At 68.3% G+C, this 109988-nt stretch carries 108 protein-coding genes (2 of these 108 cut by a window edge); 56 read left to right on the top strand and 52 right to left on the bottom strand.

The window, feature by feature from the left end:
• Nucleotides 1-442 carry the start of a hypothetical protein gene (locus AC30PD_RS06400; protein WP_489534818.1) on the bottom strand. It extends 569 nt beyond the left edge of the window, so only the first 442 of its 1011 coding nucleotides appear in the window; its start codon is at nt 440-442; its stop codon lies beyond the left edge, outside the window.
• A gap of 35 nt (nt 443-477) precedes the next feature.
• Nucleotides 478-2469: a transketolase gene (gene tkt, locus AC30PD_RS06395; RefSeq protein ID WP_489534817.1), complete on the bottom strand. Its 1992-nt coding sequence runs from the start codon at nt 2467-2469 to the stop codon at nt 478-480.
• Nucleotides 2470-2607: 138 nt separating this feature from the next.
• On the opposite strand from tkt, the gene speD reads away from it, so the two are divergent.
• The 9 genes from speD (at nt 2608) to AC30PD_RS06350 (ending at nt 9955) form a co-directional block, all read left to right on the top strand.
• A complete protein-coding gene (speD, locus tag AC30PD_RS06390; protein WP_489534816.1) occupies nt 2608-3006 on the top strand; it encodes an adenosylmethionine decarboxylase in 399 nt (132 codons plus the stop codon).
• Nucleotides 3007-3075: 69 nt separating this feature from the next.
• On the top strand, nt 3076-3663 hold the full coding sequence (locus AC30PD_RS06385; RefSeq protein WP_489534815.1) for a hemerythrin domain-containing protein: 588 nt from the start codon (nt 3076-3078) through the stop codon (nt 3661-3663).
• 305 nt (nt 3664-3968) lie between these two features.
• The gene (gene murU / locus AC30PD_RS06380; RefSeq protein ID WP_489534814.1) at nt 3969-4676 is read left to right on the top strand and encodes an N-acetylmuramate alpha-1-phosphate uridylyltransferase MurU; all 708 of its coding nucleotides are present in this window, start codon (nt 3969-3971) and stop codon (nt 4674-4676) included.
• A 49-nt stretch (nt 4677-4725) separates the two neighbouring features.
• Nucleotides 4726-5040 carry an ElaB/YgaM/YqjD family protein gene (locus AC30PD_RS06375; protein WP_489534813.1) on the top strand — a complete coding sequence of 105 codons (315 nt, stop codon included), beginning with the start codon at nt 4726-4728 and terminating at the stop codon, nt 5038-5040.
• A gap of 10 nt (nt 5041-5050) precedes the next feature.
• Nucleotides 5051-5458 carry a phage holin family protein gene (locus AC30PD_RS06370; RefSeq protein ID WP_489534812.1) on the top strand — a complete coding sequence of 136 codons (408 nt, stop codon included), beginning with the start codon at nt 5051-5053 and terminating at the stop codon, nt 5456-5458.
• Between the two features lie 5 nt (nt 5459-5463).
• On the top strand, nt 5464-5814 hold the full coding sequence (locus AC30PD_RS06365) for a hypothetical protein (RefSeq protein WP_489534811.1): 351 nt from the start codon (nt 5464-5466) through the stop codon (nt 5812-5814).
• 123 nt (nt 5815-5937) lie between these two features.
• On the top strand, nt 5938-7320 hold the full coding sequence (locus AC30PD_RS06360; RefSeq protein WP_489534810.1) for an aminopeptidase P N-terminal domain-containing protein: 1383 nt from the start codon (nt 5938-5940) through the stop codon (nt 7318-7320).
• Nucleotides 7320-8783 carry a sensor domain-containing diguanylate cyclase gene (locus AC30PD_RS06355; RefSeq protein ID WP_489534809.1) on the top strand — a complete coding sequence of 488 codons (1464 nt, stop codon included), beginning with the start codon at nt 7320-7322 and terminating at the stop codon, nt 8781-8783. Before AC30PD_RS06360 ends, AC30PD_RS06355 begins: the two co-directional genes overlap by 1 nt.
• Nucleotides 8784-8857: 74 nt before the next feature.
• Entirely contained in the window at nt 8858-9955 is a 1098-nt protein-coding gene (locus tag AC30PD_RS06350) for a tartrate dehydrogenase (RefSeq protein WP_489534808.1), read from the top strand.
• Nucleotides 9956-9963: 8 nt separating this feature from the next.
• Here AC30PD_RS06350 and AC30PD_RS06345 read toward each other — a convergent pair whose 3' ends face one another.
• The 9 genes from AC30PD_RS06345 to AC30PD_RS06305 all read right to left on the bottom strand — a co-directional run bounded on the left by AC30PD_RS06345 (nt 9964) and on the right by AC30PD_RS06305 (nt 19363).
• On the bottom strand, nt 9964-11601 hold the full coding sequence (locus AC30PD_RS06345; RefSeq protein WP_489534807.1) for an FAD-dependent oxidoreductase: 1638 nt from the start codon (nt 11599-11601) through the stop codon (nt 9964-9966).
• On the bottom strand, nt 11598-13169 hold the full coding sequence (locus AC30PD_RS06340; RefSeq protein ID WP_489534968.1) for a polyamine aminopropyltransferase: 1572 nt from the start codon (nt 13167-13169) through the stop codon (nt 11598-11600). Before AC30PD_RS06340 ends, AC30PD_RS06345 begins: the two co-directional genes overlap by 4 nt.
• Nucleotides 13170-13200: 31 nt before the next feature.
• On the bottom strand, nt 13201-13422 hold the full coding sequence (locus AC30PD_RS06335; RefSeq protein ID WP_489534806.1) for a DUF350 domain-containing protein: 222 nt from the start codon (nt 13420-13422) through the stop codon (nt 13201-13203).
• Nucleotides 13423-13461: 39 nt separating this feature from the next.
• Nucleotides 13462-15075, bottom strand: coding sequence for a DUF4178 domain-containing protein (locus AC30PD_RS06330; protein WP_489534805.1), 1614 nt, complete (start codon nt 15073-15075; stop codon nt 13462-13464).
• A 12-nt stretch (nt 15076-15087) separates the two neighbouring features.
• Nucleotides 15088-16122, bottom strand: a complete 1035-nt coding sequence (locus tag AC30PD_RS06325; RefSeq protein WP_489534804.1) for an SPFH domain-containing protein — start codon at nt 16120-16122, stop codon at nt 15088-15090.
• Nucleotides 16123-16207: 85 nt separating this feature from the next.
• On the bottom strand, nt 16208-16897 hold the full coding sequence (gene epsI, locus AC30PD_RS06320) for an exosortase-associated protein EpsI, B-type (protein ID WP_489534803.1): 690 nt from the start codon (nt 16895-16897) through the stop codon (nt 16208-16210).
• Nucleotides 16894-17772 carry an exosortase B gene (xrtB, locus tag AC30PD_RS06315; RefSeq protein WP_489534802.1) on the bottom strand — a complete coding sequence of 293 codons (879 nt, stop codon included), beginning with the start codon at nt 17770-17772 and terminating at the stop codon, nt 16894-16896. Before xrtB ends, epsI begins: the two co-directional genes overlap by 4 nt.
• A 22-nt stretch (nt 17773-17794) precedes the next feature.
• Nucleotides 17795-18673, bottom strand: coding sequence for an EpsD family peptidyl-prolyl cis-trans isomerase (locus tag AC30PD_RS06310; RefSeq protein WP_489534801.1), 879 nt, complete (start codon nt 18671-18673; stop codon nt 17795-17797).
• A 228-nt stretch (nt 18674-18901) separates the two neighbouring features.
• Nucleotides 18902-19363 (bottom strand): FxDxF family PEP-CTERM protein, encoded by a 462-nt coding sequence (locus AC30PD_RS06305; RefSeq protein WP_489534967.1) that lies wholly within the window; start codon nt 19361-19363, stop codon nt 18902-18904.
• Between the two features lie 227 nt (nt 19364-19590).
• Here AC30PD_RS06305 and AC30PD_RS06300 point away from each other — a divergent pair, with 227 nt between their 5' ends.
• Together AC30PD_RS06300 and AC30PD_RS06295 are read left to right on the top strand one after the other, a co-directional pair.
• Nucleotides 19591-20760 carry an FAD-dependent monooxygenase gene (locus AC30PD_RS06300; RefSeq protein WP_489534966.1) on the top strand — a complete coding sequence of 390 codons (1170 nt, stop codon included), beginning with the start codon at nt 19591-19593 and terminating at the stop codon, nt 20758-20760.
• Nucleotides 20757-22595 carry an O-linked N-acetylglucosamine transferase family protein gene (locus tag AC30PD_RS06295; protein WP_489534800.1) on the top strand — a complete coding sequence of 613 codons (1839 nt, stop codon included), beginning with the start codon at nt 20757-20759 and terminating at the stop codon, nt 22593-22595. The genes AC30PD_RS06300 and AC30PD_RS06295 overlap by 4 nt, the downstream gene beginning before the upstream one ends.
• Before the next feature lie 20 nt (nt 22596-22615).
• On the opposite strand, the gene AC30PD_RS06290 is transcribed toward AC30PD_RS06295, so the two are convergent.
• The 5 genes from AC30PD_RS06290 to AC30PD_RS06270 all read right to left on the bottom strand — a co-directional run bounded on the left by AC30PD_RS06290 (nt 22616) and on the right by AC30PD_RS06270 (nt 27155).
• Nucleotides 22616-23779: an ROK family transcriptional regulator gene (locus AC30PD_RS06290; RefSeq protein WP_489534965.1), complete on the bottom strand. Its 1164-nt coding sequence runs from the start codon at nt 23777-23779 to the stop codon at nt 22616-22618.
• Between the two features lie 80 nt (nt 23780-23859).
• Nucleotides 23860-24318 carry an RbsD/FucU family protein gene (locus AC30PD_RS06285; protein ID WP_489534799.1) on the bottom strand — a complete coding sequence of 153 codons (459 nt, stop codon included), beginning with the start codon at nt 24316-24318 and terminating at the stop codon, nt 23860-23862.
• Between the two features lie 9 nt (nt 24319-24327).
• Nucleotides 24328-25125, bottom strand: coding sequence for an ATP-binding cassette domain-containing protein (locus tag AC30PD_RS06280; protein ID WP_489534798.1), 798 nt, complete (start codon nt 25123-25125; stop codon nt 24328-24330).
• Complete coding sequence (locus AC30PD_RS06275; RefSeq protein WP_489534797.1) at nt 25125-26084, bottom strand: ABC transporter permease; 960 nt, start codon at nt 26082-26084, stop codon at nt 25125-25127. Before AC30PD_RS06275 ends, AC30PD_RS06280 begins: the two co-directional genes overlap by 1 nt.
• Nucleotides 26085-26147: 63 nt before the next feature.
• A complete protein-coding gene (locus AC30PD_RS06270) occupies nt 26148-27155 on the bottom strand; it encodes a sugar ABC transporter substrate-binding protein (protein WP_489534796.1) in 1008 nt (335 codons plus the stop codon).
• 215 nt (nt 27156-27370) lie between these two features.
• Here AC30PD_RS06270 and AC30PD_RS06265 point away from each other — a divergent pair, with 215 nt between their 5' ends.
• Nucleotides 27371-28306 carry a carbohydrate kinase family protein gene (locus AC30PD_RS06265; RefSeq protein WP_489534795.1) on the top strand — a complete coding sequence of 312 codons (936 nt, stop codon included), beginning with the start codon at nt 27371-27373 and terminating at the stop codon, nt 28304-28306.
• Between the two features lie 10 nt (nt 28307-28316).
• On the opposite strand, the gene AC30PD_RS06260 is transcribed toward AC30PD_RS06265, so the two are convergent.
• The 4 genes from AC30PD_RS06260 to AC30PD_RS06245 form a co-directional block, all read right to left on the bottom strand.
• Nucleotides 28317-29597: an RNA polymerase sigma factor gene (locus AC30PD_RS06260; RefSeq protein WP_489534794.1), complete on the bottom strand. Its 1281-nt coding sequence runs from the start codon at nt 29595-29597 to the stop codon at nt 28317-28319.
• Nucleotides 29598-29624: 27 nt separating this feature from the next.
• Nucleotides 29625-30029 (bottom strand): YciI family protein, encoded by a 405-nt coding sequence (locus AC30PD_RS06255; RefSeq protein ID WP_489534793.1) that lies wholly within the window; start codon nt 30027-30029, stop codon nt 29625-29627.
• 102 nt (nt 30030-30131) lie between these two features.
• A complete protein-coding gene (locus AC30PD_RS06250) occupies nt 30132-30485 on the bottom strand; it encodes a YciI family protein (protein WP_489534792.1) in 354 nt (117 codons plus the stop codon).
• 43 nt (nt 30486-30528) lie between these two features.
• Nucleotides 30529-30816: a DUF1330 domain-containing protein gene (locus AC30PD_RS06245; RefSeq protein WP_489534791.1), complete on the bottom strand. Its 288-nt coding sequence runs from the start codon at nt 30814-30816 to the stop codon at nt 30529-30531.
• A 186-nt stretch (nt 30817-31002) separates the two neighbouring features.
• Between AC30PD_RS06245 and AC30PD_RS06240 the strand changes: the two genes are divergently transcribed.
• The 13 genes from AC30PD_RS06240 to AC30PD_RS06180 all read left to right on the top strand — a co-directional run bounded on the left by AC30PD_RS06240 (nt 31003) and on the right by AC30PD_RS06180 (nt 43103).
• Nucleotides 31003-31194 carry a hypothetical protein gene (locus AC30PD_RS06240; protein ID WP_489534790.1) on the top strand — a complete coding sequence of 64 codons (192 nt, stop codon included), beginning with the start codon at nt 31003-31005 and terminating at the stop codon, nt 31192-31194.
• Nucleotides 31195-31254: 60 nt separating this feature from the next.
• A complete protein-coding gene (locus tag AC30PD_RS06235) occupies nt 31255-32226 on the top strand; it encodes an AEC family transporter (protein ID WP_489534789.1) in 972 nt (323 codons plus the stop codon).
• A 132-nt stretch (nt 32227-32358) separates the two neighbouring features.
• On the top strand, nt 32359-33969 hold the full coding sequence (locus tag AC30PD_RS06230; RefSeq protein ID WP_489534788.1) for an ABC transporter substrate-binding protein: 1611 nt from the start codon (nt 32359-32361) through the stop codon (nt 33967-33969).
• A 75-nt stretch (nt 33970-34044) separates the two neighbouring features.
• On the top strand, nt 34045-35052 hold the full coding sequence (locus AC30PD_RS06225) for an ABC transporter permease subunit (protein WP_489534787.1): 1008 nt from the start codon (nt 34045-34047) through the stop codon (nt 35050-35052).
• Entirely contained in the window at nt 35049-35948 is a 900-nt protein-coding gene (locus AC30PD_RS06220) for an ABC transporter permease subunit (RefSeq protein WP_489534786.1), read from the top strand. Before AC30PD_RS06225 ends, AC30PD_RS06220 begins: the two co-directional genes overlap by 4 nt.
• Before the next feature lie 5 nt (nt 35949-35953).
• Complete coding sequence (locus AC30PD_RS06215) at nt 35954-36934, top strand: ABC transporter ATP-binding protein (RefSeq protein ID WP_489534785.1); 981 nt, start codon at nt 35954-35956, stop codon at nt 36932-36934.
• A complete protein-coding gene (locus AC30PD_RS06210) occupies nt 36931-37914 on the top strand; it encodes a dipeptide ABC transporter ATP-binding protein (RefSeq protein ID WP_489534784.1) in 984 nt (327 codons plus the stop codon). Before AC30PD_RS06215 ends, AC30PD_RS06210 begins: the two co-directional genes overlap by 4 nt.
• Before the next feature lie 95 nt (nt 37915-38009).
• Nucleotides 38010-39014 (top strand): hypothetical protein, encoded by a 1005-nt coding sequence (locus AC30PD_RS06205; protein WP_489534783.1) that lies wholly within the window; start codon nt 38010-38012, stop codon nt 39012-39014.
• 34 nt (nt 39015-39048) lie between these two features.
• Nucleotides 39049-40329: a glutamate-5-semialdehyde dehydrogenase gene (locus AC30PD_RS06200; protein ID WP_489534782.1), complete on the top strand. Its 1281-nt coding sequence runs from the start codon at nt 39049-39051 to the stop codon at nt 40327-40329.
• A gap of 32 nt (nt 40330-40361) precedes the next feature.
• On the top strand, nt 40362-41180 hold the full coding sequence (gene queC / locus AC30PD_RS06195) for a 7-cyano-7-deazaguanine synthase QueC (RefSeq protein WP_489534781.1): 819 nt from the start codon (nt 40362-40364) through the stop codon (nt 41178-41180).
• A 7-nt stretch (nt 41181-41187) separates the two neighbouring features.
• The gene (locus AC30PD_RS06190; protein ID WP_489534780.1) at nt 41188-41715 is read left to right on the top strand and encodes a LemA family protein; all 528 of its coding nucleotides are present in this window, start codon (nt 41188-41190) and stop codon (nt 41713-41715) included.
• A 13-nt stretch (nt 41716-41728) separates the two neighbouring features.
• Nucleotides 41729-42577, top strand: coding sequence for a hypothetical protein (locus tag AC30PD_RS06185; RefSeq protein ID WP_489534779.1), 849 nt, complete (start codon nt 41729-41731; stop codon nt 42575-42577).
• Nucleotides 42578-42695: 118 nt separating this feature from the next.
• Entirely contained in the window at nt 42696-43103 is a 408-nt protein-coding gene (locus AC30PD_RS06180; protein WP_489534778.1) for an SRPBCC family protein, read from the top strand.
• Between the two features lie 15 nt (nt 43104-43118).
• Here the strand turns inward: AC30PD_RS06180 and AC30PD_RS06175 are convergent, their stop codons facing one another.
• The 7 genes from AC30PD_RS06175 to AC30PD_RS06145 form a co-directional block, all read right to left on the bottom strand.
• On the bottom strand, nt 43119-44276 hold the full coding sequence (locus AC30PD_RS06175) for a Gfo/Idh/MocA family protein (protein WP_489534777.1): 1158 nt from the start codon (nt 44274-44276) through the stop codon (nt 43119-43121).
• Nucleotides 44273-45292: a sugar phosphate isomerase/epimerase family protein gene (locus AC30PD_RS06170; protein WP_489534776.1), complete on the bottom strand. Its 1020-nt coding sequence runs from the start codon at nt 45290-45292 to the stop codon at nt 44273-44275. Before AC30PD_RS06170 ends, AC30PD_RS06175 begins: the two co-directional genes overlap by 4 nt.
• A 21-nt stretch (nt 45293-45313) precedes the next feature.
• Nucleotides 45314-46270 (bottom strand): substrate-binding domain-containing protein, encoded by a 957-nt coding sequence (locus AC30PD_RS06165; RefSeq protein ID WP_489534775.1) that lies wholly within the window; start codon nt 46268-46270, stop codon nt 45314-45316.
• Between the two features lie 56 nt (nt 46271-46326).
• Nucleotides 46327-47331 carry an ABC transporter permease gene (locus AC30PD_RS06160; protein ID WP_489534774.1) on the bottom strand — a complete coding sequence of 335 codons (1005 nt, stop codon included), beginning with the start codon at nt 47329-47331 and terminating at the stop codon, nt 46327-46329.
• Nucleotides 47312-48796: a sugar ABC transporter ATP-binding protein gene (locus tag AC30PD_RS06155; protein WP_489534773.1), complete on the bottom strand. Its 1485-nt coding sequence runs from the start codon at nt 48794-48796 to the stop codon at nt 47312-47314. Before AC30PD_RS06155 ends, AC30PD_RS06160 begins: the two co-directional genes overlap by 20 nt.
• The gene (locus tag AC30PD_RS06150; protein WP_489534772.1) at nt 48793-49998 is read right to left on the bottom strand and encodes an ROK family protein; all 1206 of its coding nucleotides are present in this window, start codon (nt 49996-49998) and stop codon (nt 48793-48795) included. Before AC30PD_RS06150 ends, AC30PD_RS06155 begins: the two co-directional genes overlap by 4 nt.
• Before the next feature lie 139 nt (nt 49999-50137).
• Nucleotides 50138-50959: a hypothetical protein gene (locus tag AC30PD_RS06145; protein ID WP_489534771.1), complete on the bottom strand. Its 822-nt coding sequence runs from the start codon at nt 50957-50959 to the stop codon at nt 50138-50140.
• A gap of 182 nt (nt 50960-51141) precedes the next feature.
• On the opposite strand from AC30PD_RS06145, the gene AC30PD_RS06140 reads away from it, so the two are divergent.
• From AC30PD_RS06140 to AC30PD_RS06130, 3 genes are read left to right on the top strand one after another with little or no spacing between them, the layout of a single operon-like run.
• Nucleotides 51142-52974 carry an FAD-dependent oxidoreductase gene (locus tag AC30PD_RS06140; protein ID WP_489534964.1) on the top strand — a complete coding sequence of 611 codons (1833 nt, stop codon included), beginning with the start codon at nt 51142-51144 and terminating at the stop codon, nt 52972-52974.
• On the top strand, nt 52971-54824 hold the full coding sequence (locus AC30PD_RS06135; RefSeq protein ID WP_489534770.1) for a 2-oxoacid:acceptor oxidoreductase subunit alpha: 1854 nt from the start codon (nt 52971-52973) through the stop codon (nt 54822-54824). The genes AC30PD_RS06140 and AC30PD_RS06135 overlap by 4 nt, the downstream gene beginning before the upstream one ends.
• Complete coding sequence (locus AC30PD_RS06130; protein WP_489534769.1) at nt 54821-55876, top strand: 2-oxoacid:ferredoxin oxidoreductase subunit beta; 1056 nt, start codon at nt 54821-54823, stop codon at nt 55874-55876. The genes AC30PD_RS06135 and AC30PD_RS06130 overlap by 4 nt, the downstream gene beginning before the upstream one ends.
• 13 nt (nt 55877-55889) lie before the next feature.
• Here the strand turns inward: AC30PD_RS06130 and AC30PD_RS06125 are convergent, their stop codons facing one another.
• Both AC30PD_RS06125 and AC30PD_RS06120 read right to left on the bottom strand, forming a co-directional pair.
• Nucleotides 55890-56699: a carbon-nitrogen hydrolase family protein gene (locus AC30PD_RS06125; protein ID WP_489534768.1), complete on the bottom strand. Its 810-nt coding sequence runs from the start codon at nt 56697-56699 to the stop codon at nt 55890-55892.
• A 7-nt stretch (nt 56700-56706) separates the two neighbouring features.
• On the bottom strand, nt 56707-60828 hold the full coding sequence (locus AC30PD_RS06120) for a YhdP family protein (RefSeq protein ID WP_489534767.1): 4122 nt from the start codon (nt 60826-60828) through the stop codon (nt 56707-56709).
• A gap of 165 nt (nt 60829-60993) precedes the next feature.
• On the opposite strand from AC30PD_RS06120, the gene glnE reads away from it, so the two are divergent.
• From glnE to AC30PD_RS06105, 3 genes are read left to right on the top strand one after another with little or no spacing between them, the layout of a single operon-like run.
• A complete protein-coding gene (gene glnE / locus AC30PD_RS06115; protein ID WP_489534766.1) occupies nt 60994-63786 on the top strand; it encodes a bifunctional [glutamate--ammonia ligase]-adenylyl-L-tyrosine phosphorylase/[glutamate--ammonia-ligase] adenylyltransferase in 2793 nt (930 codons plus the stop codon).
• Nucleotides 63783-64394, top strand: a complete 612-nt coding sequence (gene rrtA, locus AC30PD_RS06110) for a rhombosortase (RefSeq protein WP_489534765.1) — start codon at nt 63783-63785, stop codon at nt 64392-64394. The genes glnE and rrtA overlap by 4 nt, the downstream gene beginning before the upstream one ends.
• Nucleotides 64391-65287, top strand: a complete 897-nt coding sequence (locus tag AC30PD_RS06105) for a DMT family transporter (RefSeq protein ID WP_489534764.1) — start codon at nt 64391-64393, stop codon at nt 65285-65287. The genes rrtA and AC30PD_RS06105 overlap by 4 nt, the downstream gene beginning before the upstream one ends.
• 3 nt (nt 65288-65290) lie before the next feature.
• On the opposite strand, the gene AC30PD_RS06100 is transcribed toward AC30PD_RS06105, so the two are convergent.
• Complete coding sequence (locus tag AC30PD_RS06100) at nt 65291-65767, bottom strand: adenylyltransferase/cytidyltransferase family protein (protein ID WP_489534763.1); 477 nt, start codon at nt 65765-65767, stop codon at nt 65291-65293.
• 79 nt (nt 65768-65846) lie between these two features.
• Here AC30PD_RS06100 and AC30PD_RS06095 point away from each other — a divergent pair, with 79 nt between their 5' ends.
• Nucleotides 65847-66506, top strand: coding sequence for a glutathione S-transferase family protein (locus AC30PD_RS06095; RefSeq protein ID WP_489534762.1), 660 nt, complete (start codon nt 65847-65849; stop codon nt 66504-66506).
• A 6-nt stretch (nt 66507-66512) separates the two neighbouring features.
• Here the strand turns inward: AC30PD_RS06095 and AC30PD_RS06090 are convergent, their stop codons facing one another.
• The 3 genes from AC30PD_RS06090 to AC30PD_RS06080 form a co-directional block, all read right to left on the bottom strand.
• Complete coding sequence (locus AC30PD_RS06090; protein WP_489534761.1) at nt 66513-66980, bottom strand: nuclear transport factor 2 family protein; 468 nt, start codon at nt 66978-66980, stop codon at nt 66513-66515.
• Nucleotides 66977-67591, bottom strand: coding sequence for a TetR/AcrR family transcriptional regulator (locus tag AC30PD_RS06085; RefSeq protein WP_489534760.1), 615 nt, complete (start codon nt 67589-67591; stop codon nt 66977-66979). The genes AC30PD_RS06090 and AC30PD_RS06085 overlap by 4 nt, the downstream gene beginning before the upstream one ends.
• 124 nt (nt 67592-67715) lie before the next feature.
• The gene (locus AC30PD_RS06080; RefSeq protein ID WP_489534759.1) at nt 67716-68588 is read right to left on the bottom strand and encodes a ferritin family protein; all 873 of its coding nucleotides are present in this window, start codon (nt 68586-68588) and stop codon (nt 67716-67718) included.
• 416 nt (nt 68589-69004) lie between these two features.
• Here AC30PD_RS06080 and AC30PD_RS06075 point away from each other — a divergent pair, with 416 nt between their 5' ends.
• Genes AC30PD_RS06075 through AC30PD_RS06045 form a run of 7 tightly spaced genes read left to right on the top strand, consistent with a single transcriptional unit; the run spans nt 69005 to nt 75603 of the window.
• Nucleotides 69005-70327, top strand: a complete 1323-nt coding sequence (locus AC30PD_RS06075) for an NAD(P)/FAD-dependent oxidoreductase (protein WP_489534758.1) — start codon at nt 69005-69007, stop codon at nt 70325-70327.
• On the top strand, nt 70324-71127 hold the full coding sequence (locus AC30PD_RS06070; protein WP_489534757.1) for a DUF1365 domain-containing protein: 804 nt from the start codon (nt 70324-70326) through the stop codon (nt 71125-71127). Before AC30PD_RS06075 ends, AC30PD_RS06070 begins: the two co-directional genes overlap by 4 nt.
• Before the next feature lie 41 nt (nt 71128-71168).
• Nucleotides 71169-72413, top strand: coding sequence for a class I SAM-dependent methyltransferase (locus AC30PD_RS06065; RefSeq protein ID WP_489534756.1), 1245 nt, complete (start codon nt 71169-71171; stop codon nt 72411-72413).
• Nucleotides 72414-72415: 2 nt separating this feature from the next.
• The gene (locus AC30PD_RS06060; protein ID WP_489534755.1) at nt 72416-72979 is read left to right on the top strand and encodes a chalcone isomerase family protein; all 564 of its coding nucleotides are present in this window, start codon (nt 72416-72418) and stop codon (nt 72977-72979) included.
• Entirely contained in the window at nt 72976-74271 is a 1296-nt protein-coding gene (locus AC30PD_RS06055) for an MFS transporter (RefSeq protein ID WP_489534754.1), read from the top strand. Before AC30PD_RS06060 ends, AC30PD_RS06055 begins: the two co-directional genes overlap by 4 nt.
• Entirely contained in the window at nt 74271-74819 is a 549-nt protein-coding gene (locus AC30PD_RS06050) for a DUF3833 domain-containing protein (RefSeq protein WP_489534753.1), read from the top strand. Before AC30PD_RS06055 ends, AC30PD_RS06050 begins: the two co-directional genes overlap by 1 nt.
• Nucleotides 74820-74829: 10 nt before the next feature.
• A complete protein-coding gene (locus AC30PD_RS06045) occupies nt 74830-75603 on the top strand; it encodes an SDR family NAD(P)-dependent oxidoreductase (protein ID WP_489534752.1) in 774 nt (257 codons plus the stop codon).
• Between the two features lie 12 nt (nt 75604-75615).
• On the opposite strand, the gene corA is transcribed toward AC30PD_RS06045, so the two are convergent.
• Nucleotides 75616-76587 (bottom strand): magnesium/cobalt transporter CorA, encoded by a 972-nt coding sequence (gene corA / locus AC30PD_RS06040; RefSeq protein WP_489534751.1) that lies wholly within the window; start codon nt 76585-76587, stop codon nt 75616-75618.
• A 360-nt stretch (nt 76588-76947) separates the two neighbouring features.
• Here corA and hpf point away from each other — a divergent pair, with 360 nt between their 5' ends.
• The 3 genes from hpf (at nt 76948) to hprK (ending at nt 79069) form a co-directional block, all read left to right on the top strand.
• Complete coding sequence (gene hpf / locus AC30PD_RS06035) at nt 76948-77289, top strand: ribosome hibernation-promoting factor, HPF/YfiA family (protein WP_489534750.1); 342 nt, start codon at nt 76948-76950, stop codon at nt 77287-77289.
• Between the two features lie 261 nt (nt 77290-77550).
• Nucleotides 77551-78021, top strand: a complete 471-nt coding sequence (locus AC30PD_RS06030) for a PTS sugar transporter subunit IIA (protein ID WP_489534749.1) — start codon at nt 77551-77553, stop codon at nt 78019-78021.
• 100 nt (nt 78022-78121) lie between these two features.
• Nucleotides 78122-79069 (top strand): HPr(Ser) kinase/phosphatase, encoded by a 948-nt coding sequence (gene hprK / locus AC30PD_RS06025; protein ID WP_489534748.1) that lies wholly within the window; start codon nt 78122-78124, stop codon nt 79067-79069.
• 1 nt (nt 79070) lies between these two features.
• On the opposite strand, the gene fur is transcribed toward hprK, so the two are convergent.
• Nucleotides 79071-79499, bottom strand: coding sequence for a ferric iron uptake transcriptional regulator (gene fur / locus AC30PD_RS06020; RefSeq protein ID WP_489534747.1), 429 nt, complete (start codon nt 79497-79499; stop codon nt 79071-79073).
• 107 nt (nt 79500-79606) lie between these two features.
• On the opposite strand from fur, the gene AC30PD_RS06015 reads away from it, so the two are divergent.
• Genes AC30PD_RS06015 through AC30PD_RS05995 form a run of 5 tightly spaced genes read left to right on the top strand, consistent with a single transcriptional unit; the run spans nt 79607 to nt 83150 of the window.
• A complete protein-coding gene (locus AC30PD_RS06015) occupies nt 79607-80161 on the top strand; it encodes an outer membrane protein assembly factor BamE (protein ID WP_489534746.1) in 555 nt (184 codons plus the stop codon).
• Nucleotides 80158-80961 (top strand): 4-hydroxy-tetrahydrodipicolinate reductase, encoded by an 804-nt coding sequence (gene dapB / locus AC30PD_RS06010; protein WP_489534745.1) that lies wholly within the window; start codon nt 80158-80160, stop codon nt 80959-80961. The genes AC30PD_RS06015 and dapB overlap by 4 nt, the downstream gene beginning before the upstream one ends.
• Nucleotides 80962-80972: 11 nt before the next feature.
• Nucleotides 80973-81629: a MotA/TolQ/ExbB proton channel family protein gene (locus AC30PD_RS06005; RefSeq protein ID WP_489534744.1), complete on the top strand. Its 657-nt coding sequence runs from the start codon at nt 80973-80975 to the stop codon at nt 81627-81629.
• Nucleotides 81630-81636: 7 nt separating this feature from the next.
• Nucleotides 81637-82068, top strand: a complete 432-nt coding sequence (locus AC30PD_RS06000) for an ExbD/TolR family protein (protein ID WP_489534743.1) — start codon at nt 81637-81639, stop codon at nt 82066-82068.
• A 35-nt stretch (nt 82069-82103) separates the two neighbouring features.
• Nucleotides 82104-83150, top strand: a complete 1047-nt coding sequence (locus AC30PD_RS05995; protein WP_489534742.1) for a histone deacetylase family protein — start codon at nt 82104-82106, stop codon at nt 83148-83150.
• A gap of 9 nt (nt 83151-83159) precedes the next feature.
• On the opposite strand, the gene AC30PD_RS05990 is transcribed toward AC30PD_RS05995, so the two are convergent.
• From AC30PD_RS05990 to AC30PD_RS05980, 3 genes are all read right to left on the bottom strand, one after another.
• Complete coding sequence (locus AC30PD_RS05990; RefSeq protein WP_489534741.1) at nt 83160-84128, bottom strand: threo-3-hydroxy-L-aspartate ammonia-lyase; 969 nt, start codon at nt 84126-84128, stop codon at nt 83160-83162.
• Between the two features lie 69 nt (nt 84129-84197).
• Entirely contained in the window at nt 84198-84770 is a 573-nt protein-coding gene (locus AC30PD_RS05985; RefSeq protein WP_489534740.1) for a DUF1415 domain-containing protein, read from the bottom strand.
• A complete protein-coding gene (locus AC30PD_RS05980) occupies nt 84767-85390 on the bottom strand; it encodes a TetR/AcrR family transcriptional regulator (RefSeq protein ID WP_489534739.1) in 624 nt (207 codons plus the stop codon). Before AC30PD_RS05980 ends, AC30PD_RS05985 begins: the two co-directional genes overlap by 4 nt.
• A 102-nt stretch (nt 85391-85492) precedes the next feature.
• On the opposite strand from AC30PD_RS05980, the gene AC30PD_RS05975 reads away from it, so the two are divergent.
• Nucleotides 85493-85861: a darcynin family protein gene (locus tag AC30PD_RS05975; protein ID WP_489534738.1), complete on the top strand. Its 369-nt coding sequence runs from the start codon at nt 85493-85495 to the stop codon at nt 85859-85861.
• 21 nt (nt 85862-85882) lie between these two features.
• Here the strand turns inward: AC30PD_RS05975 and AC30PD_RS05970 are convergent, their stop codons facing one another.
• Entirely contained in the window at nt 85883-86737 is an 855-nt protein-coding gene (locus tag AC30PD_RS05970) for a DNA ligase (RefSeq protein ID WP_489534737.1), read from the bottom strand.
• A gap of 160 nt (nt 86738-86897) precedes the next feature.
• Between AC30PD_RS05970 and leuS the strand changes: the two genes are divergently transcribed.
• From leuS to holA, 3 genes are all read left to right on the top strand, one after another.
• Entirely contained in the window at nt 86898-89531 is a 2634-nt protein-coding gene (gene leuS, locus AC30PD_RS05965) for a leucine--tRNA ligase (protein ID WP_489534736.1), read from the top strand.
• Nucleotides 89532-90023 carry an LPS-assembly lipoprotein LptE gene (locus AC30PD_RS05960; RefSeq protein WP_489534735.1) on the top strand — a complete coding sequence of 164 codons (492 nt, stop codon included), beginning with the start codon at nt 89532-89534 and terminating at the stop codon, nt 90021-90023. It abuts the gene before it with no gap.
• A gap of 88 nt (nt 90024-90111) precedes the next feature.
• Nucleotides 90112-91197 (top strand): DNA polymerase III subunit delta, encoded by a 1086-nt coding sequence (gene holA, locus AC30PD_RS05955; protein ID WP_489534734.1) that lies wholly within the window; start codon nt 90112-90114, stop codon nt 91195-91197.
• Nucleotides 91198-91219: 22 nt separating this feature from the next.
• Here holA and AC30PD_RS05950 read toward each other — a convergent pair whose 3' ends face one another.
• The 9 genes from AC30PD_RS05950 to AC30PD_RS05910 all read right to left on the bottom strand — a co-directional run bounded on the left by AC30PD_RS05950 (nt 91220) and on the right by AC30PD_RS05910 (nt 99737).
• Nucleotides 91220-92323 (bottom strand): GGDEF domain-containing protein, encoded by a 1104-nt coding sequence (locus AC30PD_RS05950; RefSeq protein WP_489534733.1) that lies wholly within the window; start codon nt 92321-92323, stop codon nt 91220-91222.
• Nucleotides 92320-92805, bottom strand: a complete 486-nt coding sequence (locus tag AC30PD_RS05945; protein ID WP_489534732.1) for a hypothetical protein — start codon at nt 92803-92805, stop codon at nt 92320-92322. The genes AC30PD_RS05950 and AC30PD_RS05945 overlap by 4 nt, the downstream gene beginning before the upstream one ends.
• A 97-nt stretch (nt 92806-92902) precedes the next feature.
• A complete protein-coding gene (locus AC30PD_RS05940) occupies nt 92903-93952 on the bottom strand; it encodes a carboxypeptidase-like regulatory domain-containing protein (RefSeq protein ID WP_489534731.1) in 1050 nt (349 codons plus the stop codon).
• Between the two features lie 59 nt (nt 93953-94011).
• Complete coding sequence (locus AC30PD_RS05935; protein ID WP_489534730.1) at nt 94012-94947, bottom strand: 2-hydroxyacid dehydrogenase; 936 nt, start codon at nt 94945-94947, stop codon at nt 94012-94014.
• A 10-nt stretch (nt 94948-94957) separates the two neighbouring features.
• Nucleotides 94958-95446, bottom strand: a complete 489-nt coding sequence (locus AC30PD_RS05930) for a CinA family protein (RefSeq protein WP_489534729.1) — start codon at nt 95444-95446, stop codon at nt 94958-94960.
• Nucleotides 95443-95994 (bottom strand): phosphatidylglycerophosphatase A family protein, encoded by a 552-nt coding sequence (locus tag AC30PD_RS05925; RefSeq protein ID WP_489534728.1) that lies wholly within the window; start codon nt 95992-95994, stop codon nt 95443-95445. Before AC30PD_RS05925 ends, AC30PD_RS05930 begins: the two co-directional genes overlap by 4 nt.
• Entirely contained in the window at nt 95991-96950 is a 960-nt protein-coding gene (thiL, locus tag AC30PD_RS05920; RefSeq protein ID WP_489534727.1) for a thiamine-phosphate kinase, read from the bottom strand. Before thiL ends, AC30PD_RS05925 begins: the two co-directional genes overlap by 4 nt.
• A 31-nt stretch (nt 96951-96981) precedes the next feature.
• On the bottom strand, nt 96982-97647 hold the full coding sequence (locus AC30PD_RS05915; protein WP_489534726.1) for a response regulator transcription factor: 666 nt from the start codon (nt 97645-97647) through the stop codon (nt 96982-96984).
• Entirely contained in the window at nt 97644-99737 is a 2094-nt protein-coding gene (locus tag AC30PD_RS05910; RefSeq protein WP_489534725.1) for a sensor histidine kinase, read from the bottom strand. The genes AC30PD_RS05915 and AC30PD_RS05910 overlap by 4 nt, the downstream gene beginning before the upstream one ends.
• 159 nt (nt 99738-99896) lie before the next feature.
• Here AC30PD_RS05910 and AC30PD_RS05905 point away from each other — a divergent pair, with 159 nt between their 5' ends.
• From AC30PD_RS05905 to AC30PD_RS05890, 4 genes are all read left to right on the top strand, one after another.
• Nucleotides 99897-102251, top strand: coding sequence for an NADP-dependent malic enzyme (locus AC30PD_RS05905; RefSeq protein ID WP_489534724.1), 2355 nt, complete (start codon nt 99897-99899; stop codon nt 102249-102251).
• Nucleotides 102252-102656: 405 nt separating this feature from the next.
• Complete coding sequence (locus AC30PD_RS05900; protein WP_489534723.1) at nt 102657-102968, top strand: guanyl-specific ribonuclease; 312 nt, start codon at nt 102657-102659, stop codon at nt 102966-102968.
• 58 nt (nt 102969-103026) lie between these two features.
• Complete coding sequence (locus tag AC30PD_RS05895) at nt 103027-103422, top strand: barstar family protein (protein ID WP_489534722.1); 396 nt, start codon at nt 103027-103029, stop codon at nt 103420-103422.
• A gap of 41 nt (nt 103423-103463) precedes the next feature.
• Complete coding sequence (locus tag AC30PD_RS05890) at nt 103464-103592, top strand: hypothetical protein (protein ID WP_489534721.1); 129 nt, start codon at nt 103464-103466, stop codon at nt 103590-103592.
• A 41-nt stretch (nt 103593-103633) separates the two neighbouring features.
• On the opposite strand, the gene rsmA is transcribed toward AC30PD_RS05890, so the two are convergent.
• From rsmA to AC30PD_RS05875, 3 genes are read right to left on the bottom strand one after another with little or no spacing between them, the layout of a single operon-like run.
• Nucleotides 103634-104401 carry a 16S rRNA (adenine(1518)-N(6)/adenine(1519)-N(6))-dimethyltransferase RsmA gene (gene rsmA, locus AC30PD_RS05885; protein WP_489534720.1) on the bottom strand — a complete coding sequence of 256 codons (768 nt, stop codon included), beginning with the start codon at nt 104399-104401 and terminating at the stop codon, nt 103634-103636.
• Nucleotides 104402-104406: 5 nt separating this feature from the next.
• Entirely contained in the window at nt 104407-105771 is a 1365-nt protein-coding gene (locus tag AC30PD_RS05880; RefSeq protein WP_489534719.1) for a peptidylprolyl isomerase, read from the bottom strand.
• A complete protein-coding gene (locus AC30PD_RS05875; protein ID WP_489534718.1) occupies nt 105764-108205 on the bottom strand; it encodes an LPS-assembly protein LptD in 2442 nt (813 codons plus the stop codon). Before AC30PD_RS05875 ends, AC30PD_RS05880 begins: the two co-directional genes overlap by 8 nt.
• Before the next feature lie 194 nt (nt 108206-108399).
• Here AC30PD_RS05875 and AC30PD_RS05870 point away from each other — a divergent pair, with 194 nt between their 5' ends.
• Nucleotides 108400-109479 (top strand): aminoglycoside phosphotransferase family protein, encoded by a 1080-nt coding sequence (locus tag AC30PD_RS05870; RefSeq protein WP_489534717.1) that lies wholly within the window; start codon nt 108400-108402, stop codon nt 109477-109479.
• Nucleotides 109480-109510: 31 nt separating this feature from the next.
• Here the strand turns inward: AC30PD_RS05870 and AC30PD_RS05865 are convergent, their stop codons facing one another.
• A protein-coding gene (locus AC30PD_RS05865; protein WP_489534716.1) for a LysR family transcriptional regulator crosses the window boundary here: on the bottom strand, nt 109511-109988 show its 3' end. It continues 533 nt past the right edge of the window; the window shows 478 of its 1011 coding nt (coding positions 534-1011); its start codon lies beyond the right edge, outside the window; the stop codon is at nt 109511-109513.

Raw genomic sequence — 109988 nt, 5'->3', positions numbered from 1 at the left:
CAGCATCGAGATCGCCGATCGTGCGGCCTTTTGAGCGCGGTGGCGCTAGCACCACGAGCGGCTCCGGGCCGCGCGAGACGAACTGGAACTCCTGAGTCGCCTCGACTGCGCCACCCGCAGGGTTCATGCATGGCAACCGATAAGTGGCCACGAATTCGCGCACCGCAAGAGCGAAAGTTTCGTCGCCGCTGTTGTAGGTCACATCCACCACCGGCGCCTGATCGGCCGAGACGAAACGAAGCCGGACGCGTGTCACGGCGATCTGTGCCGCTTTCAGCGCTACCTCGGGAAACTCGGGGCGTTTGTACTCAGGCTTGGTGGAAGTGAGGCAACCGAGCTGCGAGGCCGGCGGGTCGAACTGCAGTCCTTGGGCGTGCACTCCCAAACAGGCGAACAGCAGCGCCGCGCCGGTCAGACGTCGACTTGCTGAGGCTGCGTTCAATGCGGCATCCCGTCGGGTCTGCGTTCAATGGTTGCTCAGCGGCCCAGCACAGCGCGCACCGTCGCCACCACGTTCTCAGACGTGAAGCCGAAGTGCTTGAACAATGCGGGCGCGGGCGCCGACTCGCCGTAGGTGTCGATGCCAACGACGGCGGCGCAGCCGTACTTCCACCAGCCGTCGGTCACACCCATCTCGACCGCGATGCGCGGTACGCCCTTGGGCAGCACGCTGTTCTTGTACGCGGCCGGCTGGCGGTCGAACACGCTCGTCGACGGCATCGAAACCACGCGCACCGCGACGCCGCTCTTGGCGAGTTGCTGCTGCGCGTGCAGCGCGAGCTGCACTTCGGAGCCCGTCGCGATGATCACGGCCTGGGCCTTTTTCTTCAGGCCGACTTCGCTCGGCTCGGCCAGCACGTAGGCGCCCTTGGAGATTTCATCGAGCGAGGCTTTCGGAGCGTAGGGCAGGTTCTGGCGCGACAGCAGCAGCGCGCTCGGGCGGCTCTTGCTTTCGATCGCGCAGGCCCAGGCCACCACGGTCTCTGCCGTGTCGCAGGGGCGCCAGACATCGAGCCCGGGGATCAGCCGCAGCGACGCGGCGTGTTCGATGCTCTGGTGCGTGGGGCCGTCTTCGCCCAGGCCGATGCTGTCGTGCGTGAAAACGTGGATCACGCGCTGTTTCATCAGCGCGGCCATGCGGATCGCGTTGCGGCTGTAGTCGCTGAAGGTGAGGAAGGTGCCGCCGTAGGGGATGAGCCCGCCGTGCAGCGCCACGCCGTTCATGATGGCGGCCATGCCGAATTCGCGCACGCCGTAGTTGATGTGGCGGCCACCGTTGCTGCTGCCGTCGGCTTCGAGGCGGAAGGCCGGCGTGCTGCTGGTGTTGGTGAGGTTCGAGCCGGTCAGATCGGCGCTTCCGCCCAGCAACTCGGGCAGGGCTTTCGTGAAGGCTTCGAGCGCGATCTGGCTGGCCTTGCGGCTGGCCACGGTCTCGGCCTTGGTGTGTGCGGCCACGGCGGCGTCGACGGCCGCCTGCGCCCAGCCCTTGGGCAGCTCGCCGTCCATGCGGCGCGCGAATTCGAGCGCGAGTTCGGGATAGGCCTTGCTATAGGCTTCGAAGTCGGCGACCCAGCGCGTTTCAGCGGCCAGGCCGGCTTCGCGCGCGTCCCAGAGTGTGTAGGCCGGCTCGGGCACCACGAAGGGTTCGCTGGACCAGCCGATCGCTTCACGGGTGAGCTTGATCTCTTCTGCGCCGAGCGCTTCGCCGTGCGCTTTGGCCGTGCCGGCGCGGTTCGGCGAGCCCTTGCCGATGGTGGTCTTGCAGCAGATCAGCGTGGGCTTGTCCAGCCCCTTGGCGGCGGTGATGGCGGCGGAAACCGCTGCAGCGTCATGCCCGTCGATGCCGCGGATCACGTTCCACCCGTAGGCTTCGAAGCGCTTGGGCGTGTCGTCGATGAACCAGGGCTCGACCTTGCCGTCGATCGAGATGCCGTTGTCGTCGTACAGCGCGATCAGCTTGTTGAGCTTCCATGCGCCGGCCAGCGCGCAGGCTTCGTGGCTGATGGCTTCCATCAGGCAGCCGTCGCCGAGGAAGACGTAGGTGTGGTGGTCGACGATCGCATGACCGTCGCGGTTGAATTCTTTCGCCAGCAGCTTTTCCGACAAGGCCATGCCGACCGCGTTGGCGATGCCCTGGCCGAGCGGGCCGGTGGTGGTTTCAACACCCGGCGTGAGGCCGTGCTCGGGGTGGCCCGGCGTCTTGCTGTGCAGCTGGCGGAAGTTGCGCAGCTCGCTCATCGGCAGGTCGTAGCCGCTGAGGTGCAGCAGCGCGTAAAGAATCATCGACGCGTGGCCGTTCGAGAGCACGAAGCGGTCGCGGTTGGCCCACTGCGGGTTGCCCGGGTTGTGGCGCAGGTGCTGGCCCCACAAACCCACGGCCATCTCGGCCATGCCCATCGGCGCGCCGGGGTGGCCGGAATTGGCCTGCTGAACGGCGTCCATCGCCAGCGCGCGGATCGCATTGGCCATGAGGGTCGATTGACCCTGCGAAAGGGTGGAGGTCGTGGCCATGCGCGTGCGGGGTTCGGGTTGGGCGGGAGCGCCATTTTAGGGGCCGACCCTGCCGCGCCGGATTCGGCCGGCGTGGTGGACCGGATAATTCTGCGCATGCAAGGACTGCACCTCACCGCCGACCTGCGCGGCTGCCCCGCCGGGCGCAGCGTGATGCTCGACCCGGCCGCGCTGCGCGAGGTGTGCCTGGCCGCCGTGCGCGGCGCCGGCCTGGCACCGGTGGGCGAACTGTTCCACCGCTTCGCGCCTGCGGCCGGTGTCGATCCGCAGGTGCCCGTGGGCATCACCGGCGTGGTGCTGCTGGCCGAGTCGCACCTGGCCGTGCACACCTGGCCCGAGATCGCCGCGGTCACGCTCGACGTGTACGTGTGCAACCTCGGCAGCGACAACTCGGCCAAGGCGCAGGCGCTGCTCGACGCGCTGCTCGCGGCGTTCGAGCCGCAAGCGGTCGAGCGGCACGCACTGCAGCGTGGGCGGGGCGTGACGCCGGCTTGATCTGGCGCAAGCGCCGGCACCGCGGGCGGTGCCACGCTAGGGGCATGGCGCTGACGCCGGAGAACCCGCATGCCACACCCTGCCCTGACCATCATCCGCGAAGAACACCAGGCCCTTGCCGCGATGCTGCGCTCGCTGTCGATGCTGCTCGCCGAGTACCGCCGCAAGGGCCAGCAGCCCGACTTCGGCGTGCTGCGCGCCATGCTGTTCTATGTCGACGAATTCCCCGAGCGTTTGCACCACGCCAAGGAGACGGAGTTGCTGTTCCCGAAAGTACGCGAGCGCTGCCCCGAAGCCGCCGCCACGCTCGACAAGCTGGAACTCGACCACGTGCGTGGCGAAAAGGCGATTCGCGCACTCGAACACGACCTGCTGGCCTTCGAGGTGCTCGGTGAGCCGCGCCGCGCCGCGTTCGAAGAATCGGTCGGCCGCTACATCGACTTCTACCTCTCGCACATGGCGCTCGAAGAGTCAGAGATCCTGCCGCTCGCCGAACACGCGCTGAACGCCGAAGACTGGGCCCGCGTCGACGCCGCGTTCGAGGCCAACCGCGACCCACTGACCGGGCACACGCCGGCCGACGAGTACCGTCCGCTGTTCAGCAAGATCGTGATGACCGCGCCCGCACCGATCGGGCTCGGCCCGGCGGTGCGATAGGGCCTGTTAACGCTATGGGAGGGCTCGCGCCGGCGGCAGGCAAGCCGCAGGGCAAGGCGCGCGCGAGGCCGTGTGCCTTGCGCACACAACGAGCGTGCAACGCGGCCCTGCGGTTTGCCTGCCACCGGCCCGCAGGGTGATCTCAGCAAACGGGCGCCCGCCGCGTTGCAAATGCTCGCCATGGCAGCCACCATGACTGCGCTTTGCGCCTTGCGGGCGCCCGTTTGCTGAGTCACGCGAGCCCTCCCATAGCGTTAACAGGCCCTGGTGGCCGCCGGCCCGCAGCGCGCATAGACTGCAGGCCGATGAAAGCCATGATCCTTGCCGCCGGCCGCGGCGAACGCATGCGGCCGCTGACCGACCACACCCCGAAGCCGCTGCTCGCGGTGCGTGGCAAGCCGCTGATCGAATGGCACCTCGAAGCGCTGGCCCGGGGCGGCGTGAAAGAGGTCGTGGTCAACACCGCGTGGCTGGAAGAGCGCATCGAAGCAGCGCTCGGCAGCGGCGCGCGCTGGGGCCTGCGCATCCGCTATTCGATGGAAGGGCGCGACCACGGTGGCGCGCTCGAGACGGCCGGCGGCATCGCCAAGGCCTTGCCGCTGCTGGTGGAGCACGCCGACGACTGCTTCTGGCTGATCTCGGGCGACATCTTCGCGCCCGACTTCCGTGTCGACGCCGCGGCCGCAGACAACTTCGAGAACGGCAGCCACCTGGCGCACCTGTGGCTGGTGCCGAATCCGGGTTTTCATCCGCAGGGCGACTTCGGCCTCGACGCCGACGGCCTGGCCCTGGCCGACACGCCCGGCCCCGACGGCCGGCGCTGGACCTACGCCAACCTGGCGGTGTGCCGGGCCACGCTGTGCTCGCACATCGTGCCGGGCACGAAGCTGCCGCTCGGGCCGCTGCTCTACGAAGGCATGCGCGTGCACCGCATCAGCGCCGAGGTGTACCGCGGCGCGTGGGAGAACGTGGGCACGCCCGAACAATTGCAGGCGCTGAACCGGGAACTATGATGGGCCGGGAGCCGTCCACCCCAACCGCCACGCACAGAGGAGTTGCAAGATGAATGCGAAGACCACCGCGGCTGTCGCCGACGACGCCGCGTCCGATGTCCAGAAAGCCATCAGCGGTGCCGAAGACATGCTCGCGCAAGCGGCCGCCAGCACCGGCGAAAAAGCGGCGGAGTTGCGCGGCCGCGCCCTGGAACAGCTCAAGGCCCTGCGCGAAAAGATCGCCGATGCGCAGCACGCTGCGCTCGAGAAGGGCAAGGCTGCCGCCCATGCCACCGACGACTACGTGCACGACCACCCGTGGCGTTCGATCCTCGCGGCCGCGAGCATCGGTGTCGTGGTCGGCCTGCTGATCTCGCGCCGCTGAACTGCACACCATGAGCAGGGACGGGCCCGGCCTGCCGGACGCACTCGCCCGCTTCGGCGGCAGCGTGTTCGGCATGCTGCAGAACCGGCTCGAACTCGCGAGCCTCGAGCTCGGCGAGGCCGGTGGCCGGCTCGTGCTCACGGTCATCGCGAGCTTCGCGGCGCTGCTGTTGCTGGGTGGCGCCGTGGCCGCCTTGTCGGCCTGGCTGGTTGTGGCGCTCTGGGGCACCCTTGGCCATGCGGTGCTGGGCTGGCTCGCCCTCGCCTATTTCGCCGCCGGCGCAGGCGTGTTGTGGTGGTTGCGCACGCACCTGCGCAGCAGCCCGCCGCTGCTGGCCGACACGCTCGCCGAGTTGCGTGTCGACGCCGCCGTGCTGCGCGGCGAATCCACCGCGCGCGCGCCGGCAGAGCCGGGCTGACCACGATGGACCGACACGCCCAGAAACAGGTGCTGCTGGCCCGCATCGCCTACCAGCGGGTCGAGCTTCGGCGCGACCTGGCGCGGGTGCGCGAAGCCGCCAGCGTGCCGCAACTGCTGCGCGCCGTGCTCGGCGGTGGTGGCTGGAGCCAGGCCTTGCTGGGTGCGCGCGGCGAGCGTGGCGCCGGCTGGCTCGGCCAGGCCTGGACGCTGCTGCGCCGCTACCGCGTGGTGGCCACTTTGCTCGGGGCGGCGGCGCCGGTATTGAACGGGCGCAGCCGCCGCCTCGTCAGGCTGGCCGTGCTCGGCGCGGCGGCCTGGTTCGGCTGGCGCGCCGCCCGCAACCGCCAGCGCTGAAACCGGGCACATTCGCACACCTGCTGCGTCGTTGCCGACCCATGTCGGCACAAAGGGACAGGGCGGCACAAAGCGTCACGATCCGCCGGCCATCGGGGCGGGGGCCCGCGCTACAGTGACGCCATGAACGCCTTTTCAGACCGTCGCGCGCGCCTGGCGCAGGCCCTGCGTGCGGCCGGCGGCGGTGTGGCGGTGATCCCGACCGCCCCCGAACGCCAGCGCAACAGCGACAACGACCACCCCTACCGCCACGACAGCTCGTTCCATTACCTGACCGGCTTCGACGAGCCGCAGGCCTGGCTGCTGCTGGCCGACAGCGGCGAGTCGACCCTGTTGTGCCGCGAAAAAGACCCGGCGCACGAGATCTGGGACGGCGTGCGCCTCGGTCCGGCGGCGGCGCCGGGCGCGCTCGGCGTCAGCCGTGCCCTCGATGTGGCGAGCCTCGATACGCTGATGCCGGAACTTCTCAGCGGCCACGGTGCCGTGTGGTTCCCGTTCGGCGTGCACGCCCAGCTCTCGAAACAGATCGACGGCTGGCTTGCGGCGCTGCGCACGCGGCGCGGCCTGCAGGCGCCCGCCAGCCTTCAAGACCTGGCCCCGCTGCTGGCCGAGATGCGCTTGCGCAAGGGCCCCGAAGAACTGGCGCTGATGCGCGAGGCGGCGCGCATCAGCGCCGGTGCGCATGCGCGGGCCATGCGCTTCTGCGGGCAGCGGTTCCGCGCTGCACCGCAAGGCAGCGTGCGCGAATACGAAATCGAAGCCGAGTTGCTGCACGAGTTCCGCCGCCACGGTGCGCAGAGCCCGGCTTACCCGTCGATCGTGGCGGCGGGCGCGAACGCCTGCATCCTGCACTACGCCGCCGGCAGCACCGAACTGCACGCCGGCGAGCTGTGCCTGATCGACGCCGGCTGCGAACTCGACGGTTACGCCAGCGACATCACCCGCACCTTTCCGGCCGATGGCCGCTTCTCGGCGGCGCAGCGCGAGCTGTATGACATCGTGCTGGCCGCGCAAGAAGCTGCGGCCACCGCCACCCGGCCCGGCGCACGCCAGCGCGACGCCCACCACGCCGCGGTGCGCGTGCTCGCGCAAGGCATGCTCGACACCGGCCTGCTCGACCGCCAGAAGGTCGGCGACCTGGACGCGGTGGTCGAATCGGCCGCCTACCGCCAGTTCTACATGCACGGCACCGGCCACTGGCTCGGGCGCGACGTGCACGACGTGGGCCACTACGTGTCGATCGCCGAAGAACCGGTCGAGCAGGCCGACGGCCTGGGCGGCCGGGCGATGTTGCGGCCTTCGCGCCTGCTCGAGCCGGGCATGGTGGTCACGCTCGAACCCGGCCTCTACGTGCGCCCGGCGCCCGGCGTGCCCGAGCGTTACTGGAACATCGGCATCCGCATCGAAGACGACGCTGTCGTCACCGAAACAGGCTGCGAGCTGATCAGCCGCGGCGTGCCCGTGGCTGCCGCCGAGATTGAACGATGGATGCAAGAGAGTTCGTGATGAGCACCGATTTCGAAGAGATGTTCGAGCTGGCGCCGGTGTCGCTCTGGCTCGAGGACTACAGCGCGCTGCACACCCTGTTCGACCGCTGGCGTGCCGCCGGCATCAGCGACCTGCGCCGCTACCTGATCGAAGACAAGGCGCGCGTGGCCGAGTGCAGCCGCCAGCTCAAGGTGGTCTCGGTGAACCGCCGCACACTCGAACTGTTCAAGGCCCGCGATCTGCCGCACCTGGTGGCCAACCTCGACCGTGTGTTCCGCGACGCGATGCTGCAGGCCCACATCGAAGAGCTGGTCTCGCTGTGGGAAGGGCGGCTGGGTTTTTCGAGCCAGACCGTCAACTACACGCTGGACGGCGAGCGCCTCGAAATCCTCGTCAAGGGCACCGTGCTGCCGGGCCACCACGCGCAGTGGGGCCGGGTGCTGGTGGCGATCGAGAACATCACCGAGCGCACCCGCGCCGAACACCGCCTGGCCGACAGCGAGCGTTACGCCCGCGGGCTGTTCCAGGACTCGCCGGTGTCGCTGTGGGTCGAAGACTTCAGCGCCATCAAGCGGCTGATGAACGACGTGCGTGCGCGTGGCATCGATGACTTTCGCACCTTCACCAACGTGCACCCGGAGTTCGTGCAGCGCTGCATGGAAGAAATCCGCGTGATCGACGTGAACCGGCGCACGCTCGAGATGTTCCATGCGCCCGACAAGGCGACGCTGCTGCAGAACCTCGGCCAGATCTTCCGCGACGAAATGCAGCCGGCCTTCACCGAACAGCTCATCGACCTGTGGAACGGCAAGTTGCTTCAACAGCGCGAAGTGGTGAACTACGGCCTCGACGGCGAGCGCATCCACGTGATGCTGCAGTTCTCGGTGTTGCCCGGCTCCGAAGAAACCTGGGAACTGGTGCAGGTGGCGCTGCTCGACATCACCGCCCGCAAGAAGGCCGAGGCCTACCTCGAATACCTGGGCAAGCACGACGTGCTGACCCAGTTGCGCAACCGCGCGTTCTTCGAGGACGAATTGAACCGCCTGGAGCGCAAGGGCCCGTACCCCGTGACGGTGGTGGCGCTCGACCTGAACGGCCTGAAAGCCACCAACGACCAGAGCGGCCACGCGGCCGGCGACGCTCTGCTGCGCCGTGCCGGCGAGGTGCTCGGCAAACTGGCCGACAAGCCGATCTGCGCCGCCCGCATCGGTGGCGACGAATTCGTGCTGCTGCTGCCCGGTGCCGACCCGCGCGCCGGGCAACAAATGATCGAGCGTGTGCGTTCGCTGGTCGAGCTGAACAACCAGTTCTACCCCGGCGCGCCGCTGAGCCTGGCGATGGGTTGTGCCACCTCGAAAGAAGGCGAACGGCTCGAAGCCACCGTGGGCCGCGCCGACGACCGGATGTTCGCCGACAAGCGCGAGTTCTATGCGTCGGCCGAGAACGACCGCCGCACGACGCAGGCAGCCCAGCTCGACTGATTGCAACGCGCGGCGCCGGGGCTCGCCGGCCCCGGTACGATGCAGGCCCGATCGTTTCGAGATGAGGCCGCAGCATGACCCAGAAGACATTCAGGATCGCCGTGATCCCCGGCGACGGCATCGGCAAGGAAGTGATGCCAGAGGCGCTGCGCGTGTTGCACGCCGCGGCGAAACGTTTCGACATCACGCTCGCGCTCACGCCGATCGAATGGGCGAGCTGCGACTACTTCGCGGCCCACGGGAAGATGATGCCCGACGACTGGAAAGCGCAGCTGCAAAGCCACGACGCGATCCTGTTCGGTGCCGTGGGCTGGCCGGCCACCGTGCCCGACCACGTGTCGCTGTGGGGCTCGCTGCTCAAGTTCAGGCGCGAGTTCGACCAGTACGTCAACCTGCGGCCGGTGCGCCTGTTCGAAGGTGTGCCCTGCCCGCTGGTCGACAAGGCGGGCCGGCCGCGCAAGCCAGGTGATGTGGACTTCTTCATCGTGCGCGAGAACACCGAAGGCGAGTACACCAACCTCGGCGGGCGCATGTTCGAAGGCACCGAGCACGAGATCGTGATCCAGGAGGCCCTGTTCTCGCGCCGCGGCACCGAGCGGGTGATGAAGTACGCGTTCGAGCTCGCACAAGCGCGCCCGCGCAAGCACCTGACGGTCGCGACCAAGAGCAACGGCATCGCGATCAGCATGCCCTGGTGGGACGAACGTGCCGACGCCATGCACCAGAAGTACCCGGGCGTGAAGGTCGACAAGCAGCACATCGACATCCTCTCGGCGCGCTTCGTGCTGGAGCCCACGCGCTTCGACGTGGTGGTGGCGAGCAACCTGTTCGGCGACATCCTCTCCGACCTGGGCCCGGCGTGCACCGGCACGATCGGCCTGGCGCCTTCGGCCAACCTGAACCCGGAGCGCCGATTCCCGTCGCTGTTCGAGCCGGTGCACGGCTCGGCGCCCGACATCTACGGCAAGAACATCGCCAACCCGGTCGCGATGATCTGGTCGGCAGCGCTGATGCTCGACTTCCTGGCACAAGGCAGCGGCGCCGGCCGTGCGGCGCACGACGCGATCGTGAAAGCGATCGAGACCGTGCTGTCGAAGGGCCCGCGCACCGGCGACCTGGGCGGCACCGCCACGACCACCGAGATGGGCCAGGCGGTGGCCGCGCTGATCTGAAGAACTGACTAGCGCCGGGCGGCGAGCCCGGCCCGGTGGCCCTGGTACAGCGCTTCTTCGAACACCGAGTAGCCCGACAGGTCGCTGTGCGCGAACTGCACGCGCCGCTGCGGCGTGGCGAGCGCACGCAGCGCCGCGCTGCTGCGCAGGCCCGGCAAGGGGATGCTCATCGCATGGCCGTAGCGCATGAGGTCGACGTGCACGAGCTTGGCCGGCAGGTCGGGATGGGTGCGCGCCATGTCGCCCACCACGGCCTGCGCCCACACCGACCACGGCTCGTTCAGCAAGCGCGCGCGCTGCGCCTGCAACTGCGCAGCCGAATCACCGCCGAGCGCCCAGTAGGCCGTCAACACCGTCGGCCCCGGGTGCGGGCGCGTGCTCTGGTGCATGGCGTCGACATAACCGAGCGTCGCGCTGCCGGTCTGCCCGGCTGAAAAGACCACGTTGTCCCACGACGGCGGCGCGCCGGGCCGGTCGTCGAGCGCTTCGCCAAGCTGCAGGTTGGCGACGAGCCAGGGCGCGTGGCGCATCGTGGCCACCGCCTGCGTCAACGCCGGCGGGGGCGCGTCGAGCAGGCGTGCCGCGATGAACAGGGGCAGCGCCAGCACGACCTGCGGCGCGGTCCAGCGCTCGAACTGCTGCGAACGCACGTTCCACACATCGACGCTCGCGTCGAAGCGGCCTTCGCTCACACGCAGCGCGATGCAGCCGGTGTGCAGCCGCTCGCCGAGCGACGCGGCGAGTTGGCGGCTCAACCACGCGTTGCCTTCGGGCCAGGTCAACACGCCCTCGCGCTCGTCGCTCCTTTCTTCAGGCGCGTGAAAGCCGTGCCGGCTGGCGAAGTAGTGGATGCCGGCCCAGGCCGAGACCTGGGCGGCACCGGCGCCGTAGTCGTCGCGGCAGCAGTAGTCGAGGTACCAGCGCAAGGCCGGCGCCTTCAGCTGCTGCGCATCGAGCCAATGGGCGAAGGTGACGGCGTCGAGCGCATCGAGCGCCGGGCTCCACGACGAACGTGCGGTCGGCATCGTGAACGCGCCACCCTCACTGACGCGACGCACGCCCGCGCTGAACTGCAGGTATTGCTCCTGCGTGGTCGAGCGCTGATCGAAGGTCAATGCTTCAGCCGGCGGCAAGAGGCCGTCGTGCCATTGCCCGCCGATGAAGAGCCGCTCTTGCGGGCTGTGGCACAGGTGGCGCTCGTCGTAGACCGGTTGACCATGTTCGGTGCGGCGCAGGCCGAGCTCTTCGAGCAAGGCGATCACTTCGACCGCGTGTTCGCCCGGCAGCGGCAGGTAGTGCGCGCCGAGCGGGCAGGCCATGCCGCCGAGCACGTGGCCGCGGCTGTTGCCACCGGCGACATCTTCCAGGTCGAAGACCTGCACGTCGTCGACGCCCGCTTGCCGCAAGGCACGCGCTGCCGCCAGGCCGGAGATGCCGGCGCCGACCACGATCGCACCGGCGCGGCGCTGCACGGCCGGTGCGGGCAGGCTGCCCGACTTCAGGTCACGCAGGCGGTGGCCGCGCTCGGCGTCGGCACCGACCCAGCCGCCGGTGTAGGCCGCCGCCGTGGGGCGTGTGCAGGCCCACAGGGGCAGGCTGGCGGCGGCCGCGAGCAACGCGCGCCGGCCCGGCATGGGCGCGCTCACTGGTGCACCTTGCCCCATTCTTCTTCGAAGGTCTGCACCAGCACCTGGTTCGACAAGCGGTTCACTTCGGTCGGCACACGCGCCATGTCGAGCGGAAAGTTGAAGAGCGGCGGCAGGTCGTCGAGGCTCAGAAAACGCAGGCCGGCCGGCAACGCCGTCGGCAACTTGTAGGGCCGCCGGCTCGCGAGCATGAAGCCCCATTCGCCGAAGCTTGGCACGTGAGCGTGGTAGGGCGTGGTGGTGAGGCCGGCCGCTTCGATGGTCGTGGCCACGGTCCAGAAACTCTTGCGGGCGATCAGCGGCGAGGTGGTCTGCACCACGGCGTAGCCGCCCGCGTTCAGGTGCTGGTCGATCAGTCGGTAGAAGCTCGAGGTGTAGAGCTTGCCGATCGAGAAATTGGTGGGGTCGGGAAAGTCGACCACGATCACGTCGAAGCTGCCGGCGTTCTCTTCCAGCCAGCCGAAAGCGTCGGCGTTGACGATGCGCAGCTTCGGCGACAGGAGCGACTCGGCGTTGAGCTGGCGCAGCAACGGCTGGGTGGCGAAGAGCCGTGTCATGTGCGGGTCGAGCTCGACCAGCGTGACGCGCTCGACGCTCGGGTACTTGAGCACCTCACGCACCGCCATGCCGTCGCCACCCCCGAGCACGAGCACCTGCTTCGGCGCGCCGTGCGCCGCCATGGCCGGGTGCACCAGCGCTTCGTGGTAACGGTATTCGTCGCGCGAATGGAACTGCAGGTTGCCGTTCAGGAACAGGCGCACGCCCTGCCCGCTCGAGGTGACCACGACACGCTGGTAGGCGCTGGTCTCGCTGTAGAGCACGGTGTCGGCATAGAAGCGGTCTTCGGCCCAGCTGGTGATGCGGTCGGCACCGAGCAGCGCCGCGAGCAGCGCCGCGACCACCAGGGCGCAGCCCGTCGCGTGCGCGGCGACGTGCCGCAGTTGCCCGCGGAAGAGCCACAGCGCCCACACCGCCACGGCCGCGTTGAGCAGGCCGAAGAACACGCCGGTGCGGATCAGCCCGAGCTGCGGCACCAGCAGCAAAGGGAACGCGATCGAGACCGCGAGCGCGCCGAGGTAGTCGAAGGTCAGCACCTGCGAGACGAGGTTCTTCAGGCCCTGCCGCTCTGCGCCGCTGCCGCGCAGCTGCTGCTTCAGGATGCGCATCACGAGCGGGATCTCCAGGCCGACGAGAATGCCGACCAAGAGCACCATCGAGTACAGCGCGAAGCGGAAAGACGGCGCGGCCAGCGATTGCAGTGCGAAGAGCAGCGCCGGCATCAAGCCGCCGACCAGCCCCACGAGCAGTTCGATGCGCAGGAAGTGCGCGATCAGCTGGCGCTCGAAAAAGCGCGACAGGTACGAGCCCACACCCATCGCGAACAGGTAGGTGCCGATGACGGTGGAGAACTGCAGGATCGAGTCGCCCAGCAGGTAACTCGCGAGCGTGCCCGCCGCGAGCTCGTAGACCAGCCCGCAGGCCGCGACCACGAAGACCGAGACGAGCAGCGCCACCTCGGCCGGCCGAACCGCGCCGGGTTCGGCTTCTTCGTTCAGCACGGCGGCCATCAGCAGCGGCCGGAACACCAGGGCACGAAGCTCACCCGTGCACGGCCGCCGCGACGATCAGGCCGATGGCGATGCACATGGCGCCGACCACGATCGCCAGCGCGGTGTTCTTCTTCTCGATGATCTCGGCCCACAGGTCGTAGGGCGTGATCTTGTCGACGATGACGAAGCAGATCCAGAAGATCGCCACGCCGATCAGCGCGTAAAGAATCGAGCCGGCCACGATGCCGGGCTTCAGCCATTCAATTCCCATGATGGTCAGGCTCCTGGTTGATGAAGAGGGTGCAGCGGTTCACTTGTGGCCGCCGCCACTTGAAAAGCCACCGAACGAACCGCCGCCGGTGCGAAAGCCGCCGCTGCTGCGATGGTTGTTCAGGCAGTTCCGGTATTCCTGCGAGGCCTCGCCGAAGGTGGCGCGGGTGTCGTCGCAGTCGCTCGAGCTGCCACCGCTGCCGCAGCGGAACAGCATCAGCAGCACGATGATCACGAAGCCCCAGAAGAAGATCTTGGCGAGCAGCGAGGCAGCGTTCAGAGAAGTCGGCATGGCGTCACGCTGCAGCGACGCGGCTTTCTCGGGCGCGAGCTTGAAGGCTTTCATCACCGCGTCGGCACTCAGCGTTTCGCCACCGGACCAGACCACTTCCTGCGCGTCACCAGAGCCCGTCTGTTCCCGGTTCAGGCGTTTGGCAGAAGCCGCGCCCGTGCCCTGGTAGTCGGTGTTGAAGCTGCGCTGGTCGCGCGTGAGCTGCCAGTAGAACTCGCCGAGCACGTAGGTCACCATGCCGGTGTAGTCGTAGAGCTTGCGGTACAGCGCGCCCTCGTGCTTGACGCTGTCGCCGAACTTCTGCGGCACGCCGGTGATCGGCGCGGTCCAGCTCCAGCCGTCTTCGGCGTCGACGATGAAGGCGAAGCCTTCGGTGCGGTGGTACAGCAGGTACTCGCGCCAGAAGGTCTGTTCGTCGTCGCTCGACTCGGGCACCTCGCAGCGCTCGGCATAACCGACCACCTGCCAGGGCAGCGCCTGCTTGCCGCCGAGTGCGAGCGTGCCGACGCTGCCGAGCGGAATCTGCGGCTCCATGCCGTTGTTCTGCGCGTAGTGCTGCAGATCGCCGCCCACACCTTGCGACACGTCGACCACCGCGTGGCACTGGTGACACACGATCGACTGCGTGGTCGCGAGCTTCACTTCCAGTGCCGTGCCGCAGCTCGGGCACTCGACGCCGCGCGCTTTCAGCGTCTTCTCGGCCGGCTCGGCCAGGCCCGTCATCGCGAGCTCGCTGATCGCGACCGAGCGGCCGACCGACCAGCGTGGTTGCAAGGCATCGCTGTAGTCGAGCGTGCCGACCTCGCCGCGGTTGCTGCGCAGGTCGGACACGACGAAGCCACGTTCCAGGTTCGGCTTGTACGGCAGCTCGCCCTGCGCGGCGACGAGCTTGGCGGCCGAGACCGAGGCCACCGACCAGCTCTGGCCGTTGACGATGAGTTGCGCGCCGGCCTGCAGGCTCGCAGGGGCCGGCGCGGCCGCGTCGAGCGCAGCGTCGAACGCGATCACGTAGCGCCCGTTGTCTTCGCTCAGCCAGCCCGACTTCTGGGCCCCGTCGGCTGCGCCGAAGAGCGCGTGCCACTCGTTCCAGGTGCCGTCCTTGTAGCGGTACTGCAGCCGGCCGACGAGCGTGAACGCGGCGCCCTGGTACTTGCCGGAAGCGCCGAGCTGCAGCGGCGAATGGTCGTCGAAAAGATCGGCGCTCTCGCCGATCTTGCGCAGCGCGTCGCCTTCGCGAACGACCGTGCTCTTGCAGAAGCTGCAGACCGCGAACGCCGACGCGGCCGAGCGGAACTCGACCGGCGCGCCGCAGTTCGGGCACGCCGCGCGGTAAGCGCGCTGCGCTGATGGTTCGGTCGCCAAGACGTGCCTTGGCTAGACCAGCTTCTTCAGCAGCTCCGCCTTCTTCGTGTCGAACTCTTCCTGCGTGAGGATGCCCTTGGTCTTGAGCTCACCGAGTTTTTCGAGCGTGGCCATCACCTCGTCGGGCCGCACCCCGGCGGGCGCCGCCGCGGCGGCAGCGGCTGGTTGTGCGTGCAAGCCCTGGTTCAACTGCTGCGCCATCACCTGACCCAGCGCCACGCCAGCGCCCAGCCCCATCGCGTCGCCGACCACACCGCCGCCACCGGCCGCACCTTCGGCGAACTTGGGGATCGCCTGCGCGGTCTGGTACTGCATGAACTTGCCCATGTCGCCGCCGACCATGCCCATGCCGATCTTCTGGTCGAGGATCTTCTGCAGCTCTTCGGGCAGCGACACGTTCTGCATCGTCACGCCTTCGAGCTTCAGGCCGATGGCGGCGAACGAAGGCTGCGTCGCTTCCATCAGCGCCTTGGCGAACTCGATCTGGTTCGCGGCGAGGTCGAGGAAGGCGACACCGCTGCTCGCCACCGCGTCGGAGATGTGCTGCAGCATCAGCCCGCGCAGCTGGCCGTCGAGGTCGGCGGCGGTGTAGGTGTCGCGGGTGCCCGAGATCTCGGTGTGGAACAGCTTCGGGTCGGCAATGCGGTAGCTGTAGTTGCCGAAGGCGCGCAGGCGCACGGCGCCGAAGTCCTTGTCGCGGATCGTCACCGGCTGCGTGGTGCCCCAGCGCTGGTCGATCTGCTGGCGCGTGCTGAAGAAGTACACGTCGCTCTTGAACGGGCTCTTGAAGAGCTTGTCCCAGTTCTGCAGGTAGGTCAGGATCGGCAGCGTGGCGGTGGTGAGCGTGTAGCGCCCCGGGGGGAACACGTCGGCGACCTTGCCTTCGTTGACGAACACGGCCACCTGCGATTCACGCACCGTGAGCGAGCCGCCGTTCTGGATTTCAAGGTCGCGCATCGGGAAGCGCCACGCCAGCGTGCCGTCGCCGGCTTCGGTCCACTCGATGATGTCGATGAACTGCTTCTTGATGAAATCCATCAGTGCCATGGCAATCTCCCTTGAGAAACTTTGAGGCCGGATCGAGGCCTGAATCAGCCCGGCCGCATCATAGACGGACGGCCGCGCGCCAGCGTCAGCCGGCGGGGCCCTTGCCGACGACCTTCACACGCTCGGCCGGCCGCATCGCGCGCACCAGCTCGTCGGCGAAGCGGCTCTGCAGCGCATAGGCGCGCGCCGGCTGGGTGTCGATCGACGACACGCGCATCAGCAGGCCGTCGAGCAGGCGGCGGCGCAAGCCGAAGGAGAGTTGGCGCAGGCGAAAGTCGGTGCTGTCGGTCACGACCACGTCACCGAGCAGGGTCCAGTAGGTCACGGGTTCGGAACGCCCGGGCAAGAACGCGTGCAGGCGCGTTGCAGCCACGGCATGCCCTGCGAGTGCCAACTGCACCGGCTCGACGCCTTCGACCTTGAAACCACCGGCCGGGTAGCAGACCTCCGGCCGATGCATCTGCATGCCGGCGGACTGCTCGCGCCCGAACGCGGCCGAGACCATGATGCGCTGGCCAGTCGAGTTGACGAAGGTGCGCTCGAGCACCTGGTCGTAGATCTCGTAGATCTTGCCCTGCTGTGAGGCGGGGCGCACGAACGCCTCGGAGGCGGCGTCGACCCGCCAGTCGCCGAACTCGCGTGGCAACAGCGTGTCGAGGTCGAGCGCCGGGCCATCGTCGTGCGGCACCGGCTTGCCGAGCGCGGCCAGCGCCGCAGCGGCGCCCATGCTCGCGGCCAGCACCATGGCCTTGCGGCGCGCGGGCGAGATCGTCATGCGAGCCACCGCTTGGGCAACAGCGCTCCCAGCCCGCGATCGGCGGCCACGATGAAGCCCAGCCCCACCGCGAACAACACCATGCCGGCAAAGCCGTGGATGAAGCCGCGGCCGGCCGCGTCGCCGAAGTAGTAGGTGACGAGCACGAGGATCATCACGCGCACGACGTTGGCACTGAAGGCCACCGGAATCACGAGCAGCGCGAGCGAAGCATTGCGCACCCACGAGCGGTAGTTCATCAGGCTGGCATAGAGCAGGCCCATCGCTTCGAGCGTGAACATGGTCTGCAGCCCCGCGCAGGCTTCAGACACGAGCAACTGGTATTGCCCGATCGTCATCACCACGCCAGAGCGGCCCATCGGATAGCCGAGCCACAGCAGGAGCTGGGTCGCCACGATCGACACGCCGAGCTTCAGCGGCGCCGTGATCGCCAGCACCAGGCTGTAGGGCAGCGGCAGCGCGAACAGCAGGAAGAACAACGGGAACCACACCCGCCGCAGGCTGGCCCAACCCTTGAACGACACGAAGAGCGCGGCCAGCACCAGGATCAGCGCGAGCATTTCGACGCGCAGGAACTGCTGGCTGCGGCCGAACGCGTAGAGCACCAGCCCCACCGCGAGCAATACGCCGCCCCCACGCGACGGCGCGTCGGGCAGGGCCTGCAAAGCCTCGCGCTGGCGCCACAGCAACCAGCCCGAGACGGCGAGGATGATCAGCTCGTGCCCTTGGGCCTGGGCCGACCAGATGCCGAAGCACAAGTCCCAGAAGGTCGGCAGCCAGAGCGCGGCCAGCCCCAGCGAGACCAGGCCGATCGAGATGGCGTCGACAGGCCGCTGCGGCTCGATGGCGCGTTCGGCGGTGTGGAGGGCGGGCACGTCGAGTGGCACGCTGCTCAGCTTACTTCGCCGCCGAGGCGGCTGCGCTCGCGGCAACGCCGGTTTGTGCGAACGTGCCTTGATAGACGACCTGCGCGCGCTCGCGCAGGTTCTTCATCTCGCTGGCCACCAGTTCGCGCTTGCGCTCGCCGAGCAGGTAGGCCTCGATCGCAGGCCGCGCGGTGTTGCGGTTCATGGGCGCGGCCTGCGCGCCCAGGATCACGTAGATGCGGGGGCTGCCAGAAAGCTGCGTCAACACCCACTGGCCGACCTGGAGTTTGGCCACCGACTCGAGCAGACCGAGCGGCATCTCTTCGGCAGACTGAACGAACTGGCGCGACCGGGAACGCATGCCGGACTTGCCGAGGGCCTCGCCGATCTCGTCCACGCTCTTCGCGTTCTTCAGAAGGGCCTGGAGGCCGGCCGACTCTTCCGGGCTGGCATCGACCGAAAACTCCTGCAAGGTGTACAGGCGCCGTTCCTGGAACAGGGCCGGCCGGCTGTCGTAGTACCGGTCGACCTCGTCGGTGCTCGCCGACACCGCCTTGGCCGCGAGCCGGTCCTGGTAAGAACGCGCCAGCACTTCGCGCTTGGCCGCCTCCATGGCTTGAACCACGGCCGGGTCGGTCTCGAGCCCATCGCTGCGGGCGGCCTGCGCCGCCAGTTCCTGCTCGATCAGCGAGTCGAGCACACGCCGGGCCGCGGTCTGCGGTTGCGCCGCCACCAGGCGGGGCTGGCGCTGCAGGGCGTACTGCACTTGATGCACCGAGATCTCGCCCTTGTTGACCCGGGCGGCGATCTGGGTTTCATCGACGGGCTTGCTCTTGCTGCAAGCGGCCAGCAGCACCACAGCCATGGGCAAGGCCCAACGCCAGTGCCGCGAAATTTCGGAATGAGTCATGTCGAGAAGTTCTCCGGGTGGGGCCACCGCGCGCGCCGTGCTCAGGGAACACGCTCTGCACAGCAGGCGACCGGCCGAGAGGGTATGTCAGAGAGGCCGCAGGTCAAAGTGACCTTTTGAAATGCACGTGCATTCCTGCCGGATCGTGTGCTGCGGCGGGCGGACCAAAAAAAAGAGCAGACCCCGGTCTGCTCTTTTCGACGAGCGGGGCCGCGGCCCCGCGCTCGCTCAGGCTTTGTTGCGGCGGCGCGCGGCGAAGCCGACACCGGCCAGGCCGAGCATCAGCATCGCGTAGGTTTCGGGTTCGGGCACCGGCGCGGCGACCGAGCTGATCGAACCGGTGTAACCACCGAGCAGTTGGCCGCGGTCGAGCGAGCCCGACACGGCCAGGTCGTAGTTGCCGGCGGCCAGGCCAGCGAAGCTGAAGCCATTGGTTGGGGTGTTGTCGCTGCGCGTTTGGCCCTGGCCGCTCACGGTCACCGAGCTCAGGTTCACGTCGTTCCACTGGAACACCAGAAAGTCGACCAGACCGCCGGCCACGTTGCCAAGTGCTGCGATCGAGAACGAATAGTGGTCGGTGAACTCGCCACCCGACGACGAGAACGTGCGGAAGCACTCGCTGGCGAACGACGTGGGCGCCGCGCCGATGGTGCCGAGGCTGGAGCCATCGCCAGTGCATTCGGCGGCCATCACCGGGGCACCGAGGGCGAGCAGAATGGCGGCGGAGAACATTTTCAACTTCATAGGGCCTCGATTCAGGTAGGTACTGCAGGAACGTTCTTGGGAATGGGCCGAATAATGCAGCGCTGCCCCCGTTCCGTGAACCCCCGGCCCGGGGGGCTCGTTTGCCCCGAATCGCCGCGAAAGCGTGACCCATGCAACACAAATCGAATGTAACAAGCCTCAAGTTGGCCGTTGTGGGTGCCGGCCCGGTCGGCATCTCACTCGCCTTGCATGCCGCCCGAGCCCTGCCGGAAGCCCGCGTCACGCTCTTCGATGCGCGCCCCGCCGACAAGGACGTGTCGGCGGACCCGCGAACGCTGGCGCTTTCGCTGGGCAGCGTGCAGTTGCTGCAACGCCTGGGCGCCTGGCGCGCCGAGCTCGCGCAAGCCATCCTCGAAGTGCACGTGTCGCAGCAGGCGCCTTCGTTGCCGCCCCTGCTCGGCGACTGGCTGGGCGAGCCCGAGCTCAGGATCCGCGCCGCCGATGAAGCCGTGCCCCTGCTCGGCGCGGTGATGAGCTACGGCAGCATCGTGGCGCCGTTGCAGCAGGAATGGCTGGCCGCTGAGCGCAACGAGCCGCAGCGCCTGTTCAGCCGTTTCGGCCAGCCGGTGTCGGCGCTCAAGCCGGTGGCACAGGGGGTCGAAGTCGATGCCGGCATCGCCGAGCACTTCGACCTGGCCGTGGTCGCCGAAGGCGGCGTGTTCTCCGACCAGGTGCGCAAGGCGGTCACGCACGACTACCGGCAGACGGCCTGGGTCGGCCGGGTCGGGTTCGAAGAGGCGGTTCCGGCGCGGCCGCCAGGGGTGGCCTTCGAGCGCTTCACCCGGCACGGGCCGGCCGCCTTGCTGCCGCTCAAGGACGGCGGCGCCGGGCTGGTCTGGTGCGTGCCGAGCGACGACGACCCGGTGCGCGAGCTGAACGACACGCAGCGCGTGACGGTGCTCAACAACGTCTTTCACCCCGCCGTCGGCCGCATCGCGTCCATCTCGCCACTGAAGCAGTTCCCGCTCGGCCTGAACGCAGAGCGCACGCTGACCGACGGCCGCACGGTGCGCATCGGCAACGCCGCACAAACGCTGCATCCGGTCGCCGGGCAAGGCCTGAACCTGGGCCTGCGCGACGCGTTCGAGCTGGTGCAGGCCTTGTCGCGCAACCCCGACGTCGAAGCGGTGCTGCGCCGGCTCGAATGGCAACGCGGCCCCGACCGCTGGGCCATGATCGCGGCCACCGACTTCCTCGCCCGCAGCTTCACCTGGCGGTTGCCCGGCGCGGGCGCGGCGCGTGGTCTGGGCATCGCGGCGCTGCAGGCGCTGTCGCCGGTGAAGTCGGCACTGGCGCGGCAGATGATGTTCGGCTCGCGTTGACGGCCACCGAATCGACCGGCCCTGCGACGCCCGTCGCGCTCGACACGCTCGTCGCGCAGGCGAACGCCGCGCTGCGGGCCGCCGACAGCGCAGCGGCGCTGGCCCTGTCGCGCGCCGCGTTGCGGATCGCACCCGGCCACGACCCGGCCCTCGAAGCCGCCTGGCGCGCGAGCATGCTCGCGCAGCGCTGGGACTGGGCCCTCGTGGTCGGCGACCGCTGGTGCCGTGTGCACCCGCAGGAGCGCGCTGCCTGGCAAGCCTGCCTGCTGCCGCAGTTGCTGCTGCACCGCGTCGAAGCCTTCGCGACGACGCTTGCCCGCGCGCGGCAGGCCGTGGGGCCGCAAGCGCTGCTGACCACGCTCGAAGCGCTGTTCCTCGCGCTGACCGGTGACGATGCCGGCTCGCGCGCCACCGCTTCGCAGCTGCCCGAGAGCACCTTGCGCAGACACGCGTCTGCGCTGCTCGGCCCCTCGCTGGCCGACCTGCTCGCGGCGGGCTGGCACCCACCCCTGCTTCGGGCCTATCTGCTCTACGAACAACAGGTGGCCGGCGTCTGGGCCGGGCGCGATCGTCTGCCGCAGACACTCGCATCGCTCGCCGGGATGCCGCACATTCCGTGGCCGCAGCTGCGCTTCGTGTCGCTGGCCTACGTGGCGACCGAAGACACGCAGATCGCGCTGGTCAACCGCATGGCCGATCACTGGCCGCCGCCGGTCCCTGTGCGGGCTGCACGCCGCGGCCGCCTGCGTGTCGCCTACCTGTCGCCCTGCCTCGGGCCCCACGCCACGGCGGTGATGATCGCCGCTCTGCCCCGGCAGCAAGACCACGAGCGCTTCGAGCTCTTCGCTTACGGCCATGCGCCCGGCCGCGACGTGGCGCCAGAAGAGTTGCTCGTGCAAGGCTGCGACGTGGTGCGCGGCCTGCCCGCCAACGCTCGTGAAGCAGCGGCCCTGATCGCCGCCGACGCCATCGACGTGCTGGTCGTGATGCCCGACTGGGAGATGGACTGGGTGGCCGCCGTCTGCCGCGCCAGCGGTGTGCCGGTGACCATTCACCACCTGACAAGCTGCGGCAGCACCGGCGGGCTGGCGCAGTACCGCATCGTCGACGACAGCTTCGGGGCCAGCGTGCCACCGGCGCGTGAAGCCCCGATCCACCTGCGCGGCACCTGCTACACCTACAGCGCCAGCCCGGCCGCCCCGACCACGCGCCGCGAGCACGGGCTGCCCGACGACGCGCTGGTGGTCGCCACCTTCAACGCCGCTTTCAAGATCGGCCCCGATCTCGCCGACGTGTGGGCCCGCCTGCTGCGGCAGGTGCCAGAAGCGGTGTTGTGGCTGCACCAGACCCACCCGATGCAAAGCGTGCAGTGGGCAGCCTGGTTCGCCGAACGGGGCGTGGCGCCACAGCGGCTGATCTTCGCTGCCAACGCGCCGCACCCCGTGCACCTGGCGCGCTCGGCGCTGGCCGATCTGTACCTCGACGCGTGGGACTACAACGGCCACACCTCGATCCTCGATGCGCTGTACGCCGGCGTTCCGGTGGTCACGCGCGAAGGCCCGCGCATCGCCCAACGCATGGGCGCCAACCTGCTGCGCCAGCACGGCACGCCCGGCTGGATCGCGAGCAGCGCAGACGAATACGAGCAGCTGGCGCTGAAGCTGATGCGCTCGGCCGACGAGCGGGCGGCGTACCGCGCACAGCTGGCGCGCGGCCGGACGGGCTTCCTGCCGTTCCAGCTCGCGGCCCAGGCGCGCCGGTTCGACACGGCCATCGCCGCCGCCTACGCGCGCTACGCGCAGGGCCTGGCGCCCGCCAGCATCACGATCGACTGAATCGGCTGAACTGTCCGGCCCTACTCCGCGAGCTTGAGGAACAGGTCGCGGTCGGGCGCGAAGTTGGCGTACAGCGGCAAGAGCGCGCCGCCCATCGCCCGTGCGTCGGAGCCGATCGCACCTTCGAGCACGGCCGGGCGGGCCACGCCTTCCCAGCTGTACTGGTCGAGCGAATGGTTCACGGCCGTCAGCGTCGCGCGCAGCAGCTCGCGGCTGAACGAGCCGTCGATGATCACGCCTTCCAGGTCGAGCAGGCAGGCGGCCGAGTTCACGGCGAAAGCCACCGCCGGCGCCGCGTCGCGCAGCCACAGGTCGGTGTGCTCCCACCACGGGCGCTGCATCGCGCGCACGTCGGTGGCCGCAGTCGCATCGAGCCCAGCTGCGCTGAAGCGCGCCTCGAGGTTGATCAGCGACGCCTGGCTCAGCAGTTGGTGCGGCGCACCGCCGCGACCCGCTGGCGCCAGCCCCATCGGCAGCGAGCCCACTGCACCGGCGTTGCCGTGGATGCCGGCGCGCAGGTGGCTGTCGATCACGAGGCCGCCGCCGATGAAGGTGTCGAAGAACACGTAGAGAAAACTGCTGATGCTGCGGCCGCGGCCGGCCACGAGCTCGGCCACGCAGGCCGCCGCCGTGTCTTTCACGAACTCGACCGGCAGCTCGGTCATGGCCGCCACGCGTTCACGGATGTCGATGTCGGCCCACTTCGCAGCCTGCCGCGGCTCGATGCCGAGCACCGCCTGCCAGCCGCCGAGCGAGAGCGGCGCTGCGAGGCCCACGCCATGCAGGCGCGAACGCAAGCGCGCGGGCAGGCGCAGCCGCAACTGCTCGAGGCGCGCTTCAATGTCGCCAAAGAGCGTGTCGGGGTCTGGGAATTCGTAGTTCAGCGACAGCCGCTCGCGCACCTGGCCGGCGAAGTCGAGCAGCAGCATGTCCATGCTGCGCCGGCCGATCTTGATGCCGATCGAGAACGCGCCGTCGGGGTCGAGGGCCATCGGCACCGACGGCTGGCCGATCTTGCCGCGCAGCGGCGCGAGCTTGTGCACGAGGCCGTCGGCCTCGAGCCGCGCGATGATGACCTGCACGGTCTGCGGCGTGAGCTTGGTGAGCCGCGCGATGTCGGCCTTGGGCAGGCTGCCGTGCAGGCGAATCGCCTGCAGCACCACACGCTCGTTGAACTGGCGCATGCCCACGTGGTTGGAGCCGCGCGGGCGCAGGCGCGCGGCCGACGCGTCGCGCTCGATCGGGTCGGCGCCCGGAGCGCCGCTCACGCGATCAGCCGATCGGCGATCACGCCCTTCTTGAACACCAGATTCGCCCATGCCTGCATCTCGCCAGTTTGCACGATCGCGTAGGCGCGCGCTGCGCGCTCGTAGAACGCAAAGCGTTCGACGGCCTCCCATTTGCCGTCGTCACAGCCCGGGTCCGCGGCCGCCGCCTGCGCGATGACCGCGCGCTGCAAGCCCGAGCGATAACCCGGCGCCGAGCCGCCGACCTGCATGTACGCCGCCGGCTGCGCCACCGATTCGTCGAGCGGAAACACCGACAGCACGGCCGCGCTGGCACGCTGCATGTCTGCGCCGGGCAGGCGCAACACGATGCGGCCGCGGCCGAGCGACTCGGCGGTGAAGTTGGCGTCGGCCAGCACCACTTCGTCGCCGTGGCCCATTTCGCACAGCACCTTGAGCAATTCGGGCGTGAGCAGCGGGTCGATGTTCTTCAGCATGCCCGCTCCTCAGGCCAGCGCCTCGGCCGGCAGTTCGTCGGGGCGCTTGGCGCCCGTCATCACCGCGACCGTGTCGCTCATGCTGATGGTCTTCGGGTTGACGATGCAGGCGCGCTTGCCCAGCCGTGCGATGTGGATGCGGTCGGCGATCTCGAAGACATGCGGCATGTTGTGGCTGATCAGGATCACCGGCAGGCCCTTGTCGCGCACCCGGCGGATCAGCTCGAGCACCATGTTCCCTTCTTTCACGCCGAGCGCGGCGGTGGGTTCGTCGAGGATCACCACATGCTCGGCAAAAGCCGCCGCGCGCGACACCGCCACGCACTGGCGCTGGCCGCCCGACAGCGTTTCGACCGCCTGCGTCATCGAGCGGATGCCGACCTTCAGGTCGTTCATGCGCGCGATGCTTTCTTCGAGCATCTTCTTCTTGTCGATGATGCGCAGCAAGCGGCCCAGGAAACCGGGCTTGATGATCTCGCGGCCGAGAAAGAGGTTCTCGGCGATCGTCATCGCGGGCGCGACCGCCAGGTCCTGGTACACCGTCTCGATGCCTTCGCGGCGCGCGTCGATCGGCGACTTGAAGTGGATCACCTTGCCGTCGAGTTTCACTTCGCCTTCGTCGGGGATCGTCGCACCCGACAGCGCCTTGATCAGCGACGACTTGCCGGCGCCGTTGTCGCCGATCACGGCCATGATCTCGCCGGCACGCAGTTCGAAGTCAGCGCCGTCGAGTGCGGTGACTTGCCCATAACGCTTGACGAGGCCTCGCGCTTCCATCACGAGGCGGGGGGTGGTTGAAGTGTTCATCAGCGAGCCCCTTTGCGCGAGAGTTGGTCGGTGGTCACGGCCAGGATCACGAGCACACCCGTGATCAGCACCTGGTAGACCGAAGGCACGCCCATCAGCGTGAGGCCGTTGCGGAACACGCCGACGATCAAGGCGCCGAGCAGGCTGCCCAGGATGATGCCGCGGCCGCCGAACAGGCTGGTGCCACCGAGCACCACGGCGGTGATCGCGTCGAGGTTCTCGGTCTGCCCCGCGTTCGGGTCGCCGACGCCGGTGCGGGCCACCGACAGCAGCGAGGCGATGCCGTAGAACAGGCCGGCGGTCACGTACACGCCGAGCAGCACCTTGTCGGTGGCGATGCCGGTCAGGCGCGTCGCTTCAGGGTTGTTGCCGACCGCGTAGACGTGGCGCCCGGGCCGCGTGTCGCGCAGGCTCCACCACATGAAGGCGTACATCGCGATCATGAACACCGTGCCGTAGTTGAAAGCCGCACTGCCCAGGCTCACGGTGTTGCCGAAGAAGGTCATCTCCGGCGGCAGGTCGGTCACGGTCTGCGCACCCGAGTAGAGCTGGGTGACCGCGAACGCGATGTTCATCGTGCCGAGCGTGACGATGAAGGGTGGCAGCTTGATGCGCGTGACGAGCAGGCCGTTGAGCAGGCCGAAGGCCATGCACACGAGCAGCCCGCACACGATGGCCAGGTAGGCGTTCATGCCGGAGCCGACCGCGAGTTTGGTCATCACGATGCCGCCGAGCGCCATCACCATGCCGCACGAGAGGTCGATGCCGGCGGTGAGGATGATCAGCGTCTGGCCGATGGCGATGGTGCCGACCACCATCACCTGCTGCAGGATCAGCGAGAAGTTCTGGACCGACAGGAAGCGGTCGCTTTGCGTGGCGAAGAACCCGCACGCCAGCACGAGCGCGATAACGGGCCCGAGGCTGGCGATGTTGATCTTCGAAGGGGCGTTGTTCGACATGGTGTCTCCGTCCGGTGTTCTGGGCGGAACGCCCGTGCCGGGCGCCCCGTGCGGGAAATCAGATCACTTGTTGCCCCAGCACGCGTCGGTGCCGAACTTGGTGTCCTTGCTGTCCACGCCCTTCATCGGCTTGTCGCTGATGAGCGTGACGCCGGTGTCGGTGTAGCCGCTGACCTTCTTGCCGCCCTTGGCGTACTCGATGCCGGCGTCGACGCCCATCGAAGCCATCTTCAGCGGGTACTGCTGCGAGGTGGCGGCGATCACGCCGGCCTTCACGTTCTTCACGCCGGCGCAACCGCCGTCGACCGACACGATGATCACGCCCTTTTCCTTGCCCGCCGCCTTCAGTGCCTGGTAGGCACCGGCCGCGGCTGGCTCGTTGATCGTGTAGACGACGTTGATGTCGGGGTTCTTCTGCAGGCAGTTTTCCATCGCGGTCTGGCCCTTGGCCTGGTCGCCGAAGCTGTCGGCCAGGCACACGATCTCGGGCGCCTTCGAGAGTTCGTTGCTCTTCGCGTCGGCGGCAGCCAGGCCGAAGCCCGACATGAAACCGTTGTGGCGCTGTGCGCCGACCGGGTGCCCGGGGAACAGGTCGAGCGTCGCGATCTTGGCGGGCTTGCCGGCCATCGCAGCCTTGGCGTACTGGCCGATCAACACACCAGCCTTGTAGTTGTCGGTGGCGAAGAGTGCATCGGTCGCCTCCATCGGGTCGGCGGGGCTGTCGAGCGCGATGAACATCACGCCCTTGGCCTGCGCTTTCTTGATGGCCGGCACGATGGCCTTCGAGTCGCTCGGCGTGATCAGGATGGTCTTGGCGCCACCGGCGATCATGTTCTCGATGGCCGTCACCTGGCCGGCGTTGTCGCCGTCGGTCTTGCCGGCGGCGCTCAGCAGCTTGGCGCCCTTGGCCGTGGCCGCCGCTTGCGCGCCTTCTTTCATCTTGACGAAGAAGGGGTTGGTGTCGGTCTTGGTGATCAGGCCGATCACCGGCTGGTCGGCGGCGCTCGAAACGCCCGCCACCGCCATCGCGGCCACTGCCAGCGCCATGCGCGAGAAAGAAAGTTGGCTCATGTTCGTGTCTCCGTGAGTTCTGTGCGGCACCGCCGCTGATGGTTGCCCGACACCACGCTGGGTGTGCACAAATTATCGGCAGCGATCTTTAATAAATCAAGTTGATTTATTAATGGAAAACCCGGATTTCGGGTTGCGAAGCCAAAGCGCACAGTGCCGCCTTCGGCTGGCCGGGCGAACACGCCCGGCCAGCCCACGACCGAGGAGAACTCAAGATGATGATGGTCTGCGGTGAAGCCCTGCTCGACGTTTTTGCCGCCGGTGACACCCGCACCGGCATGACGCTCGACGCCAACGTGGGCGGCTCGCCGCTCAACGTGGCGGTGGGGCTGGCGCGGCTGGGCCAGCCGGTCGGCTTCTTCAGCGCCATCTCGACCGGCTTTGCGGGCGAGCGCCTGATGCGCACGCTCGTGGCCGAGGGTGTCGACAGTCAGGCGATCGCACGCCTCGCCGCGCCGACCACGCTCAGCCTGATCGGCCTGGACGCGCAAGGCGTGCCCTCGTATGCCTTCTACGGCGAAGGCTGCGCCGACCGCCTGCTGGAACCCGGCGACATGGCCCGCGTGCCGCATGGCCTGACGGTGGTGAACGTGGGTTCGTACGCGACGGTCGTCGAACCCGTGGCCTCGGCGCTGCGCGCGCTGGTCGAGCGTGAACGCGGCCGCGCCTTGATCGCCTACGACCCGAACATCCGCCTCAACGTGGAACCCGACCTGCAACGCTGGCGCGACCAGCTCGCATGGATGCAGCCACGCACCGATCTGCTCAAGGTCAGTGAAGAAGACCTGGAGCTGCTCTACCCCGGCGGCCTGCTCGAAGACTTTGCGATGCGGGCGCTGGCACAAGGCGTGCGCGCGGTCGTCGTCACGCGCGGCGCGCACGGCGCGATCGGCTGGACTGCGCAGTTCAGCGTCACCACCTCGCCCGTGGCGGTGACGGTGGTCGACACCGTGGGCGCCGGCGACACCTTCCAGGCCGCGCTGCTGACCTGGCTGGCCGAGAACGGCGCCTTGAGCGCGCAGGCGCTCGGCAGCCTGCCGCAGCAGGCGTTCGCCGAGGCGCTGGCCTTCGCCGCTCAGGCCGCCGCCATCACCTGCTCTCGGCGCGGTGCCGACATGCCGCGCCGCGCCGAACTCGGCACGCACGCGTAGCATCGCGCCTTCAGCGCGGAGTGGGCTCGGCGGCGCGCGCCAGCAGCAGCTCGCGCTCGCGCAGGTTGCGTGTCATGCCGGCGGCGCGCTCGAACTCGGCGCGCGCTTCGCCGGTGCGCCCGAGGCGGGCCAGCAAGTCGCCGCGCACGCTCGGCAACCAGTGGTAGTTGGCCAGTTGCGGCTCGGTGCGCAATGCATCGACGATGGCGAGCCCGGCCTCTGCCCCGAAAGCCATGCCGACCGCCACCGCACGGTTCAGCTCGACCACCGGTGACGGTGCCACCCGCGCCAGCGCTTCGTAGAGTTCGACGATGCGCTGCCAGTCGGTGGCAGCCGCCTCGGGCGCACGGGCGTGGCAGGCGGCCAGCGCAGCCTGCAGCGCATACGGGCCGAGCGCGCCGCCGAGCGCTTCGGCGCGCGCCAGCGCAGCCAGGCCGCGGCGGATCAGCAGCGGGTCCCAGCGGCTGCGGTCCTGCTCGAGCAACAGCACCGCGCGGCCTTGTGCATCGGTGCGGGCGCGGGTGCGCGAGGCCTGGATCTCCATCAGCGCCACCAGGCCATGCACTTCGCTTTCGTCGGGCATCAGCCCGGCCACGATGCGGCCCAGGCGCAGCGCTTCTTCGCACAGCGCCGGGCGCATCCAGTCGTCGCCCGCGGTGGCCGAATAACCTTCGTTGAAGACCAGGTAGATCACTTCGAGCACCGAGCCCAGGCGGGCGCCGAGCGCGTCGGCACGCGGCACCTCGAACGGCACCTTCGCGTCGGCAAGCGTTCGTTTGGCGCGCACCACGCGCTGCGCGATGGTGGCGGCGGGCAACAGGAAGGCGCGCGCGATCTCGTCGGTCGTCAGGCCACCGAGCAGGCGCAGCGTGAGTGCCACGCGTGCGTCGGTCGAGAGCACCGGGTGGCAGGCGGTGAAGACCAGGCGCAGCAGGTCGTCGCCGATGTCGTCTTCGCGCGCCGCGCCGAGCGCGTCGACGAAATCAGGCACCACGTGCGCCTGCATCGCGTCGAGGTCGTGGCCGATCTCTTCGTGCTTGCGCTGGTGCAGTGCGTCTTGCCGCAGCCGATCGAGCGCGCGGTTCTTCACGGTGGCCATCAGCCACGCCCCCGGGTTGTCGGGCACGCCACTTCGGCCCCAGTGCTCGAGCGCGGCGACGAGCGCGTCCTGCGCCAGTTCTTCGGCCACACCCACGTCACGCACCAGGCGCGCGGCATGGGCGACGACCTTGGCCGCCTCGATGCGCCAGGCGGCTTCGATGGCACGGTGCGTGGCCGGATCGGCAGTCATCTCAGGGCGCGCATTCCGGCTTGGGGCTCATGGGCACCTGCCCGCGGCTGAGGCCGTGGCAGCGCCGGGCTCGGAGTCTTCCCGTTCGAACAGCTGACGCACCTCGATCTCGGCGTCGGCATCGGCGCCGGTCGGCACAGGGAAGCGCCGAGACCACTCCATCGCCTCTTCGCGGCTGCGCACCTGGATGAGCGTGTAGCCGGTGACGCGTTCTCCCGGCTCGGCGAGCGAGGCGTCGAGCAGGCTGCGGCGGCCTTCGGAAAATCGGATTCGCCAGCCCTTCGCGCGCGGGTGCAGGCCGGCGCCGTCGAGCAGCACACCGGCCCGGGCCAGCGCGTCGTGGTAACTCGCCATCTCGGCGAGCAAGCCGGAGTCGGGCGTGGCCCCGGCTTCGCTGCCGGCGCTGGCTTTCATCAGGATCATGAATCGCATCGAGTCTCTCCTTGTCGTACCGGGCGGCTGCTGCATTCACGACGAACGGCGCAGCGCCGGATCGACAAGCTTGTCGAGATCGGTCAGAGGCGAAGCGCGCGGTCAGTTCCAGCAGGGCCCGGTTTCACGCACTTCGACCGTGGCCCAGGCCGCGGCCGGGCAGGCGGCCGCGATCGCCACCGCCTCGTCGCGTGAAGCGCAATCGAGCAGGAAAAAACCGCCGACCATCTCCTTGGCCTCGGCGAACGGCCCGTCGACCAGGCTGGCGCGCCCTTCGCGCACCTGCACCCGCACGCCTTTTGCATCAGAGACGAGCGACTCCACACCTCGCAGCACGCCACGCGACTTCAGGTCTTCGGCAAAAGCCTGCATCGCGGCGTAGGCCTGCTGGCCACCCTGCAGGCCGCGCTCGCTGCGCTGGCCGGGCGGTTCGACGATCAAGAGCATGTAGGGCATCGTGTCTCCAGGAACGGGGCTGTGCGCATTTTCCACCGCCGCTTCAAACGCCTTCGACGGCGATCAGGCTCGACGTGGCCGCGCGTTGGCGCATCGCGATCAGCGGTTTGTACTCGGCCGAGAAATAGAAGGCCCTGAGCGCGGCCATGTCGGGGAATTCGAGCAGCACGTTGCGGTTCAACGGGCGGTCGCCTTCGAGCGTTTCGGCGGCGCCCCCGCGCACCAGATATCGGCCGCCGTAGGCCTTGATGACGGCGGGGACGAGGGCGCGGTATTCCTCGAAGAGGGCGGAGTCGGTGACGTGCACGTCGGCATAGAGGTAGGCAGCCATGGTGGTTTGCTCCTGATGAATCGGTGGGTATCGAACGAGAGCCTGCAGTATCGGAGCGAGAGCGCCGCGCCGAGCCCGTCAAAGGGTTTGCCCGATGCATCGCACTGCGCCGCCCTCTTCTCTTCACCGACGGGGAATCCTAAAATACGCTTTGTTACAACCAGGCGCCACACGAAGGAGACTCGCATGAAAGACGCTGTGAACGGTCGGCCGTACCAGGAATCGCGCATCGAAGACGAGCCGATCCTCGGCCCGGTGCTCGCCTTGCCCGACGGTCGCTTCAAACGCCTGACCTGGCTCGAGCGTCTGCTCGTGGCGCTGGGCCTGACGAACGCCAAGCTGCTCGAAGCGCGGCACTTCAAGCCGGCAGGGTCCTGATGCGAAGGCGGAGCGAGCCGCCCGCCTGATCGGCATGTGCCGTCGCCGATACTTCGGCGCATGTCTTCTCTCGTCTTCTTCAAGCTGCTCACGATCTTCATCGTGGTGGCGATCGGCTGGATCGTCGGCAAGCTGAAGTGGCTGGGCACCGGCGACCCGGCACGCACGCTGGCCAACGCGGCCTACTACATCTTCGTGCCGGCGCTGCTGTTTCGCACCACCGCCCGCATCGACTTCAAGACGATGCCTTGGGACACGCTTATCGCGGTGTTCGTGCCGATGATGGCGATGCTGATCGTGGTCTATGCAGTGCAGCGCCGCGCCAACCGCTCGGGCGCGCTGCCGGTCGCCGCGCCCGGCGTCCGCGCGATCTCTTCGGTGTTCGGCAACACGGTGCAGGTCGGCATTCCGATGGCGGCGGCGCTGTTCGGTGAGACCGGCCTGGCGATCCACCTGGCGATCGTGAGCCTGCACGCGCTGGTGCTGCTCACGCTGGTGACCGCGCTGGTCGAACTCGATCTGGCTCGCGCCAAACACGACGGCGGCCAGACGCACCTGATGCAGACCCTGCTCTCGACGGCCCGCAACACGATCATCCACCCGGTGGTGCTGCCGGTGTTGATCGGCCTGAGCTGGAACGCGCTCGGCCTGCCGATCCCGGCGGTGGCCGACGAGATCCTGCAGACGCTCGGCTCGGCGGTGGTGCCGCTGTGCCTGGTGCTGATCGGCATGGCGCTCGCCTACTACGGCGTTCAGGGCGCGGCGCGGGCGGCGGTGGTGCTGTCGCTGCTCAAGATGCTGGTGCTGCCGGCGCTCGTGCTCGGCATCGCGCACTGGGGCTTCAAGCTCGGCGGCATGCCGCTGACCGTGATCGTGATGATGGCGGCGCTGCCCATCGGCAGCAATGCGTTGATCTTCGCGCAGCGTTACCACGCGCTCGAGGCCGAGATCACCGCTGCCACGGTGTTCTCGACCCTCGCCTTCGTGGCCGTGGCGCCGCTGTGGCTCACGGTGCTGCAACTGCTCGCCTGAGCGTCGTGCCCGGCTCACCCTGGCAGGCAGTTTGCTAGGGGGAACACTAGAGTCCGTGCCTCGGCACGCCACCTATCATTCAGCCCCTTGCTCTCACGAAGAGCGTCACCGTTCAACTTTCTGGAACCACCCATGAAATTCCGCGGATTCATCTTGACCACGCTCGCCGCGAGCGCCTTGCTGGGCGGCGCCGGCGCGGCCTTGGCCGCCAAGACCCTGGTGTATTGCTCCGAGGGCAGCCCCGAAGGTTTCAACCCGCAGTTCTTCACCACCGGCACCACCGCCGACGCGTCGTCGGTGCCGATGTACAACCGCCTCGTCGAGTTCGACACGGGCACCACCAACATCATCCCGGGCCTGGCCGAAAGCTGGACCGCGGCGGCCGACGGCCTGTCGTACACCTTCAAGCTGCGCAAGGGCGTGAAGTTCCACAGCAACGCCAAGTTCACGCCCACGCGTGACTTCAACGCCGACGACGTGCTGTTCTCGTACAACCGGCAGGCCGACCCGAACCACCCGTTCGCCAAGGTCACGCCGGGCCAGACCTACGCGTACTTCGAAGACATGGACATGAAGAACATCGTCGACCGCGTCGAGAAGGTCGATGCGATGACGATCAAGTTCGTGCTGAAGAAGCCCGAGGCGCCCTTCATGGCCAACCTGGCGATGGACTTCGCCTCCATCCACTCGGCCGAATACGCCGACAAGATGATGGCCGCCAAGACACCCGACGTGATCGACAAGGAGCCGATCGGCACCGGCCCGTTCCAGTTCGTCTCGTACCAGAAAGACGCGGTCATCCGCTACAAGGCTTTCGACGCGCACTGGGGCGGCCGCCCGAAGATCGACAACCTGGTCTACGCCATCACGACCGACGCGTCGGTGCGTTACGCCAAGCTGAAGACCGGCGAGTGCCACGTGATGGCCTTCCCGAAGCCGGCCGACGTGGCGCTGATGAAGAACGACCCGAACATCAACCTGGTGCAGCAGAACGGCCTGAACGTGGGCTACATCGCGTTCAACGTCGAGAAGAAGCCCTTCGACAACAAGCAGGTTCGCCAGGCCTTGAACATGGCCGTCAACAAGAAGGCCATTCTCGACGCCGTGTTCCAGGGCGCCGGCCAGGTCGCCAAGAACCCGATCCCGCCCACGCTCTGGTCTTACAACGACAAGGTCACCGACTACGTGTACGACCCGGCCAAGGCGAAAGAACTGCTGGCCAAGGCCGGCTTCCCGAACGGCACCGAAGTCGAACTCTGGTACCTGCCCGTCACGCGCCCCTACAACCCTGACGGCAAGCGCATGGCCGAGCTGATCCAGGCCGACTGGGAAAAGATCGGCGTCAAGACCAAGCTGCTCACCTTCGAGTGGGGCGAGTACCGCAAGCGCAGCAAGGTGGGCGAACAGCACGCCATGATGTTCGGCTGGTCGGGCGACAACGGCGACCCGGACAACTTCTTCGTGCCGCTGCTCGGCTGCTCGGCCGTGAAGGCCGGTGGCAACGTGGCGCGCTGGTGCAACAAAGACTTCGAAGACGCGATCCAGAAGGCCAAGAGCGTGACCAAGCAGGCCGACCGTGCCGCGTTCTACGAGAAGGCGCAGCTCATCGCCAAGGAAGAAGCGCCGTGGATCACCATTGCCCACTCGGTGCGCTTCGACCCGGTGCGCAAGGAAGTGACCGGCTACAAGATGGACGCGACCGCGCACCACTACTTCAACAAGGTCGACATGCCCGACAAGTGATGCGCCCGCATCACCTCGCCACAGCGATCGACAAGGGGGCTCGCGCCCCCTTTTTCCTGACCGCCTCGCCCTGACATGTTCACCTTCATCGCCAAACGCCTGGGCCTCGTGCTGCCCACGTTCATCGGCATCACGCTGCTGGTGTTCGCATTGATCCGCCTGCTGCCGGGCGACCCGGTCGAAGCGCTTTCGGGCGAGCGCGGCATGACGACCGAACGCTACGAACGCCTGATCCACGAGTTCGGCCTCGACCGGCCTCTGCCGGTGCAATACGCCGACTACCTGTGGAAGGCCGTGCACGGCGACCTGGGCTTCTCGACGATCACGCACGAGCCGGTGTTCAAGGAGTTCATCACGCTGTTCCCGGCCACGATCGAGCTGAGCGTCTGCGCGATGCTGCTGGCGCTGGTGATCGGCCTGCCGGCCGGCATCCTCGCCGCCGTGAAGCGCAACTCGGTGTGGGACTACTCGGTGATGGGCGCCTCGCTCACCGGCTTTTCGATGCCGATCTTCTGGTGGGGCCTGCTGCTGATCCTCACCTTCTCGGTCACGCTCGGCTGGACGCCGGTGTCGGGCCGCATCGCGATCCAGTTCGACATTCCGCCAGTCACCGGTTTCATGCTGATCGACTCGCTGCTCTCGTCCGACAAGGGCGCGTTCAAGAGCGCGCTGTCGCACCTGATCCTGCCGTCGATCGCGCTCGGCACGATCCCGCTCGCCGTCATCGCGCGCATGACACGCTCGTCGATGCTCGAAGTGCTGCGCGAAGACTATGTGCGCACCGCACGCGCCAAGGGTGCGTCCACGTTCCGCATCGTCGGCATCCACGCCTTGCGCAACGCGCTGATCCCGGTCGTTACCACGATCGGCCTGCAGGTGGGCACGCTGCTCGCCGGCGCCATCCTCACCGAGACGATCTTCTCGTGGCCCGGCATCGGCAAATGGCTGGTCGAGGCGATCCACCGGCGTGACTACCCTGCGGTGCAAGGTGGCATCCTCTTATCGGCCACCGTCATCATCGGCGTGAACCTGATCGTCGACGTGTTGTACGGCGTGATCAACCCGCGCATCCGCCACACATGAGCGCCAACCCTGACGTCATCGTGCAGGAGCAGGCGCCGCCCTCGCCCTTCACTGAGCTCTGGCGCGACTTCCGCCGCAACCGCGGCGCCCTGGTCGGCCTGGCCGTGATCGCCGCGCTGGTGCTGTGCGCGCTGTTCGCCGACGTGATCGCGCCCTATTCGCCAAAAGAACAGTTCCCCGACGCGGTGCTCAAGGCGCCGTCCACGCAGCCGATCGGCGGCCACGTGTTCCTGCTCGGGACCGACCCGGTCGGGCGCGACGTGCTCTCGCGTCTGATCCACGGCACGCGGCTGTCGCTGGTCATCGGCCTGGTGTCGGTCGGCCTGTCGCTCACCGGCGGCATCTTGCTCGGCCTGTTCGCGGGTTACTTCCGCGGCGGTGTCGAGTTCACGATCATGCGGCTGATGGACATCATGCTGGCGCTGCCCAGCCTGCTGCTCGCCGTGGCCGTGGTCGCGATCCTCGGGCCGGGCTTGATGAACGCGATGTACGCGATCGCGATCGTGATGCTGCCGCACTTCGTGCGCCTGACCCGCGCCGCCGTGATCGGCGAAATGGGAAAGGACTACGTGGCCGCCTCGCGCATCGCCGGCGCCGGCACGGCACGGCTGATGTTCGACACCGTGTTGCCGAACTGCGCCGCACCGCTGATCGTGCAGACGACGCTTGGTTTTTCGACCGCCATCCTCGACGCCGCGGCGCTCGGGTTCCTCGGCCTGGGCGCGCAGCCGCCCACACCCGAGTGGGGCTCGATGCTGGCGAGCGCGCTCGAATTCATCCAGAGCGCGTGGTGGGTCGTCACGCTGCCGGGCCTGGCGATCCTGGTCTCGGTGCTGGCTTTCAATTTGATGGGCGACGGGCTGCGCGATGCGCTCGACCCGAAGCTCAAACGCTGACCGTCATGGCTCTCCTCGAAGTCGAAAACCTGCGCGTCGAATTCGGTTCCGAAGCCGCGCCATTCAAGGCCGTCGACGGCATGAGCTTCACGCTCGACGCCGGCGAAGTGGTCGGCGTGGTCGGTGAATCGGGCTCGGGCAAGAGCGTGACCGCGCTCGCCCTGATGGGACTGATCGACGAGCCCGGCCGCGTGCGCGCACAGCGTTTGATGTTCGATGGCCGCGACCTGCTGACCATGCCGGTCAAGGACCGCCGCCAGTTGCTCGGCAAAGACATCGCGATGATCTTTCAGGACCCGATGACGAGCCTGAACCCGTGTTTCACGGTCGCCTTCCAGCTGATGGAAACGCTGAAGATCCACGAAGGTGGCAGCAAGGCCGCGCTGCGCGCGCGTGCGCTCGAGCTGCTGCGCGCGGTCGAGATCCCCGACGCCGAACGCCGCCTCGACGCGTATCCGCATCAACTGTCAGGTGGCATGAGCCAGCGCGTGATGGTGGCGATGGCGATCGCCTGCAACCCGCGCCTGCTCATCGCCGACGAACCGACCACCGCGCTCGACGTGACCATCCAGGCGCAAATGCTCGCGCTGCTGCTGAAGCTGCAGAAAGAACGCGGCATGGCCTTGCTGCTCATCACGCACGACCTCGGCGTGGTCGCCGAGATCGCGCAGCGCGTGCTCGTGATGTACGCCGGCCAGCTGGTCGAGACCGCTCATGTGCCGCAGGTCTTCGACGCGCCGCGCCACCCTTACACCGAAGCACTGTTGTCGGCCTTGCCCGAGCACAACATCGGAAAGCGCCGCCTGAGTTCGATGAGCGGCGTGGTGCCGGGTGCCTACGACCGCCCCGCCGGTTGCCTGCTCGCGCCACGCTGCCCGCACGTGCAGCCGCGTTGCCGCAGCGAGCAGCCGCCGCTCGTCGGCGAGCCCGGCGCGCAGGCGCGATGCTTCTATCCGTTGACGCAGAGCGCGGAGGTGGCGGCATGACCGACACGACCGCGCCGGTGCTCGAAGCGCAGGCGCTCGCGAAGCACTACACCGTCTCGACCGGCTTTCTCAAACCGAAGGCCACGGCGCGCGCGCTCGACGGCGTGTCGTTCACACTCGCCGCCGGCCACACGCTCGCCGTGGTCGGCGAATCGGGTTGCGGCAAGAGCACGCTCGCGCGCCAGCTCACGATGATCGAAGCGCCGACCAGCGGCACGCTGAAGCTGAACGGCGCCGACGTGACCCACGCCGACGCCACAGTGAAAAAGCAGTTGCGCCAGCAGGTGCAGATGGTGTTCCAGAACCCGTTCGCGAGCTTGAACCCGCGCAAGAAGATCGGCCACGCGCTCGAAGAGCCGCTGGCCATCAACACGCCGCTCGGCGCCGAGGCGCGCACCGAAAAAGCCCGCGCGATGATGGCCCGCGTGGGCCTGCGGCCCGAGCACCACGCGCGTTACCCGCACATGTTCTCGGGCGGCCAGCGCCAGCGCGTCGCGATCGCGCGCGCCTTGATGCTGCAGCCCAAAGTGGTGGTGCTCGACGAGCCGGTCTCGGCACTCGACGTGTCGATCCAGGCCCAGGTGCTGAACCTGCTGATGGACCTGCAAGACGAAACGCAGGTCGCCTACGTCTTCATCTCGCACAACCTCGCGGTGGTCGAACTCATCGCCGACGAAGTGCTCGTGATGTACCTCGGCAAGGTCGTCGAGCAGGCGCCCAAGACCGCGCTCTTCGCCGCGCCGCGCCACCCGTACACGCGCGCGCTGCTCGCCAGCACGCCACGCATCGATGCCGCGGCGCGGCAGACCCGCCAGGTGCTCACGGGCGAACTGCCCTCACCGCTGAACCCGCCGAGCGGCTGCGCTTTCCACAAGCGCTGCCCGTTCGCAGTGCCGCGTTGCGAGGCCGAGGTGCCGGTGCTCGAAGAGCTGGGGGGCGGGCAGCGGGTGGCTTGTCACCGGGTCCACGAGATCGTGTGACGCATTCCCCCGCGCGCCGGCAAATTTACCGGCGCGAAACATGCTTGACGGACGCCTGCGCTACAACGCGCCGAAACGAACCGAAGGCGAGCTTCATGAACACGACCACGCACCTCCGGCTGCTTGCCGGTGCCCTTGTTGTCGCGAGCCTGAGCGCCTGTGGCGGTGGCGGCGGCTCCGACACCGGCACACCCGCCAGCCCCGACACCGCCCAGCGCACCCAGGCCGCCACCACCACCGCCGCGAACAACGCCAATTGCGTGGCCGTGAAGCCCTTCTACTGGGAGATCGGCGACAAGACCGGCCTCATGGCCAGCGGTTCGGTCAACGCCACCGGCTCGCCTCTGACCTACACCGCCTCGACCGTGATGAACATCGCCTCGGCCTCGAAGTGGCTCTACGGTGCCTACGTGGTCGAACGCCGTGGCTCGGCGGGCCTGAGTGCCAGCGACATCAAGTTCCTGAACTTCCGCAGCGGCTACACCAGCTTCACCAGTTGCAGCCCCACGCAGACCGTGGGCTCGTGCGTGGCCTCGTCGACCAACGGGGTCTACACCGCCGCGAGCGACGGCAAGTTTCTCTACGACGGCGGCCACATGCAGGTGCACGCCAGCCTGATGGGGCTGGACGCGCTCGACAACACCGCCCTGGCCACCGAAATCGAAAGCCAGCTCGGCAGCGACGTCGACATCGCCTACAGCCAGCCGCAGCTCGCCGGCGGCGTGCGCACCAACGCCGACAACTACGCGCGCTACCTCCGCAAGCTGCTGGGCGGCCAGCTGCGCATGGGGGCCGCACTCGGCAGCAACCCGGTGTGCACCAACCCGCTGACCTGCAACGGCACGGCCCTGGGCACGCCGATCCCCGGCAACGAAAGCTGGCAGTACTCGCTCGGGCACTGGGTCGAGAGCGACCCGGCGGTGGGCGACGGCGCCTTCAGCAGCGCCGGCGCGTTCGGCTTCTACCCGTGGGTCGATGCAGGCAAGCGTTACTACGGCATCGTGGCGCGGCAAGATTTCCTGAACGCTGCTGCGGGGGTTGCGTCGGCGTATTGCGGGCGCTTGATTCGCAAGGCCTGGGTGACGGGGGCGGCGCAGTAGCGCAAAGCAACCGGCGGTTTGCGACAATCGGGGCATGACCTCGACCGACCTGCAAGCCACGATCGCCCACATGGGCGCTGCCGCCCGTGCCGCGAGCGCCCGCATGGCGGCGGCGTCCACCGCTTCGAAGAACAACGCGCTGCTCGCGCTGGCGCGCTTGCTCCGCAGCGAAACCGCGCCGCTGCAGGCCGCCAACGCACAAGACATCGCCGCCGCGCAGAGCGCCGGCCTGGCCGCGCCGATGGTCGACCGCCTCAAGCTCACGCCGGGCATCCTCGACACCGTGGCCCAAGGCTGCGAGCAGATCGCCGCCATGCCCGACCCGATCGGCGAGATCACGAACCTGGCGCTGCGCCCGAGCGGCATCCAGGTCGGCCAGATGCGTGTGCCGCTCGGTGTGTTCGGCATGATCTACGAGAGCCGGCCGAACGTGACGATCGAAGCCGCTTCGCTTGCCATCAAGAGTGGCAACGCCTGCATCCTGCGCGGCGGCTCGGAGGCGATCCATTCCAACCTGGCACTCTGGAAGGTCGTTCAGGCTGCGCTCGTCGAAGCCGGCCTGCCGCCCGACGCGGTGCAACTGGTGCAGACGACCGACCGCGCGGCGGTCGGCTTCCTGATCGCCTCACCCGAAGCGGTCGACGTGATCATTCCGCGCGGCGGCAAAGGCTTGATCGAGCGCATCAGCCGCGAAGCGAAGGTGCCGGTCATCAAGCACCTCGACGGCAACTGCCACGTGTATGTCGACGCCAGCGCCGAGCTCGAACTGGCGCTGCGTGTGACCGACAACGCCAAGACGCAGAAGTACAGCCCGTGCAACGCCGCCGAATCGCTGCTGGTGCATGAGGCGATCGCGCCCGCGTTTCTGCCACGCATCGGCGCGCTGTTCGCGGCCAAGGGTGTCGAGATGCGCGGCGATGCGGCGGCACTCGCCCTGCTGGCCCCGGTGCCCGCAGCAAAGCTCGCGGCGGCGACCGAGCAGGACTGGGCCGAGGAATACCTGGCGCCGGTCATCAGCGTGAAGATCGTGGCCGGCCTCGACGAAGCCATCGCGCACATCAACCGCTACGGCTCGCACCACACCGACGCCATCCTCACCGACACGCACTCGCACGCGATGCGCTTCCTGCGCGAGGTCGATTCGGCGAGCGTGATGGTGAACGCGTCGACGCGTTTTGCCGACGGCTTCGAATACGGCCTCGGCGCCGAGATCGGCATCAGCACCGACAAGTTCCACGCCCGCGGGCCGGTCGGCATCGAGGGCCTGACCTCGATGAAATGGGTCGTGCTGGGCCACGGCGAAACCCGAGGCTGACGCCGCTGCGGGCTTGGGCGAGAATCGCGCCCATGACCGACACCCGCCGTGCACTCGTCCTCTTCTCGGGCGGGCAGGACTCGACCACCTGCCTCGTGTGGGCGCTGCAGCGCTACGCCCACGTCGAGACCATCGGCTTCACTTACGGCCAGCGCCACCTGGTCGAACTCGACTGCCGCGTTCCGGTACGCGAACAGTTGCGCAAGCAGTTCCCGCACTGGGCCCACCGGCTCGGCGCCGACCACCTGATCGACCTGTCGCTGCTCGGCCAGATCTCGGACACCGCGCTCACCGACGAGCGCCAGATCGAGATGAAGGCCGGCGGCCTGCCCAACACCTTCGTGCCGGCGCGCAACCTGCTGTTCTTCAACTTCGCGGCCGTGATCGCGCACCGGCGTTCGCTCAGCGTGCTGGTGGGCGGCATGTGCGAGACCGACTTTTCGGGCTACCCTGATTGCCGCGACAACACGCTCAAGGCACTGCAGGTCGCGCTCAGCCTCGGCCTCGACGCGCCGATGACGATCGACACCCCGCTCATGTGGCTCGACAAGGCGCAGACCTGGGCGCTGGCAGAACAACTCGGCGGCGAGCCGCTGATCGAACTCGTGGTCGAGCACACCCACACCTGTTACCTGGGCGACCGGCGCCAACGCCACGCCTGGGGCTACGGCTGCGGCATGTGCCCGGCCTGCGATCTGCGCCGCAACGGCTTCGACACCTGGCTCAACGCCGGCATGGGCGTGGCCACCGACAGCCTCGACAGCGACACCGGCAGCACGCTCGACGGCGAAAGCGAGTTCACGCCGTTCGCCGACACCAACGCCGACCCCCAGTTGCGCCGGGGCCGCTGAGTCCGGTTTGAGCACCTTTCAGATCGTCTGCTGCGTGGTCGGCGCCGCGCTGGTGTTCTGGGTCGTGGGGGCCTACAACCGGCTCGTCGGCTTGCGCAGCGCCATCGTGCGCCAGTTCGCACCGGTCGACGAACAGTTCAGGCTGCGCCACGCGCTGCTGCACGAACAGCTCGAAACGCTGGCACCGCTGCTCGGCGACACCGGCCTGTCGCTCGACGCACTGAACGCGGCCTGCCAGCAGGCCGAAGCCGCTTGTTCCCATGCTCGGCTGCGGCCCGGCTCGAGCGGTGCGATCGCGAGCCTGCGGCTGGCCGAAGAGATCCTGAACGAATCGCGCGCGCGCCTGGCCGCGCAATGGCCGGCGAACGCCGAAGCGCAGGAACTCGGTGCCCGCATCACCGCGACCGACACCACGCTGGCGTTCGCACGGCGCCAGTTCAACGACGCGGTGCTGGAGTACAACCACGCCGTGAAGCAGTTTCCGACGGTCCTGATCGTCAGCCTGTTCGGCTTCAAGGCCGCAGGCACCTTGTGAGGCCTGCCCACCCATGGATGACAACCGGCACAACGAAGAGCCTTCGGCCGAACAGAAGAACGAATGGCACGAGGCCGCGGCCGCCGCGCTGGGGCGCGTCAACGGTGCGCTGGAGTTGCAGGCCGCCCTGCTCGCCCTGATGCTGCCGGCCGGCAGCCGCCGCGCCGAACGGGCTTGGGCGGCCGACAACGAAACACTGCCCGAAGCACAGGCGCTGCTCGCTCACGTGGGCCACCTGCAGGCGAATGCACGCCTGCCGTGGTTCGAGCAACTGCTCTCGCGCATGCGGCGCCAGCCCTTGCCGGCGCGCCAGGCGCTGCTCGAAGCGACACGCCGGGTGATGCAGGCGCGCGGCTCGGTGCGGCCGATCGACCGCCTGCACTGGCTCGCGATGCGGCAGCGGCTCGGTGGCAACGCCGCCGTGAAGGTCAAGACCGCGGCCAGCGTGGAGTTGTCTCAACTCGAAGGCGACATGCTGAACGCGATCGCGAGCTACAGCGCCTTCCTGTCGCGCATGGTGCCGGCGGAGGCGACCGACGCCAATAGCCCAGGTGCCGGCCCGGCCTGGTACGCGAGCGTGATGGCGCCTTGGCAACAGCATGGCGAGGTGCCGGCCTGCGTGCCGCCCGACACCGACGCGCTGGTGTCGGCATTGCACGAGCTTCAGGTGCTGGCCTGGATGCAGCGGCCGGTGCTGGTGCGCGGCTGGTTCGACGCGGCCGTGGCCCACAGCGTGCACCGCCGCCTCGGCGTGGGCGCCGCCGACGCGCTGCGCCTGAGTTGCACCTTGCTCGACTCGCCGCTGCCGCCGGCGCTCGCCAAGCTGTTCATTGAGGTGCCCGGCGCCAGGCCTGCCCACTGAACGGGCCCGTCGCTCATCTCGTGCAGATGGAGGGGTCCGAATCCGGCCAGCCTTCCATGGCCGCGGCAACTAAGCTGTTGTCAGCTCATGTCGAGCGCCAGACTGAACAGGGGTGACCATGGCATCGATTCGCCGCGAGATCATGATCGAGACAGACGCCGCCGCCGTGTGGGACGCCCTGCGAGACGTCGGCGCGCTGCACACCCGAGTGGCCAAGGGCTTTGTGACGCACTGCGAGTTCGACGGCGACGCCAGAACGGTCACTTTCGCGAACGGGCTCGTCGCCCGGGAGCTGATCCTCAGCGTCGACGATGCCGAGCGGCGCATTGCGTGGTCGGTCGTGGGCGGCCGGCTGAGCCACCACAACGCGTCGTTGCAGGCCTTCGCCGAAGCGCCCGAGCAGACCCGGGCGGTCTGGATCTGCGATCTGCGGCCCGACGAACTGGCGCCCACCGTGGCCGGCATGATCGAACACGGGCTGCGCGCCATGAAGGGAACGCTGGAAGCTGCGCGGGTCAGCGCCTGACGGGCCACCGGGCCGTCAGCGCATCGGCATCCACTTCTGCGTGCTCGTGGCCGAGGCCACCGTGCGTTCGATGAAGCGCACACCCCGCGCACCGTCTGCGATGCGCGGGTAGTCGGCTTCGGCGGCCGATGCGGGCCGCCCGCTCGCGATGCGCGAGCGCAGGTCGGTGGCGACGCCGGCGTACAGGTTCGCGAAAGCCTCGATGAACGCTTCGGGGTGACCAGCCGGCAGGCGGCAGGCGCGCTTCGCGGCATCGCTGAGCCAGGGCGAGTTGCGCGTCAGGATCATCTTTGGGCCGTCGATCGGTGCGTGGACCAGGTGGTTCGGGTCTTCCTGGCGCCAGTCGAGCATGCCGCGCTCGCCGAACACACGCAGCCGGATGTCGTTTTCGTTGCCGGCCTCGATCTGCGAAGCGATCAAGACACCCCGCGCGCCGTTCGTGAAACGCAACAGCAGGTTGCCGTCGTCGTCGAGCCGGCGGCCGGGCACGAAGCTCGTCAGGTCGGCGCACAGGCTCTCGATCTCGAGGCCGGTGACGCTGAGCGCCAGGTTCTCGGCGTGCGAGCCGATGTCGCCGATGGCACCGGCGATGCCGCTGCGTGCCGGGTCGGTGCGCCAGTCGGCCTGCTTGTTGTGGGTGCCTTCGAGTTGCGTGGCGAGCCAGCCCTGGTGGTATTCGACGATCACCTTGCGCACTGCGCCGATCGTGCCGGCGCGCACCATCTCGCGCGCCTGCCGCACCATCGGGTAGCCCGTGTAGTTGTAGGTCACCGCGAACAGCGTGCCCTGCTTCGCGACACGCGCGACGAGGTCGTCGGCCTGCTCGCTGGTGTGCACGAGGGGCTTGTCGCAGACGACGTGGAAACCGGCGTCGACGAAGGCGCGCGCCACGTCGTAGTGCACATGGTTCGGCGTGACGATGCTGACGACGTCGATGCGTTCTTCGGGCGGCCGCTTCAGTTCGTCGTCGAGCAGCGCCTGCCAGCTGCCGTGGTTGCGGCTGTCGTGCAGCCCGAGATCAAAACCCGAGGCGCGCGCCTTGTCGGGCGACGACGAGAGCGCGCCAGCCACCAGCGTGTACTGCCCGTCGAGCGCCATCGCATGGCGGTGCACGGCGCCGATGAAGGCATCGCGCCCACCGCCGACCATCGCATAACGGAGCGGGCGTGTCATGCCGACGCTGCCTGCTTCTTCTTGTCGAACACCGCATCGAATGCGCCCTGCGCCGGCTCGAAGTCGAGCCGCTTGCAGAAGGCCGCACTTTCGGTGGCGCCGTGCACGCGGTCCATGCGGCTGTCTTCCCATTCGACCGAGAGCGGGCCCTGGTAGCCCACGTCGTTGAGCGCCACGATCAGCGACTCGAAGTCGATCATGCCGCGGCCGACGCTGCGGAAGTCCCAGGTGCGGCGCGCGTCGCCGAAGCTGGTGTGCCCGCCGAAGGTGCCGACCGTGCCGTCGCCCTTGCCCCACCACACGTCTTTCATGTGCGCGTTGAAGATGCGCGGGCCGAAAGTGCGGATGAAGCGGATGTAGTCGACGCCCTGGTAGCCGAGGTGGCTGGGGTCGAAGTTGAAGCCGAAGCGGCGGTGGCCATTCACCGCGGCGATCGCGCGTTCGCTGCTCGCGATGTCGAACGCGATCTCGGTCGGGTGCACCTCGAGCGCGAAGTTCACGTCGCACTCGTCGAATGTGTTGAGAATGGGTGTGAAGCGCGCGCCGAAGTCGGCGAACCCGGCGTCCCAATACGCCTGCGTGGTCGGCGGGAAAGCGTAGATCGAGTGCCAGATCGACGAGCCGGTGAAGCCGGTCACGGTCTTCACGCCGAACGCCTGTGCCGCACGCGCCGTGTCTTGCAACTCGCGCGCGGCGCGGCGGCGCACGCCTTCGGGGTCGCCATCGCCCCACACGTGCGTGGGCAGGATCGATTCGTGGCGCGCGTCGATCAGGTCGCACACCGCCTGGCCGACCAGGTGGTTGCCGATCGCGAAGCACTGCAGGCCGTGTTTCGCGAGCAGCGCCCGCTTGTCGGCCACGTAGTGCTTCGACGCGAGCGCCTCCTGCACATTGAAATGGTCGCCCCAGCACGCCAGCTCCAGGCCGTCGTAACCCATGCGTTTGGCCAGTGGCGCGAGTTCGGCGAGCGGCAGGTCGGCCCATTGGCCGGTGAAAAGCGTGACGGGGCGGGTCATGTTCAGCTCCTTGCGCTCAGATCAGAACGGCGAGTCCGGGAAGTAGAAGTCCTTGGCCTTCTCTTTGGTGATCAGCACCGAGGGCACGATGTTGTTCGCGGGCAGCTTCTCGCCCTTGCGGCGCGCCTCGGCCGTCATCTTGATCGCGTCGTACATGAACTTCGGCGAGTAGGAGACGTTGGCCTGGATGCGCGGATCGCTGCCGTCCATCAGCGTCTTGATGCTGCCCTTGGCGCCGGCGCCGCCGAACACCAGCTTGATGTCGGTGCGCTTGGCCTGGTCGATGGCCTTGAGCACGCCGACCGACATGTCGTCGTCGGCGGCCCAGACGGCATCGATGTGCTTGAAGCGGGTCAGGAAGTCCTGCATCACCTTGAACGCGTCGTCGCGGTTCCAGTTGCCGTACTTGGCGTCGAGCAGCTTGATGCCGGGGTGGTTCTTCAGCACCGCGTTGAACGCGTCCATGCGCTCGTTGTCGAGGGTGGTGGCGATGCCGCGCAGCGCGACGATCTCGCCCTTGCCACCGAGCTTCTGCGCGATGTACTCGGCCGGGATCTTGCCGAACGCCGTGTTGTCACCGGCGACGTAGGCGTCCTGGCCCGACGGGTTGGTGAGGCCGCGGTCGACCACGGTGACGTACACGCCCTTGCTGTGGATCTGCTCGACCGGCTTGGTGAGCGGGCCCGACTCGAACGGGAAGACGACCAGCGTGTCGATCTTCGTCACCGTCATCAGGTCTTGCAGCTGGTTGGCCTGCTCGCCGGCGTTGGCCGCGGTCTTGATCGTGACCTTCACGTCCGGGTACTTCTTCTCGAGCTCTTTCTTCGCCTCGTTGGCCCACCACACGATGCCGGCGGCGAAGCTGTGCGTGGCGGTCGGGATCGACACGCCGACGTTGACCTTGGTCTGCGCGAAGGCGCCGGCACTGCCGGCCGCCAGCGCCAGCGCGAGTACGGTTCTGCGGGTGATGAGCTTCATGGTTTGTCTCCGTTTCTGGACTGATGGAAATGCAGCGACTTGCTGCGGTGGAAAAACTAGCGTCGTCTTTGCATGAACGCGACGATGATGATCACGAACCCCTGCACCGCCGCGTTCAGGTACACGCTGATCACGCTGGTGAGGTTGAGGATGTTGCTGATGACCGAGAGCAAGACCGCGCCGATCACGGTGCCGGTGATGCTGCCCGCGCCGCCCTTGAGCGCCGTGCCGCCGACGATCACCGAGGCGATCGCCTCCAGCTCCCAGAGCAGGCCGGTCGTCGGCGAGGCCGAGCCCAGGCGCGGCACGTAGAGCAGCGTGGCCACGCCGACGCAGGCGCCGAGCAGCACGTAGGTCAGCAGCTTGACTCGGTCGACGTCGACGGCGGCGTAGCGCGCGACCTGCTCGTTCGAGCCGATCGCCTGCACGTAGCGGCCGTACGCGGTGCGGTTCAGCAGCAGCGCGCCGATCACGGCGACGACGAGAAAGACCCACACCGGCATCGGCACGCCCAACAGCGCGCCGTAGTAGACCGGGGCGTAGACGTCGGCGAGCTTGTCGTCGAGCGTGAGCGCGCCGCCGTTGGACAGGTAGGTCAGGTAGGCGCGAAAGATGCCCAGCGTGCCGAGCGTGACGATGAACGGCTCGATGCGACCGCGCGTGATCAAGAGGCCGTGCGCCATGCCGAACAGTGCCCCCAGCAGCACGGCAGAAGCGGCACCGATCGCGACGATCGCCAGCGGCGGCAGCCCTTGCGTGCCGAGGTGGTTCATCAGCCAGATCACGCAGCCGGCGATCAGCGCCGCCATCGAGCCGACCGACAGATCGATGCCGCCGCTGATGATCACGAAGCACATGCCCACCGCGATGATGCCGATGAAAGCGGTGCGGGTCAGCACGTTCATCGCATTGTCGAGCGTCGCGAAGTCGCGGTTGAGCAGCGTGCCGGCGATGCACAGCAGCAGCAGGCCGGCGACCGGCCCCACGCCGTGCAGGCGCGACCACCAGCCGCGCGCGGCCGAGCCTTCGGTGCGTGCCCTCTCAGTGCGTTCCTGTGGCATGGCGGATCAGAACCTCTTCGCTGAGTTGGGCGTCCACTGCCAGCGTGGCCTGCACGGCGCCGCCACGCATCACGACGATGCGGTGGCAGATGCCGATCAGCTCCATCAGCTCGGACGAAATGACGATCACCGCGCGGCCTTCACGGGCCAGGCGCTGGATCAGGAAATAGATGTCGCGCTTGGCACCGACGTCGACGCCGCGCGTCGGCTCGTCCAGCACGATCACTTTCGGCTCGGGGTGCAGCACTTTTGCGAGTGCGAGCTTCTGCTGGTTGCCGCCGGACAGCGACGAGGCCTTGATCGTCAGCGAGCCGGTGCGGATGCCGAAGTCGGCGACCGCCGTCTTCAGCGCTGCCTTCTCCGCGTCGGGCTGGAGCCACGGCGCGGCGTACTGCCGCAGCGCCATCAGCGTGAGGTTCTCGCGCAAGCCGAAGTCGACGTGCAGGCCCTTGCCCTTGCGGTCTTCGCTCAGGTAGGTCAGGCCCTGGTCGGCCGCTTCGCGCGGGCTGCGCAAGCGCAGCTCGCGGCCATCGAGCTCGACCCGCGCCACCTGGTGCGGGCGCAGGCCGAGCAGCCCTTCGAACAGCTCGGTGCGGCCGGCGCCGACGAGGCCGGCGAAGCCGAGGATCTCGCCCGGCGCCACCTCGAAGCTCACGTCGCGGGCCCAGCCCGGCACCGTCAGCGACTGCACCTTCAGCCGTGGGGCCGCCAGCGGCCGCGTGTCGCGGGGCGGGTAGAGATCACTGAGTTCGCGGCCGACCATCAGGTTGGCCATCTGCTGGCGCGCCAGGTCGGCGGTGATCCCGCGCGTGACGAACAGGCCATCACGCATCACCACGATCTCGTCGGTCACGCGCTCCACTTCGTCGAGCTTGTGCGAGATGTAGACCACCGTCACGCCGTCGGCCTTGAGCTGCGCGATCAGCGCGAACAGGCGCTCGGTTTCACCGGGCGTGAGCGTGGCGGTGGGCTCGTCCATGATGAGCAGCCGCGCGCGGCGCTGCAGCGCCTTGGCGATCTCGACCAGCTGCTTCTCGGCGACGATCAGGTGCTTAACGAGCGTGTCCGGGCTCGCGGCCAGGCCCACCTGCTGAAGCACGCGCGAGGTCTCGGCGCGCATCACGGTGTCGTCGAGCCACAGGCCACGCGTGAGTTCGTGGCCGAGAAAGATGTTCTGCGAGATCGTCAGGTCTTCGGCGAGCGCGAACTCCTGGTGGATCATCACGATGCCTTTGGCCTCGGCGTCGCGCGGGCCGTCGAAGCGCACGGGCGTGCCGTCGATGCGCAGCTCGCCGCCGCTCAAACCTTCGTAGCCGGCCAGGATCTTCATCAGCGTGCTCTTGCCGGCGCCGTTCTCGCCGAGCAGGCCCACGACGCGGCCGGGCGCGAGATCGAAGCTCACGCCGTGCAGCACTTCGACGGGCCCGAAGGACTTCACCACCTTGTCGAACGCCACGGCCGTCATGCGGGCACCTTTCCCCGCGCGCGCAGCGTTTCCTGCAGCGCGAGAACCCCCGCACCGATCAACCCCGACTGGTCGCCGAGCGGCGAGTAGAGGATCTCGAGGTGCCGCGTCGACAGCGCCAGCGAGCGCTGGTACACGCTTTGCCGCAGCGACGCCAGAAAGAGCGGCCCGATGCGCGTGACCCCGCCGCCGACGAACACGTGCGACGGGTTGAAGAAGTTGACGACCGACGCGAGCATCTGCCCGATCAGCGTGCCGGCGCGCTGCACGATCGCGTTCGCGGCGGCGTCGCCGGCGCGGCCGGCGTGGCCCACGTCTTCGGGCGCGAGCTGGCCCTGCGCGGCCAGGCGCTCGGCGAGCATCGGGCTGGCCCCGCTGCGCGCCGCTTCGGCGGCCAGGCGGGCGATCGCCGGGCCGGCCGCCATGGTCTCCACACAGCCCAGGTTGCCGCAGTGGCAGCGCGGGCCGGAAGGGTCGACGCAGATGTGGCCCACGTCGCCAGCCGAGCCGTTGGCACCGCGGTAGACCTCGCCGTGGCAGACCACGCCGCAGCCGATGCCGGTGCCGACCTTGATGACGAGAAAATTCGGCAGCGCGCGCTTCAGGCGCCACAGCTCGCCGAGCGCCATCAGGTTCACGTCGTTGTCGACCCAGACCGGCGCGTCGTAGTCGGCGCGCAGGTCGTCGCGGATCGAGTAACTGTCCCAGTGCGGCATCAGCGGCGGCTCGACGAGCTGGCCGCTGGCGAAGTCGACCGGCCCCGGCACGCCGACGCCGATGCCGATCACCTGGCGCGGCTTGAAGCCGCCACGCGCCAGCAGCTCGCGCATCAGCGTGCGCATGCGTGACAACACGATGCCCGGGCCGGCGCGCACGTCGATCGGCTCGCCATGACGCGCCAGCACCTGCAAGTCGGGTGTGAGCACCGCCACTTCGACACTGGTGGCACCGAGCGCGGCGCACAACAACACGCCCAGGCCGCGGTGCAGTTGCAGGGTTTCGGCGCGGCGCCCGCCCGAAGAGGCGAGCGGGCCGACCTCGTCGAGCCAGCCCTGCTCGATCAGGCCGGCGACCACGGCGTTCGCGCGCGTCTTCGAGAAGTCGAGGTGCGACGACAAAGCCTCGCGCGACGGGCCGTGCGACCAGAACACGCCTTCGAGCACGCTCAGTTCATTCGCCGACAGCTGCGCCCAACGGCTCATCGCGGGTTGTCTCCAGGTGGTTCTGCGACCGCGCTCTGCGGCACGGTGCACAAATCTTAGGAGCCAGACTTCAGCCGCACAAGATCAATCTTTGACCTGATTTGGGTTTATCTCGAAAAACCACCTGCTGCAGTCATCCTCAGAAGCCGATGTCCATCAACACCTGCGGGCCGCTGAACTTGTATTCGAGCTTGCCGCGCCAGTCGTCGCGGGTGGCTCTGAGCCGGTAGTCGTCGAACCGGTAGCCCAGGCCCACACCGACGTTCGGCGTGAATCGGTAGATCAGGTTGGCCTGCATGTTCAGCAGCTTGCCGCGGTAGTCGCCGACCTTCAGCGACAGCACATCGATGCGCCCCGAAGCCAGCCAGTTCGGAGCGAACGCGACGCCGGCGTACACCCCGAGCGTGGGCAGTGGCACCACCTCTTCCCGCTGCTCGCGCCGCGAAGACACGGGCTGGCCGTTGACCAGACCATCGCCCTGCAACGCCACCTTGAAGTCGGTGACATGCAGGCCGAGCACGGCGCCGACTTCAGCGTCGGGCGTCTTGAAGAACGAGTAGCCCAGGCCCACCCGGTAGACCTGCGAGTCGAACTGGCTCGCCACGTTGGCCGTGACCGGATAGACCGTGTCGTCGACCGTGATGCTGCCGTTCACGAGGTTCTGGCGTGCGCTGCGCGCCAGCTTGAAGTACTCGAACTCGGCGCGCCAGGCGTCGCCAAAACGGCTGCCGATCAACAAGGCCGGCAGCGTCTTGCGGTCGGCCAGGCCCAGGTCGCGCTCGAAGCTCAGTTCGGTGCCGGCGCCGGTGCTCGGGCTGATCTGCAGCTTCGACTCGATGCTCGGCCGGTAGCCGCTGATCTGGAACCAGAACGACTGGTCGAGGCCCTGCCCGTTGTCAGCCCATGCCGGCACCGCCGCAGCGAGCAGTGCAAAACCTCGGAACACGGTTGTCAGGTTCATGGTCGTCTCGCTCCTCGTCGTGTCAAGGTCAACTTTTGTTGCGCGGCCGTGCACGCTAGCACAGGCCGCACCACACTGGCGCAAACCCGGGCTGACAGTGCCAGCAGCCCGCCCTAGCATCGGTGCACCCCATGCGCAGCAGCGCGCCGCAGAACCCCCTGCCCCGCGCGGAACAGGACTCGTTGCAAGCCACCGACATCCAGCACCCCGACTACTTTCACAAGGTCGTCGATTGCCAGTGGGCCTGCCCGGCCCACACCCCGGTTCCCGAGTACATCCGCCTGATCGCGGCGGGCCGCTTCACCGACGCCTACATGGTGAACTGGGCGTCCAACGTGTTCCCGGGCATTCTCGGCCGCACCTGCGACCGGCCGTGCGAGCCGGCCTGCCGGCGCGGCCGCGTCGAAGAAGCGCAGGCCACGCAGCCCGAGCCGGTGGCCATCTGCCGCCTGAAGCGTGTGGCGGCCGACTTCAAGGAAGACGTCACCGACCGCTTGCCCACCCTGGTGGCGGCGAAGAACGGCAAACGCATCGCCTGCGTGGGCGCCGGGCCGGCGGCGCTCACGGTGGCCCGCGATCTCGCGCCGCTCGGTTATTCGGTCACGGTGTTCGACGGCGAGGCCCAGGCCGGCGGCATGATCCGCTCGCAGATCCCGCGCTTTCGCCTGCCCGAAGAAGTGATCGACGAAGAGACCGGCTACGTGCTCAAGCTCGGTGTCGAGTTCCGTGCCGGCACGCGCATCGATTCAATGAAAGCATTGCTCGCCGAAGGCTGGGACGCGGTCTTCGTCGGCTCGGGCGCGCCGCGCGGGCGCGACCTCGCGATCCCCGGCCGCGCCGAAGCCGCGTCGCACATCCACATCGGCATCGACTGGCTGTCGTCAGTCTCGTTCGGCCACGTCACGAAGATCGGCAAACGCGTGATCGTGCTCGGCGGTGGCAACACCGCGATGGACTGCTGCCGCAGCGCCAAGCGGCTGGGCGGCGACGACGTGAAGGTGATCGTGCGTTCGCCGGCCGCCGAGATGAAAGCCTCGCCCTGGGAGAAGGAAGACGCGGCGCACGAAGGCATCCCGATCCTCGACTGCCTGGTGCCGAAGGCCTTTCTTCACGAAGGCGGCAAACTCGTCGGCATGTCGTTCGACAAGGTGCGCGCGGTGCGTGATGCGAACGGCAAGCGACAGCTGGTCTCGACGAACGAGCCCGAACAGGTGTTCGATTGCGACGAAGTGCTGGTGGCGGTCGGCCAGGAGAACGCGTTCCCCTGGATCGAGCGCGACGCGGGCGTGGCCTTCAACGAACACGGCATGCCGCAGCTCGACGCCACCACCTTGCAATCGAGCCGACCCAACGTGTTCTTCGGCGGCGACGCCGCGCTCGGGCCGAAGAACATCATCTGGGCCGTGGCGCAAGGCCACGCCGCTGCGATCTCGATCGACAAGTTCCTGCACGGCGAAGACGTGAGCGAACGCCCGGCGCCTGGCGTGACGCTGGTGTCGCAGAAGATGGGCATCCATCAGTGGAGCTACGACAACGACGTGACACCCGAGCTGCGCCACAAGGTGCCGTGGCACGACGTGAACAAGTCGCTGCGCAACATCAAGATCGAGGTCGAGCTCGGCTTCGACCCGGCCACCGCGTGGAAAGAAGCGCAGCGTTGCCTGAACTGCGACGTGCAGACGGTGTTCAACACCGGCCAGTGCATCGAATGCGACGCGTGTGTCGACATCTGCCCGACCGACTGCATCAGCTTCACCACGAATGGCGACGAAGCCGATCTGCGCACGCGGCTGCGCGCACCGGCACGGCACGCCGACCAGGCCTTGTACGTGTCTGGCGACCTGAAGACCGGGCGCGTGATGGTGAAAGACGAAGACGTGTGCCTGCACTGCGGCCTGTGCGCCGAACGCTGCCCCACCGGCGCCTGGGACATGCAGAAGTTCCTGATCGACCTGACGCAGGCCGGGCGCGGCTGCCGCACCGAACGGCGCAGCGAGAAGAGGAAGGCCGCATGAAGAAGCCCCAGCGCATCGAAGCGGTCAACGACTTCGTCGTCAAGTTCGCCAACGTCAACGGCTCGGGCTCGGCCTCGGCCAACGAGCTGTTCGCGCGCAGCCTGCTGCGCATGGGCGTGCCGGTGAGCCCGCGCAACATCTTCCCGAGCAACATCCAGGGCCTGCCCACCTGGTACGAGGTGCGTGTCAACGAACACGGTTACCAGGCGCGGCGCGGCGGCGTCGACCTGATGGTGGCGATGAACCCGCAGACCTGGGAGAAAGACGTCGCCGAGCTGGAGCCCGGCGGCTACCTGATGTACGACAGCTCCAAGCCGATGCCGGCCGGCGCGTTCCGCGATGACATCCACGTGCTCGGCGTACCGCTGACCGACCTGTGCGCCACGCGCTACACCGACCCGCGCGAACGCCAGTTGCTGAAGAACATCGTCTACGTCGGCGTGCTGGCCGCGATGCTCGGCATCGAGCCCGAAGTGATCGCCACGCTGCTCGGCGAGCAGTACAAGGGCAAGGCCAAGCTGATCCAGCCCAACCTCGACGCTTTCATGATGGGGCTGCACCACGGCCGCGAATACTTCGACGACGCGCTCGGGCTGAAGGTGGAGCGGCGTGACGCGGTCGGCCAACGCATCTTCATGGAAGGCAATGCGGCCGCCGCGCTCGGCTGCGTGTACGGCGGCGCCACGGTGTGTGCGTGGTACCCGATCACGCCGAGTTCGTCGGTCGCCGAAGCCTTCCAGAAATACTGCTCGAAGCTGCGCGTCGACAAAGCCACCGGCAAGAACAAGTTCGCGATCGTGCAGGCCGAAGACGAGATCGCCTCGATCGGCATCGTCACCGGCGCGGGCTGGAACGGCGCGCGCGCCTTCACCTGCACCTCGGGGCCGGGTGTGTCGCTGATGACCGAGTTCATCGGCCTGGCCTACTTCGCCGAGATCCCGGTCACGATCATCAATGTGCAGCGTGGCGGGCCGAGCACCGGCATGCCCACGCGCACCCAGCAGGCCGACGTGATCAGCTGTGCTTATGCCTCGCACGGCGACACCAAGCACGTGCTGCTGTTCCCCGAAGACCCGCACGAGTGTTTCGAGTTCGGCGCCAAGTGCCTCGACCTGGCCGACCGCCTGCAGACCCCGGTGTTCCTGATGACCGACCTCGACATCGGCATGAACCACCGCCTGTGCGAGCCGCTGGCGTGGGACGACACGCAGCGCATGGACCGCGGCAAGGTGATGACGGCCGCCGAGCTCGAAGCCGGCAAGGATTTCGGGCGTTACCTCGACGTCGACGGCGACGGCATCCCCTACCGCACCTACCCCGGCACGCACGAGAAGAAGGGCGCGTACTTCACGCGCGGCACCACGCGCGACTCGTATGCACGCTACTCCGAGGCCGGGCCCGACTACCTCTACAACGTCGAGCGGCTGCTGAAGAAATTCGAGACCGCCAAGGATCTGGTGCCGCAGCCCGTGAAGCGCGCGGCCGCCAAGCCCACGCGCTTCGGCGTGATCCACTACGGCTCGACCAGCCCGGCGATGCACGAGGCCTTCGACACGCTGCAGGCGCAAGGCATTCACGTCGACACGCTGCGCATCCGCGCGTTCCCGTTCAGCGCTGCGGTCGACGCGTTCATCGCCGCGCACGACACCGTGTTCGTGATCGAACAGAACCGCGACGCGCAACTGCGCACGCTGCTGACCACCGAACAGGAAATCGACCCGGCGCGGCTGCAGCCGATCCTGCACTACGACGGCACGCCGATCACGGCGCGCTTCATCACCGCGGCGATTGCCAAACACATCCAGGCGCACAACGTCGAGCCGATCAAGAAGAAGGGCCAAGCAGCATGACCTACCTGGCCAAACCGAAACTGCACCACCCCACGCTGCCTGCAAACAAGCTCGGCCTGACGCGGCGTGACTACGAAGGCAAGATCAGCACGCTGTGCGCCGGCTGCGGGCACGACTCGATCTCGGCCGCGATCGTGCAGGCCTGCTGGGAGCTCGAGATCGAGCCGCACCTCGTGGCCAAGCTCTCGGGCATCGGCTGCTCGTCGAAGACGCCCGACTACTTTCTCGGCAACTCGCACGGCTTCAACACCGTGCACGGCCGCATGCCCTCGGTGGCGACCGGTGCCAACCTCGCGAACCGCGAGCTGCTCTACCTCGGCGTCTCGGGCGACGGCGACTCGGCCAGCATCGGCCTCGGCCAGTTCGCCCACGCGATGCGGCGCGGCGTGAACATGACCTACATCGTCGAGAACAACGGCGTCTACGGCCTGACCAAGGGCCAGTTCTCGGCCACCGCCGACCAGGGCAGCAAGAGCAAGAAAGGCGTATTGAACACCGACACCGCGATCGACCTCGCAGCGCTCGCGCTGCAGCTCGGTGCCACGTATGTCGCCCGCAGTTTCTCGGGCGACAAGGAACAGCTCGTGCCCTTGATCAAGGGCGCCATGCGGCACCGCGGCGCGGCATTGATCGACGTGATCAGCCCTTGTGTCGCGTTCAACAACCACGCCGGCAGCACCAAGAGCTACGACTACGTGCGCGCCCACAACGAAGCCGTGAACCGGCTCGACTTCATGCCGCGCCGCGACGCCATCACGGCGATGTACGCGCCCGGCGAAGTGATCGAGGTGACGCAGCACGACGGCAGCGTGCTGCGCCTGCGCAAGCTCGCAGCGGGTTACGACGCGGGCGACAGGCTCGCCGCGATGAGCCACCTCGCCACGCACGAATCGCGCGGCGAGATCCTCACCGGGCTCTTGTACGTGAAGGGCGATGCCGACGACCTGCACGCGCACCTGAACACGGTCGATGTGCCGCTCAACCGGCTCGGCGACGCGCAGTTGTGCCCGGGCGCGGCGGCGCTGGCCGCGATCAACGCCGAACTCGCCTGAAGGGCGCGGCCCTTCAGCGCACCAGACCGCGCCGGTGCTCCAGCGCCGGCAACTGCGTGCGCACCGAAGCGGTCCGCGTGCCGTCGATGTCGGCCAGCACCACGCCTTCGCCTTCGGGCAACACCGAGACGACCTTGCCCCACGGATCGACCACCATGCTGTGGCCGAAGGTGCGCCGGCCGTTGTCGTGGGTGCCGCCTTGCGCGGCCGCGATCACGTAACTTTGGTTCTCGACCGCCCGCGCGCGCAGCAGCAGTTCCCAGTGCGCGAGTCCTGTGGTGTGCGTGAACGCCGCGGGCACCGACAGCAGGTCGCAAGGCGGGTGCATCAGTTCGCGGTACAGCTCGGGGAAGCGCAGGTCGTAACACACGCTCAGGCCGACGCGCAGCGTGCCCGCCTGCACGGCCATCAGCTGGCCGCCGGCACAGATCGCGTGGCCTTCGTCGTAGCGCTCGCGGCCGTTGTCGTAGCGAAACAGGTGGATCTTGTCGTAGCGCGCGGCCAGCGTGCCGTCGGGCGCGTAGACGCAGTTGCTGTTGAACACGCGGTCGGGGTCGCCGCTGCGGATCGGCAGGGTGCCGCCGATCAGCCACACGCTGTGCTCGCGCGCTGCGCCAGCCAGCATCTGCTGGATCGGGCCGGTGCCGGGCTCTTCGGCCACCGCGAGCTTGTCGTGGTCGTGGTGGCCCATCAGGCAGAAGTACTCCGGCAGCACGACGAGTTCTGCGCCAGCCCCGGCCGCCTGCGCCAAGAGTCGGCGCGCGGCTTCGAGGTTGCGCTCGACGCTGCTCGTCGAGACCATCTGCACCGCGGCGACTTTCATGCTGGCCTCACTGGGGTTTCGGGGAAGATGCAGCCGCCGACGCGGCACGTGCCACCGGCTCGACCTTCGGGTCGGCCCACGGGCCGCTCACGTGGAACTCGCGCGTGCCGGCTTCGCTGAGCGGCTTGCGCAGCAGCACCTGCGCCAGGAAGGCACCCAGGCCGATGGCGGGGTTGATCACGGCATACGCGAGCGCGGCGGTGCCGGCGTTGATCTCGGGCACCACGACCACGCGCAGATCTTGCGTTTCGCGGGCGATGTCGGCGCGGCCTTCCATCAGCACCGCGGCCTGCACGCCGCGCATGCGCAGGTTGTTCGTCTGCGCCACGCCTTGGGCAATGGTCACGTCGCCGGCGATGTTGTCGAACGCAAAGCCTTCCTGGAACACGTCGCGGAAGTCGAGCAGCAGCCGGCGAGGCAGCGACTGCAGGCTCAGCACGCTGAGCAGGCGTGTGGCGCCGGGGTCGACCTTGAGGAATTGCCCGGCGTCGATCGCCACGCTGACCTGCCCCGCCAGGCTCGGGTAGTCGAGCGCGAACGGCGAGCCGAGCCACGAGACCTGCCCGCTCAGCTGGCCCTTGCCGCCACGGATCGCCTTGGCCGTGCCGAGCCTGTCGAGAAAAGCGCCGCTGTCGGCCAGGTCGAGCGTGAAGTCCATCACCGCACGGCGCGGCGGCGGTGTGCCGCGTGACGGCGCCGCGGCCAATGCAACCCAGTGGCCGGTGGCGACGAGCTGCGCCTCGGGTGTCGTGATGTTGAACTTGGAAAGCTGCCAGTCGCGCAGCACGTCGCGGCCCTGGCCGCTGGAGCGGTTCACGGCCTCGATCTCGAGCCGGCCGAGGCGCTTGCCGCGCAGCTCGAAGTCGTCAACCAGGATGTCGAGCGCCGGCAGCGTGGCCGGCTGCTGGTCGAGCAGGCTCTCGACCTGGTCGACCTCGCCGCGTGGCAGCGACAGGCGCGACAGCCGCGCGAACACCCGGCCGGCCGACGCCGTGCCGGTGCGCGCCGGCGGGCGGTATTCGACATAACCGTTGAGTTGATCGGCATCCACGTTCGCCCGCCACAGGCCTGCGTCGAGCGACACGCCGGCCACCAGCCTGGTCAGGTGGCGCGTGCCGACGTTGAGCTCCTGCACGCGCAGCGCCAGCCTGTCGGGCCGGTAGCCGCCGGCACCGGCGGCCTCGCGCGCCTCGGTGTTGCCGAACAGACGCTCGGCAGCCGCGTCCCATTCGTCGGTGTTCAGGCTCCTGAGGTTGACGTTGGCCGCCACGCCGGCCGGCGGTTGGGGCGCCGGCTCCATCACGCCCACACCGCCGCGCAGCACACGTGGCACGTCGCCCGACACATCGCGCACGTAGTGGGCCTGCAGCAGGTTGCCGAGTTCGACGTGCAGGCTGTCGCGCAGCGCCGGGGCCACGCTGCCTGCTTCGAGCGCGGTCTGGTAACGCAGGAAGAGCGGCGCCTCGGCGCTCTTGTTGAGCGGCGCGGGCAGGTTGATGCCCAGGCCGACCAGGTTGCTCGTCACCAGCAGCTCGGGCCGGCCTTGCGTGAAGCCCAGGTTCATGCGGTAGGCCGCCTGGCCGCTCAGGGCGCCGGCCAGCCGCGCGGCCTGGCCAAGGTCGGTGGCACGGCGCAAGCCTTCGGCGCTGGCGTTGCCCTGGCCGCTGAAGCGGATGGCCCCGTCGGGCTGCAGCCCGCCTTCGAAGGCGAGCTCACCACCGAACAGGCGCGCGCTGGCGCCGGCCACGTTGAAGGTCTTGTGCGTGAAGTCGACGCGGCCTTTCGCGCCGGCGAGCAAGGGGCTGTCGGGCGTGATGCGCACGTCGTTGCCAGGCAGCACGAGGCTGCCCTTCACGTGCGCCGCGGGCGTGTCGACGAGCGGGATCGAGAGGTCGAGCTTCAGGTCGGCCACGCCGGCCGCGCTGCCGGTGTCGAGCGCGTTGCCGATCCAGCCGCCCACGGGCGTGCGGTTCACGAACTGCAGCATCTCGGCCAGCGGCCCGTGGGCGCTGGCTTCGAGCCCGAGCACGCCGTCGCCTTCGAGGTGGCGAATGGCCCCCTGCACGCCGCTCCACTCGACCTTGCCGAGCTGCGCGCGGCCATTGCGGATCGAGAGCGTTCCGCGGTCGACCGTGAGCTCGGCATTGGCGCGCGTCAACATCGGCCAGGGCGAGACCCAGGCCGGCGTGCTGCCCGAGGCCGGTTCGTTCGGCACATAGGCGAAGCTCGCGTCTTCGACCTTGGCGGCGATACGGAACTCGCCGTCTTGGTTGGACCGGGCGTTGTAGAACGGAAAGTCGGCCAGGTCGCCCTTGACGCGGAAACTCGCGCTGGCGAGCCTGCCGCCCTGGATCGCGTGTTCGATGTAGCTGCGTGTGGCCTTCGAGATGTCGAGCGGCAGGTAACGCCAGGCGCGTGTGACCACGCCGTTCATCAGCCGCCCGTCGAGTTCAAGCTTGCCCGGGTAGCGCCCACCCCGTGCGAGGCCGGTGCCGGGGCCGGTGCGCCAAGTGCCGCTCAGTTCGCCTTGCGCGTCGGCGTTGGAGAAGCGCACGTCCCTGGCCGTCACGCTGACCTGCCGCGCCGGGTTGGCCGCGCCTGGTTTTGCAGGCTCGATCTTCCACGCCAGCGTGGCACCGAGCTGGTCGAGCGGCAACATCGGATCGTCGAACACACCCGGTAATTCGAGCACGCCGTCCTTCATGCCGATGCGTGCTTCACCGCCGAGCTCGGTCGCGCTGAGCTGCAACGTGGCGTTGCGCAAGCCCGGCCGGCCCACGCCTTTCGGCTCGGCCGAGGCCTTGGACGCGAGCGACAGGCCGCTCAGCAGGCCCTTGACGCGGTAGTGCTCGGGCGCGTCGAGCGGGCCGTCCCACTTCGCGGCCAGGTCGGTGATCACACCCTGCGGCTGCAACTCGGCCAACAGGCGCCGCAAGGCTTCGCCGAGCGGGATGCGTGACGCCACCTGCGCCATCTGGCCGACGTCGAGCCGCTGCGCACTGAACTCGCCGCCGCTGGCGGGCTCGCCCTCACGCTGGCGCCAGGCGAGTTTCATGTCGCCCTGCGGCCAGCGCACGCCGTCGCCGGTGAGAAAGCTCAGCCGCTGAACGTCGAGCACAGCCCCCTCGGCGTTGCGCTGCGCCACGAGCCGGCCTTCGACCTGCTCGAAGGCCAGCTCGTCGACCGTTTGCGCGAGCCGCAACACCACCGAGCGCAATGCCACGTCGACGGTTGCGGCCTGGGGCTGGCCGTCTTTCAGCTCGAACCAGCCCCGCAGCGCACCCACGCCTTCGCTCAGCTCGAAAGGCAGCGTCACGTGCTGGCGCAACGCGTGCACGTCGGCGCGCGGCAGGCTGGCGTAGGCACTGCCGCTCCAGCGCCGCCAGTCGCCGCGGCGCGCCAGCAGCGGCTGCGTGAATCGGGCGTTGACCGTGAAGCGGTCGCCCCATTCCGGCGGCGGCGTGGCGTCGAAGTGCAGGTTGTGCTGCAGCAGGCCGTTGCGGATCACCAGTTGCACGTCGCCGAGCACCAGCGGCTCGGCCTCGCGCTGTTCGTCGGTCCAGCGCAATGAGCCGCCGCGGATCACGAACTCGTGCTGCTTGAAGAACCAGTCGGCGATGGCATTGCCGTCGCCGCTGTAGTCGCCGCTGACATCGAGGCCGGCCACGAAGAAGCGCCCCTGCGGGTCGCGCCGCAGCTCGAGTTGCGCGCCGTCGATCAACAACTGCTCGAAGCGCAGTTCGAGCGACAGCAGCGAGCGTGGCGAGATCGCGGCGAAGACCCGCGGCAAGCTGAGCGCGGGGCGCATTTCGGCATCGAGCACGGTCACGTCGCGCAGTTCCAGCGAAGGCACCCAGCCACTGGAGCGCACCTCGATCTGGCCAATGCGAACGGGTACCCCCAACGCCCGGCTGGCCCGCATTTCGATCGGCTCACGCCATTGCTGGATGTGGGGCAGAATCGCCCAGTGCAAGGCCAGCCAGGCGACGAGAAGCACACTCGCCACCGCAGCCAGCACCACCACAAAGAGGCGCGCCGCCCATCGCAGGGGCGCCCGACGCAACAGGGGCGCGCCGGTGTTCGCTGGATCAGCGGCCGGCTCGGGCAACGCGGGCGGAAATGAAGACATGAAAATATCGGTGCGCCAGCCTGAGGGTCGGCAAATGGGTCAGAGCAAACGTCTCGCCGCGGGGCGTTCCGGGGCGCACATCGGGGTCAGCGGAACTGGCGTTTTGCCCGGTCTGCACCGAGCCGTCCCTCACAGGTCAATCTAGCACAGACCCCGCGCTGCACCATGGGTTCCACGCCCCCCGTTTTGAGCGTCGCAAGGCCTGCGGCAGCCCCGGCCGCGCAAGCCGTGCCGGCGGCTGCCGAGCACAGCCGGTTCGTGCAGCGCATTCGGCGCCGTTATGAAAACGAACTCGCCTTGCTGCCCCCGGGCCGGCCCGATCGCCAGCGCATCACCGAGCTGATCGAGCTGCTGCAGGCACAAGGCCGCAACCTCGCCAGCGCGATGCGCGTGGCGCGCCAGCTCGTGCTGGAGCGGCTCGCGGTGCTCGACGTGGAGCAGGCCGCGCCGATGCCCGACATCACGCTGTGCATGACCGAGCTCGCCGAAGTGACGCTCAACCTGGCGCTGGCACAAGCGCGGGCCGACCACGACGCGCGCCACGGCGCGCCGCTGAACGCCGCTGGCGAAGTGATCGACTTCTGGGTCATCGGCATGGGCAAGCTCGGCGCGCGCGAGCTCAACGTCTCGTCCGACATCGACCTGATCTACGTCTACGAAGAAGACGGCCAAACCAACGGCGCCGTGCCGTTGAGCGCGCACGAGTACTTCTCGAAGGTGGCGAAGAGCCTGTACACGCTGATCGGCGACACCACCGAAGACGGCTTCGTGTTCCGCGTCGACCTGGCCTTGCGGCCGAACGGCAATTCAGGGCCGGCCGCCGTGAGCATGGCCATGCTCGAAGAGTATTTGCAGGTGCAGGGCCGCGAATGGGAACGCTTCGCGTGGCTGAAGAGCCGCGTGGTCGCGCCGACCGAGAGCGTGAAGAACGGTCGCGCACTGGCTTTGCGCAGCCTCGTCACGCATTTTGTCTACCGCCGCTACCTCGACTACGGTGTCTTCGAAGGCCTGCGCCAGCTGCACGCCAAGGTGCGCGAAGACGCGCAACGCCGCGCCGCCGGCCGGCCCGAACGCGCCAACGATGTGAAGCTCTCGCGCGGTGGCATCCGCGAGATCGAGTTCATCGTGCAACTGTTGCTGGTGGCGCGTGGCGGCCAGTTCCCCGAGATCCGCACCCGCTCGACGCTGAAAGCCCTGACGCGCCTGGCCGCGGGCGGCCTGATGAAGCCGGCGAGCGCGGCGCGCCTGGCCGAGGCCTATGAATTCCTGCGTCGTGTCGAGCACCGCATCCAGTACCTCGACGACCAGCAGACGCACTTGCTGCCCACGAGCGACGCCGACCTCGACTGGATCTCGCGCAGCCTCGGCCTCACGTGCAACGCCGACGCCTGCGAGTTGCTCCACCAGTTGGGCGAAACGCGCGAGTTCGTCGCGATGGAGTTCGACGCGCTGCTGCACGACGGCCGCGCGCCCGGTTCGGCCGGCGCCGCGCCCGGCAGCTGCAAAGGCTGTGGCACCGCGCCTCAACCCGTCGACAGCGATGCTTTCATCGAGCAGTTGCCAGCAGAACTGGCGCAGCGCATCAAGCCGCTCGTCGACCAGCCGAAGATCCAGCTGCTGCGCGATGAAAGCAAGCTGCGCCTGGCACGGCTGATCAACCGCGCCGCGCAGGCCGCACGCGACGGGCGCTGCACCATGGAATCGGCGACCCGTTTCGTCGACTGGCTCGAGCCGCTGCTGCGGCGCGAGAGTTACCTCGCGATGCTGGTCGAGCGGCCCGAAGTGCAAAACCGCCTGTTGCGCCTGCTGGGCCTGGCGCGCTGGCCAATGCGCTACCTGATGCTGCACCCGGGCGTGATCGACGAGCTGGCCGACGAGCGCCTGCTGCACGACCGCTTCGATGCCGCCGAATTCACCCGCGAACTCGAAGAACGTCACGACGCGTGGGCGCGCTCCGGCCAGGCCGACGAAGAGTCGCTGCTCGACACCTTGCGCCGCGCCCACCACGCCGAAGTGTTTCGGACGCTGGTGCGCGACGTGGAAGGCCACATCACGGTCGAGCAGGTGGCCGACGACCTGTCGGCGCTGGCCGACGCCACGCTCGCGATGGTGATCCGCTGGGCCTGGAAGCACTTCAGGCAGGCCCACCGTGCCGAGCCGCACCTGGCCGTCATCGCCTACGGCAAGCTCGGTGGCAAGGAGCTCGGTTACGGCAGCGACCTCGACGTGGTCTTCCTGTTCGACGACACCGACGAACCCGACCCCGACAAGGCCGCCGAGGTCTACGGCGCTTTCGTGCGCAAGCTGATCGGATGGCTCACGCTGCGCACCGCCGCCGGCGAGCTGTTCGACATCGACACCGCACTGCGCCCGAATGGCAACTCGGGGATGCTCGTGACCTCGGTCGCGAGCTTCGCGAAGTACCAGACCGGCCGCGGCAGCAACACCGCGTGGACCTGGGAACACCAGGCGCTGACACGCGCGCGCTGGTGCGCCGGCTACGCGCCGCTCGAAGCCGGTTTCGACCACGTGCGCTGCGAGGTGCTGTGTGCACCGCGCGACGCCGCGGCTCTGCGCGTCGAGGTCACGGCCATGCGCGACAAGGTGCGTGAAGCCCACCCGGTGAAAGCCGATCGATTCGACGTGAAACACAGTGCCGGCGGCATGATGGACGTGGAATTCGCGGTGCAGTACCTGGTGCTCACTTTCGGCGCCACCCAGCGTGGCCTGCTCGACGACGTGGGCAACATCGCGCTGCTGCAACGCGCCGAGGCGGCGGGCCTGTTGCCCGCCGGCGTCGGCACCGGCGCGGCCGATGCCTACCGTGACCTGCGCCGTGCACAGCACCGCGCGCGCCTCGACGAAAAGCCGACGCAGGTCGAGCCGGCCACGATGGCCGCGCAGCGCGACGCCGTGCTGGCGCTGTGGCGCGCCGTGTTCGAGCCGGTGCAGGTTTGACCCTCGTCGCGCGGGGCGGGCTGCGTGGCGCGCACGCGTGGGCCGGTGTCGCGGTGCTGTTGTGCGTGGCGGCACTGGTCGGCTGGCCCATTGAGCGCGAGGCGCTCGACTGGCAACCTGGCCTGGCTTTCACGCAGCCCTGGCGCGCCCTCACCGCCGTGGCGGTGCACTACAACGGCATCCACCTCGCCGGCGCGCTGGCCGGCACGGTGCTGACCGGCGCGCTCGGTTTCGCCGCCAACGTGCCGGCGCGCCTGGTGGCGGCCTGGCTCGTGGCCTGGCCGCTCACGCAGTTCGGCCTGCTCGTCAAACCAGAGCTGGTCCACTACGGCGGCGTCTCGGGCGTGGTGCACGCCGGGGTCGCGGCGGTGATCGTCTTCCTGCTGGTGCAGAAGAAGCGGCCGCAGCGCCTGATCGGCGCCGCGATGCTGGTCGGCATCCTGATCAAGGTGCTCGGCGAAACGCCCTGGGGCCCGGCGCTGCGCCACCCCGAAGGCTGGGGGATCGCCGTCGCGCCGATCGCCCACGCGACCGGCGCGGTGGCCGGCGCCGTGTGTGCGCTCGTGGCGCTGCTGCTGTTCAGAACCGACCCATCGGACCTTTCATGACCCAACGCAAGACGCACCTCGACGCCCTGGCCATCACGCTGCTCGTGGCCTGCTGCTTTCTGTGGGGGCTGAACCAGGTCGCCGTCAAGGCGGCGATGCCGGAAGTGCCGGCGCTGTGGCAGGCCGCCGTTCGTTCGGTCGTCGGCGCCTTGCTCGTCTGGGGCTGGGCGAGCTACCGCGGCATCGCGATCTTCGCGCGTGACGGCACCGGCTTCGGCGGGCTGCTCGCCGGCGCATTGTTCGGCGTCGAGTTCCTGTGCATCTTCGTCGGGCTGCAGTTCACGACCGCGTCGCGCATGGTCGTGTTCATCTACATCTCGCCTTTCGTGGTGGCGCTGGGCATGCCTTTCATAGCGCGCGCCGAGCGCTTGTCGAAGCCGCAGATGGCGGGCTTGCTGCTCGCGTTCGGCGGGGTCGCCTGGGCTTTCGCCGAAGGTTTCACGGCCCCGGCCGCCGGGCCGCACCAGTTGCTGGGTGACGCGCTCGGCGTGGTCGCCGGGGTGTTGTGGGGGGCGACCACGCTGGCGATCCGCGGCAGCGCGCTGTCGAGCGCCTCGGCCGAGAAGACACTTTGGTACCAGCTCGCGATCTCGGGCGTGCTGCTGGCCGCGGCGGCGCTGTTCGCTGGCTCACCGATGCCGGCGCGCGTGTCGGCGCTGGCCTGGGGTTCGATGCTGTTCCAGGTGCTGATCGTCACCTTTGCCAGCTACCTGGTGTGGTTCTGGCTGATCCGCCACTACCCGGCCACGCGGCTCGCTTCGTTCACGCTGCTCACGCCGGTGTTCGGGCTGGTGCTGGGGGCGCTGCTGCTGAACGAGCCGATCACGCTGCGGCTGGTGGTCGCGCTCGCAGCCGTGGCGGCCGGCATCGTGTTGGTGAACCGCCAGGCCTGAAGTTCAGGCGCGAATGCGGCCGACCAGCGCCGTCGTCGAATAACCCTCGACGAACGACAGCGCCTGCGCCTGGCCACCCCAGCTGCGCACCCACTTCGTCTCTTCGAGCGCTTCGATGTCGTAGTCGCCGCCCTTCACGTAGAGGTCGGCCCGCACTTGTCTGAGAAGTTCGACCGGCGTGGGCTCGTCGAACAGCGTCACGAGGCTCACGCTTTCGAGCGCAGCGAGCACGCAGGCGCGGTCGAGTTCGGCATTCAGCGGGCGGTCGGGGCCCTTGCCGAGCAGGCGCGCCGAAGCGTCGCTGTTGAGCCCGATCACCAGGCTCGCGCCGAGTGCACGTGCCTGCGCGAGGTAGCTCACATGGCCGCGGTGCAGGATGTCGAACACGCCGTTGGTGAAGACCACCGGCCGGGGCAGCGCCGCGACCCGCGCGGGCAGTTCGCTGCGCGGGCAGAGCTTGTCGAGGAAGGTCGGAGCCATGCGCAGATTGTCACCTGCGCGGCAGGCCGCGCCCGCGGTGGCCCATAGACTGGCGCTTCACACCAAGAAGGAGACTTCCATGCTCGTGCTTTGCGGCTCCACCATCTCGAACTACTACAACAAGGTCAAGATCGCGCTGCTCGAAAAGGGCGTGCCGTTCACCGAAGAAAAGGTCAACACCGGCAGCAAGGACGAGGCGGTGCTTTCGGCCACGCCCCTCGGTAAGATCCCGTTCATTCGCACCGAGCACGGTGTGATGTGCGAGAGCCAGGCGATCCTCGACTACATCGAAGCCCGGTACCCGAACCCGCCGCTCGTGCCGGCCGACCCGTGGCAGGCCGCGAAGGTGCGCGAACTCGTCACCTTCATCGACCTGCACCTGGAACTGGTGGCGCGCGAGCTGTACCCGAAGGCCTTCTTCGGCGGCGAGATCAGCGAAGCCAACGCGGCGCGCATCCAGAAGCTGCTGAAGAAGAACATCGCCGGATTCATGCGGCTGGCCAAGTTCTCGCCTTACGTGGCGGGCGCCAGCTTCACGCAGGCCGACTGCGCGGCCTGGGCGAGCCTGCCGCTGGTGTCGATGGCCACGCGCGCCGTCTACGGCGAAGACCTGCTCGCCGCCGCGGGCATCGACTGGAAGCCCTACAGCAAGCTGATCAACGAACGCGCCAGCGCGCAGAAGGTGGTGGCCGACCGCAAGGCCGACCAGGAGCGGGCCGCCGCGGCGAAAGCCGGCTGAGGCGGATCAAGCTCTTGCGAGGTCTTCGATCGGGGGCAGGCCCGCATCGGCAATGCCCTGCAATTCAAGCTCGCCGAGCACCGAGGCCAGAACCTGGGTGTCGCAATAGACACGCAACGATACGACCTTGCCCCACCTGAGGCGCAGCACATGCACGCCTTGGTTGCTGCGCGATGTGCCATCGCGCAGCGTGAGGCGGTCGCGCCACTCCACCATCGCCACCGTGTTCCAAGGCATGCCCTTGACCGCCAGCGATTCGATGTCGAAGTGCAGGTCGGGGAATACCGTTTTCAGCCGCGCGTACCAGGGCACGATGCTGCTCATGGCATGGCGCACGCCGCCGAGCGCGTGGTCGCCGAAAAACACGTGTTCGACCGGTGCACCGAATGCGGCGAGCACGGGTGCGTGATCGCCCTGGTTGAGTGCCTTGAAGGCGTGTCGCAGTTGGCGCTCGACGATGCTGCGGTAAATCATGCGGTCTCTCCTTCGGGTTGGCGCAGTTCAGACTCGATCCAGCGCGCCAGGTGGCTGCGCGCGGCGTTGAGGTGCGACGCATTGCCGTACAGATGCGTCAGCATCACCGCGCCTTCGATGGCCGCGATGAAGACGGTGGCGACGTGCTTCGGGTCGGTGCCAGGGCGCATCTCGCGCGCCGCAACGCCCGCCTCGGCGATGCGCTGAATCAGACCGTGCCAGGCACTCATGGCCTGCTGCGCACGCATGCGCAGGCCCGGGTGTGCGTGGTCGGCCTCGATCGCCGTATTCATGATCGGGCAACCGCCTTCGAAAGGCACATCGCCGGTCGCGCCGGCATAGGCGTCGAGCAGCGCATGCAGTTGTTCGCACGCGCCACTGCGCCCTTGCAGTGCCTGCATGAAGCGCGCGCGCACCTGGGCCACGGCGAAGTCCAGCGCTTCATAAGCCAGTGCTTCGCGGCTCTGGAAGTGGCGGTACAGCCCGCCCTTCTGAATGCCGGTGGCTTCGACCACCGCAGCCATCGACGCGGCGAGAAAACCCTGCTGGTTCATCAGCCTGGCGCTGCGCTGGACGATCTCGGCGCGGGTACGTTGGCCTTTGCTGGTCATGGGGCGAGTTTGTGAATCCTCAAAAGATACCGATCGGTCTCTTTTATCGTAGTGCACGCCGTCGATACTGGCAAGCCCAAACAAAAACGGCCCGCGTGTTGCGGGCCGTGGTGCGTTCGCAAACTCAGGTGGCTGGCAGCGCGGCCGGCTGGCCTTTGGCGGCGGCCGCTACGGCTGCGGTCACTTCCTTGCGGTAGCGGTTCAGCTCCTGCACGCTGGCGAAGCTGCGCTCCATCAGCAGGCTCATGTTGTGCAGGATGCGCTCGACGACCTTGGTTTCCCAGACGGCGTCGAACTGGATCTGCTTGTCGAGCCACTTCTCGAGCCACTCGGGATTGGGCAGGCGGCTTTGCACGGTGTCACGCGGGAACAGCTTGGCATTGACGTGAAGGTTGGTCGGGTGCAGCGCCTGCGCGGTGCGGCGGGCGCTGGCCATCAACACGCCGACCTTGGCGAACGCAGCGCGCGCTTCGTCGCCGAAGTTCTGCATTGCACGCTTCATGTAGCGCAGGTAAGCGCCGCCGTGGCGCGCTTCGTCGCGGGCCAGCGTTTCGTAGATGGCCTGGATCACCGGCTCGGTGTGCCACTCGGCCGCGCGGCGGTACCAGTGGTTCAGGCGGATCTCGCCGCAGAAATGCAGCATCAATGTCTCGAGCGCGGGCGCCGGGTCGAACTCGAAGCGCACTTCCTGCAGTTCGGCTTCGGTCGGCACCAGGTCGGGCCGGAAGCGACGCAGGTATTCCATCAACACCAACGAGTGCTTCTGCTCTTCGAAGAACCACACGCTCATGAAGCCGCAGAAGTCGGCGTCGTCCTTGTTGTCGCGCAGGAACATCTCGGTGGCCGGCAGCGCCGCCCACTCGGTGATGGCGTTCATCTTGATGGTCTGCGCCTGCTCGTCGCTGAGCTTGCTGGCGTCGAAATGGTCCCAAGGAATGTCCTTGTCCATGTTCCAGCGCACGGCTTCGAGTTGTTTGAAGAGTTCGGGATAGATCATGGCGATGGGGCCCTGCGGTCGGGGTGCCTGTAGACGGCGCGATTCTATGCCGCGAGCCTTGCCCCCGGCTGGCGCGATGCCGGGCGGGAAAACGCGCCTGCACGGAAGTGCGACTGATCGGTTATATTTAAGACCAGTCAGTCACAAAACAGTGCCGTGGTCCATTTGCCCTTCATCCGCTCCTGCGATCGCACGTCACGATTCGGGGAACTCGTGCGCCAGGGGTGCGTCGAATCGGCACGGCGTTTTCTTTCCGTTGCGGAGCCTTCCACTCACACTGGCTGCAATCTTCGGGCGCGTTTCCTCCTCCCTCCTCCCTCCCTCGTTCGCCCGGGGGCGCTCCGCAGCGATCTTTCTTCCTGCAGTGGCCGCGGTCTGCGGCCACTGCTGTTGTCTCGCGGCGCGCGATGACTCCGATGCGCCGCGTCGCCGTCATCGGCTCGGGGATTTCGGGCCTCTCTGTCGCCCATGGCCTGGCGGGCCGCGCGCAGGTGTCGCTGTTCGAAGCCGGTGCCTATTTCGGCGGCCACACGCACACGGTGGACGTGACGCTCGACGGCCACACCCATGGCGTCGACACCGGCTTTCTGGTGCTGAACGAGCGCACCTACCCGCGCCTGCTGCGGCTGTTTGCCGAGCTCGGTGTGGAGATCGCCAAGTCGGACATGTCGTTCTCGGTGCAGGTGCCGGCTGGCGCTTCGGGCAGCGCGCTCGAATGGAGCGGCTGCGACCTGAACACCGTGTTCGCCCAGCGCCGCAACCTGGTGCGGCCGCGCTTCTGGAAGATGCTGGCCGACGTGCAGCGCTTCAACCGCATCACGACCGAGCTCGCGGTGGCGGGGCGCGAAGCGGAGCTCGACCAGCCGATTGCCGACTTCCTCGCGCAGCATCGTTTCTCCGACGCGTTTCGCGACTGGTACTTCCTGCCGATGATCGGCTGCATCTGGTCGTGCCCGGTCGACCAGATGCTGCAGTTCCCGATCGCCACGATGATCCGGTTCTGCCACAACCACGGCCTGATCCAGCTGACGAATCGCCCGCAGTGGTACACGGTGCGCGGTGGTGCCCGCCAGTACGTTGAGAAGATGCTGCGCTCGGTGCCCGACGCGCGCCTGATCACACCGGTGCGCAGCGTGCGCCGCCTGCCGTCGACCACGGGCCAGGCCGGCGTGCTGGTCAGCACTGATGCCGGCACCGAACTGTTCGACGAGGTCGTGATGGCCTGCCACAGCGACCAGTCGCTGGCACTGCTGGCCGACCCGTCGCCTGCCGAGCGCGAGGTGCTGGGTGCGATCCGCTACCACCGCAACCGCGCCGTGCTGCACACCGACACAGCGCTGCTGCCCCAGCGCCGCCTCGCCTGGGCAGCGTGGAACTACGAGCGCGCGGCCGAAGATTCGCGCGAGCAGGCGGCCGTGTGCCTGCACTACCTGCTCAATCGGCTGCAACCGCTGCCCTTCACGACCCCGGTCGTCGTCTCGCTGAACCCGGTGACCGAACCGCGCGCCGAGGCGGTCCATGGCGAGTTCGACTACGCGCACCCGGTGTTCGACATGGCGGCAATGGCCGCGCAGAAGCGTGTGCCTTCGTTGCAAGGCCAGCGCCACACCTGGTTCTGCGGCGCCTGGACACGCTACGGCTTCCATGAAGACGGCCTGATGTCTGGCGAGGCGGTCTGCGCCGGCCTGAGCACGCGCCTGTCGCCGGCGGCAGCCCCGGCGCTCGTGGTGCCGGCATGAGCAGCAGCCACGCGCCGGCCGAAGTGCTGATCGGCATGGGCGAAGTGCGCCACACGCGCTTTCGGCCGGCGCTGAACCGCTTCGTGTACCCCACCTACTTCCTGATGCTGCCGATGCGCAGCCTGCGGGCCGCTGCCTCGACCGTGCTGCCGCGCAACCGCTTCGGCCTGATCAGCTTCTTCGACCGCGACCACGGCGACGGCGGCCCCGACAGCCTGGCCTGGCTCGAGCGCCTGCTGGCGCGGGAAGGCGTGGCCGATGCGAACGGCGAAGTCTGGCTGCATTGTTACCCGCGCGTGCTGGGCTTCACCTTCAAGCCGGTCAGCTTCTGGTATTGCCACCGATCCGACGGCACGCTCGCCGCCGTGGTCGTGGAGGTGAACAACACGTTCGGCGAGCGCCACTGCTACCTGCTGAACCGCCCGGGCCTGGCCTTCGGCCGCGAGCTACAGGCCGACAAGGTGTTCCACGTGTCGCCGTTCTGCGAGGTGGCCGGCGACTACCGCTTCCGCTTCATGCGCAACGACCTGCATCCGAATGCCGGCGATCCGCGTATCCACACCGCAAGAACGGTCGCACGCATCGACCACCACGACGCGCAGGGCCTGCTGATCCAGACCAGCGTGTCGGGGGCGCTGGCTCCGCTGACTTCCGGGCGCCTGCATGCCGCGTTTTTCGGCATGCCGCTGATGACACTCGGCGTCATCGCACGCATCCACTGGCAGGCGGTGAGGCTGTGGGCGAAGCGCGTGCCGTTCTTCCGCAAACCCGAACCGCCGGAAACGTTCATCACCCGCTGAACCGAACGACCAACGCAGAACAACCTACGACCGCGCCGCCCATGAACCGCAGCACCACCCTGAACACGGCACCCTTGTCCGAGTCAGCCCCCGCCGCCGCGCGCGCGGTGTTCCAGCTGATGAAGCGCCTGAAGCACGGCGCGCTCGACGTGCACATGCCCGACGGCTCCTCGGCCCGCTTCGGCAGTGCCGCCGAAGGCGAACCACGCGCGGCGATCCGCCTGCGCAACTGGAACCCCTGCGCCGCAGCGCTCAAGTCGGGCGACATCGGCTTTGCCGAGAGTTTCATCGCCGGCGACTGGACCACGCCCGACCTCACTGCCCTGCTGACACTCTTCATCGCCAACCGCGACGAGGTCGAGTCGGTGATCTACGGCACCTGGTGGGGATCACTCCTGTACCGCGCGAAACACCTGTTCAATCGCAACTCGCGCCGCGGCAGCAAGAAGAACATCCACGCCCACTACGACCTGGGCAACCAGTTCTATCGCCTCTGGCTCGACCCGACGATGAACTACAGCAGCGCCTGGTTCGAGGGCGAGCGCAGCGGTGACTTGGTGAACGCGCAGTGGGCCAAGGTGCGGCGCGCCTTGAACGAGGCCGGGGTGAAAGAAGGCGACCGTGTGCTCGAGATCGGCTGCGGCTGGGGCGCGCTGGCCGAGTGTGCGGCACGCGAGTTCGGCGCCACCGTGACGGGCGTGACGCTGTCGAGCGAACAACTCGCCTGGGCGCAGAAGCGGCTCGAGGACGCCGGTCTGCCCGGTGACCTGCGCTTTCAGGACTACCGCGCGCTGAACGACGGCATGGACGCCGGAACCGGCAACGGCCGGTTCGACGCCGTCGTCTCGATCGAGATGTTCGAAGCCGTTGGCCGCGAGTACTGGCCGAGTTTCTTCGACACGCTCAAGACGCAACTCAAGCCCGGCGGCCGTGCCTGCATCCAGAGCATCACGATCCGCGACGACCTGTTCGAGCGCTACGTGAAGTCGACCGACTTCATCCAGCAGTACATCTTTCCCGGCGGCTTGCTGCCGAGCCCGAGCGCGTTCCGCGCCGCGGCACGGGCGGCGGGCCTGAAGGTCGTCAACGAACTCGACTTCGGCCTCGACTACGCCGAAACGCTGCGGCGCTGGCGCGAGCGTTTCCTGTCGCAGGAAGGGCCGGTGCGCCGGCTCGGTTTCGACACCCGCTTCATGCGCATCTGGGAGTTCTACCTCGGCTACTGCGAGGCGGCCTTCGCCACCGGCAACACCAGCGTCATGCAGTTCACGCTGCAGCGCGACTGAGCATGTTGCACTCCGGTGTCTCGCGCCGCAGCGCACTCGCCGCGCTGGCGGCGCTCGCCTGCGCGCCGCGTGCCGGCGCGACGCCGATGCCGGCCGAAGTGGCCGCGGAACTGGCTGCGTCGAAACTGCACGGCGCCGGGCGCCTCACGTGGTTCGGCCTGTCGGTCTACGACGCGCGACTGTGGGCCGGTGAGGGTTTCAGCGCGGCACGGTTCGAACGCGAGCCGCTCGCGCTCGAAGTTCAGTACGCCCGCGCGCTGCAAGGCCGGCAGATCGCCGAGCGCAGCCTGGCCGAGATGCAGCGCTTCGGTGCGGTGACCGAGGCCGACGCCGCACGCTGGCTCGCGTCGATGACGCAACTCTTCCCCGACGTCGCCGCCGGCGACCGCATCACCGGCGTGCACCGCCCCGGCGAAGCGGCACGCTACTACTTCAACGGCAAGCTGCGCGGCGAAGTGCGCGAGACCGACTTCGCGCGCCGCTTCTTCGGGATCTGGCTGTCGCCGCAGACCTCGGAGCCGAAACTTCGCCTGGCCCTGCTCGGCGGGCCCCGGGCGGGCTCATGACCGGCACGGCGAACGTGGTCTCGCTGCCGGCGCCAGTTCCTCCGCTCGCCAGTGCCTGGCGCGGCGGCAGCCGCTACGGCGCACTTGGCCTGCCGCTCGCGTTCGTGGCGCTGCCGCTGTACGTGGTGCTGCCCAACCATTACGCCGGCACGCTCGGCGTCCCGCTGGCACTGCTCGGCATCGTGCTGCTGGCGGCGCGGCTGCTCGACGCGGTCGCCGACCCGCTGATCGGCCGCTGGGCCGACCGACTGTTCGCGCGCTCGGCCGCCCGGGCTTGGCGGGCCGCGGCCGGGGGCGGGGTGGTGCTGGCGATCGGCTTCGCGGCGCTGTTCTTCCCGCCCGTGCAGGGCAGCACGCCGCTGCTCGTGTGGTGCGCCGCGCTGCTGGCGCTCACCTACATCGGATACAGCGTGGTGACGGTGATCCACCAGGCCTGGGGCGCGCGCCTCGGCGGTGACGAAGCGCAGCGCGCCCGCATCGTCGCGTGGCGCGAAGGCCTGGCGCTGGCCGGCGTGCTGGTGGCGAGCGTGTTGCCGTCGCTCGCCGGCCTGGGCGTGACGGCGTCGGTGTTCGCGGTCTTGCTGCTGGCCGGTTTGCTGCTGCTGCGCGGCGCGCCGCAACCATCGCACAGCGCGCTGGAAGCAAGCTCGTCCACGCTGGCCAAACCTTTCGACAACGCGGCCTTCCGCAAGCTGCTGGCGATCTATCTCGTGAACGGCATCGCGAGCGCCGTGCCGGCGACGCTGGTGCTGTTTTTCATCCGCGACCGGCTGCAAACGCCGCAGTTCGAACCGCTCTTTCTGGCCAGCTACTTCGCGGCCGGCGCATTGTCGATCCCGCTCTGGGTGCGCTGCGTCGCACGCTTCGGCCTGGCACGCACCTGGCTCGCCGGCATGCTGTTGGCGATCCTCGTCTTCGTGTGGGCCGCGGCGCTCGGCGCCGGCGACGTGGCGGCATTCACCGCCGTGTGCGTGCTGAGCGGTGTGGCGCTCGGCGCCGACCTGACGTTGCCGAGCGCGTTGCTTGCCGGCGTGATCCAGCGCGCCGGCCACGCGGGCCGGGCCGAAGGCGCGTACTTCGGCTGGTGGAATTTCGCGACCAAACTCAACCTGGCGCTCGCGGCCGGCGTGTCACTGCCTGCCCTGCAGGCGCTCGGCTACGCGCCGGGCAGCCGCAGCGTCGAGGCCCTGAGCGCGCTGACGCTCGCCTACTGCGTGTTGCCCTGCGTGCTCAAACTCGCGGCTTGCACGCTGCTCTACTCGTCCTGGATCCGCCCTTCCGAAAGCCACTGATGCGCTCACGCTGTCTTCTTGTCGCCGTCGCCGCTGCGGCCCTGTTGTTCGGTGGCTGCGCTTCGGCACCGACACCGGCCGACTACGCGGCCGAAAAGCCCGTGCTCGACCTCAAGACCTACTTCAACGGCGACCTCGTCGCGCACGGTGTCTTCACCGACCGCAGCGGCAAGGTCGCGCGCCGCTTCACGGTGCAGCTGAAAGGCAGCTGGACCGGCGACGACGGCGTGCTCGACGAAAACTTCGACTACAGCGACGGCAAGAAAGAGCGCCGCGTCTGGCGCCTGAAGAAGCTGCCCGATGTGAACGGACAGGGCCGCTACACCGGCACGGCCGACGACGTGGTCGGCACCGCCATCGGCGAATCGGCGGGCAACGCCTTGCGCTGGGCCTACACGCTGCGCCTGCCGGTCGACGACAAGGTCTACGAAGTGCAGTTCGACGACTGGATGTACCTGATGGACGAACGCGTGATGATCAACAAGGCGGTGATGAGCAAGTTCGGCGTGCGCCTCGGCGAAGTGACACTGTCGTTCTACAAGAAGTGACACCACGACCATGCCCTTGAATCCGCGCATCACCGACTGGGCCGGCCAGGTGGTCTGGCTCGTCGGCGCCTCGACCGGCATCGGCCGGGCCACCGCCGAGCTCTTGCACCGGCGCGGCGCGAAGGTCGTGGTCTCGGCACGCAATGCGGCCTTGCTCGACAGCTTCGAGAAGGCGCACGCGGGCAGCCTGGGCATCACGCTCGACGTGACCGACCGCGCCGCGCTGGCCGGCGCCACGGAACAGATCGTCGACAAATTCGGCCGCCTCGACATGGCGGTCTACTGCGCCGGCTACCACCAGCCGATGCGTGCCACCGATTTCAAGCTCGACGTGGCGCTGCAACACGACCGCATCAACTACGTCGGCGCGTTGCACCTGCTCGACGTGGTGCTGCCGGTGTTGCTGAAACAGGGCTTCGGCCACCTGAGCCTGATCTCGAGCGTGGCGGGCTACCGCGGCCTGCCCACGTCGCTCGCCTATGGCCCGACCAAGGCGGCGCTGATCAACCTGGCGCAAACGCTGTATCTCGATCTGCACCCGCTCGGCATCGGGGCTTCGCTGATCAACCCGGGTTTCGTGGAAACGCCGCTGACGGCGAAGAACGAGTTCACCATGCCGGCGCTGATCACGCCCGACGAAGCGGCGCGCGAGATCGTGAAAGGCTGGGAGGCGGGCCGCTTCGAGATCCACTTTCCGAAGCGTTTCACGCTCTGGATGAAGGCACTCAGCCACCTCGGCGACGGGCTCTATTTCAAGCTCGTGCGCAAGACCACCGGGCTGTGACCCGTCGCCCGCCTACAGCCAGCCCTTGCGCCGGAAGAACCAGAACGGCGCGATCACGCTCACGACCATCAAGCCCAGCGCATACGGGTAGCCGAGCGCCCAGTCGAGCTCGGGCATGGCCTTGAAGTTCATGCCGTAGATGCTGGCGATCAGCGTCGGCGGCAGCAGTGCCACGCTGGCCACCGAGAACAGCTTGATGATCTTGTTCTGGTTGATGTTGATGAAACCGACCGTCGCGTTCATCAAAAAGTTGATCTTGTCGAACAGGAAGGTGCTGTGGCTGTCGAGCGAGTCGATGTCTCGCAGGATCTGCCGCGCTTCCTCGAACTGCTCGGCATTGAGCATGCGGCTGCGCATCATGAAGCTGACCGCGCGGCGCGTGTCCATCACGTTGCGGCGGATCCGGCCGTTCAGGTCTTCTTCGCGGGCGATCGCGTTCAGCGCTTCGCCGGCGGCCACGTCGTCGAGCCGCTGCTTGAGCACACGCGCGCTCACCGCTTCGAGGCTGTCGTAGATGCCTTCGAGCGCGTCGGCGCTGTATTCGGCGTCGGCGTCGTAGAGCTTGAGCAGCACGTCTTTCGCGTCTTCGATCAGCGCCGGGATGCGCCGCGCCCGCAGCCGCAGCAGCCGGAACACCGGCAGGTCTTCGGCGTGGATCGAGAACAGCACGTTCCTGAACAGGATGAAAGCCACGCGCACGTTGCGCGGGGCTTCGTCGTCGTCGATCAGGAAGTCGGAGCGGATGTGCAGTTCGCCGTTGTCTTCTTCGTAGAAGCGGGCCGATTCTTCGAGGTCGTCGTCGACGGCGTCGTGCGGGATCGTCACGCCGAAGTGCTGCGCGATCCAGCCTTTTTCTTCGACGGTCGGCGCTTCGAGGTCGACCCAGACCGGCTGCACGCGGGTGAGCACCTGCGTCAGGTCGTCGAGGCTTTCGATTTCTTCTTGCGCGAGCCGGCCATTGGCCAGCGTGAAGACATTCAGCATGAGGGCTCCAACGCGAGCGCGCCCGCCGCATCGGGCGGCACGGTCAGGGTCTGGGGGATGGGTAGCGGGCCCGCCTCACCCCAGGTGAACGCTGGAGCGGACGGTCACCGAGACGGTGGCTTGTCCAAGCAAATCTCCGGGAGGCAATCCTCGAATTATTGCACTCGCTTCGAGCCAAAAAACCGCCGGTGGCGCGGCTTTGCGCGTGTGCTTTTCGGCACCCTGTGAGTATTGGTGTCACTCGCTTGTCACACGCGCAGAAGGCGGGTACGCTGGGTTCAACGGGGCCCGCTCCCGCACTCTTCCAAGACGCTCGTCCCGCCTTTCCCCGCTTCCCTCACCCCTGCGAAAGGAACCCCCATGAACTTGACCATCAGCGGTCACCATCTCGACGTGACGCCTGCTCTCCGAGAGTATGTGCTCACGAAGCTGGACCGGGTCACGCGCCACTTCGACCAGGTCGTCGATATCAACGTGCTGCTGTCGGTTGAAAAGCTCAAGGAAAAAGAACGCAGGCAAAAGGCCGAGGTCACACTGCACGTGAAGGGCAAGGACATCTTCGTCGAGCAGTGCCACGAAGACATGTATGCCGCCATCGATCAGCTGATGGACAAGCTCGACCGGCAGGTCTGCCGCCACAAGGACAAGGTGCAAGACCATCACCACGCCGCGCCGAAACGCATCGACGCCACGACCGCCTGATCGCGCCAGACGCACAGCACAGGCCCAGCACCAACCCAGAGCAAAAGGCGGCCTTCGGGCCGCTTTTTCGTGCCGTGAAATGCCCCCCGCGACCGGGTGCCGGCGCACCGTTGCTGCAATGCAGCACCCTATGCACAATCTGGCGGCACGAGCCCCTTGGGCTTGCCCCTGGCGCCGACATGCACTCCATAATTCACGACCCTGTCACTTATGGGGCTGATTGACCGGCGTCAAGCTCCGCTCACTCACCCTGTGCCACTGATGAACCGCCTCGCTGCCATCCTGCCTGCCAGCAACGTGCTGGTCGATGTCGACGCCACCAGCAAGAAGCGCGCGTTCGAGCACGCCGGGCTGGTGTTCGAGAACCAGCATTCGGTCGCACGGGCCACGGTCACCGACAACCTGTTCGCACGCGAACGGCTCGGTTCCACCGGTCTCGGGCATGGCGTGGCCATTCCGCACGGCCGCATCAAGGGCCTGAAGAACCCGCTCGCCGCGGTCCTGCGCGTTCAGCAGCCGATCCCGTTCGATGCGCCCGACGAAGAACCCGTCGGCCTGCTGATCTTTCTGCTGGTGCCCGAGGCGGCGACGCAGCGGCATCTTGAAATCCTCTCCGAGATCGCCGAGATGCTCTCCGACCGCGAACTGCGCGAGCGGCTCAAGAGCGAAGGCGACGCGGCGATGGTGCACACGCTCATCGCCAACTGGGAACCGCTGAAGTCGGTCGCCTGATGCTTCTTCCCGTCGGCGACGCGCGGGACGAGCGCCGGGCCGCCCCAAGCCGGCCCGCACCCCCTCGGGGGGTGGTGCGGTATTCCGCACCGGGGGCCCCATGAAACCGAGCGTCATCAGCGCCGAGGCGCTGTTCGAAGAGCACCGCGAGATCCTGGCCTGGGAGTGGATCGCCGGCCACGCCCACCCCGAGCGGCGTTTCGACGAAGCCGCTGTGCGCAACGCGCAGTCGGCCGCCGACCTGGTCGGCTACCTGAACTACATCCACCCGTACCGGGTGCAGATCGTCGGCCGGCGCGAGGTGGCCTACCTCAGCGTCAACCCCGAAGTGGCCGAGCGGCGCATCTCGCGCATCGTGACGCTGGAGCCGCCGGTGCTGATCGTGGCCGACGGCGAAACGCCGCCCGACAAGCTGGTGGCCATGTGCGACCGGGCCGACATTCCGCTGTTCGCCACCGGCGAGTCGGCCGGCCACGTGATCGACGTGGTGCGCAGTTACCTGAGCCAGCACTTCGCAGAGCGCACCACGCGGCACGGCGTGTTCATGGACATCCTGGGTGTCGGTGTGCTCATCACCGGCGAGTCGGGCCTGGGCAAGAGCGAACTCGGCCTCGAGCTGATCTCGCGCGGCCACGGCCTGGTGGCCGACGACGCGGTCGACATCTACCGCGTGGCGCAAACCGCACTCGAAGGCCGCTGCCCCGACCTGCTGCTCAACCTGCTCGAGGTGCGCGGCATCGGCCTGCTCGACATCAAGGCCATTTTCGGCGAGACCGCCGTGCGCCGGAAGATGCGGCTCAAGCTGATCGTGCACCTGGTGCGCAAGGAAACGATGGACCGCGAGTTCGAGCGCCTGCCCTACGAGCCGCTGAACGAAGAGATCCTCGACGTGGCGGTGCGCAAGACCGTGATCGCCGTCGACGCGGGCCGCAACCTCGCCGTGCTCGTGGAAGCCGCGGTGCGCAACACGATCCTGCAGTTGCGGGGCATCGACACCTACAAAGAGTTCATCGAGCGCCACAACAAGGCGATGCTCAAACCCGAATAGGCTACTTCGGCCGGTGCTGGCACTTCGGTTTGGTGCAGGCCGCATAAAGGGCCAGCGCGTGGTCCTGCAGCTCGAACCCGCGCGACTGCGCGATGCTGCGCTGGCGCTTCTCGATCTCGGCGTCGAAGAACTCCTCGACACGCCCGCAGTCCATGCAGACCAGGTGGTCGTGGTGCTTGCCTTCATTGAGCTCGAACACCGCCTTGCCGGTCTCGAAGTGGTTGCGGCTCAGGATGCCGGCCTGCTCGAACTGCATCAGCACCCGGTAGACGGTGGCCAGCCCCACGTCGGCACCTTCGGCCAGCAGCATCTTGAACACGTCTTCGGCGCTCATGTGGCGCTGGTTGGTCTTCTGGAACATTTCCAGAACCTTGATGCGCGGCAGCGTGGCCTTCAGGCCGCTGTTCTTCAGTTCGTCGGCGTGCGTCATGGCATTTCCGGGCAGGGGCATCGGGGTGGGCCGGGCAAACCCAGCCGCTAGAATCGGCCGATCATATCGAGGTTGGCGCCCGCTCCCGGCGCGCCGGTTCCCACACCATGCGACTCCCCGTTTACACGCCCCTGCTTCGTGTCGTTCCACTCGGGCTGCTGCTGGCCGGCGCCCTCGGCCTGACGGCGTGCCAGTCGCTGCAATCGTCCGACAGCTTTCTCGGCGTGATCACGCCCTACCGCGTCGAGGTTGTGCAGGGCAACGTCATCACCAAGGAACAGGCCGCGTTCGTGAAGACCGGAATGAGCCGCGCGCAGGTGCGTGACATTCTCGGTTCGCCGCTGGTCGCCGACCCGTTCCACGCCGACCGCTGGGACTACGTCTTCACCATCAAGCGCCAGGGCGCCGAGCCGCAGTTGCGCCGCGTCAAGGCCTCGTTCGTCGGCGAAAGCCTGACGGCGCTCGACACCGGCGGCGACCTGCCGAGCGAGCAGGACTTCGTCGCCTCGATCGACACCTTCAAGACCGCACGCAACGCGCCGCCACTGGAATTGAGCCCCGAAGAGATCAAGGCCCTGCCCGTGCCGCCCCCCGTGCCTGCCGTGGCCGCCGAGCCGGTCGGGCCCACGCGCACCTACCCACCGCTCGAGCCGCGCTCATGACGCTGCGCATCGCGGTGGCGGGCGCTTCCGGGCGCATGGGGCAGATGCTGATCGAGGCGATCAGCGCCGCTGACGACTGCGTGCTCGCGGGTGCGCTCGATGTCGCGGGCGCCCGCAGCATCGGCCAGGACGCCGGCGCTTTTCTCGGCCGCCAGAGCGGCGCCGTCATCACGGCCGACCTGCGCGCGGGCCTGGCGAACGCGCAGGTGCTGATCGACTTCACCCGGCCCGAGGGCACGCTCGCGCACCTGGCCGTGTGCCGCGAGCTCGGTGTGAAGGCCGTGATCGGCACCACCGGGTTCAGCGACGAACAAAAAGCGCAGATCGCGGCGCACGCCGAACACATCGCCATCATGATGGCGCCGAACATGAGCGTCGGCGTGAACGTTATGCTCAAGCTGCTCGACTTGGCCGCGCGTGCGCTGAAGCAAGGCTACGACATCGAGGTCATCGAGGCGCACCACCGCCACAAGGTCGACGCGCCGAGCGGCACGGCGCTGAAGATGGGCGAAGTGCTCGCTGCTGCCGTCGGCCGCGACCTGAAAGACTGCGCCGTCTACGCCCGCGAAGGCGTGACCGGCGAGCGCGACCCGTCGACCATCGGCTTCGCCACCGTGCGTGGCGGCGACATCGTCGGCGACCACACCGTGCTGTTCGCCGGCACCGGCGAGCGCATCGAGATCACGCACCGCTCGAACAGCCGCGCCACTTACGCGCAAGGCAGCCTGCGCGCCGCGCGTTTTCTGGCGAACCACGCCCGCGGCCTGTTCGACATGAACGACGTGCTCGACCTCCAGTAAAAAAGGCAGACATGGGCGGCTTCGAGAACTTCTGGGCCCAGGGCGACGCGATCACCCGCGCGGTGGCGGCGCTGCTGCTGCTGATGTCGGTGAGCGCCTGGGTCGTGATCCTCTGGAAAGGCTGGCTGCTGCGCCGCGTGCGGCGTGACATCGAGCGCGCCGTGCCGGCCTTCTGGGCCGCCCCGTCGATCGACGCCGGCCGCGAGCAGCTCGCGTCGTTCGACCGCGAACGTGCCCTGAGCCCGCTGCTCGCCGCGGCCGTGGCCACGCCGCTCGGCGGCACGCTCGAAGCCAAGGGCCACGTCGACTCGCAGCTCACGCGCCGCCTGCGCGACGCACTGCACGGCGTGCTCGCGCAGCTGCAGTTCGGGCAGGTGCTGCTGGCCTCGATCGGCAGCACCGCGCCCTTCATCGGCCTGTTCGGCACGGTCTGGGGCATCTACCACGCGCTGATCAACATCTCGGCCTCGGGCTCGATCTCGATCGAGCGTGTGTCGGGCCCGGTCGGTGAAGCGCTGGTGATGACGGCCGCCGGCCTGGCGGTGGCCATCCCCGCCGTGCTGGCCTACAACATCTTCGGCAAGATGGTCGGCTCCTGCGAGGCCGAGCTCGAAGGTTTCGCGCACGACCTGCGCGAGATGATCATCGACAGCTCCGGCACCCGCTGATTCCGCCATGGCCTTCGGTCGCCTTCAACGCAGCGCCAGCGCCACGCCGATGAGCGACATCAACATGACGCCGCTGATCGACGTGATGCTGGTGCTGCTGGTGATCTTCATGATCACCGCACCGTTGATGACTTCCAGCCTCAAGCTCGACCTGCCCAAGACCGAAGGCGGCCAGCCCAACGACGCGCCGCAGTTCATCAGCGTGGCGCTCGACCCGCAGGGCAAGCTCTTCTTCGGCGAAGAAGCGCTCGAAGCCGCGGCCTTCGAGGCGCGCGTGCTCGAAGCGGCCAAGAAGAACCCGAAGACCGAAGTGCAGCTGCGCGCCGACAAGGGCGTACCTTACGGGCGCGTGGCCGAACTGATCGCGATGGTGCAGAAGGCCGGCCTCAGCCGCATCGGCTTCGTGACCGAAGCACCCGCCGCCGCAACGAAGCCGTAGGCCGCCGCCCCGCCGCGGCCCGGAGCAACCCCGCCATGCTCACCGTTCACAACCCGCTGCACCACTTGCACCAGGGCCGCCAGGAAATGTTCCGTGGCCGGCTCGTGCCCTGCCACGAAACCGCCGCGCGCCTCGACCATGTGCTCGCCGAACTGCAAGGCCGCGCGCTCGGCCCACTGCAAGAGCCCGACGTGGCAGCGAACGAACTCGACTCGGCACTCGCGCGGCTGCACAGCGCGCGTTACCTGCACTTCATCGAACACGCCTGGGACGAATGGGTCGCGCTCGACCCCGCCAACGCGGCACTCGACGCGCTGCCTTCGGTGTGGCCCGCGCCCGGCATGCGCTTCGACGTGTTGCCCGACAACTTCGCGGCGCGCATGGGCATCTTCTCTTTCGACGCCGGTACGCCGCTCACCGCCGGCAGCTGGGTGGCCGCACGCGCCGGCGCGGCCTGTGCGATCAGCGCCGCGCGCGCCGTTTCGGCCGGCGCACGCAGCGCGTTTGCGCTGAGCCGCCCGCCGGGCCACCACGCCGGCGCCGATTTCTTCGGCGGCTACTGTTTCCTGAACAACGCCGCGCTCGCCGCGCAGGCCCTGCGCGACAGCGGCCACGAGCGCGTCGCGGTGCTCGACGTCGACTACCACCACGGCAACGGCACGCAGGCGATCTTCCACGAACGTGCCGACGTGCTCACCGTGTCGATCCACGGTGACCCGCGCACCGAGTACCCGTTCTTTCTCGGCCACGCCGACGAGCGCGGGGCCGGCGCGGGGCTCGGCTTCAACCACAACCTGCCGTTGCCGCGTGGCACCGGCTTCGCGCGCTGGCGCGAGGCGCTGCACACCGGGCTCGGGCACATCCGCCAGTTCGGCGCGCAGGCACTCGTGGTCTCGCTCGGTGTCGACACGTTCGAAGGCGACCCGATCTCCGGCTTCACGCTGAAGAGCGCCGACTACCTGCAGGTGGGGCGCGACATCGCCAGCGCGAAGCTGCCCACGGTGTTCGTGTTCGAAGGGGGTTACGCGGTCGAAGAAGTCGGCGTGAACACGGTGAACGTGCTCGAAGGCTTCGGCGGCTGAAGCAGCGCGTCAGTCGACCTGCTCGGCGCCCGATACCAGCGCCACGAAGCGGTCGAGCCCGATGTTGCCACCCGACAGCGTGACGCCCACACGCTGCCCCTTGAACTGCTCGCGGTGGTTCATCAACGCGGCCAGCGCACAGGCACCCGAGGGTTCGAGCACGAGCTTCAAACGCTCGAAAACAAAGCGCATCGTATCGACCACCTGCGGGTCGGTGGCGGTGAGCACGCCCTTGACCAAGGCCTGAATCACCTCGAAGGGGTGTTTGCCGACGGCCTGCGTCTGCTGCCCGTCGCAGATCGTGCGTGGCACGTCGATGCTGACGATCTTGCCGGCCTGCAGCGACTGCTGCATGTCGTTGCCCCGCGCAGGCTCGGCGCCGAAGACCTCGATTTGCGGCAGCAGGTGCCTGGCCGCGACCGCGCAGCCCGACAGAAACCCCCCGCCGCCGGCACAGACGATCAGCGCGTCGAGCGGGCCGGTGTCTTCGATCAGCTCCAGCGCGGCCGTGCCCTGCCCGGCCATCACCGGCAGGTAGTCGAACGGCGGGATCAGCGTGGAATTTCGTTCCTGCACCAGCGCGGTGGCGATGGCGGCGCGGTCTTCCTTGTAGCGGTCGTAGAGGATCACTTCGGCGCCGTAACCACGCGTGGCGGCGAGCTTCAGGCTCGGGCTGTCGTGCGGCATCACGATCGTCGCCCGGCAGCCATGCAACTGCGCCGCGAGCGCCACCGCCTGGGCGTGGTTGCCCGACGAAAAGGCGACGACCCCGCGGGCACGTTGCGCGTCGCTCAGCGCATTGATCGCGTTGTAGCCGCCGCGGAACTTGAACGCGCCCATGCGCTGCAGGTTCTCGGCTTTCATGAAGACGCTGCAGCCGAGCAGGGCGTCGAGCGTGCGCGAGGTGAGCACGGGGGTGCGGTGGGCCACACCCTGGATGCGGGCGGCGGCGGCCTCGATGTCGGCAAATTCGAGCATGGCGTGGGGCTGGAGTTGCGATGGGCAGAGGGCTGATCGTAGCGGCTGGCCGTCGATCTGGCCCCGGCGTCAGGTCGTGTCGCCCGCCGCCTGCGCGTCACGTCGGCACTGCGATTGCAGTTCGGCCCACCCTTCGGTGCCGAGCGCTTCGAGCGTGCGGATGTTCGCCTCGTAGATCGTGTCGGCCTCGGGGAAAGCATCGACGGCGCGCTCCACGCTGTCTTCGCGCAGCAAGTGCAGCGTGGGGTACGGCGAGCGGTTGGTGGCGTTGCCCATGTCGCCGTCTTCGGTGCCGGCGAACTGGTACTGCGGGTGAAAGCTCGCGACCTGGACGATGCCGGTCAAATCCATCGCGTCGAGCAATTCGTCGGCTTCGTCGAGAAAGTCGTTGAACTCGGCGAAGTCGACCAACGCCTGCGGGTGAACGAGCAGCGTGGTTTCGATCTTTTCGGGTGAGGCCTCGGCGAGCAATTCGAGCTCTTCGCGCAGCACGGCGAGCAACGATCCTGCGTCGCGCGCTTCGCTGACCACGCATCGAATCTGCCCCTTCACCAGCGGCGCTTTCGCAAAGGGGCACAGGTTCAGGCCCACGACAGCGCGCGTGACCCAGGCGATCGTCTCGGCCGCCACGGGGGTCGTCATGCGGCCACCGGCTGCGTCAGATAGCCCTTCAGCATGCGCACGATCTCTTGCGTGGCCGCCTTCAGCGACACGCCTTTCGGCCGCTCGAGCACCACTGCGTGGATCAGCGCGTGCGCCGAGTGCATCAGCATGAAAGCGGCGAGCTTCAGATCGGGCGTGGTGATTACGCCGCGGTGTCGCGCCAGCAGGGCCACGATGCGCTGCTCCATCACGACCACGTACTCTTCTTCCAGCGAGGGCTTGTCCATCGCGCCGAGCTGCAGTTCGAGCACGGCGTGCAGGTCGGAATCGACGCGGTGGGCTTCGACCGTGGCCTCGACGAGCCCGGCGAGCGCGTCGTCGAGCGTGGCGTCCATGGCCTTGGTCATGGCGCGCTGGATCACCGCCATCATCTGCTCGCCGTGGCGGGCGTGCAGCGCGGAAACCAGCGCCTCCTTGTTCGGAAAGTACTGGTAGAGCGACCCCACGCTCACGCCGGCCCGCTCCGCCACCGCGTTGGTGGTCACTGCCGCGAAACCGCGCTCGATCAGAATGCGAGCCGTGGCATCGAGAATGGCCTTCACGGTGGCCAGCGAGCGCGACTGGCGCGGCGCTTTGCGGGGGGAAACCTGGGCGGTCATGGTGGTGTGCCGGCCGAACCGGAATGCGAGTAGTCAATGCGAGTAAAAGCTCGCATAGTGTGGTCACCGCGGCACCTGCCGTCAAGCTCGCACGGCGCCCACATGTTGCAACGATCCCGCACTTTTTTCATGCTGCTCAAGGCCACGACGGCCTGGCGCGTGCTCGACCACGAAGCGCAACGCGACGCTTTCGACGCGGCATTGATGACCGTCTTCAACGGTTTCCCCGAGCTGCGCATGCGCTGGTTCGACGCCGGCGCCTTTCACGGCCGCTGCACCCAGGTGATCGTGTGGGAACTGGCCCGCGGCGCCGACGAATGGCAGTACGAAGCGGCGGTCGAGGCGCTGTACGCGCAGCCGTTCTTCGGCGCCCCGCTGTTCGAGATCGTCGACGTGATCCCGGGCGTCGAAGACGACTGCGCGCTCGACAGCACCCCCGACACGCTGCCGCTCGAAGCCTTTGCCCTGTGAGCGGTGCCCGCTGGTGGCGCCTCAGAGCGCCTCGTGCACGCGCATGAAGCTCGCAAAGCGCGGCAGGCCGGTGTTCGTCAGATCGCGGTATCGGTAGGTGACGACGCTGCCGATGGCCGGTGGCGCGCGGCGTTGTGCATCGCTCAGGCCGCTGCCGATCATGAAGTGGCGGCCTTCGGGCGTTCGAACCTCGAGCGCACCGAGCAAGCCCTGATATTTGCCGCGCCCGGCATGGTGCCGCACCACTTCGGCTTCAGCGTCGAGCTGCGGCTTGAGCTTGACCAAGACCTCGCTGCGGCCACTGCCGCTGGCCGACGAAGCCAGGTGCAGCATCAGGCCTTCGCCCCCTTGCGCCACTGTCTGGGCCAACTGGCGTTGAAGGCTTTCGCGGTCGACCACCGCTGAGTGCGGCACAGCCACCAGCTGCGACCAGCCGGTGTCGCGGGCGATCGCGCCGATGCGCTCTGCGCGCTCGCTGAAGGTGCCGGCGGCGCCGGGCAGCTCGAAGACCATGTAACGCAGCTCGCGCCAGGCGGCATCGTCGGGCGTCTGCGCGCGCACCAGGCCCGAAAGCTCGTCGAAGCGGCGCCGGCCCAGCCACAACTCGCCGTCGAGAGGATGGCGCGGCAGGCGGTCGGTGAACCAGCTCGGCGCGGGCACGGTGCGGCCGCTGCGAAAACGCAGGGTGCGCCCGTCCCACAGACCGCGCACGCCGTCGTACTTCTCGCTGACGAGATAACCAGCCGGGTCGATGTGCGCGCCGAACACGCCCGCCAGCAGAGGCTCGGGGGCAGCCGCAGGCCGCGCCAGAGCGCTTGTCGTCGGCAGCGTGGTGGCAGCGAGGGTCAGCAGCAGGTGTCGTCGCAGCGGGTTCATCGTCGGGTCCTTGGCGGTTGATCGAATGCCGCCATGGTGTCGGGCTAGCGCGCCGGGCACCATCCGCCAGAGGGGCTCGCACCGGTGGGGGCGCTCCGAATGGGGAGGAAACGCGGGCCTGCTTCCTATAATCGAACGCACTGTCTCCCGAGCCCCCGCCATGAGCCCCGACTTCAAACCCGACGAGATCGAGCGCACCGCGCAAGCCGCGTGGGCCGCCGCCGACGCCTACCGCGTCACCGAAGACACGTCGCGCCCGAAGTACTACGCCTGCTCGATGCTGCCCTACCCCAGCGGCAAGCTGCACATGGGCCACGTGCGCAACTACACCATCAACGACATGCTCGCGCGCCAGTTGCGCATGAAGGGCATGAACGTGCTGATGCCGATGGGCTGGGACGCCTTCGGCCTGCCGGCCGAGAACGCGGCGATGAAGAACAAGGTGCCGCCCGCGAAGTGGACCTACGACAACATCGCCTACATGAAGCAGCAGATGCAGGCGATGGGCCTGGCCATCGACTGGAGCCGCGAGGTCACGACCTGCGACCCGGCCTACTACAAGTGGAACCAGTGGCTGTTCCTGAAGATGCTCGAAGCCGGCATCGCCGAGCGCCGCACGCAGGTCGTCAACTGGGACCCGGTCGACCAGACCGTGCTGGCCAACGAACAAGTGATCGACGGCCGCGGCTGGCGCAGCGGCGCACCGGTCGAGAAGCGCGAAATCCCGGGCTACTACCTCAACATCTCGAAGTACGCCGACGAACTGCTCGACCAGGTGCAGCACCACCTGCCCGGCTGGCCCGAGCGCGTGAAGCTGATGCAGGAAAACTGGATCGGCAAGAGCGAAGGCGTGCGCTTCGCGTTCCCGCACACGATTCGCGCTGCTGATGGCCAGGCCATCGGTGACGGCAAGCTGTGGGTCTTCACGACCCGCGCCGACACCATCATGGGCGTGACCTTCTGCGCCGTGGCCCCCGAGCACCCCCTGGCTGCGCATGCTGCGGCTTCCGACCCGAAGGTCGCCGCCTTCATCGCCGAATGCAAGGCGGGCGGCACCACCGAGGCCGAGCTCGCCACGCAAGACAAGAAGGGCGTGCCGACCGGCCTGTTCGTCGAGCACCCGCTCACCCACGAGCCGATCGCGGTCTGGGTCGGCAACTACGTGCTGATGAGTTACGGCGACGGCGCGGTGATGGGCGTGCCCGGCCACGACGAGCGCGACTTCGCGTTCGCCAAGAAGTACGGCATCGACATCCTGCAGGTCATTCACGTCGACGGCGCACCACACTTCACCTACGACCACTGGCAAGAGTGGTACGGGCTGAAAGACCTGTCGGGCGAACGCGCCGTGACGATCAACTCCGACGTCTACAGCGGCCTCACGTTCAAGCTCGCGATCGACGCCGTGGCCAAGGCGCTGGAGCTGCGCGGCCTGGGTGGCAAGAAGACCACCTGGCGCCTGCGCGACTGGGGCGTGAGCCGCCAGCGCTACTGGGGCACGCCGATCCCGATCATCCACTGCCCGAAGTGCGGCGTGGTGCCGGTGCCCGCGGCCGACCTGCCGGTCGTGTTGCCCGAAGACCTGATCCCCGACGGTTCCGGCAACCCGCTGAACAAACACGCGGCGTTCCTGAACGTGGCCTGCCCCACGTGTGGCCAGCCGGCGCGGCGCGAGACCGACACGATGGACACCTTCGTCGACAGCTCGTGGTACTTCATGCGCTACTGCGACCCGAAGAACGCCGACGCGATGGTCGGCGACGGCGCGAAGTACTGGATGCCGATGGACCAGTACATCGGCGGCATCGAGCACGCGATCCTGCACCTGCTGTACGCGCGCTTCTGGACCAAGGTCATGCGCGACCTGAAGCTGGTCGAGGTCGACGAGCCCTTCACCAGGCTGCTCACTCAAGGCATGGTGCTCAACGAAGCCTTCGTGCGCGTGGGCGCCGAAGGCGGGCGCGATTACCAATGGGCCAGCGACCTCGACATCGTGCGCGACGAACACGCCCACGTGGTGTCGGCTGCCGCGAAGAGCGACGGCGCCGCCGTGCAGTACGAAGGCTGGACGACCATGTCCAAGTCGAAGAACAACGGCGTCGACCCGCAGGAGCTGATCGCCCGTTACGGCGCCGACACCGCGCGCCTGTTCGTGATGTTCGCGTCGCCACCCGAGCAGACGCTGGAATGGAACGACGCCGGCGTCGAAGGCGCGAGCCGTTTCCTGAAGCGGCTCTGGAACTTCGGCGTCAAGCGTGGCGACCGGCGCGGCACCGGCCCGGCCCAGGCCGACACGGCGGGCGACGCCGTGAGCGCATTGCGCTTCGAAGTGCACACCGTGCTGCGCCAGATCAGCTACGACTACGAGCGCATGCAATACAACACCGTGATCTCCGGTGCGATGAAACTGCTGAACGCGCTCGAAGGCTTCAAGGGCGAGGCGCCGGCCGCCGTGCGCGAAGGCCTGGGCATCCTGCTGCGCGTCTTGTACCCGGCTTGCCCGCACACCACCTGGGTGCTGTGGCGCGAACTCGGCTACGCAGCCGCGCACGGCGAACTGCTCGACACGCCCTGGCCGCAGGTCGACGAAGCAGCGCTGGTGCAAAGCGAGATCGAGTTGATGCTGCAGGTCAACGGCAAGCTGCGCGGTTCGATCCGCGTGGCCGCCGATGCCGGCAAGCACACCATCGAAGCGGCCGCGCTGAAGAGCCCCGACTTCATCAAGTTCGCCGAAGGCAAGCGCCCGAAGAAGGTGATCGTGGTCCCGGGCCGGCTCGTCAATGTCGTCGTCTGAATGACGAGCCGCCGCAGCCTGCTCGCCGCCGGTGCAGCCCTGCTCGCGGGTTGCGGCTTCGAGCTGCGGCGCGCGCCCGAGCTGCGTTTCCAGACCGTGCAGCTCACCGGCTTCAAGCCGCGCTCGACGCTCGGCGAAGAACTGCGCCTCACGATCAACACCAGCACCACCACGCGCGTGGTGGTGGGCCTCGACCAGGCGCAGGTGATTCTCGAATCGCTGAACGACGCCACCGAGAAAAGCGTGGTCGCCAGCAGCTCGGCCGGGCAGGTGACGGAATTCCAGCTGCGCGCGCGATTCAAGTTCCTGCTCCGCAGCGTGGCCGGCAAGGAGCTGATCCCGGCGACCGAGATCCTGCTCAGCCGCGACATGAGCTACACCGAAAGCGCAGCGCTCGGCAAGGCGCAGGAAGAGGCCACGCTCTACCGGATCATGCAGACAGACATCGTCTCGCAGGTGCTGCGCCGGCTCGCTTCGGTGCAGACTTTCTAAATAAATGATGCCCCCACGCTCACTTCGTTCGCTGCCCCCCGAGGGGGCGCAGGCCATCCTTGGGGCGGCCCGGCGGAAGGCCTGATCCATGCAGGTCCGCCCAGAACAACTCGCCGCGCAGCTGCAGAAGGGCTTGCGCCCGCTGTACACCGTGTGGGGCGACGAGCCGCTGCTGGCGCAGGAAGCCGGCGACCTGATCCGCGCCGCTGCGCGCGCCAGCGGCTGCAGCGAACGCCAGGTGCACACCGTGGCCGGCCAGCACTTCGACTGGAGCGGGCTGCTCGGCGCCTCGATGGCGATGAGCCTGTTCTCCGACCGGCAGCTGATCGAGATCCGCATCCCGTCGGGCAAACCGGGCAAGGACGGCTCCGAGGCCTTGCAGCGTTATTGCGAAACGCTGAGCGACGACGTGGTCACGCTGGTGCAATTGCCACGCCTCGACCGCACGCAGCAGAACAGCGCCTGGTTCACCGCGCTCGACGCGGCCGGCGTGACCGTGCGGGTCGACCCGATCGAGCGCAAGGCCCTGCCGGTGTGGATCGCGCAGCGCCTCGCGGCGCAGAAGCAGCGCGTGCACCCCGGCGAAGAAGGCCAGCGCACGCTGGCGTTCTTTGCTGACCGCGTCGAAGGCAACCTGCTCGCCGCGCACCAGGAAATCCAGAAACTCGGCCTGCTCTACCCGCAAGGCGAACTGAGCTTCGAGCAGATCGAAGCGGCCGTGCTCAACGTGGCCCGCTACGACGTGTTCAAGCTCGGCGAAGCCGTGCTCGCCGGCCAGCTGGCGCGCGCGCTGCGCATGCTCGAAGGGCTGCAGGCCGAAGGTGAAGCGGCGGTGCTGGTGCACTGGACGCTGACCGAAGACATCCGCGCACTCAAACGTGTGCGCGACGCGATCGGCGGTGGCAAGCCGCTGCCGATGGCGCTGCGCGAAGCGCGGGTGTGGGGCGCGAAAGAGCGCCTGTTCGAGCGGGTGGTGCCGATGCTGAGCGACTCGGCTGTCGCGCACCTGCTCGACGCCGCGCAGGTCTGTGACGGCCTCGTCAAGGGCCTGAAGCACCCCGACTGGCCACTCGAACCCTGGGAAGGGCTGAAGCGGCTGGTGCTGATGCTGGTGGAGTGCACGGCGGCCACGCCAGCAGCACGCAAGCCGGCGCGTTTCGTGTTGACCGCCTGACGCGCGGGCGCGGGCGCGGGCGTCAGCGCTGCTCGATCGGCTGACCCGCCACGCCTTCGGCCCGGTTGCGCCCGGTGCCCTTGGCGGCATACAGCGCTGCATCGGCGCGCTGCAGCAAGGTGTCGGCGGTGTCGCCCGCGCTCACGCTGGTCACCCCGGCGCTGATGGTCACGCGGTGGTCGCCGACGAGCGGCGTGGCGGCGATGTGTTCACACAAAGCGCTTGCCTTGCGGCAGGTTTCGTCGAAGCGTGTTTCCGGCAGAACGACGATGAACTCCTCGCCACCCCAGCGGCCCAGCGTGTCGACGTGCCGAAGTTCGGCCAGCGCCCGTGCTGCCAGCGCCACGAGCGTCTTGTCGCCGGCGCTGTGCCCGTAACGGTCGTTGATGGCCTTGAAGTGATCGACGTCGATCAGCACGATCGAGAACACGTGGCCGTAGCGCGCGAAACGTTGCAGCTCGGCCTCGATCACTTCGGCCACGCGCCGCCGATTGGCCAGCTGCGTGAGCTCGTCGGTATTGACGAGGCGCGCCAGTTCGTCGGCGGTGACCTGCGCCATCTGGAAGCGCAGCTGGTAGCTCGAGAAGAAGTACAGCGCGCCGATCAACACCGCCGACACCATGTGCAGCTGCACGGTGAAGTTGGCGAAGGGTTGCTCTGCACCACCGGCCAGATAGGGCAGGCTGATCGAGACGAACAAGGCCAGGATCGCCAGCGAGATCCGCAGGCTCGCGCGGTGGCCGGCCAGCGTGAACACGAACACGTAGATGACCGGGATCCACAGGTACAGCGGCTGCAGGTCGATGCTCGCACCGAACGTCGGCGAGTACAGGCGCAGCGCCATGCACACGGCGCACAGGCCGGCCGCGAACAACAGGCAGGCCATGTCGACGACCTGCGGTGGCAGCAGGCGCTTCCACACGATCACGAACACGGTCGGGTGAAACACCATGTTCAGGCCGAACACGCCCCGCAGCACGGGCGACGACTGGCCGCGCGATTCCATCAGGGCCCAGGCAGCACCCGAGCTCAGCCAGCTCAGGGCCAGGATGGCCATCAGCACCACACGCTTGAGCTGCCCGGCCGGCGTCGGGCCGCGCGGGTTCAGGCGCGATTCAGGCGTCACGCGCGCGTGTTTCGAAAGCCCTGGGCCGACGCCACGCCGAGCACGACGAAGAGCAGCAGCACGAGGCCTTGTGTCGCCCCGAAGACCGGCGCCGCCGGGCTGGGGGCGAGCATCGCCATCGCCGGAATCTTCGCGAACAGCTGCGCCAGCAGCACGAAGACGTTCAGGTAGAGCGCTGCCACGCTGAGCACGACGAAGGCCCTTCGCCAGGCGCCTTCGAGATGCTTCAGATACAGCGCCACGATGGCCCCGAGCAGCACCAGCAGCGACAGCGCCCCCACCATGTGCGAGGGCAGCAACTGCACGAACGGAAACCCGAACCCGGTCAGGTTGGTCAGCACGGTGGTCACCAGGAACAGCCCGGCCCAGCGCCGGAACAGCACGCCGGCCATGAGCCCGCCGACGACCACCAGGCCAGAGAAAATGCCGACCAGGCTGAGCAGCACGTGGACGAGCAGAAAGGTCTTGGGGTCGACAGGCATGGGGTGGTCCTCGGGGGGGCCGTCAGCACGAGCATCGGCCGACCCTCGGCAACGACGGCTCGTCAGTGTAGATGCCGACTCGCTTCCCGCCGGCGCTTCAGCGGCAGGCCGTGGCCGTGCTCGCGCGTTGCCCCGTGAACGTGCCACCCAGTTCGGTGGCGCTGCTCCACACGCCCGTGAACTGCCGCGCTGAATCGATGCCGCCCGCGAACTGCGCCAGCCCCGCGAAGCCCAGTGCCGCCGACACCCGCTGCGCGCCGAGGCCCAGGCGCACCACCGTGCCGAGGCCGGGCACCTGCGCGCCACCGGCCGGGTTGCTGGCGCTGCCGGCCACGAGGCCGGTGTAAGCGTCGATGGTCGCCGACCAGCTGCCCTGGCTGGTGCCCGAGTAGCTGCCCTGGTAGCTGCCGGCCACGTCGCAATAGAGTGGCGCGGCTGGGGTGGCGCCACCCGCAGGGCTGGTGAGCACGAGCAGCACGAAGTCCGGCGAGTCGATCAGCAGCGTCGTGAACACGACCTGCAGCAGATCGAGCGCGGCGTCGTGAGCGTCGGCGGGCGTGGCGACAAACGGCCCGTTCACGAAGTTGATGTTGCGCGGCAGCAGCGCTTCGGGGTCGAGCCGGACCAGCCAGTCGAGCACGTTCACGGTGGCGTCGATCAGGTCGAACGGGTCGATCAGCAGCAGGCCGAGCGGCAGATCGAACAGGCCGTTGGCGTCGAAGCGCGCGGCCGAGCTGACCACGGCGTGCGACATCGGCGTGAGGTTGAGCGTGTTCTGCGCGGCCCGCGAGCCGAGCGACACGCCCACGTAACGCTGCGTGTTCGGTGCGGGCGTGCACCCGGCCTGCGCGCCGCAGGCCAGCGTGCCACCTTCGACGCGTGCCACCACCGGCCAGACAAAACCCGACACGTCGTCGAAGCTGTAGCTGCCATCGCTGCGTGTGGTCTGCGTGGCGCTGCGGCCGGCCACGTCTTTCAGCGTGACGGTCGCGCCGGCGATCGGCCGGCCGGTGGCGGCCGTGCCCGAGAGGCTGGCCGAGCCTTGCCCACCCAGAGAAAAGTCGCCACCCCCGCCGCACGCGCTCATCAGGGTGGCAGCCACCAGCGCAGCGACCGCACGGCAACGCAGGAGCAGGTTCGGGTTCATCGCGTGGCCTCCGTTCGAGCGCAAATTGTGCCCCCGCCGGGCCCACGCTTCAGCGTCATTCAGTAACCGCGGCCGCGCTCGACCAGGTGCGACGGGGTGCGCCCGGCACGGAAGGCGCGCAGGTTGTCGGCCGCGATCGAGGCCGCGCTGCGCGGGTCGGTCTGGGCCGCCACGTGCGGCAGAACCGTGACCTGCGGGTGGCGCCAGTAAGCGTGCTCGGCCGGCAACGGCTCGGTGCTGAACACGTCGAGCACGGCGTGTTGCAGCTGCCCGCTGTCGAGCGCGGCGAGCAGGTCGGCGTCGACCACGTGCGCGCCGCGCGCCAGGTTGACGAGGCTCGCGCCGGGCATCATTTGCGCGAACCTCGCGGCGCTGAACAAGCCGCGCGTGGCTGGCGTGAGCGGCAGCAGGTTGACGACGATGTGCGCCGAGGCCAGGAGCGCGCTCAACGCAGCGTCACCGCTCGCCGTGGCGACACCTTCGAGCACCGCCGGGTTCGCGCTCCAACCCGACACACGGTAGCCGCGCTGCGCGATCGCGCGTGCCGCCGCACGGCCCATCTGGCCGAGGCCGAGCACCGCCACGCCGATCTCGTCGGCACGCTGCGGCGCGTGCTGTTGCCAGTGCGCCGCGCCTTGCTGCACGGCGTAGTGGAAGAACCGGCGGTGCAGGCCGAGCACGGCCCACAGTGCGGTCTCGGCCATCGCCGCGTTCATCGACGGGTCGACCATGCGCGCCAGCGGCACGCCGGCCGGCACGCTGGTGTCGAGCAGCAGGCGGTCGACGCCGGCCCACAAAGACTGAATGAAGCGCAGGCGCGGCAGGCCTTGCAGCGCACCGATCGGCGGGTTGGCGACGAGCGCGACCTCGATGCGCTCGCGATCGAAGGGGTCGCCAGCGCGCACGAACTCTTCACCCGGCATCGCCGCCGCGAGCGCCGGCCACCAGTCGGCCCACTCTTCGGCGCTGAAATCGGCGGCGATCAGGGTGGCCATGCCGCAGCGTTCAGGTCGACGAGGCCGCGCCGAGCAAACGCGCCAGCGCGTGCTGCACCGTCTGCTCGCGCACCGCGGCCCGGTCGCCACCGAGTTGCAGCAACTCGCTGTGCGTTGCACCGCCACGCCGCGCCAGCCCGAGCCAGACCGTGCCGACCGGTTTGCCCTTGGTGGCGCCACCGGGCCCGGCGATGCCGGTCACGGCGACGGCGAGTTGCGCGCGCGAATGCGACAACGCCCCTTCGGCCATGGCCCGCGCGACTTCTTCGCTGACCGCTCCCACACGCTGGATGAGCACGGCATCGACGCCGAGCAGCTCGCTCTTGGCTTCGTTCGAGTAGGTGACAAAGCCGCGCTCGAACCAGTCGCTCGAACCCGCCACCGCGGTGCAGGCCGCCGCGATCAAGCCGCCGGTGCACGACTCGGCGGTGGCGATCTTCGCGCCTTTCGCGCGCAGCACATCGGCGAGCGCGAGCACGGCCGCTTCGAACTGCTTCACAGGAACCTCCACAGCGCGATCACGAGCAACGTGCAGAGCGCGGCGACCAGGTCGTCGAACAGGATGCCGAAGCCCTGTGCCCAGCCCACCGGCTGGCCGCGCCGGCCCTTGAAGTACGCGTCGGCCCAGGCCACCGGGCCGGGTTTGGCCGCGTCGAAAAAGCGGAACAGCACGAAAGCCCAGAACTGCGCCCACCACCCCGCCGGCGTGACCAGCCAGAGCACGAGCCAGAACGCGACGACTTCGTCCCAGACGATCGCACCCGGGTCGGCCACCGCCATGTGGCGCGCGGTGACCGTGCAGGCCCACCAGCCGGCCAGCGCGCTCAGCAGCAGCAGCATCGCCCATCGCAACGGGCTCATGTGCGGCTGCAGCACCACGAACGCCACCCAGGCCCACAGCGTGCCCACCGTGCCCGGCGCCACCGGCGACAGGCCGCTGCCGAAGCCGAGCGCGATGGCGTGCGCCGGGTGCGCGAGCATGAAGCGCCACGTGGGCTTGCGCGGCGCGGTGGCGACCGGCGGGTCGAGCGCGGGCCGGGTGTTCATGACTTGAAGTGGTCGAACGACACGAACCGGTTCTCGACCGCCTGCCCGGCTCCGTCCACAAGGCGCAGGCCGGCTTCGCTGTCGATGCGGCCGATGCGCGTGACCTGCACGTTGGCCCGCTGCGCCGCGGCCTGCACCTGCTCGGCGCACGCTGGCGGCGCGCTGAACACGAGCTCGTAGTCGTCACCACCGGCCAAGGTGAACTCGTGCTGCAGTTCGGCCGGCAGCGTGGCGAGCACCGCACTGCGTGGCAGCGCATCGACCTCGACGGTCGCGCCCACGTTCGAGCGCCGCAGGACGTGCGCCAGGTCACCGAGCAGGCCGTCGGACACATCGATCGCGCTGGTGGCGATGCCACGCAGCGCGGTGCCGAGCGCGACCCGCGGCTGCGGTGTTTCCATCGCCAGGCGCACGCTGTCGAACGCCGGCCCGGGCAGCGCGAGGGTGCCGCGAAACACCTCGAGCGCGGCGCGTGCGTCACCGAGCGTGCCGCTCGCATAGAGGTCGTCTCCGGCGCGCGCGCCCGAGCGCAGCAGCGCCTGGCCGGTGGGCACTTCGCCGAACACGGTGATGCACAGGTTGAGCGGGCCCTGCGTGGTGTCGCCACCGATCAGTTCGCACTCGTGCTGGTCGGCGAGCGCGAGCAGGCCTTGCGCGAACCCCGCGAGAAAGCTCTCGTCGACGCGCGGCAGCGCCAGCGCGAGCGTGAAAGCGACCGGCCTCGCACCGCAGGCCGCGAGGTCGCTCAGGTTGACCGCGAGCGCCTTGTGGCCCAGCCGCTGCGGCGCGACCGTGGGCAGGAAGTGGCGGCCCTCGACCAGCATGTCGCTCGACACCGCGAGCTGCGTGCCGGGCGAGGTGGCGAAGAGCGCGCAGTCGTCGCCCACGCCGAGCGCCGCGCGCTTCACGCTGCGGGTGAAGTACTTCGCGATGAGGTCGAATTCGCCGAGGGCCATGTGCGCATTGTCGCCCGCGGGGCGCCGCACTTCAGGCCGGCCGATCGCGCAGCAGGTTGGCCAGTTCGACGGCCGACTTCACGTCCATCTTCTCGAACACGCGCGCGCGGTGGACTTCGACGGTGCGCACGCTGATGTCGAGCGCGTCGGCGATCAGCTTGTTGGGGCGGCCTTCGACCACGAGTTTCATCACCTCGAGCTCGCGCTCGGTGAGTTCTGACAGGCGCTCGGCGCGGGCCGCACGTTCGAGCCGCGCCCGGATCGCCACCTCGCTCTGCTGAAGCGCCTGCTCGATGCGGTCGACGAGCGCGTTGTCGGAGAACGGCTTCTCGACGAAGTCGAAAGCGCCACGCTTGACGGCGCCGACGGCCGTGGGCACGTCGCCGTGGCCGGTCAGGAAGATCACCGGCAGCGCAGCCAGCACGCCGCGCTCGCTCAGGCGATCGAACAGCGCCAGGCCGCTCATGCCGGGCATGCGCACGTCGAGCAGCAGGCAGCTCGGGGCGCCGGGCCAGGCGTCTTTCGAGGTGGCAGGCAGGCCGTCAAGGAACTGCTCGAAGGCCTCGGCGCTGCCGAAGGATTCGGAGAGCAGGCGGCGCGAGCGCAACAGCCAGGCGAGCGCGTCGCGCACCACTTCTTCGTCGTCGACGAGGTAGACCATCGGCCGGCCGAGGGCGGGCGCAAGAGGCTGGATCATGGTGGCATGAGCTCGCGGGCGACGGCGCGGTCGCGTTTGGCGGAATCGGACACTTCGGCCGGCAGTGTGAACCGGAATTCGGTGCCCACGCCCCGCGCCGACTCGGCCGACTCGAGATTCTGGAAGTCGAGCACACCGCCGTGCTGTTCGATCACCGTGCGGCACAGGCTCAGGCCGAGGCCCATGCCTTCGCTGCGGGTCGTGAAGAACGGCGTGAACAGGCGTCGCGCCACGTCGGGGGCGATGCCCGGGCCGTGGTCGACCACGCTGAACTCGACCCAGCGCGCCTGGCTCTGGCGCACGCGCAGGCCGAGCACGCGGTCGGCCAGGGCCGTGCCGTCTTCCATGGCCTGGATGCCGTTGCGCGTGAGGTTGAGCAGCACCTGTTCGATCATCGTGCGGTCGCACACCACGCGCAGCGGCTGCGCCGGCAGGTCGACCTCGATGCGGGTGCCGCTCTTGCGCGCCTGCAGCCGCGCCAGCGGCAGCACCGCGTCGATCAGCACGTCGACACGCCACGCTTCGCGCGGCTGCTCGCGCCGGCGCACGAAGTCGTGCACGCTCTTGATCACACGCCCGGCGCGCTCGGCCTGCTCGGCGATGCGCTGCGCGGCCTGGTGCAGCAGCGGCAAGGCGTCGGGGTCGGGGCTCTCGCGGTGCGTGTCGAGCAGGTTCATCGAACCGGCGGCGTAGCTGGCGATCGCGGCGAGTGGCTGGTTCAGTTCGTGGCTCAGCAACGAGGCCATCTCGCCCACGGTGGCCAGCCGCGCCGTGGCCTGCAGCCGCTCCTGCTGCTGGCGCGCCAGTTCTTCGACGCGGCGCTGCGCGCTGATGTCGAGCGCCGCGCTCATCCAGCCGGTGTGGCGGCCGCTGCCGTCGACCAGCGGCGCTTCGAAGATCAATACCGAGATGCGTTCGCCGCTGCGCTTGATGAAGGTGGTCTCGAAGCCCTCGCGCGATTCCTGCGGCGTCTGCTCTTCGGCCTTGCGGCCCAGGCGCACCTTCTGCCGGCTGGCGTATTGCGCGGCCAGCTCGGGTGGCCAGTACGGCGGGGTTTCGCTGCGCTGCAGTTCGGCCGCCGTGAAACCCACCATCTCGCAGAACGCCGGGTTCACGTAGGTGATGCGCCCGGTCAGGTCGCGCGCGCGCAGGCCGGTGGCGAGCGAATCTTCCATCGCCTTGCGAAAGGCCAGCGCTTCGGCCAGCGCGCCTTCGGCCCCGGCGCGCAGGCGCACGTCGCGCGCGAGCAGCACGACCACCGCGGCGAGCGCGAGCGACAGGCCGAGCACGAGCGCCACCGCGAGGTTGGGGATGAGCTGCGGGCCGCCGCTGTGGCTGTCGAGCCGCAGTTGCAGCGACTGTCCCGGCAGGTCGACCAGCCGCTCGGCCACGTAGACGCCCGCGCCGCGCTGCCGGCCGGCGCGCGCGACACGGGTGCCGTCGGTTTCGACGAACGAGAGCTCGTGGCCGCGGGTGATGTCGGGCGCGATCGTCTCGTCGAGCAGCTGCGCCAGTGCGACCGTGGCGCTGACAAACCCGTCGGGCCGGCCGGCGCTGAGCAGGGGAATGCACAGGTCGATGACCTCGACGCCCAGGCCGTCGGCACGCGGCACGAAGTAGCTGCGCGAAAACAGCGGCGTGGTGAAACGCTGGGCCGCGTTGCACGCGACCTGCAAGTCGAAGTCGAGATCGGCGCGCCGGAAGTGCGCGAACAGCGGCACCTGAAGCGGTGAGTCGGCGGCGTCGGTGATGCGCATCTGCGTGTCGCGGCGTTCGACGCGCAGCAACTCGCGGTGCGTGCGCAGCAGCGTGGTGGCCTCGGCATGCCAGACCGCCGGCGCGGGCTCGTTCCACAGCAGCGCCTGCAGGCTCTGCTGGTGCCGCAGCAGGCTCTGGCGCAGCTCGGCCGCGGCCGCGGCGGTGGCGGCGTCGACCTGTTCCTGCGCGCGGTTGCGTTCGTAGCTGATCGTCAGCCACACCAGCAGCGACTGCGCCACGACCAGCAGCGCGACGAGCGCGCCCCAGAGCGCGAGCCGGCGCATCGGCCAGGCACGCGCCGAACTGGTGGAAGAAGGCGGCTGATCGATCATGCAGGTCGCGGGCCGGAGTGCGCCGAGCAGTATGGTGGATGCCAGCGCTGCGCCGCTACGCAGTTTCGCGCATGGCGCAGGCTGCAACCCGGCGTCAGACTGCGCGCGGCAAGCGCGCTTTGTGGTCACGGTCGGCTCCTACAATGCCGGCTCGAACGCATGGCGCGATCGCTTCACGCCTCCGGCGCGACGACCCCACAACGAACGAGACAGCCCACCATGAACAACGCCGATCAAAAGGCCGCCGAGCTGCGCCGCGCCGCGCTCGAGTACCACGAGTTCCCGACACCGGGCAAGGTGGCGATCCACGCCACCAAGCAGATGGTGAACCAGCGCGACCTGGCGCTGGCCTACTCGCCCGGCGTGGCCTCGGCCTGCGAAGAGATCGTGGCCGACCCGGCCAACGCGTTCAAGTACACCTCGCGCGGCAACCTGGTGGCCGTGATCACCAACGGCACCGCCGTGCTCGGCCTGGGCGACATCGGCCCGCTGGCGGCCAAGCCGGTGATGGAAGGCAAGGCGGTGCTGTTCAAGAAGTTCGCCGGTATCGACGTGTACGACATCGAGGTCGACGAGAAGAACCTCGACAAGCTGATCGACGTGATCGCCGCGCTCGAGCCGACCTTCGGTGGCATCAACCTCGAAGACATCAAGGCGCCCGACTGTTTCTACGTCGAGCGGGCGCTGCGCGCGCGCATGAAGATCCCGGTCTTCCACGACGACCAGCACGGCACCGCGATCGTCGTCGGCGCGGCTTTCCTGAACGGGTTGAAGGTCGGCGGCAAGAACATCAAGGACGTGAAGCTCGTGACCTCGGGCGCCGGCGCCGCGGCGCTCGCCTGCCTGGGCCTGCTCGTCAAGCTCGGCCTGCCGCGCGAGAACATCTGGGTGACCGACCTCGCCGGCGTGGTCTACGAAGGCCGCACCGAGCTGATGGACGCCGACAAGATCGTGTTCGCGCAGAAGACCGAGCAGCGCACGCTGGCGCAGGTGATGGACGGCGCCGACGTGTTCCTCGGCCTGTCGGCCGGTGGCGTGCTGAAGAAGGAGATGGTCGCGAAGATGCGGCCGAACCCGATGATCCTGGCGCTGGCCAACCCCACGCCGGAGATCCTGCCTGAAGAAGTGAAGGAAGTGCGTGGCGACGCGATCATCGCCACCGGCCGCAGCGACTACCCGAACCAGGTCAACAACGTTCTCTGCTTCCCGTACATCTTCCGCGGCGCGCTCGACTCGGGCGCCACCACGATCACGATCGAGATGGAGATCGCCGCAGTGCACGCGATCGCCGAGCTCGCGCAGGCCGAGCAGAACGAAGTGGTGGCAGCGGCCTATGCCGACTCGGCCATGAGCTTCGGGCCCGACAACCTGATCCCCAAGCCCTTCGACCCGCGCCTGATGATGCGCATCGCGCCGGCGGTGGCAAAAGCGGCCGCCGACTCGGGCGTGGCAGCGCGGCCCATCACCGACATGGACGCGTACCGCGAGAAGCTGCAGACCTTCGTCTACGCCTCGGGCACGACGATGAAGCCGATCTTCAACATGGCCAAGCGCGCGCTCAACAAGCGCGTCGCCTACGCCGAGGGCGAAGAAGAGCGTGTGCTGCGCGCCGTGCAGGTCGTTGTCGACGAAGGCCTGGCCCGGCCGACGCTGATCGGGCGCCCCGAAGTGATCGCGCAGCGTGTCGAGAAGTTCGGCCTGCGCCTGGCGGCCGGCACCGACTACGACCTCGTCAACACCGAGAACGACCACCGTTTCCGCGACTATTGGCAGACCTACCACCAGCTCACCGCGCGCAAGGGCGTGACGGCGCAACTCGCCAAGATCGAGATGCGGCGGCGGCTGACGCTGATCGGCGCGATGCTGCTGCGCTCGGGCGAGGTCGACGGCATGTTGTGCGGCACCTGGGGCACGACCGCGCTGCACCTGCATTACATCGACCAGGTCATCGGCAAGCGCGAAGGCGCGCAGACCTACGCGTGCATGAACGGGCTGATCCTGCCCGGACGCCAGGTGATGCTGGTCGACACGCACGTCAACTACGACCCGACCGCAGCGCAGCTGGCCGAGATCACGATCATGGCCGCCGAAGAAATGATGCGCTTCGGGCTGCAGCCCAAGGCCGCGCTGCTCTCGCACAGCAACTACGGCTCGAGCAACCAGCCTTCGGCCGTCAAGATGCGCGACGCGCTGGGCTTGCTGCAGCAGCAGGCGCCCTGGCTCGAAGTCGACGGCGAGATGCACGGCGACACCGCGCTCGACGCCGCGGTCCGCAAGGAAATCATGCCCGACAGCCCGCTCACCGGCGAAGCCAACCTGCTCGTGCTGCCGAACATCGACGCCGCCAACATCAGCTACAACCTGCTGAAGACGGCGGCCGGCGGCGGCATCGCGATCGGGCCGGTGCTGCTGGGAGCGGCCAAGCCGGTGCACATCCTCACGCCTTCGGCGACGGTGCGGCGCATCATCAACATGACCGCGCTGACGGTGGCCGACGCCAACGCCGCACGCTGATCGTTGTGGCCACGCCGCGCCGGGAGGCGCGGCGCCCGGTGGAACCCGTTGCCGGGCACTTTCACACCCGCGTCACAATGACCGGGAAAACCCGAAGGCCTTGCCTATCCTGCGGGCGTGCCAAAACGGTGCTCGTGAATCCTCCCTACGAGCTTCGGAGTCTTTTTTTCAAAGGACTTTGAAGACAGCGTTTACTCACTTACGTCCGCATCAGCCTGCACCAATTTTAGGCAGAGGCTTGAGGTTTCACGGCCGATTCGGTAACATCGCGGCTTCTGATTTCAGGGATTTCCCGTGTTTTTCTCCGCTCGGCCACCATGGTGGCAAGCCCTACGCAACTGGGGGCTGGTTGTCACATTGGCGGGGTCGGTTCTGGCAGCAAGTACAGTCCAGGCCAAGGAACCGGTGCCGGAGACGGCCTTTGCCGGTGCGGCGGTCGCTCTGGCCGAGTTGCCGGCCGAGGCGCAGCAAACCCATCGCCTGATCCTTGCCGGCGGGCCGTTTCCGTACCGCAAGGACGGGTCGGTGTTCGGCAATCGCGAGCGGGCTCTGCCGGCGCAGCCGCGCGGCTACTACCACGAGTACACGGTTCGCACGCCAGGGTCGCGCGACCGTGGCGCGCGCCGAATCGTTTGCGGCGGGCGCGAGCCGGCCCGGCCGAAGGCCTGTTTTTACACCGGCGACCACTACGCGAGCTTTCGCCAGATCGCACCGTGAGCGCCGAACCTAGTTCGTTTTTTGAGGTTTGTTTTTTGACTTGAGGAGGAACGCGACCATGCTTTTGCAGACAGTCCGTCCGAACATTGTTCAATCGATCCGCGCATTCCGCGTGGAGGATCTGATGGAAGCGGCGCAAGGCGCCAGCCAGCACTTTCTCTACGCGAACCTGACCGCGGCCCAGTCCAAGCAGGACGTTCTCGAAGGCATTGCACAGGCATTCATGTTCCCTGCGCACTTCGGCAAGAACCTCGACGCGCTCTACGACTGCATGACCGACCTCGTGCACAAGTCGGGCTCGCAGCCCGGCTTCGTGGTTGTGCTCGAGCAGCTGCCCGACAACCCGCGCTTCGACCGCGAAGCGCGCGAGCAGTTGCTCGACGTGTTTCGCGACGCGGCCGACTACTGGGCCGAGCGAAAGATCGCATTCAGGTGCTTCTATTCTTTTCAGTAGCCCGCTCCCAAGAACTCGGGTCATGGGAGCGGGCGACGGATGTGGCCCCCAGCATTGCAGACAAGCCGGCCAAGCCGGCCGCCAAGAGCGCAGCGAACAGCAGCTTCGGCATGAACATGCCTTTGATGAGCAGCGCGTTCGACACGGCCATGTGGCTCAACGCCGCGTGAGCAGCTGAGCTCACTCCGGGCACCGCCCGGAGTGGCTCGTATCATTTCAGCGAGATCGCGGCCGCCAGGGCCAGGTACTCGCTCACCGGCACTTCTTCAGCGCGACGCTGAACGTTGAATTCGCCGCTGAACTGGCGCTCTTCGAGCCAGCGCCCCAGGGTGTGGCGCAGAAGCTTGCGCCGCTGCGAGAACGCGACGCGCACCAGTTCGCCGAGCAGCGCCTCGTCGACGCCCGCCACCACCGGCAAGGGCCGCATGCGCACGACCGCCGAATCGACCCGTGGCGGCGGCTCGAAGGCCTCGGGCGGCACATCGAGCACCGACTCGACGCGGTAGCGCCATTGCAGCATCACGCTCAGCCGCCCGTAGTCCTTGCCTCCGGGTTTGGCCGCCATGCGATCGACGACTTCCTTCTGCAGCATGAAGTGCTGGTCGATCACGTGTTCGACGGCGCCGAGCAGGTGAAACAGGATCGGCGTGGAGATGTTGTACGGCAGGTTGCCGACCACGCGCAGGCGCTGCCCGGCGCGAGCCGCCAGCGCCGCGAAGTCGACCTGCAGCACGTCGGCTTCGATCACCTCGAGCTCGGGCCGCTGGCGCAGCCGCTGCGCCAGATCGCGGTCGAGTTCGATCACGGTGAGCCGGTGGCAGCGCGCCACCAGCGGGTCGGTCATCGCGCCGAGGCCGGGGCCGATCTCGACCAGCGCTTCACCGGGTTCGGGCCGGATGGCGTCGACGATCGCGTCGAGCACCGCCCCGTCGGTCAGAAAGTGCTGGCCGAATCGCTTGCGTGCGATGTGCTGCGCCACGCCGCTTACTGCGGCGGCTCGCGCAGCTCGACGTAGGCGCGGCCGCGCAGGTCGCGAATCCAGTCGCTGTAGGCGTCTTCGAACTTCTGCTCGCGCAGCACGTTGCGCACCTGCTCGCGCTGCTGCTTGGTGTCGAGCACGGCGTCGCGCCGTTCCAGCACCTGGATCAGGTGCACGCCGAAGCGCGAGATGATGGGATCTGAGATGCCGTTGATCGGCAGCCCGTTCATCGTGTCTTCGAACTCGGGCACGAACATGCCGGGCGAGGCCCAGCCGAGGTCGCCCCCGCGCGACGCGGAGCCGTCTTCTGAATTGGCCTCGGCAAGCTGCTCGAAGGTCTTTGCGCCGCTGAGGATCTGCGCCTTGAACTCCGCCAGGCGCCGGCCGGCCGCTTCTTGCGACAGCTGCGCCGACGGCCGGATCAGGATGTGGCGCGCGCGCGTTTGCGGCACCGTGAATCCTGCCCCCAGGCCCTGGGTGCGCTCAAGCACCTTGAGCACGTGGAAGCCGGCCCCCGAGCGCAGCAGGGTCGCACCGACCTCACCGGCCTTGAGCGGCTTCACGAAATCGACGAACAGATCGGGCAACCGGTCGGCCGGCCGCATGCCGATCACGCCACCCTGGGCGCGGTTGCCGTCTTCCGAGACGGCTCGCGCCACGGCGTCGAACGGCTCACCGCCCTTCACACGCGCCAGCGCTGCTTCGGCACGCGCCTGGCGTTGGCTCACTTCGGCCGGGCTCGCGTTTTCGGGCACCGTGACGAGAATCTGCGCCAGGTTGAGCTGCTCGCCGCCTGCGGCCGACGCGCGGCGGCGCTCGATCGCGGCATCGATCTCTTCGTTGCTGACCTTGATGCGCGCATTCACCTCGCGCTCGCGCACCCGCTCCATCAGCATCTGGTCGCGCAGGTTGTTGCGAAACACGGCGTAGGCCAGCCCTTGCTCCAGCAGCCGGGCGCGCAGCTGCGGCAGCGTCATCTTGTTCTGCACCGCCACGTTCATCACGGCGCGGTCGAGTTCGGCTTCGTCCAGACGCTGCCCGGTCTCGCGGGCGTTGGTGACCTGCACACGCTCGTTGATCAACACGTCGAGCACCTGCTTGCGCAACTCGTCGGGCGGCGGCAGCGGAGTTTTCTCGCGCGCCGCACCTTCGCTGATGCGGGCAATGCGCTGCTGCAGCTCGGCGTTGGTGACGAGCTCCTGGTTGACGACGGCGACGATGTAGTCGGCGGTGCCCGCCACCACGGGCCGCGCCGGCGCGCGGGTCTGCGCCAGGGCCAGCGAGGCTGCCAGCCCGAGCGCCGCACAGGCCGCCCAGCGAGCCGCGGCGTGTCGAGAAGGTGCCGGCCGGCGAGAGAAAAGTTCAGTCATAAGCGTTCAGTACGGGCCCCGGAGCGCGATCGTCGCGCAGAAGTCGGAACCCGGGAATATTGTCCTTCAAGACCTGGAGCGGGTTGGAACCGAGGTTCAGCCGCGACAAGCCCACCAGTTCGAGCTGCACCGACAGGCGTGTGGTGGCTTCGCTGCGCCCTGTCGAGAGCCTCGAGGCCACCACCCGGCCGATCCAGCAACCCGCGTCGTACTCGAACCCGACCACCGAGTCGATCAGGCGTTTTTCGAGCGTGCTGTAGTTGAGCCGCCCCACCCCGTACCAGCTGCCCTGGCAGCTGGCGCCGGACCCGCTGTTCAGGCTGCCCCCGCGGCCATTCACGCCCGACGGCAACGGTCCGTAGATCGGCCACTGCCAGCCGAGTTCCACCTGTTCGCTCAAGCCGCGTGTCAGCCGGTAAGTGGCACTGAGCGTGCGGTACGGGCCGGGCGAATAGCGGGCCGACACGATCGAGCGCGCCAGGCGCTTGCTGTCGGGGCTGTACTGCAGCGACGCCTCGAGCGCCCAGCTCGGCACCAGGGTCGTCGAGCCGAGCAGCAGAACATCGGAAAAGCGCTGCGTGAGCGGCGGGCCGACCCCCGAGAACGGGTCGAACGGCGTGGTGCTTCCGGCGGGGTTGGCCTCTTTCGGCGTGATGAGCTGGTCGCGGAACAGGTAACGCTGCGCCAGACCCAGACGCAGTACTTCGGCACCGGTCTCGGGGCTGAGCACGCGCGTGGTCAGGCCGGCCGTGAGCTGGTGCGCATCGGACACCCTGTCGACCCCCGAGAACGCGCTTTCGCTGAAGATCGAATCGAAGTTGAAGTCTTTCGCCGACGAGTCGAAGTTCGGCAGCCCGGCCTGGGCGCGGTAAGAGGTGTTGACGTAGAGCAGGCGTGGCTCCAGGGTCTGGCGCACGCTGCGGCCGAAGAACCGGGTGTCGCGCTCGAGCACCCAGCTGCTGTCGAGGCTCACCGTCGGGATCACGCGCGACGCGCTGGTGCGGCCATCGGCGAGCGGCTGATCGAGCGAGTAAGAGGCGGCGTTGAAGGCCAGCTTGGGTGTGACCGTCCAGCCCGGCGTGGCGAAGGGCCGGCTCACGCTCCCCAGCGCGTGCAGCCGCGAGCCGGTGGCACGCGCCACCGTCACGGCGTCGGTCGGGTTGCTGAAGCGGTTGTATTCGCCCTCGAAGCCGATGTCGAAACCACCGCCCACACGTTGCACATAGCGCGCGCCGATCTGCGGCAGCCGTTCGTAGGGCGCGGCGATGCGGGTCGTGGGGTCGGCGGTCTGCAACACCTGCCAGCGCTGCACGCGGGCGTAGGCGTTCCAGTCGTCTCCGAACGGCCGCGTGAGTTCGAAGTCGGAACCCAGCAAGCGCGGTGTGAGGGTGCCCAGGTCGCGCGGGAAGTCTTTCCAGTAGTCGTCGTCGGAAACACGGCGCACGTGGAGCTGCGCCCGCAAGTCGTCGGCGAACTCGCTCTGCTGCGAGCCGGTGAGCGCATAGCGCCGCGTGTCGGTCAGCCGGTCGAACGGCAGCAGGTTGAGCCGCACTTCGCCGCGGTGCCCCGGTTCGAGGTAACGGAACTCGCTTTCCAGGCCGACGCCGCGGCGCGTGCTGAGCGCGGGCGTGAAGGTGGCGTCTCGGTTCGGCGCGATGTTCCAGTAGTAGGGAATCGAGAACTGCAAGCCGCTCTTCGTGTCGAGGTCGAAGTTCGGCGGCAGCCAGCCCGACTTGCGCGCGTCGTTCAGCGGGAAGCTCAGGCGCGGCGCGGCCAGGATCGGCACGCCGTAGAAGCGCAACACGGCGTTGTCGGCGATGCCTTCGTTGCTGCCGAGGTCGATCTGCACCCGGTCGGTCGAGAGCAGCCAGGCCGGCGTGCCCGAGCCGTCGGCCGGGCAGCTCGTGTAGGTGGCGCGCGAGGCGATCGCGCGCTCCTCGTCGAGAAAGTCCACGCGCTCGGCGGTGCCACCGGCGCCGATGCGGCCGAAGTGGTAACTCGGGTTCAGGAAAAAGCCTTCGAAGCGCTGCACTTTCAGCTGCACTTCGGGGCCGCTGTAGATGTTGCCGTCGCGGCTGATGCGCACGTTGCCCTTGCCGATGGCCAGGTCGTCGGGCGCCTGATAGACGAGCCGGTCCGCGCGGATCACGGTGCCGCCGCGGCGGAACTCGGCGTTGCCTTCGGCCACGGTGTCGAGGTCGGGCCGCCCGCTCAGCGTCTGCGCCTGCAGGATGATCGGCAGCTTGCGCGCGGCCTCACCGCGCGGAGCAGGCTGCAGCGCCGGGGCCTGCCGCAGCTCGATGCCGTCGGGTGCGGGGTCTTGTTGCGCGCGCGCCGGTGCGCCCAGCAGCATCACGCCACCCGCCACCATGGCGGCGGCCAGCGGCGTGAAGCGCAAGCGCGCTGCGACGTGGGTTCGGCGAAGGGGTGACAAGGACAAGGGCAACAGACAGTGGGGTGCGCCGTGCGGCACGCGCTGCAACAGCGCGAATGAAGGGCACCCGGCAGTCCCGACAGCGCCCGCCCGGCAGCGTGGTTTGTAGAATCGATTATCCACGAGGCACCTGTCTGCCTCGCCTGCAAAACGGCTGGTGACAACCCCACCGGCCACCCACATCGGGCCTTCGTTTGAGCGACTCTGCCGCTGACCTCATCGCATGGGCCGACCCGGCCCGCCAACACGCGTTCGACTCCTGGCTGCACGGCGTGGCGCCGGCCCACGGCCTGCTCGTGGGCACGCTGCGCGGCGCGTCGGCCGACGCGAGCTTCAGGCGCTACTTCCGCATCGACGCCCAGTCAGGCGCGAGCTTCATCGTGATGGACGCACCGCCGCCGCTCGAAGACGTGCGGCCCTTCATCGGCGTGGCCACGCTGTTGCAAGGCGCCGGGCTGAACGCGCCGCGCGTGGTCGAGCAGGACGTGCCGCATGGTTTCCTGCTGCTCACCGACCTCGGCGCGCAGCTCTACCTCGGTGTGCTGCAGGCGGCCGTGATCAGCGGCGACAGCGCGACCGTCGACACGCTGATGCGCGACGCGAGCGCAGCGCTGATCCAGTGGCAGTTGCGCGCCGATGCGAGTGGCTTGCCCGCTTACGACGACGCGCTGCTGCGCCGCGAACTGGCGCTGTTTCCCGAGTGGTGCGTTGCGCGCGAACTGGGCGTGACCTGGGCACCGCAGGAACAGGCCGTGTGGCAAGGCGCCTGCGACCTGCTCGTGCAGAGCGCGCTCGCCCAGCCCACCGTCGCGGTTCACCGCGACTACATGCCGCGCAACCTGATGGTCTGCGCCAAAGATGCCCATGGCGCCGGTTCGCCGGGCATCCTCGACTTTCAAGACGCGGTGCGCGGCCCGATCAGCTACGACCTTGCTTCGCTGCTGCGCGACGCCTTCATCTCGTGGGAAGAAGAGCAGGAGCTCGACTGGGCCGTGCGTTACTGGCAGGCCGCCCGCAAGGCGGGTCTGCCGATGCCCGAAGACTTCGGCGAGTTCTGGCGCCAGACCGAGTGGATGGGCCTGCAACGGCACCTGAAGGTGCTGGGCATCTTCTGCCGCCTGAAACACCGCGACGGCAAACCGAAGTACAGCGAAGACCTTCCACGCTTCTTCGCCTACGCGCACAAGGTTTCGGCGCGCTACAACGCGCTGCGCCCGCTGTCGCGCCTGCTCGAGCCTCTGATGGGCGCCGAGCGGATGGAAGTCTTCCGCTAGCTGTCGAGTTGCAAGAGGTCGACCAGGTCGATCAGGTCGCGAAGCTCAGCGAGGCCTGCGCTTCGTCGGCCGCCTTGGGTGGCGCGCCGCGGCGCTGCGTCTCGCAGCCGGCCGCCAGCAACCACGGGTCGCGGTCTTCGCCGCCGAAGGTCTGCACCAGAAAGTCGACGAACGCCCGCGTGCGCGCCGGCACGTGCTTGCGCGTAGGCATGCCGGCGTAGAGCGTGGTCGTGAGCATGTGCCACTGCGGCAGCACGCGCTCGAGCGCGTTTTCGAGCAATGCGTCTTCGGCCACGAACGAAGGCAGGCCGGTGATGCCCATGCCGGCCAGCGCGGCGGCGTACATGGTGTCGGTGTGGATGGTGGCAAGCGCGGGGCGCGGCACGGGCAGTGTGACCGTCTCGGCCGCCGTGTCTTCGCCGGCCCAGTTGACGGCGTGGAAGGTCAGCTCGTGCAGGAAGTTGGGCAACATCGCTTCGTGCTTGGCCAGGTCACGCGGGTGCTGCGGC

It is taken from the genome of Rhizobacter sp., assembly GCF_032229685.1.
Taxonomy (GTDB): domain Bacteria; phylum Pseudomonadota; class Gammaproteobacteria; order Burkholderiales; family Burkholderiaceae_C; genus LMDS01.
This window is presented reverse-complemented; position numbering and strand designations above follow the sequence as displayed.

What these genes read in the sequence shown, in the direction of transcription:
- tkt (WP_489534817.1), bottom strand. Translation starts at nt 2,469, where the DNA reads ATGGCCAATGCGATCCGCGCGCTGGCGATGGACGCCGTTCAGCAGGCC.
- speD (WP_489534816.1), top strand. Translation starts at nt 2,608, where the DNA reads ATGCAAGGACTGCACCTCACCGCCGACCTGCGCGGCTGCCCCGCCGGG.
- AC30PD_RS06385 (WP_489534815.1), top strand. Translation starts at nt 3,076, where the DNA reads ATGCCACACCCTGCCCTGACCATCATCCGCGAAGAACACCAGGCCCTT.
- murU (WP_489534814.1), top strand. Translation starts at nt 3,969, where the DNA reads ATGAAAGCCATGATCCTTGCCGCCGGCCGCGGCGAACGCATGCGGCCG.
- AC30PD_RS06375 (WP_489534813.1), top strand. Translation starts at nt 4,726, where the DNA reads ATGAATGCGAAGACCACCGCGGCTGTCGCCGACGACGCCGCGTCCGAT.
- AC30PD_RS06370 (WP_489534812.1), top strand. Translation starts at nt 5,051, where the DNA reads ATGAGCAGGGACGGGCCCGGCCTGCCGGACGCACTCGCCCGCTTCGGC.
- AC30PD_RS06365 (WP_489534811.1), top strand. Translation starts at nt 5,464, where the DNA reads ATGGACCGACACGCCCAGAAACAGGTGCTGCTGGCCCGCATCGCCTAC.
- AC30PD_RS06360 (WP_489534810.1), top strand. Translation starts at nt 5,938, where the DNA reads ATGAACGCCTTTTCAGACCGTCGCGCGCGCCTGGCGCAGGCCCTGCGT.
- AC30PD_RS06355 (WP_489534809.1), top strand. Translation starts at nt 7,320, where the DNA reads ATGAGCACCGATTTCGAAGAGATGTTCGAGCTGGCGCCGGTGTCGCTC.
- AC30PD_RS06350 (WP_489534808.1), top strand. Translation starts at nt 8,858, where the DNA reads ATGACCCAGAAGACATTCAGGATCGCCGTGATCCCCGGCGACGGCATC.
- AC30PD_RS06340 (WP_489534968.1), bottom strand. Translation starts at nt 13,169, where the DNA reads ATGGCCGCCGTGCTGAACGAAGAAGCCGAACCCGGCGCGGTTCGGCCG.
- AC30PD_RS06335 (WP_489534806.1), bottom strand. Translation starts at nt 13,422, where the DNA reads ATGGGAATTGAATGGCTGAAGCCCGGCATCGTGGCCGGCTCGATTCTT.
- AC30PD_RS06325 (WP_489534804.1), bottom strand. Translation starts at nt 16,122, where the DNA reads ATGGCACTGATGGATTTCATCAAGAAGCAGTTCATCGACATCATCGAG.
- epsI (WP_489534803.1), bottom strand. Translation starts at nt 16,897, where the DNA reads ATGACGATCTCGCCCGCGCGCCGCAAGGCCATGGTGCTGGCCGCGAGC.
- AC30PD_RS06310 (WP_489534801.1), bottom strand. Translation starts at nt 18,673, where the DNA reads ATGACTCATTCCGAAATTTCGCGGCACTGGCGTTGGGCCTTGCCCATG.
- AC30PD_RS06305 (WP_489534967.1), bottom strand. Translation starts at nt 19,363, where the DNA reads ATGGCCGCCGAATGCACTGGCGATGGCTCCAGCCTCGGCACCATCGGC.
- AC30PD_RS06290 (WP_489534965.1), bottom strand. Translation starts at nt 23,779, where the DNA reads ATGCGCCAGTTCAACGAGCGTGTGGTGCTGCAGGCGATTCGCCTGCAC.
- AC30PD_RS06285 (WP_489534799.1), bottom strand. Translation starts at nt 24,318, where the DNA reads ATGCTGAAGAACATCGACCCGCTGCTCACGCCCGAATTGCTCAAGGTG.
- AC30PD_RS06280 (WP_489534798.1), bottom strand. Translation starts at nt 25,125, where the DNA reads ATGAACACTTCAACCACCCCCCGCCTCGTGATGGAAGCGCGAGGCCTC.
- AC30PD_RS06275 (WP_489534797.1), bottom strand. Translation starts at nt 26,084, where the DNA reads ATGTCGAACAACGCCCCTTCGAAGATCAACATCGCCAGCCTCGGGCCC.
- AC30PD_RS06270 (WP_489534796.1), bottom strand. Translation starts at nt 27,155, where the DNA reads ATGAGCCAACTTTCTTTCTCGCGCATGGCGCTGGCAGTGGCCGCGATG.
- AC30PD_RS06265 (WP_489534795.1), top strand. Translation starts at nt 27,371, where the DNA reads ATGATGATGGTCTGCGGTGAAGCCCTGCTCGACGTTTTTGCCGCCGGT.
- AC30PD_RS06260 (WP_489534794.1), bottom strand. Translation starts at nt 29,597, where the DNA reads ATGACTGCCGATCCGGCCACGCACCGTGCCATCGAAGCCGCCTGGCGC.
- AC30PD_RS06255 (WP_489534793.1), bottom strand. Translation starts at nt 30,029, where the DNA reads ATGCGATTCATGATCCTGATGAAAGCCAGCGCCGGCAGCGAAGCCGGG.
- AC30PD_RS06250 (WP_489534792.1), bottom strand. Translation starts at nt 30,485, where the DNA reads ATGCCCTACATGCTCTTGATCGTCGAACCGCCCGGCCAGCGCAGCGAG.
- AC30PD_RS06245 (WP_489534791.1), bottom strand. Translation starts at nt 30,816, where the DNA reads ATGGCTGCCTACCTCTATGCCGACGTGCACGTCACCGACTCCGCCCTC.
- AC30PD_RS06240 (WP_489534790.1), top strand. Translation starts at nt 31,003, where the DNA reads ATGAAAGACGCTGTGAACGGTCGGCCGTACCAGGAATCGCGCATCGAA.
- AC30PD_RS06235 (WP_489534789.1), top strand. Translation starts at nt 31,255, where the DNA reads ATGTCTTCTCTCGTCTTCTTCAAGCTGCTCACGATCTTCATCGTGGTG.
- AC30PD_RS06230 (WP_489534788.1), top strand. Translation starts at nt 32,359, where the DNA reads ATGAAATTCCGCGGATTCATCTTGACCACGCTCGCCGCGAGCGCCTTG.
- AC30PD_RS06225 (WP_489534787.1), top strand. Translation starts at nt 34,045, where the DNA reads ATGTTCACCTTCATCGCCAAACGCCTGGGCCTCGTGCTGCCCACGTTC.
- AC30PD_RS06220 (WP_489534786.1), top strand. Translation starts at nt 35,049, where the DNA reads ATGAGCGCCAACCCTGACGTCATCGTGCAGGAGCAGGCGCCGCCCTCG.
- AC30PD_RS06215 (WP_489534785.1), top strand. Translation starts at nt 35,954, where the DNA reads ATGGCTCTCCTCGAAGTCGAAAACCTGCGCGTCGAATTCGGTTCCGAA.
- AC30PD_RS06210 (WP_489534784.1), top strand. Translation starts at nt 36,931, where the DNA reads ATGACCGACACGACCGCGCCGGTGCTCGAAGCGCAGGCGCTCGCGAAG.
- AC30PD_RS06205 (WP_489534783.1), top strand. Translation starts at nt 38,010, where the DNA reads ATGAACACGACCACGCACCTCCGGCTGCTTGCCGGTGCCCTTGTTGTC.
- AC30PD_RS06200 (WP_489534782.1), top strand. Translation starts at nt 39,049, where the DNA reads ATGACCTCGACCGACCTGCAAGCCACGATCGCCCACATGGGCGCTGCC.
- queC (WP_489534781.1), top strand. Translation starts at nt 40,362, where the DNA reads ATGACCGACACCCGCCGTGCACTCGTCCTCTTCTCGGGCGGGCAGGAC.
- AC30PD_RS06185 (WP_489534779.1), top strand. Translation starts at nt 41,729, where the DNA reads ATGGATGACAACCGGCACAACGAAGAGCCTTCGGCCGAACAGAAGAAC.
- AC30PD_RS06180 (WP_489534778.1), top strand. Translation starts at nt 42,696, where the DNA reads ATGGCATCGATTCGCCGCGAGATCATGATCGAGACAGACGCCGCCGCC.
- AC30PD_RS06175 (WP_489534777.1), bottom strand. Translation starts at nt 44,276, where the DNA reads ATGACACGCCCGCTCCGTTATGCGATGGTCGGCGGTGGGCGCGATGCC.
- AC30PD_RS06170 (WP_489534776.1), bottom strand. Translation starts at nt 45,292, where the DNA reads ATGACCCGCCCCGTCACGCTTTTCACCGGCCAATGGGCCGACCTGCCG.
- AC30PD_RS06165 (WP_489534775.1), bottom strand. Translation starts at nt 46,270, where the DNA reads ATGAAGCTCATCACCCGCAGAACCGTACTCGCGCTGGCGCTGGCGGCC.
- AC30PD_RS06160 (WP_489534774.1), bottom strand. Translation starts at nt 47,331, where the DNA reads ATGCCACAGGAACGCACTGAGAGGGCACGCACCGAAGGCTCGGCCGCG.
- AC30PD_RS06155 (WP_489534773.1), bottom strand. Translation starts at nt 48,796, where the DNA reads ATGACGGCCGTGGCGTTCGACAAGGTGGTGAAGTCCTTCGGGCCCGTC.
- AC30PD_RS06150 (WP_489534772.1), bottom strand. Translation starts at nt 49,998, where the DNA reads ATGAGCCGTTGGGCGCAGCTGTCGGCGAATGAACTGAGCGTGCTCGAA.
- AC30PD_RS06145 (WP_489534771.1), bottom strand. Translation starts at nt 50,959, where the DNA reads ATGAACCTGACAACCGTGTTCCGAGGTTTTGCACTGCTCGCTGCGGCG.
- AC30PD_RS06135 (WP_489534770.1), top strand. Translation starts at nt 52,971, where the DNA reads ATGAAGAAGCCCCAGCGCATCGAAGCGGTCAACGACTTCGTCGTCAAG.
- AC30PD_RS06130 (WP_489534769.1), top strand. Translation starts at nt 54,821, where the DNA reads ATGACCTACCTGGCCAAACCGAAACTGCACCACCCCACGCTGCCTGCA.
- AC30PD_RS06125 (WP_489534768.1), bottom strand. Translation starts at nt 56,699, where the DNA reads ATGAAAGTCGCCGCGGTGCAGATGGTCTCGACGAGCAGCGTCGAGCGC.
- AC30PD_RS06120 (WP_489534767.1), bottom strand. Translation starts at nt 60,828, where the DNA reads ATGTCTTCATTTCCGCCCGCGTTGCCCGAGCCGGCCGCTGATCCAGCG.
- glnE (WP_489534766.1), top strand. Translation starts at nt 60,994, where the DNA reads ATGGGTTCCACGCCCCCCGTTTTGAGCGTCGCAAGGCCTGCGGCAGCC.
- AC30PD_RS06105 (WP_489534764.1), top strand. Translation starts at nt 64,391, where the DNA reads ATGACCCAACGCAAGACGCACCTCGACGCCCTGGCCATCACGCTGCTC.
- AC30PD_RS06100 (WP_489534763.1), bottom strand. Translation starts at nt 65,767, where the DNA reads ATGGCTCCGACCTTCCTCGACAAGCTCTGCCCGCGCAGCGAACTGCCC.
- AC30PD_RS06095 (WP_489534762.1), top strand. Translation starts at nt 65,847, where the DNA reads ATGCTCGTGCTTTGCGGCTCCACCATCTCGAACTACTACAACAAGGTC.
- AC30PD_RS06090 (WP_489534761.1), bottom strand. Translation starts at nt 66,980, where the DNA reads ATGATTTACCGCAGCATCGTCGAGCGCCAACTGCGACACGCCTTCAAG.
- AC30PD_RS06085 (WP_489534760.1), bottom strand. Translation starts at nt 67,591, where the DNA reads ATGACCAGCAAAGGCCAACGTACCCGCGCCGAGATCGTCCAGCGCAGC.
- AC30PD_RS06080 (WP_489534759.1), bottom strand. Translation starts at nt 68,588, where the DNA reads ATGATCTATCCCGAACTCTTCAAACAACTCGAAGCCGTGCGCTGGAAC.
- AC30PD_RS06075 (WP_489534758.1), top strand. Translation starts at nt 69,005, where the DNA reads ATGCGCCGCGTCGCCGTCATCGGCTCGGGGATTTCGGGCCTCTCTGTC.
- AC30PD_RS06070 (WP_489534757.1), top strand. Translation starts at nt 70,324, where the DNA reads ATGAGCAGCAGCCACGCGCCGGCCGAAGTGCTGATCGGCATGGGCGAA.
- AC30PD_RS06065 (WP_489534756.1), top strand. Translation starts at nt 71,169, where the DNA reads ATGAACCGCAGCACCACCCTGAACACGGCACCCTTGTCCGAGTCAGCC.
- AC30PD_RS06060 (WP_489534755.1), top strand. Translation starts at nt 72,416, where the DNA reads ATGTTGCACTCCGGTGTCTCGCGCCGCAGCGCACTCGCCGCGCTGGCG.
- AC30PD_RS06055 (WP_489534754.1), top strand. Translation starts at nt 72,976, where the DNA reads ATGACCGGCACGGCGAACGTGGTCTCGCTGCCGGCGCCAGTTCCTCCG.
- AC30PD_RS06050 (WP_489534753.1), top strand. Translation starts at nt 74,271, where the DNA reads ATGCGCTCACGCTGTCTTCTTGTCGCCGTCGCCGCTGCGGCCCTGTTG.
- AC30PD_RS06045 (WP_489534752.1), top strand. Translation starts at nt 74,830, where the DNA reads ATGCCCTTGAATCCGCGCATCACCGACTGGGCCGGCCAGGTGGTCTGG.
- corA (WP_489534751.1), bottom strand. Translation starts at nt 76,587, where the DNA reads ATGCTGAATGTCTTCACGCTGGCCAATGGCCGGCTCGCGCAAGAAGAA.
- hpf (WP_489534750.1), top strand. Translation starts at nt 76,948, where the DNA reads ATGAACTTGACCATCAGCGGTCACCATCTCGACGTGACGCCTGCTCTC.
- AC30PD_RS06030 (WP_489534749.1), top strand. Translation starts at nt 77,551, where the DNA reads ATGAACCGCCTCGCTGCCATCCTGCCTGCCAGCAACGTGCTGGTCGAT.
- hprK (WP_489534748.1), top strand. Translation starts at nt 78,122, where the DNA reads ATGAAACCGAGCGTCATCAGCGCCGAGGCGCTGTTCGAAGAGCACCGC.
- fur (WP_489534747.1), bottom strand. Translation starts at nt 79,499, where the DNA reads ATGACGCACGCCGACGAACTGAAGAACAGCGGCCTGAAGGCCACGCTG.
- AC30PD_RS06015 (WP_489534746.1), top strand. Translation starts at nt 79,607, where the DNA reads ATGCGACTCCCCGTTTACACGCCCCTGCTTCGTGTCGTTCCACTCGGG.
- dapB (WP_489534745.1), top strand. Translation starts at nt 80,158, where the DNA reads ATGACGCTGCGCATCGCGGTGGCGGGCGCTTCCGGGCGCATGGGGCAG.
- AC30PD_RS06005 (WP_489534744.1), top strand. Translation starts at nt 80,973, where the DNA reads ATGGGCGGCTTCGAGAACTTCTGGGCCCAGGGCGACGCGATCACCCGC.
- AC30PD_RS06000 (WP_489534743.1), top strand. Translation starts at nt 81,637, where the DNA reads ATGGCCTTCGGTCGCCTTCAACGCAGCGCCAGCGCCACGCCGATGAGC.
- AC30PD_RS05995 (WP_489534742.1), top strand. Translation starts at nt 82,104, where the DNA reads ATGCTCACCGTTCACAACCCGCTGCACCACTTGCACCAGGGCCGCCAG.
- AC30PD_RS05990 (WP_489534741.1), bottom strand. Translation starts at nt 84,128, where the DNA reads ATGCTCGAATTTGCCGACATCGAGGCCGCCGCCGCCCGCATCCAGGGT.
- AC30PD_RS05985 (WP_489534740.1), bottom strand. Translation starts at nt 84,770, where the DNA reads ATGACGACCCCCGTGGCGGCCGAGACGATCGCCTGGGTCACGCGCGCT.
- AC30PD_RS05980 (WP_489534739.1), bottom strand. Translation starts at nt 85,390, where the DNA reads ATGACCGCCCAGGTTTCCCCCCGCAAAGCGCCGCGCCAGTCGCGCTCG.
- AC30PD_RS05975 (WP_489534738.1), top strand. Translation starts at nt 85,493, where the DNA reads ATGTTGCAACGATCCCGCACTTTTTTCATGCTGCTCAAGGCCACGACG.
- AC30PD_RS05970 (WP_489534737.1), bottom strand. Translation starts at nt 86,737, where the DNA reads ATGAACCCGCTGCGACGACACCTGCTGCTGACCCTCGCTGCCACCACG.
- leuS (WP_489534736.1), top strand. Translation starts at nt 86,898, where the DNA reads ATGAGCCCCGACTTCAAACCCGACGAGATCGAGCGCACCGCGCAAGCC.
- AC30PD_RS05960 (WP_489534735.1), top strand. Translation starts at nt 89,532, where the DNA reads ATGACGAGCCGCCGCAGCCTGCTCGCCGCCGGTGCAGCCCTGCTCGCG.
- holA (WP_489534734.1), top strand. Translation starts at nt 90,112, where the DNA reads ATGCAGGTCCGCCCAGAACAACTCGCCGCGCAGCTGCAGAAGGGCTTG.
- AC30PD_RS05945 (WP_489534732.1), bottom strand. Translation starts at nt 92,805, where the DNA reads ATGCCTGTCGACCCCAAGACCTTTCTGCTCGTCCACGTGCTGCTCAGC.
- AC30PD_RS05940 (WP_489534731.1), bottom strand. Translation starts at nt 93,952, where the DNA reads ATGAACCCGAACCTGCTCCTGCGTTGCCGTGCGGTCGCTGCGCTGGTG.
- AC30PD_RS05935 (WP_489534730.1), bottom strand. Translation starts at nt 94,947, where the DNA reads ATGGCCACCCTGATCGCCGCCGATTTCAGCGCCGAAGAGTGGGCCGAC.
- AC30PD_RS05925 (WP_489534728.1), bottom strand. Translation starts at nt 95,994, where the DNA reads ATGAACACCCGGCCCGCGCTCGACCCGCCGGTCGCCACCGCGCCGCGC.
- thiL (WP_489534727.1), bottom strand. Translation starts at nt 96,950, where the DNA reads ATGGCCCTCGGCGAATTCGACCTCATCGCGAAGTACTTCACCCGCAGC.
- AC30PD_RS05915 (WP_489534726.1), bottom strand. Translation starts at nt 97,647, where the DNA reads ATGATCCAGCCTCTTGCGCCCGCCCTCGGCCGGCCGATGGTCTACCTC.
- AC30PD_RS05910 (WP_489534725.1), bottom strand. Translation starts at nt 99,737, where the DNA reads ATGATCGATCAGCCGCCTTCTTCCACCAGTTCGGCGCGTGCCTGGCCG.
- AC30PD_RS05905 (WP_489534724.1), top strand. Translation starts at nt 99,897, where the DNA reads ATGGCGCGATCGCTTCACGCCTCCGGCGCGACGACCCCACAACGAACG.
- AC30PD_RS05895 (WP_489534722.1), top strand. Translation starts at nt 103,027, where the DNA reads ATGCTTTTGCAGACAGTCCGTCCGAACATTGTTCAATCGATCCGCGCA.
- AC30PD_RS05880 (WP_489534719.1), bottom strand. Translation starts at nt 105,771, where the DNA reads ATGACTGAACTTTTCTCTCGCCGGCCGGCACCTTCTCGACACGCCGCG.